General features: G+C 61.1%; 103 protein-coding genes, 2 pseudogenes and 1 riboswitch (1 of these 106 only partly in view). Of the genes and pseudogenes, 38 read left to right on the top strand and 67 right to left on the bottom strand.

The features are described 5' to 3' along the window. Both ACHHRT_RS02170 and ACHHRT_RS02165 read right to left on the bottom strand, forming a co-directional pair. Positions 1–849, bottom strand: the 5' portion of a protein-coding gene (locus ACHHRT_RS02170) for a sulfite exporter TauE/SafE family protein (protein WP_395497226.1). 309 nt of this gene lie to the left of the window's left edge; only the first 849 of its 1158 coding nucleotides appear in the window; its start codon is at positions 847–849; its stop codon lies off the left edge, out of view. Positions 850–1142: 293 nt separating this feature from the next. Then, a complete protein-coding gene (locus ACHHRT_RS02165) occupies positions 1143–2582 on the bottom strand; it encodes a sigma-54-dependent transcriptional regulator (RefSeq protein ID WP_395497225.1) in 1440 nt (479 codons plus the stop codon). A 341-nt stretch (positions 2583–2923) separates the two neighbouring features. On the opposite strand from ACHHRT_RS02165, the gene rpsB reads away from it, so the two are divergent. From rpsB to tsaB, 9 genes and pseudogenes are all read left to right on the top strand, one after another. Continuing rightward, positions 2924–3715 (top strand): 30S ribosomal protein S2, encoded by a 792-nt coding sequence (rpsB, locus tag ACHHRT_RS02160; RefSeq protein WP_395497223.1) that lies wholly within the window; start codon positions 2924–2926, stop codon positions 3713–3715. A 44-nt stretch (positions 3716–3759) separates the two neighbouring features. Next, a pseudogene (gene tsf, locus ACHHRT_RS02155) lies at positions 3760–4365 on the top strand (translation elongation factor Ts); the annotation flags it as partial. Between the two features lie 3 nt (positions 4366–4368). Next, positions 4369–5094: a UMP kinase gene (gene pyrH, locus ACHHRT_RS02150; RefSeq protein ID WP_395497221.1), complete on the top strand. Its 726-nt coding sequence runs from the start codon at positions 4369–4371 to the stop codon at positions 5092–5094. Positions 5095–5117: 23 nt separating this feature from the next. Next, positions 5118–5672 carry a ribosome recycling factor gene (gene frr, locus ACHHRT_RS02145; protein ID WP_395497219.1) on the top strand — a complete coding sequence of 185 codons (555 nt, stop codon included), beginning with the start codon at positions 5118–5120 and terminating at the stop codon, positions 5670–5672. After that, a complete protein-coding gene (locus ACHHRT_RS02140; protein ID WP_395497217.1) occupies positions 5672–6412 on the top strand; it encodes an isoprenyl transferase in 741 nt (246 codons plus the stop codon). Before frr ends, ACHHRT_RS02140 begins: the two co-directional genes overlap by 1 nt. After that, positions 6412–7206, top strand: coding sequence for a phosphatidate cytidylyltransferase (locus ACHHRT_RS02135; protein ID WP_395497215.1), 795 nt, complete (start codon positions 6412–6414; stop codon positions 7204–7206). The genes ACHHRT_RS02140 and ACHHRT_RS02135 overlap by 1 nt, the downstream gene beginning before the upstream one ends. A gap of 3 nt (positions 7207–7209) precedes the next feature. Then, a complete protein-coding gene (locus ACHHRT_RS02130; protein WP_395497214.1) occupies positions 7210–8415 on the top strand; it encodes a 1-deoxy-D-xylulose-5-phosphate reductoisomerase in 1206 nt (401 codons plus the stop codon). Between the two features lie 2 nt (positions 8416–8417). Next, on the top strand, positions 8418–9491 hold the full coding sequence (gene rseP / locus ACHHRT_RS02125; RefSeq protein WP_395497212.1) for an RIP metalloprotease RseP: 1074 nt from the start codon (positions 8418–8420) through the stop codon (positions 9489–9491). 30 nt (positions 9492–9521) lie between these two features. Further along, entirely contained in the window at positions 9522–10208 is a 687-nt protein-coding gene (tsaB, locus tag ACHHRT_RS02120; protein ID WP_395497210.1) for a tRNA (adenosine(37)-N6)-threonylcarbamoyltransferase complex dimerization subunit type 1 TsaB, read from the top strand. On the opposite strand, the gene nfo is transcribed toward tsaB, so the two are convergent. The 5 genes from nfo to ACHHRT_RS02095 all read right to left on the bottom strand — a co-directional run bounded on the left by nfo (position 10184) and on the right by ACHHRT_RS02095 (position 15189). Beyond that, positions 10184–11032, bottom strand: a complete 849-nt coding sequence (gene nfo, locus ACHHRT_RS02115) for a deoxyribonuclease IV (protein ID WP_395497209.1) — start codon at positions 11030–11032, stop codon at positions 10184–10186. The two genes, tsaB and nfo, sit on opposite strands and share 25 nt — an antisense overlap. A 37-nt stretch (positions 11033–11069) precedes the next feature. Beyond that, positions 11070–11723 carry a helix-turn-helix domain-containing protein gene (locus ACHHRT_RS02110; protein ID WP_395497208.1) on the bottom strand — a complete coding sequence of 218 codons (654 nt, stop codon included), beginning with the start codon at positions 11721–11723 and terminating at the stop codon, positions 11070–11072. Positions 11724–11737: 14 nt separating this feature from the next. After that, positions 11738–12682 carry a P-loop NTPase gene (locus ACHHRT_RS02105; RefSeq protein ID WP_395497207.1) on the bottom strand — a complete coding sequence of 315 codons (945 nt, stop codon included), beginning with the start codon at positions 12680–12682 and terminating at the stop codon, positions 11738–11740. Between the two features lie 210 nt (positions 12683–12892). Beyond that, on the bottom strand, positions 12893–14743 hold the full coding sequence (locus tag ACHHRT_RS02100) for a VTT domain-containing protein (RefSeq protein WP_395497205.1): 1851 nt from the start codon (positions 14741–14743) through the stop codon (positions 12893–12895). A 5-nt stretch (positions 14744–14748) separates the two neighbouring features. Further along, the gene (locus tag ACHHRT_RS02095; RefSeq protein WP_395497204.1) at positions 14749–15189 is read right to left on the bottom strand and encodes a rhodanese-like domain-containing protein; all 441 of its coding nucleotides are present in this window, start codon (positions 15187–15189) and stop codon (positions 14749–14751) included. Between the two features lie 283 nt (positions 15190–15472). Between ACHHRT_RS02095 and ACHHRT_RS02090 the strand changes: the two genes are divergently transcribed. Further along, positions 15473–16018 carry a hypothetical protein gene (locus tag ACHHRT_RS02090; RefSeq protein WP_395497202.1) on the top strand — a complete coding sequence of 182 codons (546 nt, stop codon included), beginning with the start codon at positions 15473–15475 and terminating at the stop codon, positions 16016–16018. A gap of 86 nt (positions 16019–16104) precedes the next feature. Here ACHHRT_RS02090 and ACHHRT_RS02085 read toward each other — a convergent pair whose 3' ends face one another. The 8 genes from ACHHRT_RS02085 to ACHHRT_RS02050 all read right to left on the bottom strand — a co-directional run bounded on the left by ACHHRT_RS02085 (position 16105) and on the right by ACHHRT_RS02050 (position 26284). Then, the gene (locus ACHHRT_RS02085) at positions 16105–17310 is read right to left on the bottom strand and encodes a rhodanese-like domain-containing protein (protein ID WP_395497201.1); all 1206 of its coding nucleotides are present in this window, start codon (positions 17308–17310) and stop codon (positions 16105–16107) included. Between the two features lie 136 nt (positions 17311–17446). Further along, complete coding sequence (locus tag ACHHRT_RS02080; RefSeq protein ID WP_395497199.1) at positions 17447–19417, bottom strand: PhnE/PtxC family ABC transporter permease; 1971 nt, start codon at positions 19415–19417, stop codon at positions 17447–17449. Further along, positions 19417–20241, bottom strand: coding sequence for a phosphonate ABC transporter ATP-binding protein (locus ACHHRT_RS02075; protein WP_395497198.1), 825 nt, complete (start codon positions 20239–20241; stop codon positions 19417–19419). Before ACHHRT_RS02075 ends, ACHHRT_RS02080 begins: the two co-directional genes overlap by 1 nt. After that, the gene (gene phnD, locus ACHHRT_RS02070; protein ID WP_395497197.1) at positions 20231–21136 is read right to left on the bottom strand and encodes a phosphate/phosphite/phosphonate ABC transporter substrate-binding protein; all 906 of its coding nucleotides are present in this window, start codon (positions 21134–21136) and stop codon (positions 20231–20233) included. Before phnD (ACHHRT_RS02070) ends, ACHHRT_RS02075 begins: the two co-directional genes overlap by 11 nt. A gap of 254 nt (positions 21137–21390) precedes the next feature. After that, positions 21391–22197 (bottom strand): C-GCAxxG-C-C family (seleno)protein, encoded by an 807-nt coding sequence (locus ACHHRT_RS02065; RefSeq protein ID WP_395497196.1) that lies wholly within the window; start codon positions 22195–22197, stop codon positions 21391–21393. 56 nt (positions 22198–22253) lie between these two features. Next, complete coding sequence (locus ACHHRT_RS02060; RefSeq protein WP_395497194.1) at positions 22254–22601, bottom strand: IscA/HesB family protein; 348 nt, start codon at positions 22599–22601, stop codon at positions 22254–22256. 55 nt (positions 22602–22656) lie between these two features. Continuing rightward, a complete protein-coding gene (locus tag ACHHRT_RS02055; RefSeq protein ID WP_395497193.1) occupies positions 22657–23265 on the bottom strand; it encodes a hydrogenase iron-sulfur subunit in 609 nt (202 codons plus the stop codon). Continuing rightward, positions 23258–26284 (bottom strand): 4Fe-4S binding protein, encoded by a 3027-nt coding sequence (locus ACHHRT_RS02050; RefSeq protein ID WP_395497191.1) that lies wholly within the window; start codon positions 26282–26284, stop codon positions 23258–23260. The genes ACHHRT_RS02055 and ACHHRT_RS02050 overlap by 8 nt, the downstream gene beginning before the upstream one ends. Before the next feature lie 520 nt (positions 26285–26804). Between ACHHRT_RS02050 and ACHHRT_RS02045 the strand changes: the two genes are divergently transcribed. The 3 genes from ACHHRT_RS02045 to ACHHRT_RS02035 are packed head-to-tail and all read left to right on the top strand — an operon-like array spanning position 26805 to position 29330. Then, a complete protein-coding gene (locus ACHHRT_RS02045) occupies positions 26805–27410 on the top strand; it encodes a PHP domain-containing protein (protein ID WP_395497189.1) in 606 nt (201 codons plus the stop codon). After that, a complete protein-coding gene (gene apgM / locus ACHHRT_RS02040; protein ID WP_395497187.1) occupies positions 27400–28737 on the top strand; it encodes a 2,3-bisphosphoglycerate-independent phosphoglycerate mutase in 1338 nt (445 codons plus the stop codon). Before ACHHRT_RS02045 ends, apgM begins: the two co-directional genes overlap by 11 nt. After that, positions 28734–29330 carry a nicotinate-nucleotide adenylyltransferase gene (locus ACHHRT_RS02035; protein WP_395497185.1) on the top strand — a complete coding sequence of 199 codons (597 nt, stop codon included), beginning with the start codon at positions 28734–28736 and terminating at the stop codon, positions 29328–29330. Before apgM ends, ACHHRT_RS02035 begins: the two co-directional genes overlap by 4 nt. A 53-nt stretch (positions 29331–29383) precedes the next feature. Here the strand turns inward: ACHHRT_RS02035 and ACHHRT_RS02030 are convergent, their stop codons facing one another. From ACHHRT_RS02030 to ACHHRT_RS02005, 6 genes are all read right to left on the bottom strand, one after another. Next, positions 29384–29863, bottom strand: coding sequence for an ATPase P (locus tag ACHHRT_RS02030; protein WP_395497184.1), 480 nt, complete (start codon positions 29861–29863; stop codon positions 29384–29386). Positions 29864–29879: 16 nt separating this feature from the next. Next, positions 29880–30629 carry a phosphate ABC transporter ATP-binding protein gene (locus ACHHRT_RS02025; RefSeq protein WP_395497182.1) on the bottom strand — a complete coding sequence of 250 codons (750 nt, stop codon included), beginning with the start codon at positions 30627–30629 and terminating at the stop codon, positions 29880–29882. Beyond that, the gene (locus ACHHRT_RS02020; protein WP_395497180.1) at positions 30626–31465 is read right to left on the bottom strand and encodes a PstA family ABC transporter permease; all 840 of its coding nucleotides are present in this window, start codon (positions 31463–31465) and stop codon (positions 30626–30628) included. Before ACHHRT_RS02020 ends, ACHHRT_RS02025 begins: the two co-directional genes overlap by 4 nt. Positions 31466–31473: 8 nt before the next feature. Next, the gene (gene pstC / locus ACHHRT_RS02015) at positions 31474–32352 is read right to left on the bottom strand and encodes a phosphate ABC transporter permease subunit PstC (RefSeq protein WP_395497178.1); all 879 of its coding nucleotides are present in this window, start codon (positions 32350–32352) and stop codon (positions 31474–31476) included. Between the two features lie 9 nt (positions 32353–32361). Then, positions 32362–33270 (bottom strand): phosphate ABC transporter substrate-binding protein, encoded by a 909-nt coding sequence (locus ACHHRT_RS02010; protein WP_395497177.1) that lies wholly within the window; start codon positions 33268–33270, stop codon positions 32362–32364. 342 nt (positions 33271–33612) lie between these two features. Beyond that, a complete protein-coding gene (locus ACHHRT_RS02005) occupies positions 33613–34509 on the bottom strand; it encodes a selenium metabolism-associated LysR family transcriptional regulator (RefSeq protein ID WP_395497175.1) in 897 nt (298 codons plus the stop codon). A 309-nt stretch (positions 34510–34818) separates the two neighbouring features. Between ACHHRT_RS02005 and mamK (ACHHRT_RS02000) the strand changes: the two genes are divergently transcribed. The 5 genes from mamK (ACHHRT_RS02000) (at position 34819) to ACHHRT_RS01980 (ending at position 40636) form a co-directional block, all read left to right on the top strand. Further along, on the top strand, positions 34819–35844 hold the full coding sequence (mamK, locus tag ACHHRT_RS02000) for a MamK family actin-like protein (RefSeq protein WP_395497173.1): 1026 nt from the start codon (positions 34819–34821) through the stop codon (positions 35842–35844). 41 nt (positions 35845–35885) lie between these two features. Continuing rightward, positions 35886–36452, top strand: coding sequence for a hypothetical protein (locus ACHHRT_RS01995; RefSeq protein ID WP_395497171.1), 567 nt, complete (start codon positions 35886–35888; stop codon positions 36450–36452). Between the two features lie 33 nt (positions 36453–36485). Continuing rightward, positions 36486–37655 carry a MamK family actin-like protein gene (gene mamK / locus ACHHRT_RS01990; protein ID WP_395497169.1) on the top strand — a complete coding sequence of 390 codons (1170 nt, stop codon included), beginning with the start codon at positions 36486–36488 and terminating at the stop codon, positions 37653–37655. Positions 37656–37663: 8 nt separating this feature from the next. Then, the gene (locus ACHHRT_RS01985; protein ID WP_395497167.1) at positions 37664–38320 is read left to right on the top strand and encodes an HAD family hydrolase; all 657 of its coding nucleotides are present in this window, start codon (positions 37664–37666) and stop codon (positions 38318–38320) included. Positions 38321–38620: 300 nt separating this feature from the next. Continuing rightward, positions 38621–40636, top strand: coding sequence for a sensor domain-containing diguanylate cyclase (locus ACHHRT_RS01980; protein ID WP_395497165.1), 2016 nt, complete (start codon positions 38621–38623; stop codon positions 40634–40636). A 168-nt stretch (positions 40637–40804) separates the two neighbouring features. Here the strand turns inward: ACHHRT_RS01980 and ACHHRT_RS01975 are convergent, their stop codons facing one another. Genes ACHHRT_RS01975 through ACHHRT_RS01960 form a run of 4 tightly spaced genes read right to left on the bottom strand, consistent with a single transcriptional unit; the run spans position 40805 to position 44784 of the window. Next, positions 40805–42100, bottom strand: a complete 1296-nt coding sequence (locus ACHHRT_RS01975) for a hypothetical protein (protein ID WP_395497163.1) — start codon at positions 42098–42100, stop codon at positions 40805–40807. Continuing rightward, on the bottom strand, positions 42097–42825 hold the full coding sequence (locus ACHHRT_RS01970; RefSeq protein ID WP_395497161.1) for an outer membrane lipoprotein-sorting protein: 729 nt from the start codon (positions 42823–42825) through the stop codon (positions 42097–42099). Before ACHHRT_RS01970 ends, ACHHRT_RS01975 begins: the two co-directional genes overlap by 4 nt. 23 nt (positions 42826–42848) lie before the next feature. After that, complete coding sequence (locus ACHHRT_RS01965; RefSeq protein ID WP_395497159.1) at positions 42849–44087, bottom strand: ABC transporter permease; 1239 nt, start codon at positions 44085–44087, stop codon at positions 42849–42851. Then, entirely contained in the window at positions 44080–44784 is a 705-nt protein-coding gene (locus ACHHRT_RS01960; protein WP_395497157.1) for an ABC transporter ATP-binding protein, read from the bottom strand. The genes ACHHRT_RS01965 and ACHHRT_RS01960 overlap by 8 nt, the downstream gene beginning before the upstream one ends. Positions 44785–44995: 211 nt before the next feature. Here ACHHRT_RS01960 and panC point away from each other — a divergent pair, with 211 nt between their 5' ends. Further along, complete coding sequence (gene panC / locus ACHHRT_RS01955) at positions 44996–45838, top strand: pantoate--beta-alanine ligase (RefSeq protein WP_395497155.1); 843 nt, start codon at positions 44996–44998, stop codon at positions 45836–45838. Positions 45839–45842: 4 nt separating this feature from the next. Further along, a complete protein-coding gene (acpS, locus tag ACHHRT_RS01950) occupies positions 45843–46253 on the top strand; it encodes a holo-ACP synthase (RefSeq protein WP_395497153.1) in 411 nt (136 codons plus the stop codon). On the opposite strand, the gene ACHHRT_RS01945 is transcribed toward acpS, so the two are convergent. The 7 genes from ACHHRT_RS01945 to ACHHRT_RS01915 form a co-directional block, all read right to left on the bottom strand. Continuing rightward, entirely contained in the window at positions 46204–46968 is a 765-nt protein-coding gene (locus tag ACHHRT_RS01945; RefSeq protein WP_395497151.1) for an arginyltransferase, read from the bottom strand. The genes acpS and ACHHRT_RS01945 overlap by 50 nt on opposite strands. Positions 46969–46978: 10 nt before the next feature. Next, complete coding sequence (locus ACHHRT_RS01940) at positions 46979–48145, bottom strand: exo-beta-N-acetylmuramidase NamZ family protein (RefSeq protein WP_395497472.1); 1167 nt, start codon at positions 48143–48145, stop codon at positions 46979–46981. A 166-nt stretch (positions 48146–48311) separates the two neighbouring features. Further along, positions 48312–49817: a protein adenylyltransferase SelO gene (locus ACHHRT_RS01935; protein WP_395497149.1), complete on the bottom strand. Its 1506-nt coding sequence runs from the start codon at positions 49815–49817 to the stop codon at positions 48312–48314. An 11-nt stretch (positions 49818–49828) separates the two neighbouring features. Then, on the bottom strand, positions 49829–50146 hold the full coding sequence (locus tag ACHHRT_RS01930; RefSeq protein ID WP_395497147.1) for a cupin domain-containing protein: 318 nt from the start codon (positions 50144–50146) through the stop codon (positions 49829–49831). 71 nt (positions 50147–50217) lie between these two features. Continuing rightward, positions 50218–51759 carry a uroporphyrinogen-III C-methyltransferase gene (cobA, locus tag ACHHRT_RS01925; protein WP_395497145.1) on the bottom strand — a complete coding sequence of 514 codons (1542 nt, stop codon included), beginning with the start codon at positions 51757–51759 and terminating at the stop codon, positions 50218–50220. A gap of 4 nt (positions 51760–51763) precedes the next feature. Continuing rightward, positions 51764–52699, bottom strand: a complete 936-nt coding sequence (hemC, locus tag ACHHRT_RS01920; protein ID WP_395497143.1) for a hydroxymethylbilane synthase — start codon at positions 52697–52699, stop codon at positions 51764–51766. Between the two features lie 34 nt (positions 52700–52733). Continuing rightward, positions 52734–53231, bottom strand: a complete 498-nt coding sequence (locus ACHHRT_RS01915; protein WP_395497141.1) for a rubrerythrin family protein — start codon at positions 53229–53231, stop codon at positions 52734–52736. Between the two features lie 126 nt (positions 53232–53357). On the opposite strand from ACHHRT_RS01915, the gene ACHHRT_RS01910 reads away from it, so the two are divergent. Next, entirely contained in the window at positions 53358–54554 is a 1197-nt protein-coding gene (locus tag ACHHRT_RS01910; protein ID WP_395497139.1) for a D-alanyl-D-alanine carboxypeptidase/D-alanyl-D-alanine-endopeptidase, read from the top strand. A gap of 8 nt (positions 54555–54562) precedes the next feature. On the opposite strand, the gene ACHHRT_RS01905 is transcribed toward ACHHRT_RS01910, so the two are convergent. From ACHHRT_RS01905 to phnD (ACHHRT_RS01835), 15 genes are all read right to left on the bottom strand, one after another. Further along, positions 54563–55900: a class I SAM-dependent RNA methyltransferase gene (locus ACHHRT_RS01905; RefSeq protein WP_395497137.1), complete on the bottom strand. Its 1338-nt coding sequence runs from the start codon at positions 55898–55900 to the stop codon at positions 54563–54565. Beyond that, complete coding sequence (locus ACHHRT_RS01900) at positions 55897–56412, bottom strand: 3-isopropylmalate dehydratase small subunit (RefSeq protein WP_395497135.1); 516 nt, start codon at positions 56410–56412, stop codon at positions 55897–55899. The genes ACHHRT_RS01905 and ACHHRT_RS01900 overlap by 4 nt, the downstream gene beginning before the upstream one ends. Before the next feature lies 1 nt (position 56413). Continuing rightward, positions 56414–57712 (bottom strand): 3-isopropylmalate dehydratase large subunit, encoded by a 1299-nt coding sequence (locus ACHHRT_RS01895; protein ID WP_395497132.1) that lies wholly within the window; start codon positions 57710–57712, stop codon positions 56414–56416. Positions 57713–57732: 20 nt separating this feature from the next. Beyond that, complete coding sequence (locus tag ACHHRT_RS01890) at positions 57733–59079, bottom strand: TrpB-like pyridoxal phosphate-dependent enzyme (RefSeq protein ID WP_395497130.1); 1347 nt, start codon at positions 59077–59079, stop codon at positions 57733–57735. A gap of 12 nt (positions 59080–59091) precedes the next feature. Beyond that, positions 59092–60891, bottom strand: coding sequence for a methyl-accepting chemotaxis protein (locus ACHHRT_RS01885; RefSeq protein ID WP_462348128.1), 1800 nt, complete (start codon positions 60889–60891; stop codon positions 59092–59094). 94 nt (positions 60892–60985) lie between these two features. Further along, positions 60986–61825: a TatD family hydrolase gene (locus ACHHRT_RS01880; RefSeq protein ID WP_395497126.1), complete on the bottom strand. Its 840-nt coding sequence runs from the start codon at positions 61823–61825 to the stop codon at positions 60986–60988. Positions 61826–61969: 144 nt separating this feature from the next. Next, a complete protein-coding gene (locus tag ACHHRT_RS01875) occupies positions 61970–62401 on the bottom strand; it encodes an MOSC domain-containing protein (RefSeq protein ID WP_395497123.1) in 432 nt (143 codons plus the stop codon). Positions 62402–62465: 64 nt separating this feature from the next. Then, positions 62466–63503 carry a GTP 3',8-cyclase MoaA gene (moaA, locus tag ACHHRT_RS01870; RefSeq protein ID WP_395497121.1) on the bottom strand — a complete coding sequence of 346 codons (1038 nt, stop codon included), beginning with the start codon at positions 63501–63503 and terminating at the stop codon, positions 62466–62468. Continuing rightward, positions 63494–63617, bottom strand: a riboswitch (molybdenum cofactor riboswitch). (Overlaps the previous gene by 10 nt.) Before the next feature lie 8 nt (positions 63618–63625). Beyond that, positions 63626–63790, bottom strand: coding sequence for a twin-arginine translocase TatA/TatE family subunit (locus ACHHRT_RS01865; RefSeq protein WP_395497119.1), 165 nt, complete (start codon positions 63788–63790; stop codon positions 63626–63628). A 27-nt stretch (positions 63791–63817) separates the two neighbouring features. After that, the gene (locus tag ACHHRT_RS01860) at positions 63818–64498 is read right to left on the bottom strand and encodes a TorD/DmsD family molecular chaperone (RefSeq protein WP_395497117.1); all 681 of its coding nucleotides are present in this window, start codon (positions 64496–64498) and stop codon (positions 63818–63820) included. Positions 64499–64568: 70 nt separating this feature from the next. After that, a complete protein-coding gene (locus tag ACHHRT_RS01855) occupies positions 64569–65330 on the bottom strand; it encodes a 4Fe-4S dicluster domain-containing protein (RefSeq protein ID WP_395497115.1) in 762 nt (253 codons plus the stop codon). Positions 65331–65380: 50 nt separating this feature from the next. Then, entirely contained in the window at positions 65381–67915 is a 2535-nt protein-coding gene (locus ACHHRT_RS01850) for a molybdopterin-dependent oxidoreductase (RefSeq protein WP_395497113.1), read from the bottom strand. 520 nt (positions 67916–68435) lie between these two features. Continuing rightward, entirely contained in the window at positions 68436–69788 is a 1353-nt protein-coding gene (locus ACHHRT_RS01845; RefSeq protein WP_395497110.1) for a sigma-54-dependent transcriptional regulator, read from the bottom strand. Between the two features lie 6 nt (positions 69789–69794). Then, positions 69795–71252: a sensor histidine kinase gene (locus ACHHRT_RS01840; RefSeq protein ID WP_395497108.1), complete on the bottom strand. Its 1458-nt coding sequence runs from the start codon at positions 71250–71252 to the stop codon at positions 69795–69797. 2 nt (positions 71253–71254) lie between these two features. After that, entirely contained in the window at positions 71255–72982 is a 1728-nt protein-coding gene (phnD, locus tag ACHHRT_RS01835; RefSeq protein ID WP_395497106.1) for a phosphate/phosphite/phosphonate ABC transporter substrate-binding protein, read from the bottom strand. Positions 72983–73337: 355 nt separating this feature from the next. Here phnD (ACHHRT_RS01835) and ACHHRT_RS01830 point away from each other — a divergent pair, with 355 nt between their 5' ends. The 4 genes from ACHHRT_RS01830 to ACHHRT_RS01815 are packed head-to-tail and all read left to right on the top strand — an operon-like array spanning position 73338 to position 75849. Next, complete coding sequence (locus ACHHRT_RS01830; protein ID WP_395497104.1) at positions 73338–73847, top strand: nitroreductase family protein; 510 nt, start codon at positions 73338–73340, stop codon at positions 73845–73847. 24 nt (positions 73848–73871) lie between these two features. Beyond that, positions 73872–74405 (top strand): hypothetical protein, encoded by a 534-nt coding sequence (locus tag ACHHRT_RS01825; RefSeq protein WP_395497102.1) that lies wholly within the window; start codon positions 73872–73874, stop codon positions 74403–74405. Between the two features lie 8 nt (positions 74406–74413). Next, positions 74414–75622, top strand: a complete 1209-nt coding sequence (gene coaBC / locus ACHHRT_RS01820; RefSeq protein WP_395497100.1) for a bifunctional phosphopantothenoylcysteine decarboxylase/phosphopantothenate--cysteine ligase CoaBC — start codon at positions 74414–74416, stop codon at positions 75620–75622. Between the two features lie 29 nt (positions 75623–75651). Further along, complete coding sequence (locus ACHHRT_RS01815) at positions 75652–75849, top strand: heavy-metal-associated domain-containing protein (protein ID WP_395497098.1); 198 nt, start codon at positions 75652–75654, stop codon at positions 75847–75849. A 13-nt stretch (positions 75850–75862) separates the two neighbouring features. Here ACHHRT_RS01815 and ACHHRT_RS01810 read toward each other — a convergent pair whose 3' ends face one another. Next, positions 75863–77476 (bottom strand): aldehyde dehydrogenase family protein, encoded by a 1614-nt coding sequence (locus tag ACHHRT_RS01810; protein WP_395497096.1) that lies wholly within the window; start codon positions 77474–77476, stop codon positions 75863–75865. A gap of 162 nt (positions 77477–77638) precedes the next feature. On the opposite strand from ACHHRT_RS01810, the gene ACHHRT_RS01805 reads away from it, so the two are divergent. The 3 genes from ACHHRT_RS01805 (at position 77639) to ACHHRT_RS01795 (ending at position 80685) form a co-directional block, all read left to right on the top strand. After that, positions 77639–78223: an FmdE family protein gene (locus ACHHRT_RS01805; RefSeq protein WP_395497094.1), complete on the top strand. Its 585-nt coding sequence runs from the start codon at positions 77639–77641 to the stop codon at positions 78221–78223. Between the two features lie 23 nt (positions 78224–78246). Continuing rightward, positions 78247–79287, top strand: a complete 1041-nt coding sequence (locus tag ACHHRT_RS01800) for a molybdopterin-binding protein (RefSeq protein WP_395497092.1) — start codon at positions 78247–78249, stop codon at positions 79285–79287. Positions 79288–79407: 120 nt separating this feature from the next. Beyond that, complete coding sequence (locus ACHHRT_RS01795; protein WP_395497470.1) at positions 79408–80685, top strand: MFS transporter; 1278 nt, start codon at positions 79408–79410, stop codon at positions 80683–80685. A 12-nt stretch (positions 80686–80697) separates the two neighbouring features. On the opposite strand, the gene ACHHRT_RS01790 is transcribed toward ACHHRT_RS01795, so the two are convergent. Beyond that, positions 80698–82473 (bottom strand): methyl-accepting chemotaxis protein, encoded by a 1776-nt coding sequence (locus ACHHRT_RS01790; protein ID WP_395497090.1) that lies wholly within the window; start codon positions 82471–82473, stop codon positions 80698–80700. 237 nt (positions 82474–82710) lie between these two features. Between ACHHRT_RS01790 and ACHHRT_RS01785 the strand changes: the two genes are divergently transcribed. Continuing rightward, on the top strand, positions 82711–83880 hold the full coding sequence (locus tag ACHHRT_RS01785; protein WP_395497088.1) for a M20 metallopeptidase family protein: 1170 nt from the start codon (positions 82711–82713) through the stop codon (positions 83878–83880). 5 nt (positions 83881–83885) lie between these two features. Then, positions 83886–84509 (top strand): class I SAM-dependent methyltransferase, encoded by a 624-nt coding sequence (locus ACHHRT_RS01780; RefSeq protein ID WP_395497086.1) that lies wholly within the window; start codon positions 83886–83888, stop codon positions 84507–84509. On the opposite strand, the gene ACHHRT_RS01775 is transcribed toward ACHHRT_RS01780, so the two are convergent. The 6 genes from ACHHRT_RS01775 to pssA all read right to left on the bottom strand — a co-directional run bounded on the left by ACHHRT_RS01775 (position 84439) and on the right by pssA (position 91367). Then, complete coding sequence (locus tag ACHHRT_RS01775; RefSeq protein ID WP_395497084.1) at positions 84439–86670, bottom strand: molybdopterin-containing oxidoreductase family protein; 2232 nt, start codon at positions 86668–86670, stop codon at positions 84439–84441. The two genes, ACHHRT_RS01780 and ACHHRT_RS01775, sit on opposite strands and share 71 nt — an antisense overlap. Before the next feature lie 16 nt (positions 86671–86686). After that, positions 86687–87208, bottom strand: a complete 522-nt coding sequence (gene coaD / locus ACHHRT_RS01770) for a pantetheine-phosphate adenylyltransferase (RefSeq protein WP_395497082.1) — start codon at positions 87206–87208, stop codon at positions 86687–86689. A 4-nt stretch (positions 87209–87212) separates the two neighbouring features. Beyond that, positions 87213–87845: a 16S rRNA (guanine(966)-N(2))-methyltransferase RsmD gene (rsmD, locus tag ACHHRT_RS01765; protein ID WP_395497080.1), complete on the bottom strand. Its 633-nt coding sequence runs from the start codon at positions 87843–87845 to the stop codon at positions 87213–87215. A gap of 4 nt (positions 87846–87849) precedes the next feature. Further along, positions 87850–88875, bottom strand: coding sequence for an aspartate-semialdehyde dehydrogenase (locus ACHHRT_RS01760; RefSeq protein ID WP_395497078.1), 1026 nt, complete (start codon positions 88873–88875; stop codon positions 87850–87852). Positions 88876–88879: 4 nt separating this feature from the next. Continuing rightward, complete coding sequence (locus tag ACHHRT_RS01755; protein ID WP_395497076.1) at positions 88880–90412, bottom strand: 2-isopropylmalate synthase; 1533 nt, start codon at positions 90410–90412, stop codon at positions 88880–88882. Positions 90413–90476: 64 nt separating this feature from the next. Further along, entirely contained in the window at positions 90477–91367 is an 891-nt protein-coding gene (gene pssA / locus ACHHRT_RS01750) for a CDP-diacylglycerol--serine O-phosphatidyltransferase (protein ID WP_395497074.1), read from the bottom strand. Between the two features lie 325 nt (positions 91368–91692). Between pssA and ACHHRT_RS01745 the strand changes: the two genes are divergently transcribed. The 3 genes from ACHHRT_RS01745 (at position 91693) to ACHHRT_RS01735 (ending at position 96088) form a co-directional block, all read left to right on the top strand. Further along, positions 91693–92868, top strand: a complete 1176-nt coding sequence (locus tag ACHHRT_RS01745) for a phospholipase D-like domain-containing protein (RefSeq protein WP_395497072.1) — start codon at positions 91693–91695, stop codon at positions 92866–92868. Positions 92869–92960: 92 nt separating this feature from the next. Continuing rightward, entirely contained in the window at positions 92961–93794 is an 834-nt protein-coding gene (gene phnD / locus ACHHRT_RS01740; protein ID WP_395497070.1) for a phosphate/phosphite/phosphonate ABC transporter substrate-binding protein, read from the top strand. Further along, complete coding sequence (locus ACHHRT_RS01735; protein WP_395497068.1) at positions 93791–96088, top strand: HD domain-containing phosphohydrolase; 2298 nt, start codon at positions 93791–93793, stop codon at positions 96086–96088. Before phnD (ACHHRT_RS01740) ends, ACHHRT_RS01735 begins: the two co-directional genes overlap by 4 nt. Positions 96089–96092: 4 nt before the next feature. Here ACHHRT_RS01735 and ACHHRT_RS01730 read toward each other — a convergent pair whose 3' ends face one another. From ACHHRT_RS01730 to ACHHRT_RS01715, 4 genes are all read right to left on the bottom strand, one after another. Then, on the bottom strand, positions 96093–96944 hold the full coding sequence (locus ACHHRT_RS01730; protein WP_395497066.1) for a glycosyltransferase family 2 protein: 852 nt from the start codon (positions 96942–96944) through the stop codon (positions 96093–96095). 33 nt (positions 96945–96977) lie between these two features. Next, positions 96978–97379: a M67 family metallopeptidase gene (locus ACHHRT_RS01725; protein ID WP_395497064.1), complete on the bottom strand. Its 402-nt coding sequence runs from the start codon at positions 97377–97379 to the stop codon at positions 96978–96980. 28 nt (positions 97380–97407) lie between these two features. After that, entirely contained in the window at positions 97408–99198 is a 1791-nt protein-coding gene (locus tag ACHHRT_RS01720; RefSeq protein WP_395497062.1) for a YcaO-like family protein, read from the bottom strand. Positions 99199–99381: 183 nt separating this feature from the next. Then, entirely contained in the window at positions 99382–99915 is a 534-nt protein-coding gene (locus tag ACHHRT_RS01715) for a hypothetical protein (RefSeq protein ID WP_395497060.1), read from the bottom strand. Positions 99916–100051: 136 nt separating this feature from the next. Here ACHHRT_RS01715 and ACHHRT_RS01710 point away from each other — a divergent pair, with 136 nt between their 5' ends. After that, positions 100052–101032: a LysR substrate-binding domain-containing protein gene (locus ACHHRT_RS01710; protein WP_395497058.1), complete on the top strand. Its 981-nt coding sequence runs from the start codon at positions 100052–100054 to the stop codon at positions 101030–101032. A gap of 150 nt (positions 101033–101182) precedes the next feature. Beyond that, on the top strand, positions 101183–102820 hold the full coding sequence (locus tag ACHHRT_RS01705; protein WP_395497056.1) for an ABC-F family ATP-binding cassette domain-containing protein: 1638 nt from the start codon (positions 101183–101185) through the stop codon (positions 102818–102820). A 16-nt stretch (positions 102821–102836) separates the two neighbouring features. On the opposite strand, the gene ACHHRT_RS01700 is transcribed toward ACHHRT_RS01705, so the two are convergent. Beyond that, positions 102837–103337, bottom strand: a complete 501-nt coding sequence (locus ACHHRT_RS01700) for a ferritin (RefSeq protein ID WP_395497054.1) — start codon at positions 103335–103337, stop codon at positions 102837–102839. 139 nt (positions 103338–103476) lie between these two features. Between ACHHRT_RS01700 and ACHHRT_RS01695 the strand changes: the two genes are divergently transcribed. After that, the gene (locus ACHHRT_RS01695; RefSeq protein ID WP_395497052.1) at positions 103477–105546 is read left to right on the top strand and encodes an ATP-binding protein; all 2070 of its coding nucleotides are present in this window, start codon (positions 103477–103479) and stop codon (positions 105544–105546) included. On the opposite strand, the gene ACHHRT_RS01690 is transcribed toward ACHHRT_RS01695, so the two are convergent. Together ACHHRT_RS01690 and ACHHRT_RS01685 are read right to left on the bottom strand one after the other, a co-directional pair. Then, entirely contained in the window at positions 105539–106330 is a 792-nt protein-coding gene (locus ACHHRT_RS01690) for an ABC transporter permease (protein ID WP_395497050.1), read from the bottom strand. The genes ACHHRT_RS01695 and ACHHRT_RS01690 overlap by 8 nt on opposite strands. Beyond that, complete coding sequence (locus ACHHRT_RS01685; RefSeq protein ID WP_395497048.1) at positions 106327–106917, bottom strand: ABC transporter ATP-binding protein; 591 nt, start codon at positions 106915–106917, stop codon at positions 106327–106329. Before ACHHRT_RS01685 ends, ACHHRT_RS01690 begins: the two co-directional genes overlap by 4 nt. A 110-nt stretch (positions 106918–107027) precedes the next feature. On the opposite strand from ACHHRT_RS01685, the gene ACHHRT_RS01680 reads away from it, so the two are divergent. Continuing rightward, the gene (locus ACHHRT_RS01680; RefSeq protein ID WP_395497046.1) at positions 107028–109169 is read left to right on the top strand and encodes a U32 family peptidase; all 2142 of its coding nucleotides are present in this window, start codon (positions 107028–107030) and stop codon (positions 109167–109169) included. 77 nt (positions 109170–109246) lie between these two features. Here ACHHRT_RS01680 and ACHHRT_RS01675 read toward each other — a convergent pair whose 3' ends face one another. Further along, a complete protein-coding gene (locus ACHHRT_RS01675; protein WP_395497044.1) occupies positions 109247–109555 on the bottom strand; it encodes a hypothetical protein in 309 nt (102 codons plus the stop codon). Positions 109556–109610: 55 nt separating this feature from the next. Then, a complete protein-coding gene (locus ACHHRT_RS01670; RefSeq protein ID WP_395497042.1) occupies positions 109611–109826 on the bottom strand; it encodes a hypothetical protein in 216 nt (71 codons plus the stop codon). Between the two features lie 485 nt (positions 109827–110311). On the opposite strand from ACHHRT_RS01670, the gene ACHHRT_RS01665 reads away from it, so the two are divergent. Beyond that, positions 110312–110935, top strand: a complete 624-nt coding sequence (locus ACHHRT_RS01665; protein WP_395497040.1) for a LysE family translocator — start codon at positions 110312–110314, stop codon at positions 110933–110935. 31 nt (positions 110936–110966) lie between these two features. On the opposite strand, the gene ACHHRT_RS13825 is transcribed toward ACHHRT_RS01665, so the two are convergent. The 3 genes and pseudogenes from ACHHRT_RS13825 to ACHHRT_RS01655 all read right to left on the bottom strand — a co-directional run bounded on the left by ACHHRT_RS13825 (position 110967) and on the right by ACHHRT_RS01655 (position 113088). Beyond that, positions 110967–111257 (bottom strand): DUF3427 domain-containing protein, encoded by a 291-nt coding sequence (locus ACHHRT_RS13825; RefSeq protein ID WP_462348127.1) that lies wholly within the window; start codon positions 111255–111257, stop codon positions 110967–110969. A gap of 52 nt (positions 111258–111309) precedes the next feature. Then, positions 111310–112669 (bottom strand): annotated as a pseudogene (locus ACHHRT_RS01660) (DEAD/DEAH box helicase family protein); the annotation flags it as partial. After that, positions 112666–113088, bottom strand: a complete 423-nt coding sequence (locus tag ACHHRT_RS01655) for a (deoxy)nucleoside triphosphate pyrophosphohydrolase (protein WP_395497038.1) — start codon at positions 113086–113088, stop codon at positions 112666–112668. The pseudogene ACHHRT_RS01660 and the gene ACHHRT_RS01655, both read right to left, overlap by 4 nt. Between the last annotated feature and the right edge of the window lie 114 nt (positions 113089–113202).

Genomic DNA, 113202 nt, shown 5'->3' with positions numbered 1-113202 from the left:
AACCAGCATGAAACCACCGCCAACCCCCAGAAAAGCGGCAATGGCGGCGATCACGAACCCGCCGACAATGGGAAGCAGCGGACTGAAGGAGAACTCCACCCCGTAAAAGTTAAAGGATATTTTGCCCAGGCTCCACTTGTTCATCCTGACGCCAAGCTCGCTGGTATCCACCTTTTCCCCGGCCCGCTTTCTTTTCATGGTGGCCTCGAAAGCGTTGGCCGCCTCCTTGGCCTTCTTCTTCCTTTTGGCCCCGGCGGGGGTGGTCTCGTAAAGCATATAGATACCGAGAACCAGCACGAAAACACCAAAGTAACCCACATATTCACGGAATGAAACCTTGCCGGCGGTGAGGGTGGGGATCAGGTAACTGCCGGCAATGGAGCCGATGGCCAGGAAGAGGCCGACCGGCCAGACCAGCCGCCCCAGCTTGAGATAGTTAAAGGTTGAAACCAAAGCACTGAAGCCCACCATGAACTGGTTGGAGACCCGAATCGAGTCGGTTACCGTTTTGTTCAGGTTTGGGGCGCTTTCTCTGAAACCGCTGGCATAGTTACCCAGACCATAGATGGAGATATGGCCGATACCGGCCATGATTCCACCAAAGGCCCCCACCGTGGAAAAGATCCAGCCCACCCAGATGGCCCAGAAGAAAGCCAGGACCAGGTTGATCTGCGGTCCCCCGGGAATACCCAGATAGCCGCTTTCGGCCTCGGCGTTGATGGCGCCGGTGGTGATGCCCTGGCTGATGGTCTCGGCCAACCGGTCATCACCACCAAAGGCCAGCCCTCCCAGCACCGTCAGTAAAATCACCATGGCCAGCAGCGGGGTTAACAAAACTTTTTTTGGCATAACACTCCTCCCTGTTTGGTTGCGCCTCCCGGACCCGCGGAGGTCTTTTTTGCCCTGCCGAAACCAATCAGCAGCCGCGGGAAAGGCGGCTGCCCGCCAACTGGACCTAGCAAGAACAGTGCCGCCACTCGGCGGCTTATCCCTCTTTTAATTAAACAGAGCCATTTTTATGTATTGCGCAAATTTAACAGGATAAAAGGAGATCCCGGGGAGCGGGTTTCGTTATCATCCAAGCAGGGAGAGTTATTGGTGCAACCATTACGTTGCGGTGCAACAGAAAAGAGGCAACCCAGCTACTGGTCATTGCCGTTGGAGGATTGGTCAGTTGAGCGGCCGAAACGGCGCAGCAGTCGTTGAAAAGCCTGCCGTCCCAGGCCACTGGCCCTGGCCGCGGCCGTCACGTTGCCGCCACTGCGCTGGAGGGCACAGTCAAGATAGGCCCGGGAAAAGCCGGCCACCAGCTCCTGCTTGGCCCGGTTGTAAGGGAGCTGCCCCAGGGTGGCCGGCCCCCAGCACTCCTCCCTGGCCTTCCCCCCACAACCCAGCTCACCGGGGGAGATCTCCTCGCCGGTGGCCAGCAGCACCGCCCGCTTGATCACATTCTGCATCTCACGGACATTGCCCGGCCAGGGCCGCCGCAGCAGGAACTGGCGGGCCTCCTCGGAAAAGAAAAGGCCCTCACGGTCATATTCGGCACCATACTTTTCCAGGAAATGGTGAGCCAGCAGCGGGATATCCTCGGGGCGTTCCTGGAGGGAGGGCATGACCAGCGGCACCACGTTGAGCCGATAGAAAAGATCCTCGCGGAAATCTCCCCGGCGGATCTTCTCCTCGAGATTCTGATTGGTGGTGGCCAGCACCCTTACATCCACCGCCATGCTTTTGGTTTGCCCCAACGGCATGATCTCTCGCTCCTGCAGGACCCGCAGCAACTTGGTCTGCAGAGCCAAGGGCAGATCCCCGATCTCGTCCAGGAGCAGGGTGGAGCCCTGGGCCTCCAGAAACAGCCCCCTTTTGTCATGGCCGGCGCCGGTAAAGGCCCCGCGCACATAGCCAAAAAGCTCGCTTTCCAGGATCTCCGCCGGTAAGGCCGGGCAGTTGACGGCCACAAACGGCTTGGCGGCCCGGGCGCTTTTGGCGTGCAGAGCCCGGGCGGCCAACTCCTTGCCGGTACCCGACTCGCCCCGGATCAACACCGTAACATCGGTATCGGCCACCTTGTTGATCAGTTCAAAAACCTCCCGCATCCGGCTGGAGTTGCCATGAAAGCCCGGAAACGCGGTTTGAGCGCCAAGTTGCTGCTGCAGCCGTTGGTTTTCCTTGAGCAGCCTCACCCTTTCCAGGCAGCGCTTCAGGCTGTGGATAATCCGCTCCTGATCGAAGGGTTTTTCAATGAAGTCATAGGCCCCCTCCTTGAGGGTCAGCACCGCCAGTTCGACGTTGCCGTAGCCGGTCATCACGATCACCGAAACGCCGGGATTGAGCTCCCTGGCCTTGCGCAGCAGGCTCATGCCGTCCAGCCCCGGCATCTTGAGATCGGTGATGATCACCTCGGGCCGCCACTGGGCCAGGAGCTCACAGGCCTCCTCACCCGAGGAGGTGCTTTGCACCAGACAATCACATTTACGCTTGACCAGACGGGCAAGCATGGTCAGCATGTCCGGATCATCATCCACCAGCAGCAGCCGGGGCCGATCATCAGTGCCATCACCATCATTAAAACCCAGGGTCATAAGTTCCCTCTGTCACTGTTTCGCAGCCTTACCCCAACAGGGCAGAAAGCAGGTTACCACACCCACCCCCTCCTCCGCAATTTACCTGAAACATCCGTTAATATCGGTCGCCACCAGGGGGACAGGGGACAATTCACCACCGCCGCTGCGAAAAGCTTGATTCAATCTTGCAAAAGGCCCCTCCTTACTGTAGAGTAGGCGGGTTTTTTACTTCACACATTCCGCCGCCCGAGCAGCCAACAAGCAAACGGCGCGACGGCGATCCCCTCTGGTGCCCTTGAATTTATGGGTTGGGAGAAGGAATGGAGGATCAACCAAAATCATATTTGTAAGGAGAAATCATGTCCCAAGCAGAACTGCCCAAAGTCAACATGCGTGAAATGCTCGAAGCCGGCCTCCACTTCGGCCACCAGACCCGCCGCTGGAACCCCAAGATGAAACCCTATATCTTCGGAGCCCGGAACGGCATCTACATCATCAACCTGGACAAAACCCTGCCCCTGTTCAACAAGGCCTGTGAATTCATGGCCAAGACCGCGGCCCAGGGCGGCAGCATCCTCTTCGTCGGCACCAAGCGCCAGGCCCAGGAGATCATCCGGGAGGAGGCGGCCCGTTGCGGGATGCATTATGTCGACCACCGCTGGCTGGGCGGCATGCTGACCAACCATCAGACCATCAAAAAAAGCGTGGACCGGCTCAAGAACTACACCACCATGCAGGAAGACGGCACCATCAACCGCTACAAGAAGAAAGAGATTCTGATGATCCAGAAGGAGTCCCTGAAGCTGGAGCGTAACATCGGTGGGATCAAAGAGATGAAGTCGCTGCCCGCCGCCATCTTCGTGGTTGACCCCAAACGCGAAAACATCGCCGTGGAAGAGGCCAACCGCCTGGGGATTCCGGTGGTGGCCATCGCCGACACCAACTGCGACCCCAGCGGCATTGATCACCTGATCCCCGGCAACGACGATGCCATCAAATCGATCCGGCTGGTGGCTTCCCGCATGGCCGACGCGGTGCTGGCCGGGAAAGAGAACCACGCCATGGCCCAGCAGGCCGCCGCCGACAAGGCCGACGAAATCGCGGTCGCCGCCGCCGCTCCGGCGGAGGAAGAAACCCCGATCCAGGGTTAATCGATTGCCAAACATAACAGCTTGTAAGTGAACAGCTCTTTTCAAAAAAGGAGAAAGACGTGCAGATTACTTCCCAGATGGTCAAAGAACTCCGCGATAAAACCAACGCGGGGATGATGGATTGCAAAAAGGCCTTGGCTGAAACCGGCGGCGACATGGAAAAAGCGATCGACTTCCTGCGCCAGAAAGGTCTGGCCGTAGCCAAGAAACGGGCCGACCGGGCCACCAGTGAAGGGGTGGTGGAAACCTATATCCATGCCGGCGGCAAGCTCGGGGTGATGGTCGAAGTGGGCTGTGAAACCGACTTCGTGGCCAAAAACAGCGATTTCCAGGAGTTCGCCAAAAACGTGGCCATGCATATCGCCGCCTCCGCCCCCATCGCCATCAAGCGCGAAGAGGTGCCGGCGGATCTGCTGGAACGGGAGCGCAACATCTATAAGCAGCAGGCTCTTGATTCCGGTAAACCGGAAAATATCCTCGACAAGATCATCAGCGGCAAGGTTGAAAAGTATTATGCCGATGTCTGCCTGATGGAACAGAAGTATGTCAAAAACCCCGACCTGACCATCCAGGACCTGCTCAACGAGTTGATCGCCAAACTGGGGGAAAACATCTCCGTTAAGCGCTTCGCTCGGTTCCAGATCGGGTAAGCGATGACCAGCCATTCCGCAAACAGCCCCCACCGGCGGGTGCTGCTCAAGCTGAGCGGCGAGGCCCTGATGGGCCAGCAGGCGTATGGAATCAGCGGCGAGGTCCTCAACTATCTCGCCGCTGAGATCCGGGAGATTGTCGCCCTGGGCGTCCAGGTAGGACTGGTGATCGGGGCCGGCAACATCTTCCGGGGGATGGCCGGCTCCGCCGCCGGCATGGATCGAGCCACCGCCGACAATATGGGCATGCTGGCCACGGTGATCAACGCCCTCTCCCTGCACGACGCCCTGGAGCGGCGGGGAGTGGCGGCCCGGGTGCTGTCGGCCATCGACATGCCCTCGGTCTGTGAGTCCTTTTCCCGCCAGAAAGCCCATCACCATCTCAACAAGGACCGGGTGGTGATCTTCGCCGCCGGTACCGGCAATCCCTACTTCACCACCGACACCGCCGCCATGCTGCGGGCCCTGGAGATCAAGGCCGATCTGGTCTGCAAGGCCACCCGGGTCGATGGGGTCTATGACAAAGATCCCCTGCGTCACCAGGATGCCGTCCGTTTCGACACCCTGAGCTTTGAGGAGGTCCTGACTCGTCGCCTGAAGGTGATGGATTCGGCGGCAATCTCCCTGGCCATGGACAACGCCACCCCGATCATGGTCTTCGACATGAACGTTCCGGGCAATATGAAAAGGGCGGTGAGCGGCGAACAGGTCGGAACCCTGATCAAGTAAAAGATTCCCAAGGAGTGAGAGCGATGGATGAAGTGATTCTGGAGATGTCCGAAAAAATGGAGCAGAGTCTCGAGGCCTATCGCCGTGAGTTGACCCGCATCCGCACCGGCCGCGCCTCCCTCAGTCTGCTGGACGGCATCAAGGTGGAGGCTTACGGCTCCTCCATGCCGCTTAACCAGGTGGCCACCCTCACCATCCCCGAAAGCCGGATGATCGTGATTCAACCCTGGGACACCCAGCAGCTCAAGGCGATTGAAAAGGCGATTTTCGCCTCCGATATCGGCCTCAACCCCAGCAGCGACGGCAAGGTGATCCGCCTGAGCATCCCCCAGCTCACCGAAGAGCGGCGCAAAGAGCTGGTCAAGCAGGTAAAGAAGATCAGCGAGGAGTACCGGGTGGCGATCCGCAACTCCCGCCGTGACGCCTTGGATACCCTTAAAAAACTTAAGGCCGACAAGCAGTTGCCCGAAGATGATTTCTTCCGCCTGCAGGATGAAGCCCAGAAGGAAACCGACGCTTTCATCGGCAAAATCGACGCCATCATGGCCGATAAAGAAAAAGAGATGATGGAAGTCTGATGCTCGATCAGTCCCAGCTGCCCCGCCATATCGCCATCATCATGGATGGCAATGGCCGCTGGGCCCGCCAACAGGGAAAACCCCGGATCATGGGCCACCAGGCCGGGGTTCGCTCGGTCCAGGAAGTGGTCAAATGCGCCCGCGAACTGGAGATCAAGGCCCTTACCCTTTACGCCTTCTCCACCGAAAACTGGCGGCGCCCCGGCTCCGAGGTGGAAAACCTGATGGGACTGCTGCAGACCTATCTGGAAAGTCAGTTGGACAAGATGTTGCAAAACCAGGTCCAGTTGCGGACCTGTGGCCGGATCGAACGGTTGCCCCCCAAGGTCCGCCGGATTCTGGAAAAGACCATGGCCAAAACCGCGGCCAATGACGGATTGATTCTTAATCTGGCCCTCAGTTACGGCAGCCGCGACGAGCTGTTGCGGGCCACCCGGCACCTGGCCCGGGAGGTCGCCCAGGGCTGTCTCCAACCCGAAGAGATCAGCGAAGAGCTGTTCAGCGCCCAGCTGGACAGTGCCGGCCTCCCCGACCCCGACCTCATGATCCGCACCGGCGGCGAGGCCAGATTGAGCAATTTCCTGCTCTGGCAACTCTCCTACAGCGAGCTGTACTTCACCAGGGTACTGTGGCCCGATTTTGGCCGGGAAGATTTCCTGGCGGCAATTGCCGACTACCAGCAGCGCCAGCGCCGTTTTGGTCGTACCGGCGAACAGGTCAACGACCGGGAGCAGGCGTAATGCAACGGATTTTAACCGGGGTGGTGATCGGCATCGCCTGGCTGCTGCTACTGCTTTACGCCCCACCCCTGCTGTTCTGGAGCGTGATCTGCCTGCTGGCCCTCCTCGCCCTGCGGGAATATGGGCTGATCCTGCTGGTTAAAGGGGGCGAGGCCGGCCTGCGCCCCTTGTTTCTTGCCCTGACCATGCTGCCGGTTCTGGCCGCCGTCACTGGCAGTCCAGCCCTGATCGGGGCCGCCGCCATGGCCGCCCTGGCCGGCCTGATTCTGCTGACCATTTTCCGTTACGCCGGCCTGACCGATCCCCACGGTTTTCTGATGCGGTCGGTTTTTGCCGTATTCTACCCCGCCTTGCTGTTGGCCCATTTCCCGCTCCTGATGGCCATGCCCTTGGGACGTGAGTGGCTGATCATCGCCGGCTTGATCGCCGTGGCCGCCGATTCGGGGGCCTATTACGCCGGCACCACCTTGGGCCGCCACAAGCTCTGCCCGGCCCTGAGCCCCGGCAAAACGGTGGAGGGTCTGCTGGGGGGGGTCCTGGCCGGCCTGACGGTGACCGGTTTGGCCACCTGGCTCTTTTTCCCGACCATCAGCCTGTTGCAGGCCCTGCTTTTTGCTTTTATCCTTTCCCTGGCGGGAGTGGTCGGGGACCTGACCGAATCCCTGCTCAAACGGGGAGCCGGGGTCAAGGATTCCGGCCGCCTGCTCCCGGGCCACGGCGGCATTCTCGACCGGATCGACTCACTGCTGCTGGTGGCCCCCTTGCTCTACTACCTGCTGCTGCTGGGCAACTAGACCATGACCTCAAGCAAAAATATCTCCCTGCTGGGCTCCACCGGTTCCATCGGCTGCAACGTCCTGGAAGTGGTGCGCCATTATCCCGGCCGTTTTCGGGTGGTGGGCCTGGCGGCGGGCAACAATATCAAGCTGCTCCGTGACCAGATCGAAGCCTTTCATCCCCTGCTGGTATCGGTGGCTGACGAAACCCTGGCCGGCGATCTGATCCAGAGCCTGCCCCGGGGCTGGGGAGAGAGGGTACTGGTGGGCCGCTCCGGCAACGAAGAGGTGGCAAGGCTGGCCGAAGCCGACCTGGTGGTTTCCGCCATTGTCGGCGCCGCCGGCCTGACCCCGACCATGGCCGCCATTGAGGCGGGCAAGGATATCGCCCTGGCCAACAAGGAAACCCTGGTGATGGCCGGAGACCTGGTGATGAAGGCGGTGGCCCGCCAGGGGGTGCAGTTGCTCCCCATCGACAGCGAACACAATGCCATCGCCCAGGCCCTGGAGGCCGGCCGCCACCAGGATATCCACCGCCTGATCCTCACCGCCTCCGGCGGCCCCTTTCGCAACACCGCCGCCCGGGAACTCTGGGAAGTCACCCCGGAACAGGCGCTGAGCCACCCCAACTGGTCCATGGGTCGTAAAATTTCCATCGATTCCGCCACTCTGATGAATAAGGGGTTGGAGGTGATCGAGGCCCATTGGCTCTTCGGCGTGCCGGTGGAGCAGATCGAGGTCCTGGTTCACCCCCAAAGCATCGTCCACTCCATGGTGGAGTATATCGACGGTTCGGTGGTGGCCCAGATGGGGATTCCCGACATGCGGATCCCCATTGTCTATGCCCTCTCCTACCCCGAACGGCTTCGGCTGGGTCTGCCCCGACTCAATTTGAGCAAATGCGGCGATCTCAGCTTCTCTCCCCCCGACTTCGAACGTTTTCCCGCCCTGCAACTGGCATATAAGGCCTGCAAGCGGGGGGGGACCATGCCGACGGCCTTGAATGCCGCCAACGAAGTGGCGGTGGAGGCCTTTCTCACCGGCAAGATCCGCTTTCCCGAGATCGCCCTGGTGGTGGCGGAGACCTTGAGCCGGGCGGAATTCAAGGAGGCCGACCGGATCGCCACGGTGCTGGCCATGGACCTCGCCGCCCGAATGCTGGCTGAATCGGTGGTTGAGGCCTTGATGATCAAAACCGATAATCGCCGCCAACAAAAAAAGAGTTGACCATGAATAGCATTATTTCGTTCATCATCGTGCTGGGACTGCTTATTTTCGTCCATGAGCTGGGCCATTTTCTCTTCGCCAAACTTTTCCGGGTCAAAGTCCTGAAATTTTCCCTGGGCTTTGGTCCCCGGCTGGTGGGCCGCAAGGTGGGGGAAACCGAATATCAGATCAGCGCCTTCCCCCTGGGCGGCTATGTCAATATGCTGGGGGAAAATCCCGGCGATGAGACCGACCCCGCCGATCGGGATCGCTGTTTCGCCACCAAGCCGGTCTGGCAGCGCTTCATCATCGTCGCCGCCGGCCCTTTTTTCAATCTGGCCTTCGCGGTGCTGCTCTTTTTCCTGATCTTCGCGGCGGTGGGGATGCCCCACCCGGCCCCGGGGACCACCATCGGCGAAGTCGCCGCCGACTCACCGGCGGCGGCGGCCGGGTTGGAGCAGGGGGATATCATTCTGGCGGTCAACGGGGTCGCCACCGAGGAGTGGGAGGATGTTTCCCGCCTGATCCGCGACAGTGAAGGGCGGGAGGTGGCCATCAGCGTCCGGCGGGGTGATGAGGTTTTTGCAACGGCGGGGGTTCCGGCCAAACAGGAGGTGAAAAACATCTTCGGCGAAGTGGTGGGGCAACGCTACATGCTGGGGATTACCCGCAGCAGCGAAACGGTCTATCAACCGATTTCCCTGCCCGGGGCGGTGATGGCCGGCCTGGAGCAGACCTGGAGCCTGATCTGGCTGACCCTGGTGGCCATCGTCAAAATGTTCCAACAGATCATCCCCGCCTCGGAGCTGGGCGGGCCGATACTGATCGCCCAGCTGGCCGGCCAGCAGATGGAGGTGGGCTGGATCAACTTCATCTACTTTATCGCTTTGATCAGCATCAACCTGGGCATTCTCAACCTGCTGCCGATTCCGGTGCTGGACGGTGGCCATCTGGTCTTTTTCACCGTCGAGGCCCTCACCCGCCGACCGGTGAGCATGAAGGTGCGGGAGCTGGCCCAGCAGGTGGGACTGGTTTTGTTGATCGCTCTGATGTTCTTCGTTTTCTACAATGATATCATGCGCTTGTTCAACGGATGAACTTGCAGCGCTAGGCAAAGGAAGGAATAGATGCCCATACTGCTGGCCCTGGAAACCTCGGGGAGTTGCGGCAGCGTCGCCCTGGTGGACGAGACCGGTTGCCGAGCCGAACACTCCCTGCAGTCAAGCCGCACCCATTCCCGCCGCCTGCTGGAGGCGGTGGCTCGCCTGCTGGCCGAAGATGGGGTGACCTGGCCGGAGTTGGACGGGATCGCGGTGGGACTGGGCCCGGGCAGCTTCACCGGGCTGCGGATCGGCCTCAGCAGCGCCAAGGGACTGGCGCTGGCCACCGGCAAGCCGCTGCTGGGGATCAGCTCGCTGGATGCCCTGGCCGACCAGGTCCTGCCCTCCCCCTACCCGATCTGCGCCCTGATCGACGCCCGCAAACAGGAGGTTTTTGCCGGCTTTTATGATGGGGGAGATCAGCTCCAGCGGCTGGAAGAATATCTGGCGATCCCCCCGACCGACCTGGTCGACCGGATCACCACCCCCACCCTGCTGATCGGCAGTGGCGCTCAACTCTACCGCCCGCTACTCCAGGAGAAGCTGGGGAGCCTGGCCCATTTCGCCTCCCCCGCCCTCTTTTTTCCCCGGGCCGCCGCCATCGGCCACCTGGCCCTTGCCGCCTGGCAGCAGCAGCAGTTTCTCGATCCGGGGCGAGCCGTTCCCCTCTATATCCGCCCCTCCGACGCTCAGCTCCCCTCCACCAGGCCGTAGAGCATGCTGATCTCCTCGGCCCATCTGGTTTCATCAATGGTTTCCAGAATCAAGGGGATATCGTCGAAACGGGGATCGTTCATCAGATAGCGAAAAACCTCCAGCCCCAGCCGGCCCTGGCCCAGATTGGCATGGCGATCCACCCTGGAGCCCAACTCCGACTTGGCATCATTGAGGTGCATTCCCCGCAGGTAGTTGAAACCGACCACCCGATCGAACTCGGCAAAAACCGCCTGGCAGCCGGACCGGGTACGGAGATCGTACCCGGCGGCCAGGCTGTGACAGGTGTCCAGACAGACCCCCACCCGGCTTTTATCATCGACCCGGGCAATAATCGCCGCCAGGTGTTCAAAGCGATGACCGACATTGCTGCCCTGGCCGGCGGTGTTTTCGATCACCGCCGTGACTCCCCGGCTCCGCTCCAAGGCCCAGTTGATCGAATCGGCCACCCGCCGCAGGCACTCCTCCTCGCTGATCTGCCGCAGATGGCTGCCGGGGTGAAAGTTGAGGGTCACCAGTCCCAACTCTGCACAGCGCCGCATTTCATCAAGGAAAGCGGTTCGGGATTTGGCCAACCCCTCGGCCTCGGGGTGACCCAGGTTGATCAGATAGCTGTCGTGGGGCAAAACGTGTTCCGGAGCGATGCCCACGGCCGCCAGGTTCTCGCGAAAGGCGGCGATGGTCGCCGCCTCAAGGGGTTTGGCCACCCAGCGTCGCTGGTTTTTGGTGAACAGGGCAAAGGCGGTGGCCCCGATCGCTTTGGCATTAAGTGGCGCGTTCTGCACGCCCCCGGCGGCGGAAACATGGGCCCCGACATATTTCATCGTTACAGATCTCGCTTATAAAAAAGTCGATTAAAAATCATGGCCTGGCCGTTGTCGCCATGGCCGTTTCATAGCGTTTCAGATAATCGCTGACAATTCGCTCGGGCTCATAGGCCAAGGCCTTGGCGTAAAGGGTAAGATAACCTCTGAGGTAGGGACGAACCGGGAGCAGTCGGAATCTCTCCTCCTCGATATACTCCAGATAGCGGGGGCTTATCTTGGTAATATCGGCGATATTACGGATTGATAAATTACGCTGTTCCCGCAGGCCTCGCAGAATTGAGCCGGAAAACTCCCCGATGGCCGCCGGGGCGGGGTTCAGCCGGCTGGGCATTGCCGGCTGCGGCGAAGCGGGCTCCCCCTTTCCCCAGGAGAACATTTCAACTGCGACGTTGGCCGGGGCCGCCGGGGCCGACCGATATTGCCCGCCCCCTTCCTTGCCCCCCTCGCCCCGCAGGCCGGCATCGTAGCTCTCTCGCCGCTCCGGCTGGATCAAGGTCCGGTAAGCCTCGTCGATCCGCTGCCGGATCCGCTCGATCTCTTCCCGGGAAAAGAGAGAATAGATGGCCAGGGAGTCCGGGCTGTAGTAACTCCGCATCCGCTCACCGGCCTGGCGGATCTCTTGGGCGCTGGCGCCGGGATCCACCTGCAGAAGCTCATAATGATTCAGTTCCGCCATCCTATTGAGCATCAGCAACTCCCTGTTCAGTAATTGGTACCGCTGACCAGCTGTTCTCCTCCAAGCAAATTTCGCACGATACTCTCGATGGAGCGCACGGGCCCGGAGCCGGGATACTCCAAGACCAGCGGTCGATTGCTCCGCACCGACCGCCAGATACAGTCGTCATACTCAAGATAGCCCAGATACTCCAGACTGATGCCGAAAAAGGTCTCACAGGCATTGCGCATGGCAAAACCGACCTGGATATCCTCCTTGCCGCGCGCCTGGTTGACGATCAGTTTGGGTTTGAACTTCCGCATCTCCAGCTCCAGCAGCTCCCCCGCCGCCGGCTCAACCATTTTTACGTGCTTAATCAGATCATACGGGGTTCGGATCCCCATGGTGTTTTTTTGATCCTTGGCGCTGTCCACCAGCTCCTTGAGCTGCCGATTGCGGACAATCTTGCGGAATCGCCGATAAAAAGCGCTTTTGATGAAGCGATAGGCGTTTTCAATGGCCGTGGGCTCGGGCAGCACCACCAGGACGCCATGGTTGGAGAAGAGAAAGAAATCGAGAATATTGTAGGAGGTACCGGCTCCGATATCCAGCAGGATGTAATCGGCGTCAATGGTGTTCAGTTGTCTGAGCAGACGCTCTTTTTGAGCATGATGGGGATTGGCCGCGTCGAGAATGTCCCGGGCGCCGCTGATGATGCTCAGGTTGGGAATCCCGGTTGGAATAACCACATCCTGGATCTTCTCGGTCCGGCGCTTGAGAAAATCGGAGAGGGTAACCTCCGGTAACCCCATCCCGATGGTGGTGTGCAGATTGGCGCCCCCCAGGTCGGCGTCCACCAGTAGAACTTTTTTATTAAGCCGCGCCAGGGTGATCCCCGCGTTACCGATGATCAGGCTTTTGCCGATCCCCCCCTTGCCGCCGCCGATGGCCCAGATCTCTTTGCTCCGCAAATTCTTCTGGCACTCGACCATCCCACCTCCTAAGGCTCCGGGCCGGTTTACCATGGGCCGGCCGTGCTGCCGCCGGCCCATGGTAAATGGCAGAATGCCAAGGGCAGGCAAGCTAATTCCGGACATCTGGGTCAGAATTTACCTTTTAGCGATTGGCGGCAGGGTTGTCAACCGGAAGTTCGGAGAGATGGCGATCCGGCGATATGGGGAGCCGCTGACCAGATATTGGGGTTAGGGCTTGGGAGAATCGGCGGCTGAAGGGTTCTTGGGTAACCGCCCAAGGCGGTATTTCAAAAGCAAGCGGTTAAGGTAGGTCCGGGGAGGAGTAGCAACCACAGCCTTCCCGACCAGGGCCTGGGCGGGCTCGGCCAAAAGATCAGCCAAATGGATGGTTTGCAGACCGGCTCGGCCCAGGAAACCGGCGCAGCCGGCGCAATAGGTCACCACCGGCAAGCCATTGGCCTGCTCCCGTCGCTGAGTCCCCCAGGCGGCGGCCAGTTCGGGGTCGATAAAACCCACCGCACCACCCTCGCCGCAGCACAGGGTGCGGGCCCCGGCGGAGCGCATCTCCTTGATGGCCAGGTTCTGCCCGGCGATCAGAGTTCGGGCCGCTCGTTGCAACTCCGGCAGGTTACGCAGGGGACAGGGGTCATGGACCGTCACCGTGGTCCCGACCGGTCCCGGCCCCTGCTGCTCGACCCCGGCCGCCAGCACCTCCCAGACGCTGCGGACCCGCACTTCCCGGCCATGGTTGAGAAAAACCTTGTAGCAGTTGGGGCAGGCCAGCAAAATCTCCCGCACCCCGGAGTCATAAAGCCGCCGGCGCAGGGCGCCGAATTGGTCGGAGAAATATTGCCAGCGGCCCAGGTCGTGGGAGGGTTTGTGGCAGCAGTTCAACACCAGTCCAAGAGCGGGAATTTGCTCCTGTAAACGGCGGAATAGTTGCCAGGTGCTCTCCGGCCTGGTTCCCGGCAGGTTACAGCCGGGGAAAAAGACGGTTTGGCAGGCTGGGGGCAGATATTCGGTGCTGAACAGGGGCGAGCTTCCCAGCCGTTCGTAACTGAGAATCCTCTTATAGGGACGACTGTCCCATCCCGAATGGTCGGCGATCCCGCGGCGCAAGGCCAGAAAAAAATCGCCGGGCTCCAGTTTTTCCGGACAGACCGTGGTGCAGAGGTTGCATAAGCTGCAGGCAAAAGGGTCGGCCAGGGATTTACCGGCTAAAAAAGCGTTGGCGATCTCGCCGGGAAGGCCGGAGCGCTTAAGAAACTGGCAACGAACCGCACAGGCTCCACAGGCGGTGCAACCCGAGGCCAGGGATTGAGCCTGAATTCTAAGTTCTTTCTCCCCCGGCCCTGCCGCCGCCACCCCGCCGGTCGGCAGTTTCTCCGCTTCCGGGGTCCGGGCGCGATAGTAGTTAAGCAGCTTTTTAGCCGCCAGGGGCAGCAGGCCCAGCAGGGCAAAGGCCAGGACCAACCGGGGAGAAAAGATCTCCCCGGTGGAGGTCAGCCGGCCCAGTTCGTTGCCGGCGTTGACAAAAACCAGGGTGCCGGGCAACATCCCCAACTGCGAAACCCAGTAAAAGGTCCGCAGGCGGATGGCGGTCAGCCCCATCACCATGTTGATCACAAAAAAGGGGACCACTGGGATAAGGCGGAGGGAGAACAGGTAAAAGGAACCCTCCCGGGCCATCCCCCGATCAACCCTGGCCACCACCTGGGGAAACCGAGACCGCACCAGGTCGCGGAAGAGATAGCGGCTTAGGGCGCAGGCCAGCGTGGCGGCGATGGTGCTGGCAAAAGAGACCACCACCGTGCCCACCAGCACGCCGAAAACCGCGCCGGCCAACAACCCCAGCAGAGCCCCCCCCGGCAGATTGAGGGCCACCACCAGCAGATAGACCCCGGCAAAGCCGGCGATGGCCAGAAGGGGCCGTTGGGCGTAAAACTCTCCGGCCTGTTCCTGGAACCCCCGAATGCTCTCCAGGGTCAGCTGGTGATGGAGATCGAACCAGAAAAAAGCCCCGGCCAGGAGGGCAACCACCAGGGCCAGGGCAATCTTTTTACCATTGCGGGAATTCATCAAACTCAGGATTTGGGCACCTTCTTATAGGGCCACTTCTTGAGGCCATCCTGGAGGATATACATCCTCTTTTCATCGACCCCCTGGGCTTTGTAGTAGTCGACGGTCCGCCGGGCCCCACCCCCGCCGCCGGGACAAACGATGATGATATCCTCGTTGCCGGCCTGCAGGGCCGCCAGTCCCTTGTTCAAACGGCTCCGCTCCTCGTCGGTCTGGGTGGGATAGGCGTTGGTTTCAATGGAGCCGGGAATATGGCCGGCGGCAAACTCGTCGGCCGGGCAGATATCAAGCAGGACCATGGCGTCACCGACCTCGATCCGTTTGTTGAGCTCTTCGGCACTGATATACTGATAACCGCCGCTGAAAATGGACAGAAAAGCCTGGGCGCTGCCCACCCCCACCGCCAGCAGAAAAAGGCCAACCAAAACCGCGTGTTTGAACATCATTAACCCCCCCTTTAGTTTTTTTACAATTTATCCACTCAATCGATCATTACCGGGCTCCAGCGAGTACCCCCCCTGGGGCAATTAGCCGATAAAAATAGTCGTTTTAGTGGATCGAGTCCAATTGATAAGGCGGATGTTAAACCCAGGAAATTATCGCAATTATCAATATAAACTGGTGCTCTCGGTTGAGGCGGGAGGAATTTGCAGTGGCGATCACCAACACCTTTTAAAATAAGAATTACCGATTTGACATATAGCATATATGCATTAGATAATCCCTTGTATGGATAAAAAAATATATCAAACCAAAGGTTTCATGCGCCAACTCAGCAAATTGAAGCTCTCGGGCCGCAAAGGCAATATGGTGGCGGCCCAGGCCGGAACCATTATCGCCATGCTGGGTGATAGTGCGACCTCCCTCTATGATCTTAGGCACAAAGAGACCAAATTCGGGGAGATGCGCCTGAGTAACTGCCGCAAGTACGATCTCAGCGGCGGCTATCGTCTGATCACCGTCCATGACGATGACTGTCTGATCCTGGCCTGGATCGGCAGTCACGACGAGTGTCACTTCTGGCTGGAAAAGCAACGGGAAACAACCTTGGATACGGAAGCGCTCAAGCGCAGCGACCGTTTGGTTGACCTGACTGATTACGCCCTGACTGATGACACCGATGAGGAGGACGAGGAGGAGAATCTCCTGGAGTTCGCCCTGGCAGATGACCCCGCTTACGATCCCTACGAGGAAGCCCTGCTGGAGAAGATCGACCAGGAAACCCTGCGCCAGGTATTTCGTGGTCTCTGCCGGGAAAGCTCCTGCCGAAGCTAACTTTCCTCCCTCTTTCCCACATCATGCCTTAACGTAAAAGCCCGCCATCCGGCGGGCTTTTACGTTTTCAGCTTTACTCGTCCAAATTAGTTTATCTCGAAGGTACCGTCGGAATTGACAAACATGGAGGCATCCAGATACTGAATCCCTTTGGGATTGTCGTAACCTCCCCGGGTGGCGATGGCGTGATAGACACCACCGGCCCGGATCCCGGTCACACAATGGATAATCACTCTCTTACCGGTGGGTACTTTCTTGACCAACTGCTCATAGTTGGCATGGAACTGATCGTCGGGAATATTAATCGCTCCCGGCAGATGGCCGGCGGCAAACTCACCGGCGCTGCGCACATCCAGAATCGCCACGTCATTGGGGGATTCCTTCAGCAGCTTGCTAAAATCGGGGCCGCTGATGGTGCGCGGCAGCCCACCGGGGGCGGTGGGCAACTCGGTGGCCACGTCAACCACGCCACTGGGCTCGTTGCCCCACAGGGGTAGACCCTCCCGCTTCCACTCCGGTTCCCCGGCGCTATACACCGAGACCCACTTATAGCCCATCTCTTTGGCTTTCTTGGCCGAGTTGTGACTGTGGGGGCAGGCGTGACCGCCACAGTAGAAGATCAGTTTGGTGTTGAGGTCGTTGGGCAACAGACTCTTCTTCAGGTCCCAGAGCTGGATGGGAATGGAGGCCGAACCGGGGATAAAGGCTTTACGATGAACGGCACTGGGGCGAGAGTCGATGAGCTGAAAATTCTGCTCATCGCTCTGGGTCATCATATGGTAAACATAACCGGTTTCGGAGATCATATAGCCACCGGCCTGGTGCCAGCCCGGATCACCCTCATACCAGACCCGCACATTGGTGAGTCCCTTTTCCAAGGCGGCTTTGGCCGCCTGGCTGCTCAGGGGGCAGGCCAGTCCGCCACAGTAGAAAATAACCATCCGATCCCGGGGCAACCGATCAATTTTAGCGGCCACCTCACCTGGGGTCATGTGGATGGCCCCAGGGACATGTCCCTCCTGGTAGCGACCGAGGGGACGGGTGTCAACCAGCAGAAAACGATCATTGCGGTCCAGGGTGGCCTTGACCAGCACCTGGTCGCCATAGACCTGGCTGAAAAGCTCCATCACTTCAGCGGTGGTGATCCTCAGCTTGGGATCCTGTTCCACCATCCGGGTGTGGCCGGCGGCCGCCGGGGTCGGCGCCGGGGCGGGAGTGGTGGAGCAACCCACGGTGAAAAACAGGGCGAGCAGTACCAGGGCGCTGCTCAAAGCATGGCGATACGTCATCATAGAACCCTCCTCATTTGGTTGATAGCTGCCACGAATGACCATTCTTTCGTGGTTTTGAATGTATCCCATGACCGAGAGCGGTTGATCAAATAGATAATATTTATAAATTTAATTTTTCTTATTTGATAAAACTATACTAGCGGCTGACCCGGGAAAAGCGTAACAGCCGGGAGATCCGATCGATGATAATGGTTAAGGCGATGATCATCAGCAGATAGGTGGCGGCCCGCTCAAAGCGGAACCATTCGAAATTGAAGCTGAACTGGAAACCAAGTCCCCCGGCCCCAACAATCCCCAGCACCACGGCGGTCCGGACATTGGCCTCGAACTGGAAGAAGGAGTAGGTCAGCCAGTCCCGCCAGGCCACCGGGACCGCCACCAGGCCGAAACAGGCCGCCCGGGAGCCGCCGAAGGACTGCTCGAAGCGGCGATAGGGGATATTGTCCACACTTTCACTGAACACCCGCACCAGCACCCCGGCGCTGTGAATGGCGATGGCCATGGCCCCGGCCAGCAACCCGGGGCCGAAAAAGGCGATAAAGAGAAAGGCCCACATCACCTCCGGCACCCCCCGGGCGATCAAGCCGACGAGCCGGGCCAGCACCAGTTGCAAAAGCCGTAGCAGCTTTAGCCACCAGGGGGTGGCTTCCCCGGTGAACTGGTTCGCTTCCCACATGAAGGAGATGGAGTGGGGGTAGCTCAGCCAGGCGGCGGCCAGCACTCCGACCAGGGTGCCGACCAGGGCCATGGCCAGGGGAACCGCCGCCGACTTGATCACCCGCCAGCCGAACCAGTGGTTCAACTGCGCCTCCCAGGCCCGCCAGGCCGCCGGCCGCCAAAACGACAGCGGTCCATAATCGGAAAAGAGCAGGACCGCGGTGCCGGCCTGGCGCCGGGCCGCCGTCTGCTCCCGATCACCGATCCCCAGGGCCGCCAGATCCAGCTCCGGACGCAGCATCCGCTCAAAAAAGGTGATATTACGCCAGGCCTCGCCGGAGACCAACTCCACCGCCGGCAGCAGAAAATTGCGCCGCTCCTGGCCCGGCGGCGCGTTATTGCCCCAACCCATAAACCAGAAAGACCAGCCGACAATGGCCAGGGCCACCCCCACCGCCACATATCCCCGCAGCAGTTGCCGGGCCGGGGGATGATCTTTGACCGCCCGGGGATGGTTGGGATCGCTGCGCAACTGCCGGCGAATGAAGTTGCTGACCAGATCGGCCGTCAGGGTCAGGGCCAGGGTGAAGAGCAGCAGGGTGGTCACCTTGGACCAGGCCCCAAACTGGATCTGATACCAGATGTCGGAGCCCAGGCCACCCCCGCCCACCGCCCCGATCACCGCCGCGTTGCGAATGGCGCATTCGGCCCGCATCAGGGTAAAGCTTTGCACGCTGCGGGCCGCCAACGGCCCGATCCCGTAAAACAGTACGGCCAAACGACCGCCGCCCACCGCCCGAACCTGTTCGTAAACCCCCTCCTCCACCGAATCCCACAGCTCGCTGTAAACCTTGGCCAGGATTCCGGTGATATTAAGAGCCAGGGCCAGAGCCCCGGTCAACGGCCCCAGGCCGATGATCGCCACCAGAATCACCGCCCAGACAAAATCGGGCACCGCCCGCAGGATATCCTGGCTGATCCGGCACAGGGAGCAGAAGAGGGCCGCCGGTCGACGCAGGGGAAAATCCCGCCGCCAGCCGCTCAGGTTTTCCTCTCCGACACTGACCGCCCGGGAGGAGCCCATGGCCAACAACACCGCGGCGATAATCGCCAGAAAGGTGCCGATCACCGCCGCCGACAGGGTTTGAAGGGTCAGGGCCCAGCTGTGGCGAAGGAATTGAGGGCTGAAGTCGGGATTGGCAAAAGCGGCCAGCCAGGCTCCCATCCGCCCCAGGGCCAGACGGCGCTGGGTGGAATCGGTCAGAGAGGTGAAATCCCACTCGGCGGCGGTGAAGGCGGCCAGCAGCAGCACCGCCAGGGTGAAGATCGCCCCCCAGACCCCCCACGGCCGTTTTCCCCCGTCGAGATCCGGGCGGAAATCGGGTTTTGATCGTAAGCCGCGGCCCGGGACGTTACAGGTCCCCAGCGGTTCAGAACGCCCTTGTGTCATCAAGCGGTCGCCGGGGCCCTGGTCGGGGTTTCCGGGGCTAACTCGCCCTCAAAATCCAGGGCCTGATATTCGGTGCCGTACAGCTCCCGCAACACCTCCCGATTCAGTTGTTCCGGGGGGCCCTGCCAGAAAAGGCGCCCCTCTTTCAGGGCGATCACCCGCTGGAAGTGGCCTTGCAGCAGCTCCAGGGTATGAAGATTAACCAGCAGGGTGTTACCCATGGCGCCGGCAAGGGAGGAGAGCAACTCGATGATTTCCCGGCCCAGGCGAATATCAAGCTGGCTGACCGGCTCATCGGCCAACATCACTTTGGGCTGCTGAACCAGCAGCCGGGCCAGGGCCACTCGCTGCTGCTGCCCCCCCGACAACTCCCCGGGCATGGCCCATATTTTATCCGCCAGCTCCACCCGGGCCAAGGCCGCCCGGGCCGCCGGCAGATCCTGGGGCCAGAGCAGGGAGAAAAGGGCCCGGGGCAGTGACCAGTGGCCCAACCGGCCCATCAGTACATTATGGACCACCCGCAACTGGGGAATCAGGTTGTCGGACTGGTAAAGCACCCCGATATCCCGGCGCAGACGGCGCAGGGCCCGACCGCGCAACCCCACCGAGGACTGACCCCAAACGCTGATCTCGCCGCCGTCGGGTTGCAGTACCGCGCAGAGCAAACGAAAAAGGGTGGTTTTGCCGGCCCCGGAGGGACCGATAATCGCCACCCGTTCACCCGCCTCGATGGTGAAGGTGATCCGGTCCAGAACGCGCTGGCGACCGAAGTTCTTGCCGACCTCCCGTAAGCGGAAAGCCGGCGGCAGGGGATCAGTTGCCAATGTCCACCCCGGATTTGAGCAGCTCCACATAGCCCATCCATTCACTGATGTCGGCATCGACAAAACCTTGGGACTTGAGATAGCCCAGGGCCTTTTTGCCCTCCTCCGACTCATGCAGGCCAAGCAAAGCGGCATGGATCCGGTCGATGGTTTGCCGGCCCAGACTCTTGCGGGTGGCAAAGCAGTAGTTGGTAAACTTGGGCGTGGTGTAGATAATCGGGGCCCTGGCCTTGATCGCCTCGGAAGCCCGGTCATAGGGGGGCTGCCCCAGGGCGCCCAGGTGGAATTCGCCGTTGGCCACCTTCTGCACCACCACATCATGGCTGCCACTGTAAGCCACGGTGCGGAAAACCTGCTCGGGGCGTTTACCGCTCTGCTCGGCAAAGAAGCTGCGGGGCATCAGATGGCTGGAGGTGCTGCTTTTGCTGCCGAAGGTGAAGGTCCAGTTTTTACCCGCCGCCAGTTCCGCCAGCTCCTTGAGATCCTTAACCGGGCCGATGCCGGCATCGGCATTGGCCACGAAGTAGCTGATAAACGCCTTGTCGATATCCCGGGCCGCCACCACCTCCAGTTCATCTCCCATCATCATATAGGCCTGGGCGGTGGTCACCGCGCCAAACCAAGCCAGTTGAGCCCGGCCGGTGGCCAGGGCGGTGACGGTGGCCGCGTAATTCTCCACGTGAACATATTCGGTGGGAATGCCGGTGGCAGCCTCGATATGGCGGGCGATCAAGCCGAAAAACTCGCGCATGTTTTCGGCGCTGTCATCGGGAATGGCAACAATGGTCAGCTTGGCCGGCGCCTTGGCGGCCTGGACCACAGGGACGACAACAGCCAGCGCGCCCAGGGCCACAACCAAGGCAATGAGTATTGAGAACAAGAATTTAATGGGCATGACGAACTCCTTCTGGGGAAAACTGATATTAAAAAGCCGCCGAACCACTCCGGCGATCAACTCGCACGAAGTGATATAACCAACCCAGCCGATACCCGGCCAATAGGTAATGAAAATAGTTACTGGAGCAGATAATAGATAAAACCAATTTGGGGCAAAAACGGCTGGGGGAGTGGGGCGGAAAGGAGGTTGAGATAAGGCTGGCCCGCCGAAGTCAAGCCGAGCTCGCTCCGGCGGGACAGGGCAGTAAGTACTTACCTTTTGGCCATGGGCGGCATGGGCACATTGCTGCCGTGACAACTGGTGCAGTTGTGCTGGGTTTGAATCCCGTAGGAGGCGGCCGGGATAGTACCCTTGGTCCGGTACTTACCGTCGTGCCATTGGTTGAGTAAGGTAACCGTCTGGTGGGCCACGCTGGCGGTGACCCGGGCGCAGCGGTCCCGGCGCTCGTCACTGCCCAGATGTTTGCCCGTGGCCTTCATCCAGCGGCCCACCGAAACGTGGCACAGCGGCGAGTTGCTGATCGTGGTGGGAATCTCGGCGCTGATCCGGGGGTTTTTCGGTTTGTAGGTGGGCAACTGGGTATCGGAATACCACTGCATGATCTCGGAGCCCATCAACATCCCATCATCGGAGCCGGCGGTACGCGGGCCGATAATCATATTGGTGACCAGATTGGCTCCGGCGTTGGAGCCGCAGATGGTCCCCCAGCCAACCATTCCCCCCTCCAGGAAGATAAAGGCATCGATGGGAATCAGGGTGTAGGGCTCGCCGACTTTTTCCCGCAACTGGCTGAAAATGCTGCTGAACACCCCGGCACCACAGTAAACCCGGTACCATTCGTTGTAGGCCAGCTCGGCGGTCTCGTCCGGATCCAGCTTAACATAGGGCCAGGGCCAGGTTTCGGTAATGGCCTGAGCCTTGGCCTGGGCGGTGCCAAGCAGGCCGCCGGCCTTGGTCAGCAACATGCCGGCGGCCAGGGCCCCGGCTCCAACCAGCAGGTTGCGGCGGGGTACGTTGAGATCACCTTGGCCTTCGTCCTTCATTTCATGGGATTTCATCTGATGTTACCTCCTTGGAATTTGTTTTTTAACTTCTTACGCTACAACTCCAGCTTCTAACATCCACAGGAACCGGTGGCGCAGGAACTGCCACATCCCCCACCAGTTAACTGTTTTTCTGAGACCACTTTAAACCCTCCCCCGCCACAGCCACAGCCCCCCGAGCTGGGCTTGACAAAGTCAACCCGGATCTCGCCGGTGAGCTCCAGCACGCTGGGCTCCACCAGGAAGGTGATATCGCCCTCGCGAAAGATCCGATCACCATCCCGCTGACCGTCCAGGGTCAGAACCAGGTTGGCCCCGGCGCAACCATTTTCAAGCACCACCCGAATGGGGTCTTCCACCTTGTTTTTATCCAGATAATCCCTGATGCTGACCAGCGCTGCTTCCGTTACCTTGAACATTTTTTTCTCCTTGAATGATGGTGAACTTTACAGATCATTGCTGATCCGCCGCTTGTTATTGGGGCTGACTGGTCAGTTCGGCCAGGGCCTTTGCGCATTTGGCCTGGACCAGCTCGGCGATGGCGGGCCGGGTGAAGTCGCCGCTTTTAAACATCTCCCTGGAAGCGTTGATCAGGCCGAGACGGACTTTACGCCCCCGGGCCAACTCCGCGCCCTGGGCCAGCCTGGCCCGCAACTGGACGGGGTCCTGACCTTCGCTTTGCCCCAAAGGACCCAGGGCGGCGACCTGCTCGGTAAAGCGCGTGATGATCTTGACGAAATTGGGACCTTCCGCCGCCGAAGCCCAGTCGATCAGAAACCGTTCCCGGCTGACCCCCAGACGGGCCAGGGCTTCATGGGCCAGGGCCGCGGAAACCAAGGCGTGATAGTTGCCGTCCTGGTAGTGACACTCGCCGGGGTGGCAGCCGCCGACAAAAATGGCGTCGGCCCCGGTGGCCAGACCCTCAAGGGGAAAGGAGGGGTCCAGCCGGCCGGTGCACATGATCCGAATCACCCGCAGATTGGGGGGATACTGATAACGGCCGACTCCGGCGGAATCGGCGGCGGTATAGCAACACCAGTTACAGAGAAAGCCGAGAATTTTGGGGCTGTAGGTTTCACTCATTAATCTGTTCTCCAAAGGCGTGGATCTGAGCCAAGATCGCGTCGAAGGTAAACCGGCCCATGTCGATGGCCATGGTGGGACAACGGGCGGCGCAAACCCCGCAGCCCTTGCAGGAGGCAGTAATGGTTCGGGCCTTGCGCAGTTTGCCCTCCTGGTAGATTTCAATCGCCTTGTAAGGGCAGAAGCTCTCGCAAGCCCCGCAGCCGATGCAGGTTTCCGGGTCGATCCGGGAGACAATCGGGGCCGGGGTGATGAACCCCCGAGCCAGGGGTTGACAGGCCCGTCCCGCCGCAGCCTGGGCCTGGGCGATACTTTCATCCATTCCCTTGGGGGCGTGGATCAGGCCGCAGAGGTAGGTACCGTCCACCGGCAGGTCCACCGGTTGCAGCTTGACATGGGCCTCCAGCAGGAACTTGTCGGCGGTGACCGGCACCTTGAGCATCCGAGCCAGTTCGGTGGGGTCTTCCGGCACAATCCCGGTGGAGAGCACCAGCAGCTCGGGGTTGAGGCGTACCTCTTCCCGGAGCAGGGAGTCGAAACCGTTGACCGTCACCTTTCCGCCGGGGCCGACATCCACCCGGGCCGGATTTTCCGGCCGATAGCGCAGAAAGATCACCCCCAGCTCCCGGGCCTTGCGATAGTCATCTTCCATGAAACCATAAGCCCGCAGGTCCCGGTAAAAGATGGTGATCTGAATTTCCGGTCGAGCAGTCTTGAGCCGGATACTGTTTTTCAGGGCCTGGCCGCAACAGACCCGGCTGCAATAAGCCAGATCCTCGCCCCGGCTGCCCACGCACTGGATCATCACCACCTGCTTTAGGGACTTGGGCGGCCACTTTGCCCGATCCAGCCTGGCTTCCAGCTCCATCTGGGTGACCACCCTCTCCGACTGGCCGTAACCATAACCGGTCGGGGGGTGGGGGTTGCCGCCGGTGGCCAGCACCATCACCCCGTGATTGACCACCAGACTTTGGGGATCTTGATCTCCCACCGTCAGGGTGGTGGTGAAGTTACCAACGTAGCCGGAGACGGCGCTGACCTTGGCCGGGGCAACAAATTCGATCTGGGGATGCTGACGGACCCTGGCCGCCAGCTCGTTCACCGCCTGGCGGGGATCACGACCATGACGGTCGGCGCTGAGCAGCAGGGCCCGCCCTTCCACCAGGGTAACGGCAAAACCCTGGTCGGCGATGGTCAGAGCGGCGCTCATCCCGGCCAGGCCGGCCCCGATCACCAAAGCCCCCGGGGTCACCGGCAACTGCTGTTCGCTGAGGGCGGTGAGATGGTGGGCCTTGGCCACCGCCATCCGTACTGCGTCCTTGGCCTTTTCAGTGGCCTTTTCCGGCTCATGCATATGCACCCAGGAACACTGGTCGCGGATGTTGGCCATTTCGAAGAGGGAGCGATTGAGTCCGGCTTCACGCATGGTGGCCTGGAACAACGGTTCATGGGTCCGGGGGGTACAGGCCGCCACCACCAGCCGGTTGAGCCGGTGTTGACGGATCGCTTCCACCAGCATCCCCTGGCTGTCCTGGGAGCAGGAGTAGAGATTGTCGGTGGCATAAACCACTCCGGGCAGGGTTTTGGCGTAAGCCGCCACCGACGGCACCTTGACCACCCCGCCGATATTGATTCCGCAGTGGCAGACGAACACCCCGATTCGCGGTTCCTCCCCGGCGATCTCCCGCTCTTCGGGCAATACCGTCTTGACCGTGGCGCTGCCCCGGGCGGGAGCCAACTGTCCGGCACAGAGGCCGGCGGCTCCCCCGGCCTGGACCACCGAATCGGGAATATCCTTGGGCCCCTGAAAGGCCCCGATCACGTAAACCCCGGGCCGACTGGTCTTAAGCGGGCTGTAGGTGTCGGTGGCGGCAAACTGGTAAGGGTTGAGATCAAATCCCGCGGCATCGGCCAACTGCTCGGCATCATCGGGGGCCTCAAGGCCCTGGGAGAGCACCACCAGGTCAAATTTTTCGTAATGGTGGTCGCCGCTCTCGTCACTCCAGGTCAGCAGCAAACCCCCGTCGGGGAAAACATCCTCCACCTTGGGGGGACGGGCGTAGATCACCCGGAAATTGTTTTCCCTGACGGCCCGTTCCCGGGCGGCGTCAAACCCTTTGCCGTGGGTCCGGATATCCATATAAAAGAGGGTGATCTCGCAGTCCGGGTCATGCTCGCGGGCCAGGGTGGCCTGTTTGATGGCGTACATGCAGCAAACCGAAGAGCAGTAGTTATTGCCACATTTTTCATCCCGGGAGCCGATGCACTGGAGAAAGGCGATCTTGCGGGGGTGCCGTTCATCGGAGGGGCGGACAATCTCGCCGCCGGTGGGGCCGGAGGCGCACATCAGCCGCTCATGCTCAAAGGCGGTTAGCACATCGGCGCAGCGCCCCCAGCCGTAAGCGGCCAACACATCGCGGCTTATCCTCCCGAAGCCGGGGGCCAAAATCACCGCGCCCACCACCAGTTCCAGGACCTCCTCCTGCTGGTCGAAGCGGATGGCCCCGGCCCGGCAGGCCACGGCACACAAGCCGCAGGTGTCGAAGTTGAGCCGCAGACAGGCCTTGGGGTCGATATGATAGCTGGCCGGAACCGCCTGGGCGTAGTCGATATGGGCGGCCCCGGTGCGGGCCAGGTTTTCGTTGTAATCGTCGTTGATCTGCTTCAGGCAGTAAAGGGTGCACTGGCCGCAGCCGGTACAGACCTCTTCGTCAATATAGCGGGGCTGCTTGCGGACCATGGCCCTGAAATCGCCGGCCCGGCCCCGCAATTCGATCAGTTCCGCCTTGGTCAGAATGGTGATGTTGGGATCCCGTCCCGCCTCCACCAGCTTGGGAGCCAGGATGCAGAGCGAGCAGTCGTTGGTGGGAAAGGTCTTATCCAGCCGGGCCATAACCCCGCCGATGGCCGCGCTTTTTTCCACCAGATAAACCTTGTAGCCTAAAGCGGTGAGATCCAGAGCCGCCTGCACCCCGGCCACCCCGCCGCCGACCACCATCACCGCGCCGGTGATATCCATGAAAAAACCTCCTTAAAGCTATTCCGTTGGCGAGCTCGCGCCTTGGCGCGACGCCCGGATGAAGACCGCGTGCCCGCCGGCTCGCGGTCCCACGCATCAAACGGCAAGGAGGTCAGGCGAGAAGAGGAAGGCGGAGACCGCCACCTCCGTCGGCAGGAAGGCAATGATTTCGGCCCGAACCAGGCCGACCGGCAGGTGCCGGTCGCGGGCTCAGCTGTATGGGGAACGCCGGTGGCGCATGCTCGTTTATTCTCCGTTGCGGCCGGCCAGACCAGGGTAATCCCAGAATAGCCGGCATAATTTTAACGACAGTGGCCAATATGCCGGAGCCGGGCCGGGTTGTCTAATAGATAATATTAATTAAACCTATTTTTAATATAGAAATAATCAATTTTAAGAGCGCCCTTGCTCCACCGGCCAACGGTTTCACTATTACCAATTACAGCCATCGGCTTGTCAAATAGGCAGCGATGGTTTAAACTCGCGAAACAGGCTTATCAATCTTTGGGGAGTTTCAGTCATGCTGTTTGATCTTCATGTCCATACCCGGCTATCCGCCTGCAGCTCCCTGGGGCTTGACCAGATCCTCCTCCACGCCCGGGCCCGGGGCCTGGACGGGGTCTGCCTCACCGACCATGACACCATGGCGGCGGGCCGAACCCTGCGGGAGGGGATCCAGCCCGATGGTCTCTGTGTCCTGTTGGGGATGGAGTACGCCACCCCCCAGGGCGATTTCCTCCTTTTCGGCCCATTTGAGAACATGCCCACCGGGCTGGCCGCCGATCTGCTGCTGCCCATGGTCGAGCGCGGCGGTGGCGTGGCGGTGGCGGCCCACCCCTTCCGCGCCCTCCGCCCCGCCCAGGAGACGGTGATCGCCTCCGGGGCCTGCCGGGTGGTGGAAGGGCTCAACGGGCGCAATTCGGCACGGGAAAACCGCCGGGTTGACCGCTGGCTCAAGCGTTATCCCCTCAGCGTCTGCGGCGGCAGCGATGCCCATACCCTGGATGAGCTGGGCCGGGTGGCCACCCGATTTGAGCAGCCGGTCCGCAACCGCCGGGAGCTGATTCAGGCCCTGCGAACTGGTGCTTGCCAGGGGGTCAACCTGGGAGCGCCCCATGCCCAGTAAGTGCCTCCTGGTTCTCCTGGACGGGCTGGGGGATCGGGCCTATTCCCAACTGGATCAGCGCACTCCCCTCCAGGCGGCGCGCACCCCCAATCTTGATCGCCTGGCGGCCCTTGGCTGCAACGGCCTCTATCACGCCGCCGCCCTGGGCCAGGCCCTGCCCAGTGAAAACGCCCATTTCGCCATGTTCGGCTACTCCCCCGCAGAGTTCCCCGGCCGGGGAGCCCTGGAGGCCCTGGGCGCCGGCATCCCCCTGGCCCAAGGGGAGGTGGCCTTCCTGGCCCATCTGGTGGAGTTGGCGGTGGTGGACGGCGCCCTGCAACTGGCCACCGATCACCCCCGCGCCCCCAGCGAAGAGATCGACGCCCTGGTGGCCGCGCTCTCCACCTACCCCCAAGGGGAGCAAACCATCCGCTTCCTTCCCCACCAGGGCGGTTCCGGGGTACTGCTGCTTAACGGCAGCCAGGTTTCCCCTTTTGTCACCGACACCAACATCTTCACCAAAGGCCGGATACTGCCGGAGCCCCAGCCCTGGCAGGAGTACGCTGCCGATCCCGCCGCCGTCAAGACCGCCCTGCTGCTGGGGGATTATCTGCGCTGGGTTTACAATCAGCTGGATCGGCATCCGGTGAACCGGCAAAGACGCCGCCGGGGGCTTTACCCCATCAACGGCCTGGTCACCCAGCGGGGCGGGAGGGGCAAGCAGGTTCCCGATTTTGCCGCCCGCAACGGCCTGCGGGGCCTGAGCATCTCCTCGGGGGTGGTTTACTGGGGACTGGCCGCCTTCCTGGGGATGGCCGTGCGCAAGGTCAAGGATGGTAAAGAGCCGGGGCTCGACCTGGCCCACCGCCTGCAACTGGCCACCGACGCCCTGGTTGATTTCGACTTTATCCACGTCCACACCAAGGCCCCCGACGCGGCGGCCCACGCCAAAGACCCCCTGGGCAAGGTCAAGGTGATCGAGGCTCTGGATCGGGGAATCGGCGAAGCCCTCCCCTCTTTGCTGGCCGACCCTGAAGTGCTGCTGGTGGTGACCTCCGACCACTCCACCCCCAGCGCCGGCCCCCTGGTCCACTCGGGAGAACCGGTACCCCTGACTTTTGTCGGTGGGGGGGTTAGGGTTGACGGAGTGGATCGCTTCGACGAGGTGGCGGTGGCCGGCGGGGCCCTGGGTACCGTCCGGGGCGGGGAGTTCATCAACCTGGTGATCAACTTTCTCGACCGGGCCAAGCTGGCCGGCCTGCGCGACTCCCCCCATGATCTCGCCTACTGGCCCGGCCCCTGTCCTCCCTTGCGCCTGACGGGATCTGCGAAGAAGGAGCAGCCATGAGCCAACCGCCCTATGAGCTGGGGGTGATCCATGGCCGGTTCCAGGTACTCCACCATGATCACCTCCGCTATCTCCTGGCCGGGGCCGAACTCTGCCGCCACCTGGTGGTGGGGATTACCAATCCGGACCCCAGCCTGACCCGGGATGACCAGACCGACAACCAGCGCAGCCAGCCCACGGCCAATCCCCTGACCTACTTTGAGCGCTACCGACTGGTGCGGGCGGTCCTGGCCGAGGCCGGCCTACGGGAGGAACAATTTTCGGTGGTACCCCTGCCCATCAACCTGCCGGAGCTATACCGTTATTATGTTCCCTTGGAAGCGACTTTCTTCCTCTCCATTTACGACGACTGGGGCCGCAAAAAGCTGGCCGCCTTCCGGGATCTGGGCTTGAACACCCACGTTTTGTGGGAGGTAACTCCCAAGGAGAAGGGGTTAAGCGCCGGCGAAATCCGCCGGTTGATGCGCGACGGCCAACCCTGGGACCAGTTGGTCCCCCCCGCCGCCGCCAGGCTGCTCCACCAGTGGCAGATCCCCCAACGCCTGGCCCGGCTGGGGCAGAGCAACGATTCCACCCGGCGTCAGGACCCTTAAGCCCAGGCCTCACCGCCGCCCGGCCTTCCTTTTGATCGCCACCCTCCCAAGCTTCAGCCACGCAGGGTGGCAATGATTCGCTTCGGCTCCAGGAGCAGCATCAGGGCCTGATCGATATGGGTCACCAACAGATCGGCCCGGCTGAGCAGGGGGGCGAAACACCCCTCCTCCCCCGCCACGGCAATGGCCAGCGCCGCCTCCTCCAGCATCAGAAGATCATTGGCCCCGTTACCCACGGCCGCAGTCCGACCGGACCCAAGTTGCCGTACCAGCTCCTGCTTGGCGGCGGCGGTGGCGCTGCCGCTGAGCAACTGCCACCGCACGGCCTCCCCCAGCACCTCCTCGATCTCTGAAGCGGTGTGGTGGGTGTCGGCGGTGATCAGATAAAGGGTGGCCCGTTGGGCAAGGCGGGTTAACAGCTCCCTGGTGGTCGACGCCACTCGGCCACCGTTGGCGATGGTGCCGTTCAGGTCGAAAACGATCTGGTCGAGCTGGTAGTTTTTGCCTCCCGGCACCGCAAAGATAATCGCCATGGCTTCTCCTTCCCCTTTAAGCAAGCTGGCCGGCCAGGTAGCGCCGGGTCTGCTCCTGTCGCGGCCGGGCAAAAAACTGTTCCGCCGGGGCTTGCTCCACCAGACGGCCCTCGGAGATAAAGGCGACATGGTGGGCGATGCGGCGGGCCTGGGCCAGATTGTGGGTTACGATAATAATGGTCATCTCTTGGGCCAGCCGTCGCAGGGTTTCCTCGATTCGGGCGGTGGAGCCGGGATCCAGGGAAGAGCAAGGCTCGTCCAGCAACAGCACTTCCGGGTCCAGGGTCAGAGAGCGGGCGATACAGAGCCGCTGCTGCTGCCCCCCGGAAAGCTTGCCGGCCGCCAGCTTGAGACGATCCTTCACCTCATCGTAAAGCCCGGCCAGCTCCAGCTTTTCCGCCACCAGCGCCCTCTTCTCCTCCCGGCCCAAACGGTGGTGGAAGTTAAGGGCGTAAACCATGTTTTTTTCGATGGAGAACGGAAAGGGAGTTGGAGTCTGAAAAACGATCCCCACCTTGCGCCGCAGGGTTTCATGGGGGATGGCGCTGATGGGTTGCCGATTAAAGAGGATCTCCCCTGCGGTCCTGGCCGAAATCTCCTCTTCCAGCAGGCGGTTCAGTGATTTCAGCAGGGTGGTCTTGCCGCAGCCCGAGGGACCGATCAGGGCGGTGATTTGCCGAGCCGGAAAGCACAGATTGATCCCCTTGAGCACGGCGGTATCACCGTAAAAAACACGCCAGTCGCGGAGTTCCATTACACTCTTCACCCTCTCCCCTCCCCCCGCCGGCCAAACAGCAGAAAGGCCGCCCCGTAACCGGCAAAAAGCAGCAGCAGTAAAACCAGGGCGGTACCGTAGGCGTTTTCCAAGGAGATCCGTTCCGAGGCCAGAATATAGAGGTGGTAAGGCAGGGCCATCACCGGCTGCAACAGCGAGGCCGGCGAGGAGGCCGACAAAACCGCCGCCGTCAGCATGATGGGGGCGGTGGCCCCCATGGCGTAGACCGTACCCAAAAGGATACCGGAGATAATATCGCTTTTGCGCTCCGGCCAGATAATGTGAAAAAAGGTGTAGGAACGGGAAACCCCCAGGGCGTAGGAGGCCAGGGTCTGCTCCGGTTGTACCTCCGTCAGGGCCTTCTCGGTATTGATGGCGACCACGGGGAAGATCATCAGGGAGAGGGTCAGCCCCCCCGCCAGCAGGGAGTGGCCCAGCCCCAATGAGACCACGAAGAAGGTGTAGCCAAAGAGCCCCAGCACAATGGAGGGAATCCCGGCAATGCACTGCACCACCAGGCGGATCAGGGCATAAACCCGTTGTGAGGTACAGTAGAGATGCTGATACAGGGCGGTGGCCAGCCCCAGCAGGGAGGCGATCAGCATGCTGAGCAGGCCCAGGGCCAGGGAACCGGTGAGAGCGGGAAACACCCCACCCTCCTTGCCCAGGGGCATCCCCTGGGGGGCGGAAAAGAGAAAATCCAGATTGAGGGTCGCCCAACCCTTGACCAGGATATAGCCCATAAGCAGCAGGACCGTCCCGACCACCAACAAAATCGAAAGGTAGAGCCAGGCCTGCAGGCAGCGATCTTGCCAGTTTTTGAACATAAAAAACCTCAGGACACCAGCCGTTTACGTAAAAAATAGAAAAGCAGGTTGATCGCCAGCAGCAGCATCAGCAGCACAAAACCCGCCCCGAACAGGGCATGATAGTGGATGCTGCCCAAAGGGGCGGAACCGATCTCCAGGGCGATCAGGGCCGGAATGGGCTTGATCCGGCCCAGCAGCTCGGTGGGCATCAAAGGCGAGTTGCCCACCACCATGATCACCGCCATGGTCTCCCCCATGGCCCGAGAAACCCCCAGGACCGCCCCGGCGATGATTCCCATCCGGGAGGCGGGCAGCACCAGCCGCCGCAGCATATACCAGTGCGACACCCCCATGGCCCGGGAGACCACCAACTGCCCTTTGGCCGCCGCCTCCATACTTTCGGTGGTGGTGGCGATGATAAAGGGCAGAATCATCACCCCCAGCACAATCCCCCCGGCCAGCAGGGAATCGCCGGAACTCATCCTGAAAAGGCGCTCCAGGACGGGTAGCAGCAGCACCACCCCGATAAAACCGTAAACCACCGAGGGGATGCCGGCCATGATGGCGATCAGGGAGCGCAGGGGCCGCCGCAACCGATCCGGACAGACGTGGGCCAGAAAGAGGGCGGCCCCGACGGCGGGAGGCAGGGCCAGCAACAGGGCCAGGGCGGAGAGGACGAGACTGGCGGTCAGGATGGGCCAGAGCCCTAAACGCAGCTGGGAGGAAACCGGTCGCCACTGACCACCAAAAATAAAGTCGCCGATGGAGACCTGCTGAAACACCACCAGCGACTCCTTGAGGATAAAAAGAATGATAAAGAGCAGGGTAAACAGTGCCGTAACCGTCAGACCCTTAACGGTTACGGCAAACAGTTTCTCAAAACGATAATGGAGCAATCCGGGCAACCAGTTCCGCTACAGCGGGGGCAAAAAGCCCATTTCGGCGATCACCCGCGCTCCCGCCGCCGAGCTGATGTAGTCGAGGAAGGCCTGCTCGGCGGCGGTAAGCTCACCGTTCCAGACCAGCACCAGGGGGCGGGCCACCGGGTAACTGCCGTTCATGATGTTTTCGGCCGTGGGAACCACCCCGTCCAGGCTGAAAACCGCCAGCTCCTCGCGATACTGGTCGGCGACTCCATAGGAGGCGTAGCCGATGGCCTGGCGGTTGCCGACCAGCCGGCTCACCAGGCCGCCCATGGAGGGAACCTGCACGGCCCGATCACTGACCTCCGACTCCCCCATGATCGCTTTCTGGAAAACCCCGTGGGCGCCGCCCCCCACATCCCGTACCAGCAGCACGATCTCCTCGGCCGGCAGGGCGGCATTCAACTCATTCCAGCGGCTGACCTCCCCGCTAAAGATTCGCCGCAGCTCAACCGCTCCGATATCCCGGCGTTGCCGAGCCAGGGGATTTTCCCGCTGAACCGCGATCATCAGGGCATCCATGCCGATTTTCACCTCCCGGTAATTGGCCAGGGCATTGCGTTCCCCCTCCCGGGCATTGCGGGCCAGCATCCCAAAGTTGGCGGTTCCGTCCAACACCGCCTTGGCTCCGGCCCCGGAGCCGCCGGTGGCGACACTAATCTTGATCTCCGCCGCCGGCAGGGCGGGGTCCACCTGGTCCCAGGTGCGATACTGCTTGGTGAACTGATCGGCCAGTTGCGAGATGGTGGGGGCCAGGGTGGAGGAACCGGCAAAGAAGATCTCGTTCTTAAACGGGGCCTCCCCCCCGGCCTGCTGGCCTCGGTCGCCACAGGCCGGCAGCAGAGCGGATATGATTAACGACAGGGTCAACAGGGTGAGGAATTTTGTTCTCTTTGCCACGGCAACGCTCTCCTTTCAGGTTGGTTTCCGGCACGCCTTGATGGCCCAATACCACGCAAGTGGTACCATGGGGCGCCTTAACAGCCCGTTGAAAAACGGGCTGTTAGCGGCCCATGGATGGGCCGCCGAATTCATTGGCACTGAAAGTGGCAATGAATTCGTGAGGTTGGCCAAAGCCATCTTTGGCCAACCGTTAGTTGAAAAAGCCAGGGATGGCTTTTTCAACGGACTGTTAACGGAGAACTAACCAGGAAATAACAGGAGCGTCCAATAGGAACTTTCTATAAAAAACAGCGCGTTCTATCGGGAAAATAAGCAGACAGAAAATAAAGAAATCGGCGCTCAACCGCCGGCGTTGCTTTTGAGGAAATCAAGAAACAGGGTGGCGATGGGAGAAGGCTGACGTTTGCGCCGTCGCACCAGGTAGAATGGCCGGGCAAAACTGACTCCCCTGATGGCTACCTCGGCCAACGAGCCGCAGGCCAGATCATCGCGAATCGCCTGCCGGGAGAGGATCGCCACCCCGATCCCGGCCTTGACGCTCTGGCAAACCGCCTCGGTACTGCCCATCTCGGCAATCACCCGCAGCTTGGCGACCTCCAGGCCATGGCGCTGGAGAATTTCGTGCATCACCTTGCGGGTTCCCGATTCCCGCTCCCGGTCGACAAAGGGGGCCTCGACCAGTTCGGTCGGTTCGATCTCGCCCCGCCGGGCCCAGGGATGGTCATGGCGGACCACCAGGGTCAATTCGTCGGCAAAAAGGGGCTCCCACTCCAGGACCGCCTCGCTCCAGCGGGCTCCCACCACCCCGAATTCGCAGTCCCCCTGCACCACCAGCTCCGCCGCCTGGCGGGAATTGGCGATCTTGATGGTGACCAGCACCTCGGGGTAGCTTTCCTTGAACCGGCCGATCAACTCCGGCAGCAGGTAGGTGCCGGGGATGGTACTGGCCGCCACCCAGAGATGACCGGCATAGCGCCCGCTGTGGTTGGCGATCGCCTCCACCGCCTCATTACGCAGCCGCAGGATCCGCCGGGCGTAATCATAAAGGATCTTGCCGGCCGGAGTGGGCAGCACCTCCCGGCCCAGGCGATCCACCAGCTTGACCGCCAGGGTCTCCTCCAGACTGCGCAGATGTTCACTCACCGTGGGCTGGGAGAGAAAGGAGGCCTCGGCCGCCTTGGTAAAACTCTTCAATTCGACAACCCGGCAAAACACCTCCAGCCGATGCAGATCCATCAGTTCACTCCACCATGTGGACACCCCAAACCGCGTGGTTTGAGGCCAGCGTACAACCGGCCCGACCCTCGCGGCGCCGGCCGATCACCTTTAGTTGACAACGGGAATATAATCGTTTCCGTAAACCACCGCCACTCTTACCGAAAAACCGCCCGGCCGGCGGGCAGCCACCCCTTTTTGCTGTTGACATCACCTGGTCTTGCCACTAGGATCAGCTAATCCACTTGCCGGGATCATCTCCTCATATCACGGGCATTGTCTGTGCCGAAAACGATATCCGGTCCGATCAATCAAATGGTAGGGGTGAGGATGCCTGATCAGGAGCATAACGGTGAGCAACTCCTGCTGGGAATCGACCTGGGAAGCACGCGCACCGCGGTGGTGTCCAACCTGGGCTACCAGAATATCATCCATTCGGTGGTGGGCTATCCCAAGGATATCATCGCCCTGAAAATGGTGGGCCAACCCCAGGTTTTCGGCGACGAGGCCCTGGAGAAAAAGTCGGCCCTGACCCTCTACTATCCCCTGCGCGAAGGCGCGGTCCTCAGGGACGGCAAGCAGGATTACGACTCCGCCTTTGAACTGCTGCGCCATGTCATCGAGCTGGCCACCCAAGGGCAGTCCGGCCCGGCGGGCGGAATTATCGGGATTTCGAGCCGAACCTCCAGCGCCGGCAAGGAGTATCTGACCCGGATCGCCGCCAAACTGCTCTCTCCTTCGCTGGTGATAGCCGACCCTTTCCTGGTGGGCTATCATCTCAACCAATTGGACAACTGCCTGATCATCGACATCGGCGCCGGCACCGTCGATATCTGCGTCCTTAAAGGCGCGGCCCCCGCCGCCCGGGACCAGGTCAATCTCCTTAAAGCCGGCGATTATATCGACCAGCAGCTTTATGAGCTTATCAGCCAGCGCCATCCCGAGGTACAACTCTCCCGCGATCTGGCCAGGAGGATCAAGGAGCGGCACGCCTTTGTCGGCCAGGTCGAAGATCCGGTGATCGTGCGGCTGCGGGTTGGCGGCAAACCCAAGGAGTATGACCTGACCTCGGAAATGAAAATGGCCTGCGAGAGCATCGTTCCGGATATAATTGAACGTTTGACCATTCTGCTGCAAAGCATGGACCCGGAAGATCTGGATACAACCCTGCAAAACATCTATCTGACCGGCGGCGGGGCCCGCATCCGCCACCTGGAGGCCATGGTCGCCGACTCCCTGCGCGATTACGGTCGGGTCCGGGTCAGCAGCATCGATGACCCCGAATATGCCGGAGCCCGGGGGGCGCTGCGTTTAGCCGCCAGCCTGGGCCCCGGTCAATGGCCGCAATTGGGCTGACCTGCCTTGGGTGGGCCCCGGCAAAGGCGCGGAGGAATGGGATGGAATCTTTGATTCTGTTGTATCTGGTAACCGGCGGAGTTCTGGGGGGAGGAGCAGCCTGGCTCTTCCAGCAACGCAAGCTCCGCCAGGCTGAAGAAAGGATCGAGGCCACCGACGAAACCACCCGCCAGTTCATCGGCAAAACCAACCAGGAGATCAGCAAGCTCAATGAGGAGCTGACCAGCCAGCAGAAACAGATCGACCAACGCGACCAGGAGCTGGCCGATCTCAACAAAAAGCATGCCGAGCTGGCCCAACTGCTGGCCACCACCCACGTTGAGTATCGGGAACTGGTGAACCAGCTGCGGGCTTGCGAGGGTAAACTGGCCGCCGCCGAGGCGGAAAACCGCAAAATCCCCCCCCTGACCGCCGACCTGGAGCGCAAGGAGGAGGAGTTGCGGACCCGCCAGCGGGAGATCGAGACCCTCACCGCCGCGCGAATCAGCCTGGAGGAGGAGCTGGCGGCCGAGAAAAAATCCCTGGCGGAGTGTTTGATTTTTGTGGAGGGCAGTCATTACCTGCCGGGCCGGGTGGTGCGCAATCTTATCGCCAGCAACCGGGCATGACCAACCCCTGAAGAGAGGAAACGGAGAATGACCATGTTTCAGCAAGAGGAAGAGATGGTGGTGGCGGCAGGCAAACCCGAAGAACGGCAACCGGACCTGTTCCAACCTCAGCAGCCCGAGGAGCAGAAAACCACCGAACCCCAACCGGAGGAGCCCCCAGCAACGACCCCGACGGCGGCAACCCGGCAGATTACGGTGGGGATCGACTTGGGCACCTGCCGCACCGTGGTCATCACCGACGGCGGCGAAGAGTTGGCCATCCGTTCGGTGGTGGGCTACCCCAAGGATATCATCAGCCGCCAGGCCGTGGGGGACGGGCCGCTGTTCGGGACCGAGGCCCTGGACAAACGCAACTTTCTCGACCTCTGTTTCCCCCTGGCCGAGGGGGTGATCCGGGACGCCAGTGAACGGGATTTTCAGGCGGCCCGGGAGTTGATTCACCACGTGATCGACCAGGTCCGGGGCGGCGACAGCGGGGTTGAAATCAACGGAATCATCGGGGTGCCGGCCCGGGCTTCGGTGGTCAACAAGGAAGTTCTGCTCAAGGTGGCCCACGAGGTGATGAACCGGACCCTGGTGGTCTCGGAACCGTTCATGGTCGCGTATGCCCTGGGCAAGCTCAACCGGTGCATCGTCGTTGATATCGGCGCCGGCACCGTGGATATCTGCTGCATGAAGGGCTCGGTGCCGGCCCCGGAAGATCAGGTGACCACTTTCAAGGGCGGCGATTACCTGGATGACCGCCTGGAAGCGGCGATCATTCGCCGCCACCCCGGGGCGCAGATCACCCGCTCCCTGGCCTGCCGGATCAAGGAGGAGCACTCCTTTGTCGGCGAACCGGAAAAGCCGGTGGAGGTAACCCTGCGGGTGGACGGCAAACCGGCCCGTTTCGATATCACCGACGAGGTTCGCACCGTATGCGAAAGCATGGTCCCCAATATCGTCGAACAGGTGGAGCTGCTGATCGCCTCATTCGATCCGGAGGATCAGGAGGAGGCCCTGCAGAACATCTACCTGGCCGGTTGCGGCTCACGAATCCGGGGGCTGGATCGGATGATCGCCGCGGCCCTCAAGGATTATGGGGCCGTCAAGGTCACCTGTGTCGAGGATCCGGAGAGAATCGGCGCGGTGGGGGCGCTCAAGCTGGCCCGGGAGGTTCCCCCGGCCCATTGGGCCGAGATCGGCCTGATGTTCGGAGCCTGAACACCCCCATGCCCCGGGCCCGAGCCATAATGTTCGACCTGGACGGCACCCTGCTGGACAGCCTGGCCGATATCGCCGATGCCATGAACCGAGTGCTGGCCGGGCTAAAACTGCCGGAACATCCCCGCCAGGCCTACCGCTTCATGGTCGGGGAAGGGATGCCGACCCTGGTAAGCCGAGCCCTGGAGCCGCTGCGGGACCAGAAAACCGAGAAAGTCGCCCTGGCGGCCATGCGGGAGGAGTATGGCCGCTCCTGGCGCGACCAGACCCGGCCGTACCCCCAGATCCCCCAACTGCTCACCACCTTGAATCGGCGAGAGATCCCCCTGACGATACTCTCCAACAAGCCGGATGATTTCACCCGCCAGGCGGTGGAGGAGTTGCTGGCGCCCCACCGTTTCGCCCTCGTGCGCGGCGCCCGCCCAGACACCCCCAGAAAACCCGACCCCGGCGGCGCCCTGGCCCTGGCCAAGGAGCTGAACCTGCCTCCCGCGGAATTTATTTACGTTGGCGACAGTGGCATCGACATGCAGACCGCCAAGCGGGCCGGCATGTTCGCGGTTGGGGTCCTTTGGGGCTTCCGCCCCGCCGAAGAGCTGCGGCAAAACGGCGCCGACGCCCTGATCGACACCCCTTCGCAACTGCTTGAGATTCTGGGTGAGTAACCCCCGGAAAGGGAAGTTCAGAATAAAAAGGCCAGATCGGGTAAAAGGGGGGGGGCTCCCTCCCCTTGCCATATAAAACGTGCCGTCATCCTGCTCCCAGACCGCCAAGCCGCTGCCGGCCCCATCCATATTAAAAAGTCCCGAACCACCGAGATAGATCACCATCCTGATCATTTGTCATTGGCCGATATTTATGTTTCTGTTATCCTAACAGCAATGAGCCCCACTTGCGGGTGACTATCTTAAACTTGAAGAACGGGGAGGCTTCAGGTCGCCCTGTCTGAGATAAAGGAGCGACCCATGCAGGATATCCCTGCCCTGCTGCCCCAGCCCAAAGCGGTTGCGGCCGTCCTCAACCGGCCGGTCAACGAACTGCCAACCCTGCCGGTGGTGGCCCTCAAGCTGCTCAAGCTCACCAGCGATGTCCAATCTTCCTCCCAGGACCTGGCCCGGGTGGTGGAGACCGATCCGGCCCTGACCGCCAAGGTGCTGCGCATCATCAACTCGGCCGCCTATGCCCTGCCCCGCAAGATCTCCTCGGTGCAACAGGCCGTGGTCCTGCTGGGCTTCTCCACCATCCGTACCCTGGCCCTGGAGGTGACCCTTTTCGAACAGCTGGTGCCGGCCCGACACGGGCTGGCCTTTGACCGGATCTTTTTCTGGCGCCACTGCCTCTCCGTGGCCGGCCTGAGCATGGCCTTCGCCGAAAGCCTGGGCCACCCCGAGCCCCAGGAGGTTTACGTGGCCGGCCTGCTCCACGACATCGGCAAGATTATCCTGGATGTGTACGGCCGCATCAGCTACCGGGAATTTCTCAACAACATCTCCCGCTCCGAAGGGCTGCTGGTGGAGGAAGAGCGAACCCTCATCGGCCTGAGCCACGACGAGGTCGGTGCCTTTTTCTGCGCCGAATGGGATATTCCCCAAGGAATTATTCTGGCGATCCGATTCCACCACCAGCGCTTCGGCCATCTTAACCTGCCCGCCGATCAGGCCCTGCTGGTGGCCAGTGTGGCCCTGGCCAACTTCATTACCTGGACCCAGGGTAACGGCTCGGTCAACCTGCTGGGCCACCCCATCCTCCAACCCGAGGTGGAGGAGATCATCGATCTGGAGCGGGTCAACCTCCAGGCCATGATCCGACGGATGGAGCAGGAGGTCAAAAGCGCGGCCGACTTCTACCAGTTCTCCTTCCCCACCCCCGAAGAGCTGCGGGAAAATATGCTCCGAACCAACCTGCGGCTGGCCAGAATGAATACCCGTTTCTATTACGCCCGGGAAGATGAGCACAACGAGGCACTCTCCGACCTGACCCGGATGCGGGCCAGCCTGACCAGCCCCCATCGCAGTCTCGATCCCGAAGAGATCATCACCGCCACCCTGACCTCCATCCATCGGGATTTTAATTTCGACCGCCTCTACCTGATGCGGATCGACCAGGATAGTCGCAGCCTGCAAATAACCAATGTCTTGGACACGGTAGCCTCCGGGGTGGATCTGGCTTCGTGCAGCCTGGCCATCACCCCCCTCTCCGGGACCCTGCTCGGCTGTCTGCGCAACCGGGAGCCGGTCCTCATCTCCGGGGCCGACAGCGGCGAAACCGAGGCCCTGGCCAAGCTGCAGGCCCGGGAGATCGGTCTGGTCCCCTTTGCCAACAACAACCGAATCCTGGGTCTGATCGGGATGGACAACTCCCGTTCGGGAGAACCGATCCGGCCCAGCGCCCTCCAGGCGGTGGCCATTGTGGCCAATGAACTGGGAATGGCCCTGGAGAACGCCCGCCGATTTGCCGAAGTTTCCCTGCGGGCATCCATTGATGGACTAACCGGGCTGAACAACAGGACCGCCCTGGACGCCATGCTGGCCGAAGCGTTCGCCGCCGCCAGCGCTGCGGGAACGCCCCTCTCCCTGGCCATGTTCGATGTGGATCACTTCAAGAAGTTCAATGACCGCTTCGGCCATCAGGCCGGCGACAGCGTTCTGGAACTGCTGGCCGCCACCGCCCGGAAGTTGAGCCGCCCCTCGGATCAAGTGGGCCGCTACGGCGGGGAGGAGTTTCTGATCATCCTCAACCACACTGATCACAATGAAGCCCTCCATTTTGCCGAACGGCTACGCCGGGAGATCGAAAAACTCGGCGTCCTCCTGGGTAAACGCTTTCCCGACACCCCCCTGACGGTAAGTGTCGGGGTAAGTTCACTCAACCCCACCGTGGAAAACTCCAGGCAACTGGTGGCCCTGGCCGACCAGGCCCTCTACCGGGCCAAGCACGACGGCCGCAACCGGGTGGCCGGCCAGACCTCATCGAAGGCTTAACAGCCCGTTGAAAAACGGGCTGTTAGCGGCCCATGGACGGGCCGCCGAATTCGTTGGCACTGAAAGTGGCAATGAATTCGTGAGGTTGGCCAAAGCCATCTTTGGCCAACGTTAGTTGAAAAAGCCAGGGATGGCTTTTTCAACGGGCTGTTAAGGAACATCACAGTCTTAGAAAAAGCGGCGCAGCCGCAACTCCAGGCGGTTGCGGTTGGCCTTTTCACCATATTCGCTGCCGCCATCCCCGCTCAACAGGGTGAAGCGCAGCCGCCCTTCCCAGTTGGTGAAACCGGTGTAGATCAGCTCCGGGCTTAACGAAAAACTGTCGTCGTCCAGGTTGACGATCATGGTGACGGCAGGAGTGAAGTAGAGAATATCGGCCGGCTCCCGCCAACTCAGGCGGGTGTAGAGATAGTTGCGGCCGACCAGGGGAGTCCCGTAACGGGGGGCCAAGCCGGCCGCCCGCGCCAGGGTGGTGGTAGCGCCGGTGCCCAGATATTGCTCATAACCATTGTGAGCCAGATCATAAAAACGGCCTAGCTCTTCCGACCCATGGCCCCCGCCGTTATGATAGAGTTCGGCAATGATCGTCAACTGCCGGGCGGTAAGATAGCGCAACCCCAGCAGATAGCTGGTTGCACTACCGGTCGCGGCCACCATGCTTCCATCGGCCTGGAGGGTGGCGAAAGGTTGCCTGGGGATATGGGCCAATTCACCATGAATTGTGAAGTTGGTTCGCAGATTGCGGGCAATGGCCAGTCCGAAACGGGTGGAGCGGCTGTTGCCGGTGAAACCGAGGAGATTGATATCGGTATCGCGATAGAGCAGGTAGAGCTTGGCGGCCAGGTTAAGGTTGTCGGCTTCCCCGAAATCCTCATTCAGATCCCGGGTCACCGGCAGGGCAACCAGGCTCAGTGAGGTGGTCCGCAGGTTACCGCCCCGGCTTCTGGTCAGATCCAGACCCACCCCGACAAACCCCTCCCGCGACTCCTCGGGGTTGTCCGGATCTTTGGGCCTTTCGACAAAACCCACGGGGTTGATGGCATAACCGGTTCCCCAGCGGATCACTTTTTTGCCCAGGTCCAGGCTCCGGCCCGGCGTCGGCGTGAGGCTGAGATAACCTTCCAAAAGGTCGGTCTGATCACCCCGGCCCAACTCGTCCCACCAGGCCGTGGCCCGGGCCTTGCCCTGCAGCACCGCAATCCCCCGGCGGTAACTTCCTTCAAGCTGGAGGGAGGGGGTAAGCCGGTTCAGGTTGGAGCGGGGCTCACGATAGTGGCGCAACTTGTAAAACGCCCCCTCCTGGTTAAGCCGAAGATGTTCTCCCTTGATTTCGCCGTATCCGCCCCAGGAAAAGGGGCGGGGCTCGAAGGCGGTCAGATCGAAATCGTAGAGATCAAAGGCGGCGGCCGGACTGGCGGCAATCAGGGTCAGCAGCAGGCACCAACCGCCAAGCCATCTTCTCATCGCAACTCTTCCACCCGGGGCAGATAGGTGAGGGTGAAAATCTCATCGGGTAATTCCCGGGGGGTGATCTGGCCCCAGATCATCACCGAACGGTAACCCTGATAAAGCGGACTGTCGGTTTCCAGCACCGAGGGGCGCAGAACTCCATCGCCGAAATCCTTCAACTCCCGGTAACGCAGGGTCTTTATCAGCATCCCGTCAGCGGTGCGGCATTCAATCTCGGTGGGCACCAGGGCTTTTTTATCCACGGTCATCAGCAGGTTGTCGTAGGCCACAACTCCGCTCCTGGCCTGCAACTCCAGCAGATAGTTATCACCCTGGTCACCCATGGCCACCGGCACGTATTCGCTCTGATAGTCGAGCCGCAGGATGTCGGAGTTGTTGAAAACCCCGCCCACCACCGATTGCAGGCTGGTGATCCGGATGGGCCGACCCACCTCGGGAATATAGAGCCACATATTGTCATCCTGGCGCAGGGTGGCCCGGCCCTTTTCACTGGCCGGGGAGAGGAAAAGGGCCACGGTCCGGTCCCGCCCCTTGCGCAGGCTGTAGAGGACAAACTCCTTGCGGCTGCCGTCGGGCTCGATATTGATCAACTTGCGGTACATCTCGGCCGATTCCGGCTGGAGATTGCGATCCACCCGGGCCAGCACCTCCTCGGCGGTCAGGGCGGCGGCCGGCGTGGCCAGAGCCAGGGCACAGAGGGTTACCATCAGTCGCAACATAACCTTTGTTCTCCTTAAGAGGATTAGAGATGGCGCAGGGCCTGGATCGGATCGAGGCGGGAGGCCTTGAAGGCCGGTTGCAGCGTGGCCAGGACCGCGCCGCCCACCACAATCAGTGAGATCAGCGCCAGTTCGCCCCAGGCGATTTCGGCCTGGAGAATCAGGCCCTGCTGCCGGCCGAAATCGTAGCTGATCTCGGCCAGGTTGAGCAGTTTGATCACCAGCAGGCCGACCAGGCCACCGCCGGCCGCCCCCACCACCCCGAGGCTGAACCCCTCCAGCATGAACATGGCCAGGATGCGGCCCGGCAGGGTGCCGATGGCGGCCATGGTGCCGATCTCCCGAATTCGTTCATAAACCGCCATGATCATCACGTTCATGATGCTGACCAGGACGATGGCGATCAGCATCAGTTTAACAAAAAAGGTCATCACCTCGATCATCCGGGCGATATTGTAAAAGGGGGAGAGCTTTTCCCAGGTATGCAGTTCATAAATCGGCCGGCCCTGCTGGTTCAACTCCTTGGCCAGCAGGCTTTCCAGCTCGGCGGCAAAAGCGGTCAGCACATTAAAATCGCGCAGGCGGATGGCGATTTCGCTGACCTCGCGCTCGGGCAGACGCAGAATCGCCGCCGCATCGTCAATGTGAAGATAACCGTCGCGGCCGCCGGGGCCGGTGGCACTCTCCAGGATCCCGGCCACCACCAGCTGGCGGCCGTTAACCGAGCCGTCCTGGTTGGTGGCGACCACCACCACCGTATCCCCCACCGCCACCTTCATGCCCCGGGCCAGCAGTTCCGGAATCCAGATCCGGCCGGGAGCCAGAGTCGCCTCCCCTTCCAGCAGCCGAGCGGCCAGCAGGGGTACGGTGGCCAACTCCCGGGCCGGATCGATACCGTTTAAGCGAATATTGGTGGTTTCGACGAAGGTACTGAACATCGCCCCGAACTTGATCCGGGGCGACCAGGCTTCCACCTCCGGCCGGGCAGCAAGCAGCTTTTCCAGCTTGCTCAAGCCACCGCCCTTGAGGTTGAGATTAAGGGGCAGGTTATCGATGGAGGCCACATAGCCCTTGCGATGGACCTGAAGGTGGCCCAGCATGGAGTCGGTGGTCTGGGCGATCATCATATTTTTGAAGGAACCGGTCACCGCCACGAAGAGCAGGACGAAGATCACCCCGATGGCGATCAGGGAAGTGGTCAGCAGGGTTCGTCGCCGGTACCTGAGCAGATTGCGCAGGGCAATTTTCAGCAGATTAAGCATGGTCTCCTCCCCCACCGTTTTCACTTTTCAGCAGCCGGCCATCTTCCAGGGTATGGATAACCTCCGCCTCCCCCACCACCTTGGGATCGTGGGTGGAAAAGATAAAGGTGGTGGCGAACTCGTCCCGCATCCGTTTCATCAGGTCGATCACCCGCATGGCCGTCTGATGATCCAGGTTGGCGGTGGGCTCGTCGGCCAGCACCAGCTTGGGTTGACCCACCAAAGCCCGGGCCACCGCCACCCGCTGCTTCTGACCACCGGAGATCTGATCCGGGTACTTGTCGGCCTGGGCCTCCATCTCCACCGCCGCCAGCAGGGTTCGGACCCGGCGGCGACGCTCGGCGGCCGGCAGCTCCAGGACCAACTGCAGCGGATACTCGATATTCTCGGCCACGGTCAGCACCGGCAGCAGGTTGAAATCCTGGAAGATAAAGCCGATATTACGACCCCGGAAACGGGCTCCGCCCCGGCGATCCAGCCCCAGCACATCGGTTCCCGCCACGGTCAGGGCGCCGGCGGTGGGTTGGTCCAGGCAGCCAATCAAATTGAGCAAAGTGGTCTTGCCGCTGCCCGAGGGGCCGACAAAAGAGACGAAAGAGGCCGGGGCAATCTCAAAACTGACTCCGGCCAGGGCCCGCACCCGCACCTCCCCGGCCTGATACTCCTTATCGAGATCCCGTGCCGTGACCAGACTCATAACTATATTCTCCCGTAAGATTATCCCCACGTAGTTGCCACTTGGAATGACCGTTCTACATTAACCATATAGCAAAGTGCATTATAGTAGAAGGTCATTTTGGGGGGTCACTTAAATATTAATCACGGCTTTTCGATTGACGGGCGCCCCTCGATTAACTATCTAATTTTATCTTGCCGGCTACAATCCAAACAATACAATGGAACAGCCCATGAAAACAGTAAACGAAATTGAACCGCTGCGCCAACTGCGACGCCAGTGGCGGGGGGCCGGGGAGCTGGTGGCCCTGGTGCCCACCATGGGTAATCTCCATGCCGGGCATCTGGCCTTGGTGGAGCGGGGCCGGGAGTTGGCCCACCGGGTGGTGGTCTCGATCTTTGTCAACCCCGCCCAGTTCGACCGGGCCGACGATCTGGCCGCCTACCCCCATACCCCGGAAGCCGACCGGGCCAAGCTGGCGGCGGCGGGGGTCGATTGCCTCTTTGCCCCGGAAACGGCCACGATCTATCCCGATGGTGGGCTGGCGACCAGGGTGGAGGTGCCGGGGATCGGCGAGATCCTGGAAGGTGCCTCCCGGCCGGGCCATTTCACCGGAGTCGCCACCGTGGTCTGCAAGCTTTTCAACCTGGTGGAACCGGAGCTGGCGATCTTCGGCGAGAAGGATTTCCAGCAACTCTTGCTGATCCGCCGGATGGTGGCCGATCTGAACATGGCGGTAAAGGTGGAGGCCCTGCCCACGGTGCGGGAGAGTGACGGGCTGGCCATGAGTTCCCGCAACAATCGCCTGGGCAAAAAAGAACGCGCCCTGGCCCCCGGTCTTAACCTGACCCTGCGGGAGATCGCCGCCCAGATCAACGATTACCGGGGCAATCTTCCCGCCTTGCAGGAGCTGGCCGGGCAGCAACTGGCCGACCGGGGTTTTCAGCCCGACTATGTGGAGATTCGGCGGCGGCAGGACCTGGCCCCGGCCGCCGCCGATGATGAACAGCTGGTGATTCTGGCCGCGGCCTGGCTGGGCGACGTCCGCTTGATCGACAATCTAATGGTGGGATAAAAAATTGATTTACGGGATCGGCACCGATATCGTCAAAATTGCCCGCATGGAAGCGGCCCTGGCCCGTCATGGGGAACGCTTTGCCCGCCGCATTCTGGCCGCCGCCGAATGGGCTGATTTCCAGCGAAGCAGGCGTCCGGCGGCCCTGCTGGCCAAACGTTTCGCCGCCAAAGAGGCGGCCGTGAAGGCCTTCGGCACCGGCTTCAGCGGCGGTCTGGGGCTGCACGATATCGCGGTTGATCACGACCGGCGGGGGGGGCCCCGGCTGATTTTCAGCGGCAAAGCCGAGGAGTTTTGCCGCCGGCGGGGAATTGGCCGGGGTCTGATCTCTTTAGCCGACGAAAAGGACTATGCCATCGCCTTCGTCACTCTACTGCTTGCCAGCGACCGGCAAGCAGTAACTGATGGGGTTTGAAGCGGGCCTTGTAGCTCATGGCCGCCGCCCCCTCGATCCAGTAGCCCAGATAGAGGTACCGACAGCCGATCTTTTTGCCCAGCTCGATCAGGTAGAGGATATTCATGGTCCCAAGGCTGCGCTTTTCCAGCTCGGGATCGAAATAGAAATAGACCGCGTTGCAGGCATCCGGCGCCAGATCGATCACGGCCAGACCGACAAGCTTGCCGGCCAGGTGGTAAGCGACCTCATAGCTCTCGGTGATGGAGCTGAGGAAAAAACCGCTGTAGTACTCGACGGCCCGGGCAAAGGGCTGCTCTTCGCCCAGATGACGACGCCGAGCCCGCTGGGGATCGCTTTCGGGATAGCGGTGGCTTAAAAAGCGCTCGCACAGGGCCAGTTTCTCTTCGCTGACCTCTAATGGACCGTGGCTGACGATCAGATCCCGGTTCTTGTGCCAGACCCGCCGCTGATTGCGATTGGCGACGAAGTCGGCCAGCACCAGCCGGATCGGCACACAACCCCGGCAGTTGGGGCAGGCCATGGTGTAGATGGTGTTGCCGTTGCGCCGATAACCGGCGGCCAGCAGGCTGGCGAACAGTTCACCGGAGAGCGGCGGACACCAGGTTTGCCGGTAAACCGCCGACCGCTCCAGCCCATAAGGACATTCCGAGGGCACGTCAAAGAGATACCCAGCAAGCTCCTCCTGATCCGACCACCCTTGCCCGAATTGCACCCTCCCCTCCTCAATACAGCAGGTAATCCCGGCGTAGATGGTCAAAATCGGCCAGTTCCGGCTGCCACTGGGCTTCCAGATCCATCAGCGATTCACCGGCCGCCAACCGGGGCCACAGCTCCTCATCCCCCAATACCAGATTGATGGGAGGGCGTTCAAACTCATACTCATAGGGTGGCGGCTTCAGCGCGAAATCCTCGGGGTAAAGCCGGGCGATGGCCTGCAACAGCGCCAGGGTGGTCCGATAGGGGCGGAAGCTGCCGGGGTCGGTGACATGCAGTTGAAAGCCGACACAGGGCTGGCCGGCCCATTTGCCGGCCACCGGTTCAAAGACCAGGGGGCGCAGCAGACAGCCGGGCAGTTGGACTGGGGCGATGGCGGCCATGATCTGGTCATGGCGGCAGAATGGGGCCCCGAAAAGTTCGAAGGGCATGGTGGTGCCCCGCCCTTCCGAAACATTGGTGGCTTCCCAGATCACCTGGCCGGGGTAGACCAGGGCGGTCTGGGGAGAGGGCATATTGGGGGAGGGAAAAACCCAGGGAAAACCGGTGGCTGGGAAAAGCATCTCCCGCCGCCAGGCGGCCATGGCGATCACGCTGAGGCGGCAGCCCAGATCAAAACGGTGATTGATCAGCAGGGCCAGCTCCCCCAGGGTCAGGCCGTGGCGCATGGGAATCGGGTAAAGGCCGACAAAGGAGCGGCAACTCTCCCGCAGAATGTTGCCCTCCACGGCCAGACCGCCCAAAGGATTGGGCCGGTCCAGCACCACCACCTCCTTCCCCTGATCCGCCGCGGCTTCCAGGCAATAGGCCAGGGTGTAGAGAAAAGTATAGACCCGGGTGCCGACATCGACCAGATCCACCAGCAGCAGATCGCAGTGCTCCAGCATGGCTGGAGTGGGTTTACGCACCTCACCGTAGAGGCTGAACAGAGGCAGGCCCGAGACGGGATCGACCATATCCGCGGACTCGATCATGTTGTCCTGCTTCTCGGCGAAAAAACCGTGCTGGGGAGAAAAGAGGCAGGTCAGCTGGGCTCCGAACCGTTCCCGAATCAGATCACGGCTGTGGCGGAAGTGGCGATCGGTGGAAGCCTGATTACAGAGCAGACCCAGGCGTTTGCCCCGCAACGCCGCCGGTGGATTCTCCAGCAATCGCTCCAACCCCAAGGTGATCATCCCAACCATGCCCTCATTTCATCATTTACCTGCTAGCCGATGTCTCCTCTTTTAGTTTGGACCAAAAGGGATTGCAAGAAAAACCAGCGACCTCTCCGGCGGCTAAAACTTGCAGCCTGGGGGCTACCAGGCCTGAGCCTGGAATCCGGATCGGCCCAAGATCGGTTCAGGTACCACAGAAGGTTTTGGTCACCACCTCTTCCGGTCTGGGTGGCCGGGCGTAGCGGATAAACTCCGGCTGGTCCGCGAAGGGGGCGGCGAGCACGGCCAATAACTCTCTAAACCGTGAAAAGTCACCTTGATATCCGGCCCGGATCACTTCTTCAACCCGATGGTTACGGGGAATAAAGGCGGGGTTGACCGCCTCCATGGCCGCCCGGCGCTGGCGATCATCGCTGCCTTCCGCCGCCAGCCGACTGCGCCAGCTTTGCGCCCAGGGCTCAAACTCCTCCGGGCGCTCAAAAAGGCGGCGCAGTTCCTGATCCCCCTGGAGATCAACCGTCTCCAAACGACAAAGCCCCCGAAAGGTCAAGGTGAAATCAGCCCGATTGGCCGCCATCAGCGCGAGTAACTCTTCAATCAGGCCACGATCTTCCGCTCGCTCTTCCCTTAAGCCGATTTTACGCCGCATGCCGGCCAGCCAGGCCGCCTGAAATAGCTCGGGAAAACGGGCCACCTCCTCCCGGGCCACCGCCAGGGCCTCTTCGGGATTGTCGGCCAACAGGGGGAGTAAACTCTGGGCCAGACGGGCGACGTTCCCGTGGGCCATCGCCTGCTGATTGGCATAGGCATAACGCCCGTAATGATCGATGGAGCTGAAGACTGTTTCCGGATGATAGGCATCCATGAAGGCGCAGGGGCCATAATCAATGGTTTCCCCGACGATGGAGGTGTTGTCGGTATTCATTACCCCGTGGATAAAGCCCACCAGCATCCAGGCCGCCACCAGGCCGGCCTGACGCTGGACCAGTTCCCTAAGCAGAATCCGGGCGGCTCTTGCGGTGCCGGCAAGCTCCGGGTAGTGGCGACCCACCAGGTAATCGGTGAGTTCGATCAGGGCCCGCCGATCATCCCGAGCCGCGAAGAACTGAAAAGTTCCCACCCGGACATGGCTTTGGGCCACCCGGGTCAGAATCGCCCCGGCCAGCCGGGTTTCCCGGACCACCAGTTCGCCGGTGAGGACGGCGGCCATGGCCCGGGTGGTGGGAATCCCCAGGGCGGCCATGGCTTCGCTGATCAGATATTCCCGCAGCACCGGACCCAGGGCAGCCCGGCCATCCCCACCCCGGGAGAAGGGAGTCGGCCCGGCCCCCTTGAGCTGAATGTCCCGGCGCCTCCCTTTGCGGTCAACCACCTCCCCCAGGAGAATGGCCCGGCCGTCCCCCAGTTGCGGCACCCAGGCCCCGAACTGATGGCCGGCATAGGCCATGGCCAATGGTTCGGCCCCCGGCGGCAAACTATTGCCGGCCAAAACCGCCACCCCCTGCTCCCCTCCCAGCCACTCCGGGTCCAAACCAAGCTCAACAGAGAGCGGCCGGTTAAGTTGAATCAGTTGGGGAGCCGCCACCGGGGTGGGGGCCAACCGGGCAAAAAAATGCTCCGGCAGACGGGCATAGCTGTTGGCAAAATTGAAGCGGCCCGGGTTTGCTGGTTTTGCCGGCGCGGTCGGCATCACTGGAATCCTTAGAATGGCGGGGCGATGGTCACCAGAATCCGCATATCGGTGGTGGCCTTGACCCCGTGGGGCTCGCTGATCTCGCTGACCAGGATGTCGCCGGACTCAGCCGGCATGCTGGTGGCGTCGGCCCCGAGGAATTCACCGCTGCCGGCAACCACCTGGATGGTGAGCTGCCCTTCGGCGGGATGGGAGTGGACCGGAAAAACCTGGCCGGCCTTGAGGTTGAAGTTCAGAACCCGGAAATAGGGGGAATCATGGAGCAGGAACCGTTTGAAACTCTTGTCGTCGTACTGGTTGCTTTCGTTCAACGAGACCTTTTTCATGGTGTTACCTCCTTGGATTTTTTTCCACGATAACACCTGCCCCCGGCCAGCCGCCTTGACTTGAATCAAGCTTAGGGGGCCGGCCGGGCAAAATATTCGGCGATGGCCGCGACCAGGGCCGGAATGGTATGAATCTCCGGCTGAATATCCACGACCAGTCCCGCTTGGGCGGCGGTGGCGGCGGTGATCGGGCCGATGGCCGCGATCTTGACTCCGGCCAGCAACCCATGCAATTCCGCTTCACCCAGGCCCAGCAACTCGATAAAGTTAGTCACCGTGGAGGAGCTGGTAAAGGTGATCAGATCGATCTCACGCCGCTCCAGGGCCTGGCGAATTTCCGCCTCCATGGGGGGACGGACATTGCGGTAAACCGGCACGATCTCCACCGTGGCCCCGGCCTGTCCCAGGCTTGCGGGTAAAAGGTCCCGAGCCTTGAGGGCCCGGGGCAGCAGGATCTTTTGCCCGGCCACCCCCTGGGCCAGCAAGGCGGCGGTGAGCCCCTCGGCGGTAAATTGATCGGGCAGCAGATCGGCCCGAACGCCGTGGGCCATGAGGCTTTCAGCGGTGGCGGTACCCACCACCGCGATCTTCGGTCCCTTGAGACTGCGACTGTCCAGGCCGAGATCGGCCAGACGCTTGAAGAAAAAGCGGATCGCGTTGGGGCTGGTAAAAAGCAGCCACTGATAAGTGGCGATCTCCGCCAGGGCCCGGTCCAGGGGCTGCCAGGACTCGGGCTCGGCCAGGGCGATGGTCGCCCCTTCCAGACAGGAAGCCCCCAGATCCTCCAACTGTTCCACCAGTTCGCTGGCCTGGTCACGACTGCGGGTCACCAGAACTCTTTTGCTGAACAGGGGCCGTTGCTCGTACCAGTTGATCACGTCCCGCAGGCCGACCACCTCCCCCACCACCACCAGGGCCGGGGGGGTAATACCAGCCTCCTTGACCACCTCGGCGATATCGGCCAGGGTACCCACCACCGAACGCTGCTGGGGGGTGGATGCCCAACGAACCACCGCCACCGGCGTTTGAGGGTCGCGACCGTTAAGGATCAGGTTTTCGGCGATATGGGGCAAGTTTTTGATCCCCATATAAAAAACAATGGTGCCCACCCCGGTGGCCAACTTGTCCCAGGCGATCCGGCTCTCTTTCTTGTCCGGATCCTCATGGCCGGTGACGAAGGCCACCGAAGAGGTAAAACGGCGGTGGGTGATGGGCACCCCGGCGTAGGTGGCGGCGGCGGTGGCGGAGGTAACCCCGGGCACCACCTCGAAGGCGACGCCATAGCTGGCCAGCTCCTCGATCTCCTCGCCACCCCGGCCAAAGATAAAGGGGTCCCCCCCCTTGAGCCGGACCACGATCTTGCCGGCCAGGGCGTGGTCCACCAGCATCTGGTTGATCTCGGTCTGGCTGTGGGTATGCTGGCTGCCCCCCTTCTTGCCGGCATAGATCAGCTCAGCCGATTCCGGAACATGGGCCAGCAGCTTCTTGTTGGCCAGGTAGTCATAAACCACCACCTGGGCCCGCCCCAGCAGACGCCGCCCCTTGACGGTGATCAGCTCGGGGTCGCCGGGCCCGGCCCCGATCAGGTAAACTTTTCCTTTCGGCTTTTCCATGGTCTTACTCAAGGCTGGAGCCATAAACCGCTTCCAGGATCTCCCGGCCGCCGGCGGCCAGCAGTTCCTCGGCCACGGCCAGACCAATGGCGGCGGCGTCGGTGGCCGGGCCGCTTTTTTCCACCTTGAGCAGGCGACTGCCGTCCAGGGGGGCGACCAGACCGGTCATGGTCAGGGTTTCGCCACTTAAGGTGGCGAAACCGGCCAAAGGCACCTGGCATCCACCCTCCAGACGCTTGAGATAGGTGCGTTCCGCCCGCACCGCCAACATGGTTTCCCGATGATCCATGAAGGAGAGCATTTGCAGCAGCTCGCCATCGGCCTCCCGCAGCTCGATACCCACCGCCCCTTGGGCCACCGCCGGCAGCATCTCGTCGGCCTTAAAGCAGAAGGTGGCCCGCTGGGAGAGCTTTAACCGGTTCAACCCGGCGGCGGCCAGAATGATCGCGTCATAACTGCCCTCATCGAGCTTGCGCAGCCGGGTGTCCAGATTGCCCCGCAGATCCTCGATCTTAAGGTCGGGACGCAGGTGGGCCAGTTGGGCCTTGCGCCGCAGACTGCTGGTGCCGATGGTGGCTCCGGCCGGCATCTCGGCCAGGGTCTGGTAACGGTTGGAGATAAAGGCGTCGTGGGGGTTCTCCCGCTGGGTGATAATCCCGATATGCAGCCCCTCCGGCAGTTCGGCCGGCACATCCTTCATGCTGTGGACGGCGATATCCACCTCGTGGCGCAACATCGCCTCCTCGATCTCCTTGACGAACAGCCCCTTGCCGCCCACCATGGCCAGGGGAACATCGACGATCTTATCCCCCTTGGTGATGATCTTGACCAGCTCCACGCTGCACTGGGGGTATTCGGCCTCGATCCGGCCCTTGATCCAATTGGACTGGGCCAGGGCCAACAGGCTGGCGCGGGTGCCGATCCGGATAATTTTCTGCATATGGGGTTTCCTCAACTCAACGGTTACGGGTAGCTTAATCGATTTTGGTGAAGGCCCGGCTGTTGGCGCCGCAGACCAGGCACTTTTCCGGCGGGGCCGAACCGGCTTCGGTATGGCCGCAAACTTCGCAGACGTAATAGTCGGCCTCGGGCAGATTGTCCAGATTTTCCATGGCCTGGCGATACAGTTCGGCGTGGGTTTTCTCCACCTTGTTGGCGTGGGTGAACGACATCTCCGCCGCCTTGTTGCCCTCGGCCTTGGCGACCTCGATCATGGGGGGGTACATCACCTCAAACTCATGCAACTCCCCTTCCATGGCCACCCGCAGGTTATCTTTGGTGTCCCCGATCGCCTTCAGTGCCCGCAGATGGGCGTGGGCATGGATGGTTTCGGCATGGGCGGCGGCCCGGAAGAGCCTGGCCACCTGGGGATAGCCGTCTTTGTCGGCTTTTTTGGCAAAAGCCAGGTATTTACGATTGGCCTGGGATTCCCCGGCAAAGGCAGCCCACAGATTCTCTTCGGTCTTGCTCATGGCGTAAATCTCCTGGTCTGAATCAATAATTATGATTAAGCTTGTGAAGGCAGTCCGCTAAAATAGTTATTATCGATCGGAATTGCAAGCAGAAGCAGGAAAAACGATTTTACAGGTTCCAGCGCCATGATTTTCAAGTTTATCCTTTACCCATGGTTTTGTCTCCTCGCCATTTTCCCTTCGTCATTGGCCGCGGCGGTGCTGCCGGCTTCGATCTTTGAGGATGGCGGCTATCTGGTGACCAGGGGGGGGGGAATCGTGGCGGCCCGTAATCCGGAACGGTTGCTGGTGCCGGCCAGCACCTGGAAGATCGCCACCGCCCTGCTGGCCCTGGAACGGCTGGGACCCGATTACCGTTTCGCAACCCACTTCCATCTGGGCATGGGCGATCTCTACATCCGGGGCTTCGGTGACCCCCTGTTGGTCTCGGAAGAGGTGGCCCTGATCGCCACCCGCCTGACCGGCCTGGGGGTAAAGGAGATCGGCGATATTGTCCTCGACGATTCCTTTTTTCAACTGGAGCGGGCAACCCCGAACGGAGCCGGAGTATCCCTGCGCTCCTACGATGCCGCCAACGGCGCCCTGGTGGTCAACTTCAACACCATCAACATCACGGTGGATCTCCAGGGCATGGTCAGCTCCGCCGAGGAACAGACCCCCACCCTGCCGGTGATGAAAGCCAAGGCCGGGGGGTTGGCCCCCGGCACCCACCGGATCAACCTCTCCCAGCAGCGGCAACACAGCCTGGCTTACGGGGGAGAACTGTTTGCGGAGATGCTCCGGCGACAGGGGGTAAAGGTGAACGGTACCATTCGGGCGGGAACGGTGCCCGCCGGAGGGCAACCGGTTTACCGCCATCTCTCCTCCCGGCCGCTCAGCGAAGCGGTGGCGGCGATGCTGCTCTACTCCAACAATTTCATCGCCAACCAACTGCTCCTGGCCAGTGGCGCCGCCACCTTCGGCGAGCCGGCCACCTGGGAGAAAGGACGGGAGAGTCTGCGGCTCCACCTGGAGGAGATGGGGCTCAAGGAGGGAAGCTTCCTGGTGGAAGAAGGATCCGGACTGAGCCGGGGCAACCGGATCACTCCTTCGGCCCTGCTCCGCTTGCTGGAACTATTCAGACCTTACGCCCAACTGCTGCCCGCCGACCAGGGGCGTCTCCTCAAATCGGGGACCTTGACCGGAGTCTATGCCTATGCCGGTTATTTCAACAACGGCGGCACCCTGGACCCCTTTGTCCTGATCCTCAACCAGAGCGCCAACCGGCGGGACCGGGCCTTGGAGTTGCTGGAGAAGCACTATCGGCAAGCCCAGACCCGCTGAAAATTCACTCAACCGGAATGGCGCAACAGGGTGATGGTCTCCAAATGGTGGGTCTGGGGGAACATATCGATCAGTTGCATGCCCGCCACCCGGTACCCTTTTTGGCCTAGAACCGCCAGATCACGAACCATGGTGGCCGGATCGCAGGAGATCATGATGATGCGGGAGGGCCGGGGGTCCCCAACTGCGCGAACCAGCTCCAGGCAACCTCCCCGGGGGGGATCAAGCAGCAAGATATCGGGATTAACCCCGGCGGCATAAAGGGCGGCCAGGCCCTCCTGGGCCCCGGCCCGGTTGAATCGGCAGTTTTCAATGCCGTTGGCCTGGGCGTTGCGTATGGCTCCACGAATGGCGGCGGCCTGGATATCCACCCCGTACACCCGGCCACAACCCAGGGCCAGAGGCAGGGAGAAGTTGCCCATGCCGCAATGGAGATCAGCCAGGACCTCGTCGCCCGCCGGCTGGAGCAGCTCAAGCAGGCGGGCCAGCAACCGCCGGTTCTGCCCCTCGTTGACCTGACAAAAAGCGGTGGGCTCCACGGTCAATTCCAGGGAGCGGCCGGCTATGGCGGCGGGGAAAAGAAAGTGGAGCCGCAGTTGCTCGCTTCCATCACGCCCCCGGGCCCCCGATTGCCGGTCGATAAAAGGGCCGGCCTGATGCCCAACCGGCAGAAAAGCGATCCCTTTCAGTTGCGCCAGCTCCCGGCAAAGCTGCCAGGCGGCCTCTCTCTCCGCCGGCCGGGGCCGGCGCCGGTGGTGAAGCAGCAGGACCACCTGCCCGCTTTGCGGATCCAGGCTGAACTCCAGGGCCTGGCACTGGTCCGCCAGCCGTCGCCAGGAAGAGCTGGCCGGCAGTTGCCGCCAGACCTGGTTGATGGCCGGGCGGGCCAAGAGACATTGCTCCACCTCGGTGAACCGATGACTGCCGGCCTGAAAAAAGCCCAGGCGGCCCTCGGCCACCTGGAGCCTGATTCGCTGGCGATAGTTAAACTCCTGCTCCGAGGCCAGCGGGGGAGCTAAAACCGGCTCCACCTGGGCGTCCAGGCCGTGGCGCTGCAGCAGTTCCCGCAAGATCTGCTGCTTTAACTCCAGTTGGCTGGGATAGTTGGCGTGTTGCAGGTCGCAACCGCCGCAACGCTCATACCATGGACAGGGGGGCAAGCGGCGCTGGGGGCTGGGCTCCAGCAACTCCACCAGACTGGCCTCCTGGTAGCTGCGGTGGCTGCGCCGCACCTTGACCCGCACCAGTTCGCCGGGCAGCACCCCCGGCACCAGGACCGTGCAGCCATCCTCCCGGCGGCCCAGACCCAGGCCGCCGGCCACCACCTTTTCGACGCGGAGTTTCAATAATGCTGATCGGCGTAATTCAACCAGCCGCCGGCCTCCACCAGCCGCCGGTCAAACTCGTTGATGGTGAAGGGAAATTCGGCCTCCCGCTCGCCCCTGGCCCGCAGCTTGCCCGCCGCCAGGTCAACCTCGATTTGCACCTCGCCCCCCAGATTGAACAGGGTATCGAGATCGGCTGGGGGCAACTCGATGGCCAGCAACCCGCAGTTGAACATATTCTGGCGGAAGATCCGGGCGAAGCTGGCGGCGATCACCGTGTTGATTTCGTTGACCTCAAAAACCCAGACCGCGTGTTCCCGGGAGGAACCACAGCCGAAATTGGCCCGGCTGACAATGACGTTCTTGCCGGCCAGATCACGTTGGGGATCAAAGCCCCCCAGTTTCAGGTCTTCCAGGACGTAGGGCTGGAGGGCCATCTTGGTGATCTCGGTGAGATACTTGGCCGGAATGATCTCGTCGGTGTTGATATCGCTGCGATCCAGGAACAGGGCCTGGCCTCCAAATTCTCTCATCTTACTTAGCTCCCATTGCCAGCATTTTACGGGGATCGGTGATATGACCGGCCACGGCGGCGGCGGCGGCGGAGAGCGGACTCATCAGGTGCACGATCCCCCCCTTGCCCATCCGGCCGTTAAAGTTGCGATTGGTGGTGGAAGCACAGATCTCGCCCTCGGCCAGCACCCCGTTGCTCATTCCCAGACAGGCGCCGCAGGTGGGGTTGGTGATGCAGAAGCCGGCCTCCATGAAAACCTTGATCAGCCCCTCTTCCAGGGCCTGGGCATAAACCTTGGGAGTGGCCGGCACCAGAATGGCCCGCACCTGCTCGGCGATTTTACGGTCCTTGAGTACCCGGGCCGCCTCCCGCAGATCCTCGATCCGGCCGTTGGTGCAGGAGCCGATGTAGACCTGGTCCACCGGGGTACCCTCCATCCCGGTGATATCCTTGACCTCGTCGGGCTTGAAGCCGTAGGTGGCCTGGGGGACCAGCTCCGAAACATCAAAGGTCAGTTCCCGCTCGTAAACGGCATCGGGATCGGAGTGCCAGCGGGCAAAGTCGGTCACCGCCGCCTCGATGGAGTCATACTGCTCCTGAATAAAGGGCCAGAGGTATTCGGCGGTGGTCCGGTCGGGCAGACAGATGCCGCAGGTGGCCCCGGCCTCGATGGCCATGTTGCAGAGGGTCATCCTGGCTTCCATGCTCATGGCCGTGACCACCGGGCCGACAAACTCCAGCACCCGGTCGGTGGCGCCGTTGACCGTGATCTCCTTGATGATCTTGAGGATCACATCCTTGGCATAGACCCCGGCCGCCAGCTCTCCCTTGATCGTGACCCGGAAGGTTTTGGGCAGGCGAAAGGAGCAGACCCCTTTCAAAATACCCACCTCCAGGTCGGTGGTGCCCACCCCGGCGGCAAAGGCCCCGAAGGCTCCGTGGGTGCAGGTGTGGGAATCACCCATGATCACCGTATAGCCCGGACGGATAAAGCCCTTCTCCGGGAAGAGGGCGTGGCAGACCCCATTCTGGCCGATATCGAAAAAATCCCTGATCTGGTGGCGGCGGGCCCAGTCACGGAGAATTTTGCCCTGGGTGGCGGTTTTGGAATCCTTGGCCGGGGTGACGTGGTCGATCACCGCCTTGATCTTATCGGGATCGAACACCCGGTCCAGACCGCGCGCCTCCAAGTCGGTGATGGCAATGGGGGTGGTGATCTCATGGCACATCACCACGTCCAGATCGAGAATAATATTCTCGGGGGTGGGAGTATCACGGCGGTGGGCGGCAAAAATCTTTTCAACGATGGTCTGGGACATCGGTTTCTCCAAAAAAAAAATTACAGTTTGGGCAGATTGCGGGTCGCTTCGGCAATCGCCTCGTCGGGCAGGGCGTAATTCTGCAACTCCCCGGCGAAAAATTTCTCATAGCTGGCCAGATCAAGCAAGCCATGGCCGGAGAGATTAAAGAGAATGGTCTGGGGTTTGTCCGGTTCGCGGGTTGCCTCGATGATCGCCGCCCGGACGGCGTGGCATGATTCCGGGGCGGGAATAATTCCCTCGGTACGGGCAAAGAGGGTGCCGGCTTCGAAGCACTCCAACTGGTGAAGGGCGGTGGCCTCCATCAGATTTTCCCGCATCAGGGCGCTGATCACCGGCGCCATGCCGTGGTAGCGCAAACCACCGGCGTGGATCCCCGGCGGCATGAAATCGTGGCCCAGGGTGTACATGTAAAGCAGAGGGGTGCGCTGGGAAACATCGCCGAAATCGTAGGCGAAGCTGCCCTTGGTCAAGGTCGGGCAGGAGGTGGGCTCCACCCCCAGCAGGCGGATCTTCCGGCCGGCCAGCTTGTCCGGCAGAAAGGGGGAAGCCAGGCCGGCAAAGTTGGACCCGCCCCCACAACAGCCGATCACCACGTCGGGATAATCGCCCACCATGGCCAGCTGCTCCTTGGCCTCCAACCCGATTACCGTCTGGTGGAGACAGACATGGTTGAGGACCGAACCCAGGGCGTACTTGGTGTCATCCCGGGAAACCGCGTCCTCCAAAGCCTCGCTGATGGCAATTCCCAGGGAACCATGGGTATCGGGGTCTTTGGCCAGAATCGCCCGACCGGTGGGGGTGTCGGGGCTGGGGCTGGGAACGATCTCGGCCCCGTAGGTGTTCATCATCACCTTGCGGTACGGTTTCTGATCGTAGGAGACCCGCACCATATAAACCTTGCACTCCAGTCCGAACTTCTGGGCGGCAAAGGAGAGAGCGCACCCCCACTGCCCGGCCCCGGTTTCGGTGGCCAGCCTCTTGACCCCTTCCCGCTGGTTGAAATAGGCCTGGGCCACGGCACTGTTGGTCTTGTGGCTGCCCGAGGGTGAAACCCCTTCATACTTGTAGTAGATCTTGCTTTTGGTCTTGAGGGCGTCCTCCAGAAAAGTGGCCCGAATCAAGGGAGAAGGCCGCCAGATCTGCCAGATATCGAGAACCGGTTCGGGGATGTCGATCCAGCGCTCGCCGCTCATCTCCTGCTCCAGCAGGCCCATGGGGAAAATCGCCCCCATCTTGTCGGGGCCGATGGGCTGGCCGGTGGCCGGATCCAGGGGTGGTGCCACCCCGTTGGGGATATCGGCGATTACGTTGTACCACCGCTTGATCCGACGGTCGGCTGGGAGATCGATCTGCTTCTGCCGCATGGATTGAGCCTCCTAAAAATCTTCAAAGTCGTCTTCGTCGAAGGGGATCACCTTCTCTGCCCGCCTTCCCTTTTCCACGGTGGCAGCGCCGCCGGCTGCCACGGGAGGGGCCACCCGGCTCCCGGCACGGGCCGATTTGGGGGCGGCGGACTTTTCTTTACCATCATCGGCGCCCGAGGGCAACGCCTTCATGGACTTGGAGCCACCCTTGCCACGGGGGGCGAGGGGACGACCGGATCTGTGATCTTCCAGGCTCCGGCGGGGCAAGGACGCCCCGACAATTCCAGCCAGCTCCCGGATCAGGGTGTTGATCTCGGTGGCCTGGCCGGAAAGCTCCTCGCTGGCCGAGGCGGCCTCCTCGGAGATGGCCGCGTTGCTCTGGGTCACCTGATCCACCTGGGAGACGGCGAGGTTGATCTGGTTAACCCCCTGGGCCTGCTCATCGCTGGCCACCGCGATCTCCTTGGCCAGCTGGCTGACCTTGTTGACCCCCTCCACGATCTTGATCAGGATCTCCTTGACCTGGGCCGCCGCCGCCACCCCGTTGTCGGCATTTTTCTGCGACTGCTCGATGAGCTGAGCGGTATTGCGGGCCGCCTCGCTACTGCGCTGGGCCAATGCTCGCACCTCGTCGGCCACCACCGCGAAACCGGCTCCCGCCTCACCGGCCCGGGCCGCCTCCACCGCCGCGTTCAAGGCCAGCAGATTGGTCTGGAAGGCGATCTGGTCGATGGTCTTCATGATCACCGCCGTTTCATCGGCCGAGTGTTTGATGCTGCTGATCGCCTCCCCCATCCGCTCCATGCTTTGCTGGGCGGTTTCCGCTGAATTGCGGGCATTTTCCGCCATCTGACTGGTCTGCTTTACATTGTCGGCATTGAGCCGGGTCATCGACGACATCTCCTCCAGGGAGGCGGAGGTCTCCTCCAGGGAGGCCGCCTGGTTGCCGGCCCCATCGGCCAACTCGTGGCTGGCAGCGGAGACTTGGGTGGCGGCATCCATCAGATTGCTGGAGTTGCCGGCCAGATCTTCGATGATCTTGGAGATCGGCCGAATCACCGAATTGGAGACCACCCGCAACACCAAGGTGGCAAAAAGCAGGGCCATCAGGGCCAAGCCACCAACCACAATCCAGGTGGCTTTAGCCACCGCTTGCTGCAGCTGCAGATCGGCGGCTTCCAAGGATTGGATCACCTGAAAGGCCCCATGCAGCTCACCCACCTTCCAGTTTTCCATCCGGCCTCCGGTGGGGTCGATCCCCCGGTCATTACCCCAGAGAGCCGTGGAGTTGGCAGGATCACCATGGCAGATCAGACAGGTTTCGGTGAGCCGTACCGCCCGGAAGTAGCGCACTGAGTTGGTGCTCTCATCGATCTCGTAGTATTCGTTGAGACTCTGTTCGGCCATGGTCCGCAGGGCCCTGGCCTCCAGGGGGTCGGGCTGATTGCGGGGATTACGGGGGTTAAACTTGGGCACCCGGAAGGTATAACCCCCCTCCTCCGCCTTACGCATGGCCGCGTTCCAGGCCGAAACCACCGGCACGGTGGCCAGAATCTTATCCTGCTGGCCCTGGGCGGCAAAGGTCCGCAACTGTTCGGTGGAAAAAAGTCCCATGCGCCATTTGGCCTCCATCTCCTCCCGGGCGGACTCGGCGGTAAGGCAGATGGCCCGGGCCTTATCGGTGAAAGCCGTCAGGGTCTTTTCCCGCGACTCCGCCATATAAAGCCGAAACAACACAATGATGAGAATGGTGGGCAACACCACCCCCAGCAGCACGATTTTGCCCCGTAACGACCACTGTTTCATCCCCATTTCCGCCAATCCCTCAGCAATTGAATGATTACCGTTAACAAGATAGCCTGGAGCAAAGTTAGCATTTAGCGGCCGAAAAAAACAGGAATAATTTTCAAGTTAAGTTAAATAATCGCCGGGCGTTGGCGGTGGTGGCGGCGGTTAACTCCGCAAGGGAACACCCCTTCAATTCGGCAATTTTGGCGGCTATAAAAGTAAGAAAGGCTGGTTCGTTACGCTTGCCCCGATGGGGCACCGGGGCCAGGAAAGGACCGTCGGTTTCCAGCAGGAGGCGGTCCAGGGGTACCCGGCTCACCGCCTCGCGCAGAGTGGCAGCCGTTTTGAAAGTAATCACCCCGGTGATCGAAATATAAAACCCCATATCGATGACCTGCTCGGCCAGGGCGGCATCCCCGGAAAAGCAGTGCATCACGCCGCCGGCGGGCAAGGGGCCAGCCTCATTGAGGATGGCCAGGGTGTCGGCATGGGCTTCCCGGTCGTGAATGATCAGCGGCAGGCCCAACTCCCGGGCCAACTGGACCTGGGCCGCGAAATGGCGCCGTTGCAAGGGGGCCGGTGAATACTCCTTGGCGTAGTCCAGACCGATCTCGCCATAGGCCACCACCGGCGGAGACGAGGCCAATGCCCGCAACCGCCGGTAATCACCCTCCACCAGTTCATTGACATGGTGGGGGTGGACCCCGACGGTGGCATGGACTTTCAGGTTGGATTCTTCACCCACAGCCGTTTGGGCCAGGGCCACCGCCTGGCGGGAGGTGGGCAGATCAATCCCCACGGTGATGATCTCCACCACCCCGGCCTCTTCGGCCCGGGCCAGCATGGCGGCGTAATCGTCCTGATAATCGGGAAAATCCAGGTGACAGTGGGTATCGATCAGCGGGAAAAAAGAGGAACTGGCTGACTGCGGGGGGGCGGGCCTGGTTTGGGCGGTCACGGTTTGCTCCTTCGGGCGGCGGGTTTAAACGGGGAGAAATTTCTACCAGATTTGCAGCGATCTGGCAATCTCCCCGTGGCCGCTTATCTCCGCCAACCCAACAATACAGGCCCGTTTAACCGCAGCGCAGCCGGCGGCCAACCATCAGGTCAGGATGGGGTCACCCGCCTTGGCCTCGCCACCCTCAATCACCCGGGCGAACAGGCCCTCCCGGGGCATGATGCAGTCGCCGGTGGCCTTTTTGATGGCACAACCGGCATTGTGGCACTCCTTGCCGATCTGGGTGATCTCCAGAATCACCTGCTCCCCAATCCGCAGCCGATCCCCCACCTTCAAGGCCGTCAGATCGATTCCCCGGGTGATGATATTCTCGGCGAAGGCGCCGTTTTTAAGGGTGGGCAGCACCTTTTTGACGTTGTCGATGGATTCACCGGCCAAAAGAGAGACCTGGCGGTGCCACTCACCGGCATGGGCGTCGCTCTCCAGCCCCCATTCCCGTTTCAGGGTAACCCTGGCCTGCTCACGCTTGACAATCCCCTTTTTTTCGCTGGTGCAAACCGCTTCCACATATGCCATCGTCGTTCTCCTCAAGAGCAATTAATTGGCTTCAACCGTTGAACACAAGACTGGGAGAGCAAGTTCAACCGCCGATTGCTGCCATGGACGGTTCAGATTTTCGGGCGGAAAAACGCTCCGCCTCGTGGCCATTGACAAAGCGTTTACTTACGCTGGCGACAATGGCCCGCTTGATCTCGTCATCGTCGGCGCCGCTCCGCAACATCTGTTTCAGATCAAGGGTCCCGTCGTCGTAGAGGCAGGTTTTAAGAATTCCGGCCGGGGTTATTCGCACCTTGTTGCAACTTTTGCAGAACAGGCGGGAGTAGCCCTGGATCACCCCCAGCCGGCCCTGGTGATCCGGCAGGGCGAAGAGGCGGGCAGTGGTGGGCGCCTGGCCAGGCGGAATTTCGGTCAGATCGGGAAAAATTCTATTCAGTCGAACAATCAGATCGCCATCACCCAAACCCGCCGATCCCGCCGTGCCGGAAAAAGGCATTCTTTCGATAAAACGAAGAGTAACCGGTTGGCTCTCCGTCAGTGCCACCAGGCGGACAATCTCTTCATCGGTGGTGTCTTCAAGAACCACGCTGTTGATCTTAAAGGGAATGGCCCGGGCAATGAGGCCCTGCAGGGTTTCCAGGACCGGATCGAGGAAATCCCGCCGGGTAATCCGCTGGAATCTTGCCCCATCCAGGGTATCGAGGCTTAAATTGACCCCACTGACCCCCATTGCGGCCAGCTCATCGAGATAGCGGGCGGTTTTAACCCCGTTGGTGGTGATATGGAGGAACTTCAGGCCAGCAATTCGGCGAATTCTGTTCAGAAAGGGTACGCAGCCCCGCCGGGAGAAGGGTTCACCACCGGTCACCCTCACCTTCTCCACTCCCAGATCACAAAAAATCTCCACCAGGCGCTGGAGTTCCTCCAGGGTCAGGATCTGATCATGGGGTATGAAGGGCACCCCTTTGGCGGGGCGACAGTAACGGCAACGGAGATTGCAACGGTCGGTGATGGCCAGCCGCAGGTAGTTGATGCGGCGGCCATGGTCATCGATCAGGGACGCGGGAGGCATGGTCGCGGCAACCGGGCCGGACACTTGCAGAATATGAGGTGCGGACATGCTTTCTCCTTTCCAAACAAGGGAGGCGGGGCCGTTTCCAACCGCGCCCTATCGGCCGCGAACCTTACCGCAAGAAAACGGCTTAGGCTCTCAGGCTCGGAGACTTTTATAATTCAGATATGTTACGCGGTTTTATCCTCGATCTGCTCGGGTTCACGCAAACCTTTTTTAAAGGAGGAGATCCCCTTGCCCAGACCGGCTCCCAGCTCGGGCAACTTTTTGCCCCCGAAAACCAGGAAGGCAATAACCAGTATCACCATCAGCTCCGTCATCCCCAGACCAAACATATCGCTTCCTCCTTCCAGTTGCCGCGGTTAGGCCGCGGTTCCGTGGTCACAACCCACCTCGCTTTGGGCCAAAGGGGTAACCGCCTCATAAAAAGGGGCGATCTCCCGGATAAAGGACTCCAGAGATTCGGCCAAAGCAAGGTAAAAACCACTATTCGTACCTTTTTTCACTTTAACACAAAAAGCCGGGACCCAGGAACTTAAATAATCACGGAAAAATTCCGCCTGGTCGGCGACCAGCCGCAGCACCCGATCCGGCTCTCCGTTTGCCCAGGCCTCCGCCTCACCAAGACAGAGGTAATGCATGAACTCCAGCTCCAGGGCGATGTGATCGGGAGCTTCCATCACTTCCAGCTCAAGCCCGCTTTCCCGGTACCGTTTTCGCACCGCCACGGTGGTGTCACCCATCAACCTGCCGCCCTGCTCCAGATAGACCGAACCATAGGGCGGGGCAAGTAGCTCAAACGGACCGACAAAAAGCCGGGCGTACTCCACCAGCAACTCCTCCTGACCCGTGGCCTGCAGGGCCTTTTTCATGGCCAGGGTGGAGATCGCCGAATCTTCGCAGCCAAAGGCCGACAACAACGAGGCCAGGTTGTCGCACAAGCGCTCCTCCAGAAACAGCTCCCGATCCGGCTCATAAAAGCAGGCGGCGAGTAACTTGAAGCAATCGGCCCGCTGCATTTTCATCTCCCTGACTTTGGTCATGGTGCAAATATCCCGGTATTAAAATATGGCCAGGGTGGACACCCCGAGGCGCCCACCCCGCCGCTGTGGATCAGGAGCGAACGCTGTACTCCCGAATGTAAAAGACATTGGGTTTGGTCCCGGCCTCCGGTTTGAGCACGCTAGGCTTATACTTCTTGATCAGCCGGGCCACCTCACTGCTGGGGTCGGAGATATCACCGAAGGCGCGGGCCTGGGAAGGGCAAGCCTCCACACAGTTGGGGGGCTGGCCTTTCTTGACCCGATGCTCGCAGAAGATGCACTTTTCGGTGATACCGCCCCGGCGCACATCCTGATAATCGGGATGGCTGTACGCCGTCCGATGGGGCGGGACACTGCCGACCTTGGCGGCCAATTCGGCTCCGGAGGTGGTGATGCCGGGGACCAACTCGCTCTTGTCGGCAAAGATCGGCTGATAGGGCGAGCCGGCCTTATTGTAGGAGATCACGCTGTAAGCTTCACTGTTGGCCGGCACCTCCATTTGGGAGTAGGGGCAGGCCTGCTGGCAAAGGCGGCAGCCGATGCAGCGCTCATCGTTATGCATGGTGATCCCCTCGGGGGTCTTGAACATCGCCTTGGGGGTCACCGGGCAGGCGTCCACACAGGGGGCATTGGTGCAGTGATTACAAAGCACCGGCCGCATGGTGTACTTGGTGTTGGGAAAGGTTCCCTTTACTTCCGGCTGGTAATCAGCCCAGTTATGGGTCTGACCGTTGTTGTACGAAGCGGTGTTGTTGCCGGTTTTGCAGGCCAGGGCGCAGGCCCCGCAGCCCGTGCATTTCTGCAGATCTATAACCATCGCGTATTGCGTCATCGCTTATTCCTCCTTAGGTCCCAAAAGTATGTTAACCCGGTAATCGAGGGTTAGGCCCGCTCGATTTTGACACCGACAAAACCGCTGTTACGGGCGGTGGCGCCGCTCAGACGGTCATAATCGTCGGGCATGATCTCGTTGAAGTTGGCTCCCCGGGGGGTCTTGCCATGCTCGATGGTCGCCACCCGGCCATAGGCCCAATGGCCCTGGCCGTAACATTTGGCAACGGTCCCCGGTTGAACCCCTTCCCACAGGCGGGCCCTTACCTTCAGACTGCCGACGGTCGAACTGACCTTGACCATCTCCCCATCCTTGATCCCCAGCTTTTTGGCGTCGGCGGGATTGATCTGGATCACATCTTCATGGTTGAGATCACCAGGATCGCACTTCTTGAACCCCAGGTACCAGGGCAGGTTACCGCTGCGCCCTTCTCGGTTGAGGCGGGACTTCATGTCGATCAGGTCGAAAGGATAGCTCTTGGAATCGCCATGGCGGATAACCGATTCGTAGTGGGGCACAAAGGCCTTCTCCCCCCGAGCCTCGTAATTGGTCACTTCCAGCACCCGGTCAACCGAGACATTATGGTTGGCGGCATGGGTGTTAAGGGCTTTCTTGAGGGTTTCGCTGTAGAATTCAAACTTTTTGGTCTCGGTGGGGAACCCATCGGCCCACTTCTTACCGAAGGTGAAACGGGGGCTGTTGACCACACCCCGCTCGACAAACTCCTGCCAGCCCTGGGGACGGTCCCCCGGGTAATCCTTATTCTGGGCCGGATCCCAGGCTTTGTGGGACCTGATCTTGGTGGCGTACAGGGCGAATTCTTCACCATTGCTGGGGGCCTTGCCGGTTTCCGGGTCCTTGAAGCTCTTGAGCCAATCCAGCACGTTGGGGAAACCCTTGGCGGCCAGTTTTTCCCCCAGCAACCAGACAAATTCGGTCTCCGCCCCCTTGACTTCGAACATCCGCTCGATCAGCGGTTGCTGGATGGAGGTGTGGCCGTAAAGATTGGCCTTGCTGCGCACCACCGCCCAGTGCTCGCTGTGATGGAGAGCCGCGGGCAGCACGATATCGGCAAACTGGCTCATCTCGGAAGACATAGGGACCAGGTGCACGAAGAAGGGAAGCTTGGCCAGCGCCTTGTCCCAACGCCCCCCCTCGGTGCCGGAAAAGTTGAAATTGCAGAAATAGCCAATGGCCAGCTTGATCTCGTAGGGGTCCTCGGCCAGGATGGCGTTGGCCACGTTGTTGGTCACCACCCCACCCCCGGGCTTGCCGCTGGCCATGGCCGGAAACATGAGGGTGCCGCGCTGGTCGATCTTCTTGCTTTTAGCCCCCTCCTTGGCCAGATCATCCTGGAAGGCGTCGATCTTGGGATAGCCACTGGAAACCCCGCCCATGCCGGTACAGAGGCCTCCCTCGCTGTCGATGGCGCCCACCAGGCCGTTGAGGGCATGGATGGCCATGACCGCGTAGGTGCCCCGGGGCTGCATGTTGGGCCCGTACCAGATGGCGCACTGGGGAGCGGCCTTGGCGAATCCCCGGGCCACCTCGGTGATCTGTTTTTGATCGATGCCGGTGATCTTGGCGGCCCAGGCCGGAGTCCGGTCCTTCAACTCGATATTCCACCACTTGACCAGGCCATTGGTGATCTTTTCGTCAAAGCTACCTTCATCCACGTTTTTGCCGGCCTTGAAGAGGTTTTTGCCATCCTTGAAATCTCCGCAGAACTCCTTGTTCCAGAGGCCTTCGGTAAGGATCACGTGGGCCATGGCCACCGCCAGGGCGCTGTCGGTCTGGGGTTTGAGCGGCAGCCAGTGATGGGCCTTGGCGGCGGTGTTGCTCATCCGGGGGTCGATGGCCACCATGGTGCCGTTTTCCAGCAGGTTGTTGAACTTGGTGATGGCATTGGGAATCTGGCGGTTGGAGGAGACCGGATCGCAGGCCCAGACAATAAGATACTTCATCTTGTCCAGGTCATAATCCCGATAACCCCAGAATCCTTCGGTATAGAAGGAGCCCATCTTCTCCACTTCGGCGCAGATGGCGCTGTGGGAGATATTGTTGGGGGAACCGATCATCTTGGTGAGATCGCTGTAAAGGATGGCATTGTGATCGGAGTAACGGCCGCGCATCAACAGATACTTGTTAGTCTCCTTGTTTTTACGCAGCTCGATGACCTTATCGGCGATGGTATCCATCGCCTCGTCCCAGCTGATGGGCACGAATTTGGGATCCACCCCCCGCCCCTTGACCGGGTTGGTCCGCTTCATCGGGGTCTTGATCCGGTCCGGATCATAAATCTGCTGAATAATCAGATGACCGCGAACACAACAGTAACCGCTATTGGCCTTGCTGAACTGATTGCCCCGAACCTTGGTGGCCCGACCGTTCTGGACAAAAATTTCGATGGGACACCAGGTGGTACAGCCCTGGCAGGTGGATGCCATCCATTTGCCGGGATCTTCCCCGCCAATCTCCCTGCCCTTTGCCTGGGCGAAGGCATTGAGAGCCGAACCTTTGTTCAACGCGACCGCCGTGCCGGCGGCGGCACTCAGTTTCAGGAAATCCCGCCTCTTGATTCTCATCATATCCTCCTCTGGTTAGTAATTTTCCCGATCATTGACTTGTCCCCATCCCCAATCCCCAATACCGAGCAATTAACTTTACGGTTTTCTCAACTCACTCCACATAGCATCAAACGTGCCAGGGTTTGTTTCTGGTGACTAATGTACCGTGCGCAAAAGCTGCTCATGCGAACTTAGTCAACTGATTTGACAACGATTTATGCTGTTATGAAAAGGTTGCCAAAGCGAGAGTCACGGGATTTCCTGATGGGCCAGGAGGAAGGAGCGAGGCGAGGTTGTTACGACAAAGTAACGGTCGGCGGAGCCGACAAACAAAGAGATAGCACGGAAGAACAGCTGGTTGCCGGGAGTTTCACATCTTCAATCCATCCCGACAGGCCAAAGAGTCGCGAGTTTAAAACGGAACATACTGTATTAAGGCGAAAAATCCAAGAAAGGCCCGGTCGGCTGTTACCATAAGGTAACGGCGAGCGGTTTTAGGTCGAGAAAACTCGATCGTCCAATTAATTTTGCGGAAAACTTAAACTTTCAGTTTGTGCGAATTAATTTTTTCCCACAGGGTTTTGCGGCTGATCCCAAGCAGATCGGCGGCCTTGGAGCGGTTGCCGGAAGTGATCCGCAGAATTTTTTCAATATGGGCGCGTTCCGCCTCTCCGACCACCTCGGCCAGGGGCAGCAAGGCACTCTGCCGGCCCATATCTCCCCGGATGTGGGCCGGTAGATCGGCCCGGCCGATGATCTCGGTTTCGGTAAGGGCGATACAACGCTCGACTATATTCTGCAGCTCCCGAACATTGCCGGGAAAGCTGTAACGCATCAGGGCCTCGATGGCTTGGGGATCAAAACTCCTGGTCGTACCGAAACGGTCATTGCACCGCTTGGCGAACTTTTCCACCAGCAGGGGAATATCCTCCGATCTTTTGCGCAGGGGCGGCATCTCCACCGGAATTACGTTGAGCCGGTAAAAAAGGTCCTCCCGAAATCTTCCCTGCCGGACCTCTTCAGCCAACTCCTTGTTGGTGGCCGCCAGAACCCTGACGTCGACCTTAAGGGTATTGGCCCCACCCCCGAGCCGCTCCAGGGTCCGCTCTTCGATCACCCGCAAAATCTTGGTCTGGGTAAGCAGGGGCAGATCGCCTATCTCGTCAAGAAAAATGGTCCCACCATCGGCCAGTTCAAAACGGCCCAGCTTGCGGACTTCCGCCCCGGTAAAGGCCCCCTTTTCATGGCCGAACAACTCAGCCTCGATCAAGGTATCCGGCAGGGCGGCACAGTTGACCCTGACCAGCGGCTTGTCTTTTCGGTCGCTCTGATAATGGATGCTGGAGGCCACCAACTCCTTGCCGGTACCCGACTCGCCGGTGATCAGAACCGTGGAATCGGTGCGGGCCACCCGGGCCAGCAGGGAAAAAACCTTGTGCATCGCCGAACTCTCTCCAATCATGTTGGGGAACGGGCAGTAGCAGGAGGAGAGTTCTTTCCTGAGCCGAACATTGGTCGCGGCAGCATCCTGATGATCCAACGCTCTTTTTACCACCAGAAGCATCGCTTCCAGGGAAAAAGGTTTGGTGATATAGTTGTAGGCCCCCAGCCGCATGGCCTTAACGGCATCCTCAATGGTGCCGAAAGCGGTCATGACGATCACGCTGCTGTTGTCGCCCCGCTCCATTATCCGCTGGAGAATCTCGATGCCGTTACCGTCGGGCAACCTGACATCGGTGATCACCAGGGAGAAGGCGCCCTCTCCCAGGGCCGCCAACGCTTCGGCGCAGGTCGGGACCGCCAGCACCGTGTAGCCTTCGGCGGTGAGGGCATCGGCCAGGCTGATACGCACGATCTTCTCGTCTTCCACAACAATAATACTATGCTTCATCTTCGTTTATGCCTCAGGAATGGAAATGATCAAGGTGGTCCCGGCCCCCGGGGCGCTTTCGATTCTGATTTTTCCCTTATATTTTTTGACCAGCTCGCTGGTCATCCACAAACCCAAACCGGTCCCTTGATCCCCTTTGGTGGTGTAAAACAGGTCGAATATTTTCTCTTGTTCGGCGACGGGGATCCCGACCCCGCTGTCCTTAATCTCCATGAGATAGAGATCTTCCCGTTTTTGGATCGTAAGCTCAAGGGTTCCGCCATTGGGCATGGATTGAACCGCATTCACCAGGGAATTATGCAGAATCTCCTGCAGATCATGGGTGGGAATCGGTAGGACCAGGGCGGGGTCAACCTGGGAGTGATAGCTTATTGCCGAATCCTTCATCCGATAATCAAGCAGCCGCATGATCCGGGCCAGGAGATCCGCCACCGGAACTTCCCTCTCATGGCTGCCCTTTTTGCCGGCCGTCCGCAAAAGCTGTTCCACCGTCTCCTGGATGCTCTCCAGACCTTCCCGGAGCAAGTCGATATATTTTTGCCGGAACGAGGGGTCATGGCCCTGCCTCTCCATCATCCACAGACAATTGAACAGCCCCCCCAACGGGTTGTTGATCCGGTGGGCGACGCGATAGGAGAGAATTCCCAGGGTCGCCAGTTTTTCCGACTGGAGCAGCTTTTCATGGGCTCTCTTCTTGGCCAGGTTGGTTTCCCGAATCCGATCGATCATATTGTTGAAGCTGTGGCCGAGCAAGGCCAGCTCATCACTGCCCCGCACCTCGACCTTGCGGTCCGGCAGCTCACTGTCGATCTCCTGCATGGCCTGGGCCAGGGTGGTGATCGGCAGGATAAATTTCCGATTGAGCATGATAATAAGACCCAGGCCGGCCAGCAGGGCCAGCACCAGGACGGCCACGATCTGGGCGGTCAACAGCCGGGTTGCCAGCTGGATATCCGCCAGGGAAACGGCAAACATAAAGACCCCCCAGCGCTTGCCGCCGATGGACAAGGGCGCGGCAAATTCCAGCACCTCATGCCTTGCCTCCTGATCCCGGGTCCGGTGGACCACCACCTCCTCTCCCATCCCGGCCTCATGGGCAATGGCGCTGCCCATGGTGGTGCCGTAATAGGAGAAGTCGCTGTGGGAAATGACCCGGTTGTTTTCGTCAAGCACCGCCACATAGAGAAAATCCAGATCCTTCCGGCCATAGATCTCCCGAACATAGTTATCGATCAACCCGCCCTCCTCGATCAGGCCGAGTTTTTCATAAATCAGTTCATTGATGATCAATGCCGCCACGGTTTGGGCTAAAATTCGCCCCTGCTTCTCCACGGCGGCGTGCAGGAGATGATGACTGCGCAGGGCCGCCAGGGAGCCCAGGGAGAGGGTCAACAGCCCGATCCCCAGAAAGGTGATCAATAAAAACTTCTGCTGGAGCGAAAGTCCGTAAAAAGGGCGCGGCATGGCTAGAAATCGACCTTGGGGTGACAGCCGATCCCACAGGTAACCGGCACATCGTTGATCATCTTGCGCACCCCGCTGTAGTCCACGTCCGAGGCCGCCACAAAACCGCCCCGCAAATCGGGATCCATTTTTTCCAGAATCCAGCGCCCATCGGGATCGTCATTCATCTGCAGCAACACTTCCTGGACTTTTTTGACCACGGTATAAGGCGCCTGGGGAGAAACCACCACCGGGCCGGTGGGAATGGGATCCGAGACCGCGACAATCTTCAAGCCGTAGGGGGCGTATTTCTCCGCCACCTGCCGCCGCACGGCACCGGCATCATACTCCCCGCTCAGCACCTTCTTGACCACGGTATCGTGGTAGTTGAAGTTTTCATAAGTCTTGAGTTCCTGGAGATGGATATTCTCCCAGGCCAGCATGTAGCGGGGGAACAGGTTACCGGAAGTGGACCAGAGGGAAGAGAAGGCAAAACTGCTTCCGGCCAGTTGGGCCAGCTCATTGATACCGCTTTCCGGGCCGACCACGATAACACTCTGAAAAATCGGTTCTTTGTCGCTGTTCATACTCTTAGCGATGGGCAACGCCCCAAAACGGGAATGGGCGTCGAGGTAGGTTAACGGCCCCAGCAGCGCCAGATGGAACTCCCCCCGCCCCAGTCCGTTGACCACCTCCTGGTAGGAATTTTTCAACACCAGCTCAAATTGAGCCCCGCTCTTCATCCCCAGATAGTCAAGAAAGGGTTGGTATTTTTCGTAGGCAATCCGGGGATTGTCCCAAGGAATGACCCCAAACTTTACCGACCGCTCATCGAGCTCATCAATTCTGGAGCGGGGCGAGGCGAAGAAGACAATATCCTTATCTTCCACAAAATTCTTCATCCCACGAATCAAATCATAATCGGCATCGGCGGCGGGGGCGAACCGGTCGATCCGCATGGCGGCAAGAATCTCCTTGCCCCTGGGATCTTCATGCATCTTAAGCAACGTCTGGCGCATCTTTTCTTTCAAATAAAGGGGTAAACCCGGGGGCACGACCACCGGCGGCATGCCGAATTCGGGCGAACGGTGCACAACCTTCACCTCCGCCGCGTATGGTGAGCCGGTGGCGATCATGTAATCCAAAACCAGTACATCGACCGAGGCCCCGTCGGCCTTCTTCTTGGCCACCATCTCCACCGACTTATTATGGCTGTAACTAAAGAAAAAACGGTCGAAAAAGGTCTCGGCCCTTTCCCCGCGCTGGGCCAGCCAGTATAAGGGGTAAAGTCTGCCGCTGTTGGACTTGGGATCGACAAAGGCGAAAGAGCGATCTTTTAGCTCCTCAAAACTGGTAATCGGGCTGTCGCGATGGGTGATGATTACCGACTGGTAGTAGCTCCTGCCGTCAACAATGGGGGCCACCAAAAGTTCGACCCCGAATTTCTCCCGGTTCAAGATGTAGGAGGCGGAGCAGATAAACGCCACATCCACGCTTTTTTCCTCCAGCATCCGGTCGATCTCATCGTAGGTGGTGCGATGAACCATCTCCCCCGGCAGCTCAAGCTTTTGGGCCAGATAGTCGATGATCTCCTGATAGTACCTGACCACGCTCACCGGGGTCACCATGGAGGCCACCCCGACCCGAAGGTTTTCCGCTCGGCCATCGACGGCGGTCAACGCCATAATGGCGATGGGCAATAACAGGTAACGCAGCAGGGTCTTTTTAAAGAAATATGTCGAGCAGGCCATAATGTTGAGATCCTTGTTTATTATTTTACTGTCAGCCCCATAACAATCTATTTAATCTTGCAAATAACCGGCCAAATAAAAAAAGAGCCCTTTTTCAAAGTGTTAGCGGCATAGAGACATATCCGCCTCCACGGACTGTTACCAAAGCGTAACAGTATAATTCCCCGGCGCGGCGATGGCGAGATCAAAAGAGCAGGATCCGCCGGTTCACCGCCGACCCTTTTGATTGACACCTTGGGAACCGCCGACTAATATCGTCGTTAATTTACCGGGTGTGCCCGCCTTGCCCGGGCAGCGGCAAAAGCGGCAAAAACCGGCCAAAGATGCTTAATTCAGCAAAGTTCCCGCCAGACTTATGACAAACCCCGTGTTGGATGCAATTTATTGTCGGCGCAGTGTGCGCGAATTCACCCCGGAAGAGGTGGATTTGGAGCAGTTGCAGGAGATTGTCCGGGCCGGAATCTGGGCCCCCTCCGGGCTCAACAATCAACCCTGGCGTTTTGTGCTGATCTCCAACCCCCAGATTCGGGAACAGCTGGCCGAACAGACCAGCTACCGGAAAGTGGTGCTGGCCGCTCCGGCCCTGATTGCCGTCTTCCTTGATCAGGAAGCAATGTATGACCAGCTCAAGGACCATCAGGCCGCCGGGGCCTGTATCCAGAACATGCTGCTGGCCGCCGAAGCCCTGGGCCTGGGGGCGGTCTGGCTGGGACAGATCCTGAAAAACAAGGAGCAGGTCCGACAGATTCTGGCGCTTGATGAACGGATGGATTTGATGGCGGTGATCGCCCTGGGTCATCCCGCCCCCCGCCAGCGCCGGTCCCAACGTAAAGCCCTGGATGAATTTATCCTTAAAACCATTTAAACCGTACCAGAGGAGGTTGCCCCCATGTTCCGACAGCTTAGAGGTATCACTTGCCGTTGCCGCCACCTGCCCTTCCTGCTCCTGCTGCTGGCCGCCTTGTTGCTGGCCGGTTGCGCCCAGATGGGCAGTTTCAACAGCGAGGCCAGAAACGAACTGCCGGAAGAGAAGATTCCGCCCCAACCGTACCATCCCGCCGAATTCCGCGACCTGTTGATTCCCAGCGAGCTGGACTGGGTACGGGACAAGAGCATGGTGGTTAAAACCGATTCCTTTGCCGGCGGAGTGCTCTACTTTACCGGTCGGGTGGAGGTCAACTCCCTCACCGATTACTTCATCACATCCATGCGCAACAGCGGCTGGAAGCTGGTTGGGTCGGTTAAATACAAGGATGTCCTGATGGCCTTCAACAAGCCTTACAAAACCTCAACCATCGTCATCAGCGAAGCAGAAATGGGCCGCCGGGCCAATGTCAGCATCTACATCACCGAGGAGATCGTAAAAGAGAAGGGAAGCCAGCCTGAAGCCGCCACCCCGCAACCCAGGCCCTTCTCCTTCTGAGGTTTAACGTGTCATCTCTGCTCACCGACAAACGGATCCTGCTGGGGATCAGCGGCGGCATCGCCGCCTACAAGACGGCGGACTGGACCAGAAATCTGCGCCGGGAGGGGGCTGAGGTCAGGGTGATGATGAGCCGGGCAGCCGAGCGCTTCATCACCCCCTTGACCATGGCCGCCCTTTCCGGCCACAAGGTCCACAGCGATATCTTCGCGGCCGACGACGCCGAACGGATTCCCCACATCAGCCTGGGTCGCGAATGCGATCTGGTCCTGCTGGCGCCCGCCACCGCCAACACCATCGCCCGGCTGGCCCACGGCCTGGCCGATGGTCTGTTGACCGCGGTGGTGCTGGCCGCCAAGGCCAAAGTGCTGATCTGTCCGGCAATGAACAGCACCATGTATCAACACCCGGCCACCAGAGCCAACCTGGAACGGCTGGTCCAGTTCGGTTACACGGTCATCCCGCCCGAATGCGGTGAAATGGCCTGCGGCGATCAGGGGCCGGGGCGCCTGGTCGAATGGGAGACGGTACGCCAGGAGATCATCACCGCCCTGACCCCCCAGGACCTGCAAGGCAAAAAGGTGCTGGTCACCGCCGGCCCCACCTGGGAGGCCCTGGACCCGGTGCGTCTGTTGACCAGCCGGGCCAGCGGCAAGATGGGCTACGCCCTGGCCACGGCGGCTAAAAGGCGCGGGGCCGAGGTAACCCTGGTCAGCGGCCCGGGCAACATCGCCAACCCCACCGGTGTTGAAGTGATCCCGGTGATCTCAGCCGGCCAGATGCACGAGGCCGTGCTGAGCCGGGCGGAAAGGATGGATGTGATCATCAAGGCTGCGGCGGTTTCCGACTATCGGCCGGCCCATTATGATCCCCACAAAATCAAAAAGGATGCCAGTGACGCCGCCTTGCCTCTGGCCGCCAATCCTGATATCCTGCGGGAATTGGGGGAGAGGAAGAAAGGGGCCCGGTGCTTTCCCCTGCTGGTCGGTTTCGCGGCCGAGAGCTACAACCATCTTGAAGAGGGGCAGCGCAAGCTGCGGGCCAAGAACCTGGACCTGATCGCCATCAACGATATCAGCGCCGATGACGCCGGTTTCGCTGTGGATAACAACCGGGTCACCCTGGTGGACCGCAACGGAGCCGTGGAGGAGTTGCCGCTCTTAAGCAAGGAGGAGGTTGCCCACCGGATCCTCAATGCCATCCTGAGACTCAACTGAATCAACCCGTGGGGAACAAGGAGGAGAAAATGAGCACCATCCGAATCAAGGGCATGACCTGTGCCCATTGCGTGGCCTCGGTAACCAAGGCTCTCAGCGATATCAGCGGAATCAGCAATGTCCACGTTTCCTTGAGCGAGGGGGTGGCCAGCTTCGAATCGAACAGGGAGGTGCCGCTGGAGACGATCCGCGAGGCGATCCACAAAATCGGCTTCGAGGTGGAATGACCGTTTTCCCCCGCTAGTCGGCCTGATCCCCGAAGATTGCCGTCAGCAGTTGCCGATTCTCCTGGCAGTCGCGGGTCACCACCATGGTATCGACACTGCAGGCATTGAGGGCCTCGTTTACTGATACCGTGCCTTCGGCGGAGTCCTTGCGGCCGGTGAAGGGCAGGATATCCGGCCCCCGCCGGCATTTGCTGTTGACATTGACCCGGCACACCAGGTTGAGCAGCGGCCGAACCAGCCGGGCGATCCTCTCCTGCTCCCGCCCGAAGATACTCACCTGCTGCCCGAAGCGGGAGTGGCGGAGATAAGCCAGGGTATCCTCCTCCCCCCGAAAAAAGCTCACCGGCACCAGCGGCCCGAACTGCTCCTCATGATAGAGCCGCATCTCCGGACCCACCGGATAAACCACCGCCGGGGTCATAAAGGTCCGGCAAACCCGCCCCCCTCCCCGATTAACCACCTTGGCGCCCTTGGCCAGGGCATCCTCCAGTAACTGAACCAGATAATCGACTCGAGCCGGCTCCGGCAGCGGGGTGATCCGCACCCCGGGCTGCCAGGGCATCCCCCCGGGCAGCTCCTCCACCGCCCTGACCAGTTTTTCCAGAAAGGTGGGGCCGATTTCCTCCTCCACCAAAAGCATTTTAAGGGCGGTACAGCGCTGGCCGTTAAACCCCAGGGCGCCCAGCACCGTCTCGGCCACCGCGTTCTCCAGATCGGCGTCGGCCAGCACGATTGCCGCGTTCTTGGCCTCCAGACCCAGCAGGCAACGCAAACGCCGAGGCTGGGGGTGCTGGCGGCGCAACAGATCAGCCACCCGGCCGGAACCGATGAAGGCCAGCAGATCGATCTTGCCGCTGCGCATCAGGGGCAACAGCACCTCCTCCCCTTCCCCGTAAAGAATATTGATCACCCCGGGCGGCAACAGCTCCTTTAAGGCGGGCAGCAGCAGCCCGTGGAGCAGCACCCCCAACCGGGGCGGCTTGTAGATCACCGTATTGCCCATCAAGAGAGCGGGAATCAGGATGGTGAAGGTTTCGTAGAAGGGGTTGTTGCTGGGCCCCAGACAGAGGGCGACCCCCAAGGGCGCCCGGCTGCCGCGCACCAGAACCCCCCGGCAAGCGACCGGCTCGGCCACCCCCTCTTCCCGCTGGCGCATGGCGGCCAATGTGGCCTCCAGGTAATCCAGGGTACGGCTAAACTCCATCTCCGCTTCGGCTTGGGCTTTGCCGATCTCCCAGACCAGCAGCCTCACCACCTTGGCCTGCTGGGCCCGCATCCGATCAGCCAGCAATTGCAGGCGAGCCATCCGCTCGCAAGGCGACATCTGCGGCCACTGGCCCAGGCCGCCATCGTAGGCCTCCAGGGCGGCCTCCAGGGCGGCGGCGGCTTCGGCCTCGCCCATCAGGGGATAACTGCCCAGCCGCACGGGGCGCAGTCCCGCCTCCCCCGGTTCCGCAGCCGCCAGGTAAATGGGGGAGAAAACCTCCCGCACCGGCCCGCTCCAGGTCAGCAGCCGGCCGCCGCAAAGGTAGACGCGCTGCTCGCTGGCTTCCGGAACCGGGCAGGTAGCGGGCACTTGGTCAGGGGTGGGGAAAATTGTCGCCAAAGAGGGGTTGTTATCGATCATGGTCCCATTATCATTACATGCCAGAAAACGCTTAGGGCGCAGAGCCCCGGAGAATAACGCGCCTGAATAGGTTTGACAATGCGATTTCCGCAAAGCTGTTGCTTTGTCCGGGACGGCTGACTATTCTCTGGCTGGCAGGTTACCACCACCGGAGGGAGAAACATGGAGAATTTTGAACAACTGCTGGAAAAATCCACCGCCGTGCATGGGCATATCTGTGCCGGCCAGGTGATTGGAGTACGACTGGCCATGATCGGCCTGCGCGAGATCGGTATCGACGACCCCCGCGGCGGCCAGCGCAAGGATTTTTATGTGCTGGTGGAGATCGATCGCTGCGCCACCGACGCCATCCAGAGCGTCACCGGCTGCACCCTGGGCAAACGCTCCCTCAAGTGGCTGGACTATGGGATCATGGCAGCCACCTTCGTCAACCTCAAAACCGGCCGGGCGGTGCGGGTGACCGCCCGGGAAGAGGCCCGGGAACAAGCCGCTAAATATTGTCCCGAGATCAGCGACCGGGCCAAACAGCAGCTTGAGGCCTACCGCCTTATGCCCGAAGAGGAGTTGTTTGCCGTTCAGCCGGTGAGAGTCGAGGTCCCCCAGGAGGACCTGCCGGGCAAACCCCTGCGGCGGGTCCAATGCCAAAGCTGCGGAGACTGGGTGCAGGATTGCCGGGAAGTAAGCGGCCAAAAGGGAGAGACCCTCTGCCGTCCCTGCGCCCACGGCCGCTATTATCAAGTTATCTAATTGCCTGCAACGAGGGATAGATCATGGCAAAAAGTGTTCCGGTGGCCGAGGCGGTGGGCATGGTGCTGCCCCACGATATTACCGAAATCCGAGCCGGCGAGTTCAAGGGGCGGGCCTTCAAGAAGGGACATGTTATCCGGCCGGAGGATATCGACCACCTGCGCCGACTGGGCAAGGAGCATATCTTTGTCCTGGAGTTGAGCGAAAACGACATCCACGAAAACGAAGCGGCCCAGCTGCTGGCGGCGGCCCTGGCCGGACCGGGCGTGGCGGCGGAGGGTGAACCGGTGGAGGGCAAAATCGCCCTGCTGGCCGCCCACCCCGGGGTGCTGCGAGTGGAACGGGAGGCCCTCTACCGCTTCAACCTGCTGGGAGAGGTGATGTGCGCCACCCTCCACGGCGACACCCTGGTGGCCCAGGGGGAGCAGGTGGCCGCCACCCGGTTGATCCCGTTGACCACCCGGCGCGACATCGTGGACCAGGCGGTGGCCATCGCCCAAGAGTGTGGCGGAATCGTCCGGATCGAGCCGCTCCGGGCCGCCCGGGCCGGATTGGTGATCACCGGCAACGAGGTTTATCACGGCCGAATCAAGGACGCCTTTGAACCGGTGCTGCGGGAGAAGCTGACCGCCATCGGCTCCCGGGTGGTCAGAGTGGTCAAGGCCCCCGACGACACCGGCATGATCGCCGCCGCCATCGGGGAATGCCTGGCCGCCGGCGCCGACCTGATCGTGACCAGCGGCGGCATGTCGGTGGACCCCGACGACGTCACCCGCGGCGGCATCGCCCAGGCCGGAGCCGGCGAACTGGTTTACGGCACCCCGGTTTTACCCGGAGCCATGTTCCTGGTGGGCTATCTGCCGGGGGATTCGGGCCAGCAGATCCCGGTGCTGGGCCTGCCGGCCTGTGGGATGTTTCATCGGATTACCGTCTTTGACCTGATCCTGCCCCGGGTGCTGGCCGGAGAGAAGATCAGCCGGGAGACCATGGCCGCCTTGGGTCACGGCGGTCTTTGCCGCAACTGCAAAAAATGCACCTATCCCGTCTGCCCCTTCGGCAAATAGATTGCGGGGCGGCATGCTTTGAGAAAGTCGGCTCTTTCACCTGCTTCCCTGGGGGCACCGGGTAAAAAGATCCCCCAGCCCAACCGGCCCGCCAGCAAAAAAGAGATCTTCGGTTGGGCGATGTTCGACTTCGCCAACCAGGCCTATACCCTGCTGATCATCACGGTGATTTTCGGTGATCTTTTCACCAGAATCATCGTCGGTGACCAGGAGAGCGGGTACCGACTGGGCAACTTCCTCTGGAGCCTGGGGCTGGCCGTCAGCTACCTGCTGGTGGTCATGACCGGACCGATTTTCGGGGCGATCATGGATTTCAGCGCCACCCGCAAACGTTTTCTCCTGGCCAGTTACCTGCTCACCGTTGTTGCCACCTCCCTGCTTTATTTTGTGGCGCCGGGTTATATTTTTCTCGGCCTGCTGCTGCTGGTGGTCTCCAACTACGCCTACGCCATCGGCGAGTCCTTCATCGCCAGTTTCCTGCCCGACCTCGGGCGCCCCGAGGATCTGGGCAAGATCTCCGGATTTGGCTGGGCCTTGGGTTACGTGGGGGGCCTGGTGGCAACCGCCTTCGCCATCCTCCTGCTGGGGGAAGTAAGCGCGGAAAACTTCTCCCGAATCCGCTGGGTCGGCCCCTTCGCCGGCCTCTTTTTCCTGGTGGCGGCGCTCCCCACCTTTCTCTGGCTTAAGGAGCGGGGCCGGCCCCGGCGCCTGAAAGAGCCGGGCCATTACCTGCTCCTGGGCCTGCGTCGGACCAAGCGAACCTTTACCGGCCTGCACGCTTTTCCCGATCTGTTCCTGCTGCTCTTTTCCACCTTTTTCGCCATGTGCGGCATCTACATCATCATCTCCTTCACCTTTATCTACGGGGCCCAGGTGATCGGCTGGGATGAGCCGGTTCGCATCCTGATGTTCGTGGTGGTCCAGATCACCGCCTGTCTGGGCGCCCTGGCCTTCGGCTTTCTGCAGGACCGGGTGGGCGCCAAGCCGATCTACGCCCTGACCCTCATCCTCTGGATGGCGGCCATCATCCTGATCTACCTGGCCCCGGCCATGGCCATTTGGGCCCAACGCCATTTCGGCCCGGCCTGGCAGGCCCAGTACATCTTTCTGGTGGTGGGGGTGCTGGCCGGCACCTGTCTCGGCTCGACCCAGTCGGCGGGTCGGGCCCTGGTCGGGCTCTTTGCCCCCCGGAACAAGGCGGCGGAACTGTTCGGCTTCTGGGGCTTGTTCAGCAAGGCCGCGGCCATCGTCGGCCTGCTGGGAATCGGCCTGCTCCAGATCGCTTTCGGCCTGCAGGTCTCCATCCTCTTTTGCGCCCTGCTCTTCGGCCTGGCCCTGGTGCTGGCCCTCTATGTCGATGAGCAGCGGGGGCGGAGAGCGGCCAGACCTGGGGTGTGACCAGCCTCTAAATCAAGGGCGCCCTTTGACCATGGCGGTGAGCAGCCGCACCATCTCCTGCATATGCTCGGCCTGGCCGCTCAGCTCTTCGGCGGCGGCGGCGGACTCCTCGGCGGTGGCGGCGTTCTTCTGGGTCACCGTATCCATCTCGGTAACCCCCAGGTTGATCTGCTGCACCCCGCTGGCCTGCTCCCGGGAAGCGGCCGCGATCTCCCCCATCAAACCGGCAATCTTGCCGACGCTTTCAGCGACCTGATTGAAGGAACTTTCGGTGGAGCCCACCAGGCCGGAACCGGCATTAACCTTGGTCACCGTCCCCTCGATCAGGCCGGCGGTACTGTTGGCCGCCTCCGAGGCCCGCATGGCCAGGTTACGCACCTCGTCGGCCACCACCGCGAACCCGGCTCCGGCCTCACCGGCCCGGGCCGCCTCCACCGCCGCATTCAAGGCCAACAGGTTGGTCTGGAAGGCGATCTCGTCGATGGTCTTGATGATCTTGCTGGTCTCCTCACTGGCCCGGGAGATCTCCCCCATGGATTTGGTCAACTGTTTCATCGAACTGTTGGCGGTCTCGATCACCTGCCGGGCCTCGCTGACCAGGGTATCGGCCTGGCTGACATTGTCGGCATTCTGCCGGGTCATCGAGGAGATCTGCTCCAGGGAGGCGGAGGTCTCTTCAATGGCCGCGGCCTGACTACCGGTACCATCGGCCAGGGAGTTGCTGGCCGAGGCAACCTGCTGGGCCGCCGCCGCCACCTGGCTGGACCCCTCGGTGAGCTGACCGGAGATATTTTCCAGGGAACGGACCAGGGTCAGGGCAAAGAAACGGGCCAGCAACAGCAGCAGAGTTATGACCACCAACGCCGTCACCACCCCGACGATCAAAGAGTAACGGGCGACGGCCATGCTCTCCTCGGCCAGATCGATCACCCCGGCGGCCAGCCGATTTTCCACCTCTTTCATCAGGTTGATCTTGGCGGTAATGGTATCAAACCAAAGGGTCGCCTCAATCCCGAAACCTCCGGTCTGGTAACGCTCCAGGGCCACCTGCTCCATGGCCGCCACTCGCTCCACCGCGGGGGCCCGCATCTTTTCCTGGTAGAAATTAAGGGAGGGCTGATCGGCAAAGGCCGCGAAGTTGCCCAGAAACACCTGGCGAGCGGAGAGCAACTCGGCAAACCGCCGGAACATATTTTCCCCAAAGCGGTCCTGGGCAAAGGTGTTGCTCAGCACGGCCCGGGTTATCCCCATCCGCTCCTTGGCTTCGACAAAGTTGTAGTAGGCGGTCAGGGCTCGCATGATCTCCTGGTTGGGGCTGTTACCGGCGATCATTGGAATGGTGGTGAGAAATTCGTTGATTGCGGCCGTGTAGAAAGCGATCGCCTCCGGACCGGCAATATTGAACCCGTCCACCTGCTGCCGGATGACGCCGATCCGTTCAATCCCGCCGAGGGCCCCCCGCAGTTTGTTCCCCAGTTCCCGGGACGACTCTCGACGAAGGGTGGCGGAGCCGGCGACAAATTCCTGCAGCTCCTTGATGGCCCGATCGGTGGCGCTGCGCTGGCCGGGCAGGCGATCGGCAAACTGTCCTCCCCGGCTCCCCAGAAATCCCGCGGTCATCCCCCGCTCCAGCTGGCCCTGATGGGCAACCTCGGCGGTCAATCCGGCGACCAGGGCCAACTCCCGCACCGTCCCGGCCTGATCCAGCAGACGATAGCGATCCAGACCGTTAACCAGCAGAACTGCCACCAGAAAAGCCACCGGAATAAAGACCAGCAACTGCAACATCCTCGAGACCCTGAGATTTCTGATGTATTCCATATAGTTCAGACCTCCGATGTTAAATAATTCGTGAAAAATTCCTCACCAGCTGCTGCCACGCCGTCAGAGAGATATTAAATTGTTGACGGAATGTAAAGGGATAATTGACAATTGGATACCATTACTGTGAGCAGGCAGTGCTCCAGCAGGCAACCGTGAAAGATCACTTTCAGACTGAACCCCTTCTCTGGTATGTTGCAAAACATGAATTCGTTACCGGTCCCAGACCAAAAACTGAACAAATGGCTGCTGCAGATCCGCCGCCATCTCCATCGTCATCCTGAGCTCAGCGGCGAGGAGCACCAAACCTGCCGCTACATCATAAGCAAGCTCCAGGAGCTGGGAATCGCTTCACGCCGGGTCCACCAAACCGGGGTGTTGGCCGCCATCGGCGATCCGGCGGCAACCGGCAGCGATGTGGCCCTGCGGGCCGATCTGGATGCCCTGCCCATCGAGGAAGAAACCGGGCTGGCCTTCGCCTCCCGGGTTCCCGGGGTGATGCACGCCTGCGGCCATGACGGCCATGTCGCCATGCTGCTGGGGGCGGCGGCCCTGCTGCGAAACCGGCGGCCGCTGCCGGGCCGGGTGGTGCTGATCTTCCAACCCGCCGAAGAGGGAGAGGGCGGCGCCGAAGGGATGATCGCCGCCGGCGCCCTCACCGGGGTCAAAGCGATCTTCGCCGGCCATATCGACCGCCATCTGGCCACCGGTCAAATCGCGGTCCAGGCCGGAACCATCTGCGCCTCCACCGATGAATTTACTATTGTGGTGCGGGGCCGGGGCGGACACGCGGCCAAACCCCATGAGACCACGGACAGCATCGTGATCGCCGCCAGTCTGGCGGTTAATCTGCAAAGCCTGGTGGCCCGCAACTGTGATCCGGTCCAACCGGCGGTACTGACCATCGGCCAGATCCAGGGGGGCACGGCAGCCAATGTGATCGCCGAGGAGACCCGGCTGACCGGGACCATCCGGGCCATCCTGCCCCAGACTCGCCAGACCCTGCTTGCCGGTCTGCGCCGGATGGTCAAGGCGGCGGCCCTGGCCCATGGGGCAACCGTAGATCTAAGCATCACAGAGGGCTGCCCGCCTCTGCACAACGATCCCGTGGCCAGCGATCTGGCCCGGCGGGTGGCCGAGGAACTGCTGGGCCGGGAGCAGGTTCCCGGCTTGCCTTCCCCCAGTCTGGGGGGAGAGGATTTCGCCCGTTACCTCCAGCAGGTTCCCGGCTGCATGGTCCGTTTCGGGGCCGGCAAAAAAAGGGGTCCCAAGGGCCCGGCCCACAGCTCCCGCTTCGATTTCGACGAGAAGGTGCTGCCCATCGGGGCCAGGTTTCTGGCCCAAACCGCTCTCACCGCCACAGAGGAACTGTAAAGACTATGACCCTTGATCCCTGCCCGCCGCCCCCCGGCCTGGACTGCTGCCACCGGCCCGACGATCCCGCCAGCCGCTGCGAAGTATTCATCAATATCAGCCAGCGGTTCATCGGTCTGCTGGGTAACGAGGCCAGCGCCGCCACCCGCAACGACACCAGCCGGGAATACCCCTTCGTGGCCATGGACAGCCGCCAGGTCTTCCGGCAACTGACCCTGGCCCGCCGCCACCTGAAGATGGACGCCTATCCCCCGCCGGCCCTGCTGGACGTGGGCTGCGGAATCGGCAACGTGATGCTGCTGGCCGAGCAACTGGGTTTCGATGTCCACGGAATCGAGAAGGACCGCCGTCCCTACGAGATCGCCTGCCGACTTTTCGATCGCCAAAGGGTCAGGGACGCCGACATCTGGAACTATGAAAAATATCAGGATTTCGAGGTGATTTACTATTTTCGGCCCTTTGCCGACCGGGAGCTGCAACTGCGCTTTGAAAAAATGATCGAGGAAAAGCTGCAACCGGGGGGAATCCTGATCGCCAACCACAAGAACAGCGAGGCGATCAGCGCCGATCCCCGCTTCCGGCGGCTGGATCCCGAGTTGCCGGTTTGGCGGAAAGCGGCACCGGCTTAATGAAATTATTCCGCAGGGCCCGCATGCCGGTAACCGGATTGGTGGTGGTTCTGCTCATCAGGGCCGCGTCGGAGACTCCCTGATCAAAGGCTTGGCGCAGTAGTGGTGAACGATTGCCAAAACCGTGCACCAGATAAACGCAATCGGGCCTGATGGCGTCGGTCACGTGCAAGCGCACCGGTTTCAGCGAACTCAAACCATCTTGATTTTCCAGTAAAACCAGCTCGCCATTGCTCAACCCCAGCTCGCCGGCGGCCCGATCGTTCAGCCACAACTCATTTTCCGCTTGCTCCCCCATCAGTCGCCGGTTGTTCTGGGTGCTGCTGTTGGTATGCAGGGGGGAGCGGCCATAGAGCAGCCGAAAATACCCCGGAGGGGCGGCCGGGGGCGAAGTAAACTCCGGCAGGGCCGGCTGGCCGGCCTCGGCCAGATCGCGGGAGACCAACTCGATCTTGCCGCTGATGGTGGGAAAACGGAACTCTTCTTCGTCCGGGGCCGCCAGCTCCGCCACCACCTGCCAGGCCCCGCCCTGGCGCAATTCATTGAGGCCGAACGGCAGATCGACCAGGTCCTGCTCCAAGCGGGTGGCGACCTCGGGCAACCGGAGGCCCCGACCCCGCCCCAGCCGGATACTCAACTCCCGCACGATCCAATAGGGGTCACGGGCCTCGAAGGCCGGCTCCAGCGCCGGAAAACCGACGGTGACCAGCGGCGGTTCCGCGTCGGCCCGGAATTCGACCCGGCCATGCCGCTCCAGAAAGGTGGCTTCCGGCAGGATGATATCGGCATGGAGGGCGGCCTCACTGGGCAACAGGTCACAGGTAAAGATGAAATCGGGCTTCTGCCAGGCCAGGGCGGTGCGGTAGGGGTTGGGATAGCCGTGGAAGGGATTCTGCCCCCAACAGCCCAAAAACCTGATCCTCTCCTGCTCCATAGCTTGGAGAATAACGGCGGAACGGTCACCGCCCCGCCCCTGCAAAGCCCGGCCCAAACCCTCACGCCCCCTGGCGTAAAGGGATGGCGCGGCGGGCGGGCCCGGCTGGGCCAGCGGCAGCAGCAGGCCGCCGGGACGGCCCACCGCCCCCAGCAGGGCGCTGAGGATCGCCTGGGCCCGCAGGCGCTGGACATCATCGCCATACCAGTTGCTGTGGCGCCCGGGATGGATAATCACCGCCGGGGCGCTTGCCGCCAGCAACAGGGCGCTTTTCTCGATACTCTCCTCACTCAGCCCGGTCAGCTCCGCCACCCGCTCCAGGGGATAGGCGGCGGCCAGTTGTCGCATCTCCGCCAACCCTTCAACCCGGTTGGCGACAAACTCCCGATCATGGAGTCCCCGCTCCAGCAGGAAATTGCACCAACCCAGCAGCAGGGCCAGATCACTGCCGGGGCGCAGCATCAAGTGCTGATCGGCCCGGGCGGCGATCACGCTGCGACGGGGATCGGCGACGATCAGGCTGGCGCCCCGATCCCGGGCGGCCAGCAGCCGGCTGAACTCGGGCAGCATCAGGTTTTCCCCCTGGTGGCAACCAAGCAGGACCAGGCAGCGAGTGTTCCGATAGTCAAGACGAGGAGGCGCTCCGGGGGAGAAACCCAGGGTGGAGATATAGGCCGCTTCCCGATTGCAGTGGCAGTTTTCGTAGTGGGAATCGTTGATATGGGGGACGGCGAACTCGGCAAACAGCTCCCGGATGTAGTGGGAGGAGGGGCCGGCGGCAAACAGGGCCAGGGCCGCGGGTCCGGAATGGCGCAGGGCCTCCTCCATCTTCATGGCCACGGTATCGATGGCCTCAGCCCAACTGATCCGTTGCCAACGCCCGCTGCCCCGGGGGCCTGTCCGTTTCATGGGATACTTGAGCCGGTCGGGATCGTAAAGCAGATCGATGGCGGCCTGGCCCCGGGCGCAGATCCGGGAACCGTTGAGGGGATTGCCTGCGGTGCCCGCCAGCTCTACCACTCGCCCCTCCCGCACCGTGGCGGTGATCAGGCAATGGGCCGGGCAGATCCCGCAAACCGTCGCTACCTGCCGCTGTCCGGAGGCAGACAATTGCCCCACCCCGGGCACCTCAGCCCCGGCCGTCAGGCCGGTAAGGGGCAGGGCAGCGGCGGCCAGGCCGGCGGTTTTAAGGAACGAACGACGGCTGCAACGATGATCATCGGACATAACCGGACACCCCCAACTAGGTCATAAAACGTTCGCGCAGACGCTCGCAGACATGATCCGGCACCAAACCTCCGACGTCGCCGCCGTGACGGGCCGCATCCTTGATGATGCTGGAGCTGATATAGATCCAGCGAAAACCGGTCATCAGAAAAACCGTCTCCACCTCCCGTTCGATCCGCCGGTTCATCAGGGCCAACTGAAACTCATAGTCAAAATCGGAAACCGCCCGCAAACCCCGGATCAGGGCCATGGCTCCCCGCCGGTAGGCATAATCCACCAGCAGGCCGGAAACCTCGTCCACCTCCACCCTCTCTTCATCGGGACCGAAGCAGGCCCGGATCATCTCCTTGCGCTCTTCCAGCTCAAAGAGGGGCTGTTTGCTGGGATTTTTGGCTATCCCCACAATGATTTTATCAAAAAGGGTCAAGCCCCGCTGGATGATGTCGAGATGACCCATGGTGATGGGATCGAAGGTGCCGGGATAAACGGCGATTCGGGCCTTGGTTTTTTCCCGCACCAGGGGTTCATAACTGCTCATGGGCTCAGAGTTCCTCCGCTTGGTAAAAGTGAAACAGCGCCTCGCCATAGCGACGCGGTTCCTTGATCACCCGCAGTTTTCCCTCCTCCGGCGGCAACTTTTCTCCCCGACCGGTCTCCAGGACAACCAGGGCTCCGGCCGCCAGCCCCGCCCCCTGGGAGAACAGGGCGGCAAGCTCGCCTAAAACCCCGGCGGCCAAACCTCGGCCATAGGGGGGATCGGCCATGACCAGATTGAAACCACCGGCTGGAGCCAGATTACCGAGGAAAGTTAAGCTGCCGCTGCAATCACGGCGAACGGCCCGGGCCACTGGATCGGTAAAGCGACAAAGCTCCAGGTTACGGACCAGCAGTCCGTAAACCTGGGGTTCATGCTCCACAAAGAGGGCCGAATCGGCGCCCCGGCTCAAGGCTTCCAGCCCCAGGGCGCCGGTGCCGGCAAAAAGATCGAGGACCTTGGCCCCGGCCACCCCCTCCCGGATGATATTGAACAATCCCTCCCGGGCCCGATCGGAAGTGGGCCGAACCTGACGGGCAAAGTGCTGGCCCGGCGCCAGCAGCCGCCGCCCCCGGCAGGAACCGCCGATTATCCGCATCGCCTGCTGGCACCAACCGCGACGGGCCTTGTTCCATGCCACAACATCACAGATAATCGCGCCCCAGAATCTCGGCGATCTGCACCGCGTTGAGCGCCGCCCCCTTCAAGATATTGTCCGCCACCACCCAGAGATTGATCCCGTTGGCAATGGACTCATCCTCGCGGATCCGGCCCACCAGGGTTTCAAACTTGCCGGCGCAGTCCAGCGCCAGGGGATACTGGGCCAGGGTCGGCTCATCCACCAGTTTGACCCCCGGGGTCTGGCGCATCAGTTCCTTGACCCGAGCGGCACTGATCTTCCTTTCGGTCTCGATATTGACCGCCTCCGAGTGGCCGTAGAAAACCGGGACCCGCACGGTGGTGGCGGTGACCCCGATGGAGTCATCCTCGAACATCTTGCGGGTTTCGTTAACCATCTTCATCTCTTCCTTGGTGTAGCCGTTGTCCAGAAAGGAGTCGATATGGGGCAGGCAATTGAAGGCGATCTGGTGGGGATAAACCTCCCGGGGGATCGGCTGGCCCGCCACCCAGGCCCGTACCTGGGCTTCCAGTTCCTCGATCGCCTTGGCGCCGGTGCCGGAAACCGCCTGGTAGGTGGAGACCACGATCCGCTTGATCCTGACGGCATCGTGAATCGGCTTCAAGGCCACCAGCATCTGAATGGTGGAGCAGTTGGGGTTGGCGATGATCCCCCGTTTTTTGTAGCGGGCGATGGCGTGGGGATTGACCTCTGGGACCACCAGGGGAATCTCCGGATCCATCCGGTAGGCGCTGGAGTTGTCCACCACCACCGCTCCGGCCGCGGCCGCCGCCGGGGCAAACTCCAGAGAGCGCGCGGCCCCGGCGGAGAAGAGGGCGATATCGATCCCCTTGAAGGCGTCCTTGTCCAGCAACTGGACCGCGATCTCCTTACCCTTGAAGGTGAGCTTCTTGCCCACCGACCGGGAGGAGGCCAGCAGCCGCAACTCGCCCAAGGGGAAATCGCGCCGTTCCAAAACATCGAGCATCGCTCCGCCCACCGCTCCGGTGGCTCCGGCCACCGCCACATTGAATGTTCTTGCCTGACTCATTTGACTACTCGCTCCTTTTGCTCTCTTTTTTCAAGTATTCCAGGCGATTTAAACCTGTAAGGTAGGCTTTGGCGGCGGCGGTGATAATATCGGGGTCGGCCCCCTGGCCCACCACCACCTTGCCGTTGTCTTCAATCCGCACCATCACTTCCCCCTGGGCGTCGGTCCCGCCGGTGATCGAGCTCACCGAGAAATAGAGGAGCTTGCTGGTGGTGCCGGTGAGCTGGGCGATGGCCCGGAAGGTGGCGTCGATGGGGCCGATCCCCAGGGAGGCGGTCTCCTTCTCCTCGCCTGCCACCAGCAGCTTCACCGCCGCGGTGGGCAGGGAGCGGCTGCCGCTCATCGCCCCCAGATGGAGCAGCTTGAATGATTCCGGCACCCGCAGCACCTCATCCATGATGATCGCCTCCAGGTCCTCCTCGAACATCTCCTTCTTGAGGTCGGCCACCACCTTGAAGCGGGCGAATACCCGGTTGAGCTCATCTTCGCTCAGGCTGCTGTAGCCCATCTCGGCCACTTTGTCCCGCAGGGCGTGGCGGCCGGAGTGCTTGCCCAGCACGATATTGCTGGTGGAGATCCCCACATCTTTGGGGTTGATGATCTCGTAGGTGCTGCGCTCCTTGAGTACCCCATCCTGGTGGATGCCCGACTCATGGAGAAAGGCGTTGGCCCCGACAATGGCCTTGTTGGGCTGCACCGGCATGCCGGTGATGGTGCTGACCAGCCGGCTGGTGGGGTAAATATGCTCGGTGACGATATCGGTATGCAGCCCGGCCCGCTCGGCCCGGGTGCGCAGAATCATCACCACCTCTTCCATGGCGGTGTTGCCGGCCCGCTCCCCCAGCCCGTTGATGGTGCACTCCACCTGGCGGGCCCCGTTATTGATCGCCGCCAGGGAGTTGGCCACCGCCAGCCCCAGATCGTTGTGGCAGTGAACGCTCAAGACCGCCTGGTCGATACTGGGGATATGCTCCATCAGATAACGAATCTGGGCCCCATACTCATCGGGCAGGGCGTATCCGGTGGTATCGGGGAAGTTGAGGGTGGTGGCCCCGGCCTGGATCACCGCCTCGAACACCCGGCAGACGAAATCAAGATCGCTGCGGGAGGCATCCTCGGCTGAAAACTCGACGTTACTGGTGTAGCGGGCGGCATGGGCCACCATGGCGGTGGCCTTCTCCAGCACCTGTTCGGGGGTGAGTCGCAGCTTATGCTGCATATGGATCGGCGAGGTGGCCAGGAAGGTGTGGATCCGGGGATTTTCCCCGTTCTTGATGGCCTGCCAGGCGGTATCGATATCCTTGACGTTGCAGCGGCACAGGGCGGCGATCTGGGCGCCCCGGATATTGTCGGCGATATTCTTCACGCACTCGAAATCGCCCGGCGAGGCGGCGGGAAAACCGGCCTCGATCACATCCACCCGCAGCTTGACCAGCTGCTGGGCCAGACGAAACTTTTCATGGATATTCATGGTGGCGCCCGGTGACTGCTCGCCGTCGCGCAGGGTGGTATCGAAGATAAAAATTTTCTCGGACATTTTTGCTTGCTCCCATCTATAAATTGCCCGGACACGCCATCCGGGCCGCGTCCGTGGTTTTTTTTTACTTTTCCTGCTGGGTCCGTTTATCGGCCGCCGGGGAGATCTCCACCTCCACATCCGGCTCCGGCTCCAGCTCCGATCCGGCTGGAGCCGACGAAGCTGAACCAGCGGGAGCAGTCTGTTCCGGCTCCGGTTCAACCCTTTTCACCGGAGCCATCAACCGGTAAGCCGCCGCCAGCGGCCCGGACAGCACGTAGATCAAGGCCAGCAGAAAAAGGGTGACCCTGGGTTCGGTGGCCAGAACCATGATCAGCACGACCAGGCCCACCATCATCTGGAAAACCTTTTTGCGCTGGGTTTCCGGGTGCTTGAAGCTCTGATAGGAGATCGAGCTGACCATCAGATAGGAGAGCAGGTAGACCGCCACCATCACCATGATCTCCATCACCCTGCCGCCAATATCAAAAAAGTGGCAGAACAGGTAGGAGGTGGCAATCATCCCCCCGGCGGCCGGACAGGGCAGCCCGGTGAAGTTTTTGCTCTCATCGCCCGGGGGCTGGGAGTTGAAGCGGGCCAGGCGCAGGGCGGTGGTGGCCACGTAAAGAAAGGCGGCCAGCCAGCCGTAACGGCCGTAGGAAAAAAGCACCCACTGATAAGCCAGGATGGCCGGGGCCACCCCAAAGGCCACCAGGTCGCAAAGGGAATCGTACTCCTCCCCGAAACGGCTGGCGGTACCGGTGAGCCGGGCCACCCGCCCATCCAGGCCATCAAACACCCCGGCGATGATGATCGCCACCGCCGCGTGGAAAAACTGGTGGTTGATCGCCGCCACGATGGCGTAAAATCCGCTGAACAGGCTGATGGTGGTCAGAATGCTGGGCAGCATGTTGATTCGGCCCTTGCCGGGCAGTGCTCCCTTGGGTCCGAAATATCGTCTGCGTCTGCTACTCATTGGCGACCGTGCCGGCCTCCTCTGCAATGGGTTCCCTACAAAGAACAGCGGGACAAAACCCGGCGGACTGATCTGCCGGCGGTGGCCTGCCCCGCTGGTTCTCGCCTTGAATATCCCAGTTACACTACTAAATTTCCCACTAAATCGAAACGGGAAAAGTAATTGCGCCAGGGGTGGCTGTCAATGATCGGCGACCACAGCGCTAAAAGCGCTTGCACTCAACAAAAAGTACCGGAATAATAAGCTTTGTGCCGAGAAGGGATTCCCGGTCGCAACACCACATAACCAGGCACTTTTCGCTTGCCGCAGATGATATCCGGCCAAGATGCAGACCCCCTTCCCCATCCATCGGCAACGTTTTCCCTGGCGCGGCGGCAACCACTTTCAGCTGCTGGTTGATGGCGAAAATTTCTTTCCGGCCATGCTGGCCTCCATCCGGGGGGCTCGCCACTACGTGCTGCTGGAGATGTACCTTTTCGAGTCTGGCACCATCGCCGGTGAATTTATTGCGGCCCTCACCGCCAGCGCCACCCGCGGGGTCGGGGTATATCTCCTGGTCGACGACTTCGGAGCCCAAAAGTTGAACCAGGCCGACCGCCGATCCCTGCTGGCCGCCGGGGTGCATCTGACCTTTTACAACCCCCTGCGCTACGGCAAATTGCGGCGCAACCTGTGGCGCGACCATCGCAAATTAATGGTGGTGGACAATCAGGTGGCCTACACCGGCGGCGCCGGCATCACCGACGAATTCGCCCCCGGCCACCCCCTGCCCTGGCATGACCTGATGCTGGCAGTGCGCGGCCCCTGCGTCGGCGACTGGCATACCGCCTTTGCCCAGCTCTGGAATCACACCAGGGGCGGCAAAGTTACCCCGCTGCCCCTGAAACCGGCCGTAAGCCTGCCAAGACCCGATCAGGAACTGGGGGCCGGCCATGCCGGCAAGGGCCGGGTTACCCTCAACAACCCCGTCCGGATGGAAATTAAGCGTTCCCTCCTCAAACAACTGCGCACTGCCGAGAGGCGGATCTGGATCGCCAGCGCCTACTTCATCCCCTCCTGGAAAATCCGCCGCCGCCTTTATCAGGCGGCTCGCCGGGGCTGCGACGTGCGCCTGCTGCTGCCTGGCCCGCACACCGATCACCCCAGCGTGCGCCATGCCGGCCGCCGTTATTACCATAAACTGCTGGCCGCCGGGGTTCGGATCTTCGAATACCAGCCCCGTTTCCTCCATGCCAAGCTGCTGCTCTGCGACAACTGGGCCTCCATCGGCTCCAGCAACATCGATCGCTGGAATTTTCGCTGGAATCTGGAGGCCAATCAGGAGACCGCCGATCGGGGCCTGAACGACCAATTGGTTGCTCTGTTTGAGCGGAATTTCGCCCAGAGCCAGGAGGTTTTCAGCGGCCAATGGCGGCACCGCCCCTGGTACCGCCACCTCCAGGAACGTTTCTGGGGGCGGATCGAGCTGTGGCTGGAGCGGTTCAGCCAGGGCAAGCCTTAGCCGGGTCGATTGCAGCCATCGGGGCAGGATGCTATAGTTCGGGAAAGGTTAATGAACTTTCACCGCAGTATCACCAAGTGGAGGGAACCAGAATGCCGGGCAAACCGTTTATTTTTCTGCTGATCTGGTGCTGGCTGGGAGCCGGGGTCGCCCTGGCCGACGACCCCCTCACCCTCTGGGTCCACCCCTACCTGCCGGCCACCGAACTGACCAGCCGCTTTCTCCCCCTCACCCAATATCTCAGTCGGGAGTTGGACCGACCGGTGGAAATTCGGGTCCAGCGCAGCTATCAGGCCCATCTGGAGCTGGCAGGCCGCGATCTCGCCGATATCGCCTACCTGGGGCCGGTGAGCTATGTCAATCTCACCAGGCAGTACGGACCCAAACCGCTGCTGGCCATGCTGGAGGTGGAGGGTACGGCCCAATTCCACGGCATGATCATAACCCGGGCCGACTCCCCCATCCAGACCCTGAACGCTCTCAGGGGTAAAAGTTTCGCCTTCGGCGACATCAATTCCACCATGAGCCATGTGGTCCCCCGGGCCATGCTCAGGGCCGCCGGCATCAACCTCCATGACCTGGCCCACCACGATTTCCTGGGCTCCCACCATGATGTGGCCCTGGCGGTGCTGGGGGGCTACTTTGACGCCGGAGCCGTCAAGCAGGAGGTGTACGCCGTCTACCAGCCCCGGGGCCTGAAAATCTTGGCCCAAACCCCGGAAATCCCCAACCACCTTTTCCTGACCCGGAAGGATCTGCCGCCGGAACTGGTGACCCGGCTGCGCCAGGCCCTGCTGGCCATCAACCAGTTGCCCGACAAGGCTGAACTGCTGAGGGCCCTGGAGGACTCGGCCACCGGCCTGCTACCGGTGGAGGACGGTGATTACGATGATCTCCGCCGAATCATCACGGAAGCGGCCCCATGAGTCCAGCCCGGCCCGCCGCTTCCCGCTTTTCCTACAACCGGGTAATCATCGCCCTGGTGGCGCTGATGCTGGCCAGCCTGACCATAATTGACCTGGTGGTCCTGAAACAGCAGCGCCAGAGCCTGCTCCGGAACACCGAGGCCCAGGCCGCGGTGGAACTGGAACAGGCCGCCACCTTCATGACCGAGCCCCTGCTTCGCTACCGTTTTGCCGACATCGAACAATTTATCCACCAGTGGGGCATCAACAATATCGAGGTGGTACGTTTTGAGGCGATCACCCCCCAAGGCCATCTCCTGACTGAATTCAAACGCCCAACCACCTCACCCCATCGTTTGCTGCTGGAGAGAAATATCGAGTTCACCGGCCGCCATCTTCTGACCCTGCGCCTGGAAAAGGATTACGCCCAAACGGAACTGATCCTGGCCCAGCTCCGTAACCGACTGCTGCTGGCCTCCCTCTTCATCTCCGCCGCCCTGGGGGCCAGCCTGTGGTTCATCTTCCGCCTGCTGGCCATCAGACCTCTGGAACAGGAGATCACCCGACGGCGGCTGGCGGAGACGGAGTTGGCCGCACTGAATCGCTCCCTGGAGGGGAGGGTTCGAGCCCGGACCGGGGAGATCGCCGAGTTGCTCGACCTGGAGATCTATCTGCGGGAGATCATGGGTACCGTCTCCGACATCAACGGTCTGCTGCTGACCTCCCCCGACCTGGAGGCCCTGCTTACCCAGGCCTGCGCCAGGTTTGTTCGCCACGGCCAGTACCGGTTCTGCTGGTTGGGTCTGCTGAAGGAGGGAGCAATCAGCGCCGTTTATCACTCCGGGGCGCGAAATCTCCTCACCGCCGCCCAAGCGCCACTGGCCGCCCCGCCCTACGACCTCAACGACCGCCGCTCCCCCTTCCATCTCCATCCGGCGGCCCGCAGTGGCCGGGAAAACAAGGTCATCATCGCAACCCGCTCCCACTATCCCCAGGAACTGCCCCCCTGGCGGGATTCGGAGGTGATCGCCGGTTTTCAGCAGGTAATCGCCCTGCCCCTGCGTCCGGGCAGCAGCCAATCTCCCCTGGGAGTGCTGGTGGTTTACACCTGGCGCCCGGAGGGGTTTGAACCGGAGGAGATCACCATGCTGGAGGAGCTGTCGGGAGATCTGGGCTTTGCCATCGCCTCCTTCCGCCACCGGGAGGAGTTAAGCCGCCTCACCGCCGAACGCAACGCCAGCTACGAACAGACCATCCTCACCTTCGTCAACATGATCGAACAACGGGACACCTACACCGCCGGCCACACCGAACGGGTGGCCGACTACAGCCGGCGGATCGCCGAACAGATGGGGCTGGCCCAGCCGGCGATCGAACGTCTGGCCCAGGCGGCCATCCTCCATGATATCGGCAAAATCGCCACTCCCGACGCCATTCTTCTCAAACCGGGCCAGTTCACCCCCCTGGAAAAAGACCTGATCCGGCTGCACGCCGTGGCCGGTTACGAGATGCTGACCGGGGTCGCGATCTATCAGGATCTGGCCGAAATCGTTCTCCATCATCACGAACGGCACGACGGCACCGGCTACCCCGACCATCTGGCCGGGGAAGAGATCCCCCTGGCCGCCCGCATCCTGGCCGTGGCCGATGCTTTTGACGCAATGACCACCAACCGCATCTATCAACCCCGCAGCGATGTGGCCAGCGCCCTGGCCAAACTGGAGCAGGAGAGCGGCCGCCAGTTCCATCCGGAGGCGGTGGCGGCGGCGAAAATCGCCCTGGCCACCGCTCGCCCCCCGGAAAAACCACCCCGGGAGATCGCCCAGGACCTTTTCTGCGCCGACCACCGCGGCCTGTGCCGAATCACCCGCGCCCCAACCCACGATCTGGAGCGGGAGCGTTTTGCCTACTTCTTCAGCGATCAGCTCACCGGACTCCACAACGAAAACTACCTTAAAAGCACCCTGCAGGAGCCCCGCTTCCAGACCCTGACTTTCTGCCATCTCCAGGGCCTGAACCAATTCAACAAGGAACAGGGTTGGGAACAGGGCAACTCCATCCTCCGCCTTTTCGCCGATGAGTTACAAGGCCGTTTCCCCGAGGCCATGCTTTTCAGGGTTTACGGCAACGATTTCGTTATCATCACCGAACCGGGCCAGGAATTGGACCAGGAAAAGCTGACAACCTTCGCCTCCCTGACCGGAACGGGAATCGTTCCCCAGGTAAGGCAGTTGAACCTTAGCGATCAAGAGAGTTATTCCATCGACAAGCTGAAAAGGGTGGAACTGCTGGCCGGCGAAGCGGGAGCGGACTAACGGCTCACACCATCTTCTCCCGCCGCAGGGCCAGATACCACTCCTGGATCGAGGCCCAGCCCGCCGCACCGGCTCGGGCCTCGGTCCAACGGGCCAGGGCGGCAAAGCGCTCCCTGGCCTGGCGGCGGCGAGCAAGCTCCGGCGGCAAGAGGGGTCTACCCACATCACTCTCGGGGTCAAAAAGAGTTTCCAAATGGCGAAGGCCGGCAATCAGGCGGTCCGGGTCAACCAGTCGGCAAAGGCTCTCCCGGTGCAAACGGCGGGTGGTCAGCGGTGGGCCGGCGGCAAAACCGAAGGGATAAATTCCGGCCAGTTTCAGAAAAAAAACCCAGTCCTCCCCCAGCTCCCCCGAACTGAAACCGCCGCAGCGATGGAAGGCCGCCCGGGTCACGGCCACCGAGGAGGGGACCAGGAAACACCAGCGCAGCAGGGCGGCGAAACAGTCCCCCTCGATCTCCTCCCCCGGGGCTGGGATGGCAAATTCCCCGCCGCTGACCTGATCAATATTATGGGTCGGACCGTAGGCCACGGCGAAACCCCGTTCGAGAACGGCCAGCAGCCGGCCGGCATGATCCGGGCGCCAATGGTCGTCGGAATCGAGAAACATCAGCACCTCGGCCGAAGCCGCCGCCACCCCGGCATTGCGGGCCGGCCCCGGTCCCCGGCCATCGAGACGGACCAGCCGGATCTGGGGGAAACGGGCGGCCAGCCGGGCCATGGTATCATCGCGGGAACCATCGTCGACCACGATGATCTCGGCGGCCGGCCGCTCCTGGGCCAGCACCGTCGCCACCGCCTCCTGGACCATGGCCCGGCGATCACGGGTGGGAATAATGCAACTGTAGCCGGGTCTCATCTGTTCCCATCGGGGTTACGGCCCGGCACCGATTCAGGTAAGCACCCGCAGGGGCACCTCGGTTTCGACGCCAGCATTGATCTTGAAAGCCCGCACCGGAGCCACCCCCGCCATCAGGCTGACAATAACATAAACCATCTTGGGATCATGGGCCAGGCGAAGATCTTCCAGGGAGGGACGGGCCGGGGTGGCGGGGTGGGAGTGATAGACCGCCACCAGCTGCAACCCCTCGGCCCTGATTTGGCGGATGACGGCAAACTGTTCCGCCGGGTCCATGGTGTAGTGATCGGGGGCGGCATCGATATTGGTCAACTCGAAATGGCGGCAGACCACCCCGTCGCGAGCGGCCAGGTAGCCGCAGGCCTCGTTGGGCTCATCCCGCCGGCCATGGGCCAGCAGGGCGGTGATGACCTTTTCTGCAATCGGCAAAATCATTGCGGCAATTCCTTGGCTAAAACAATGGCTAAGCAGCCTGCTCCTGTTCAGCGAACATCTCGTCCAGGTGGGTGCGGGCCAGTTCCAGATAGGGGTCCATGGTCAGGGCGATCTTAAAGTTGCGGGCCGCCTCCTGGGTCCGGTTGAGCTTGCGCAGATTAACGCCGAGGTTGGCGAAATCGATGGCCGAGCCCGGCTCCAGATCGATGGTGCGGGAAAAGTGGGTGACCGCGGTCTCGTAATCGGCCAACTTATAGTGGCAAAAACCCAGCAGATTATGGATATCGGGCCGTTCCTCATCCAGCTCGATGCCCCGGCGCAGCACGCCGATGGCCTCATCGTAGCGGGCCATATCCTTCAGGCACTCCCCCATGAAGGAGTAGATATAGGGCAGATCCTCGGCCTCGGGGCGCAGCTCTAAGGCCCGGTTGAAATGGCCGATGGCCTCATCGTAACGGGCCATGGCCGCCTTCTTCTTGCCCAGGAAAAATTCAATGAAGTAGGCCTCGGGCAGGATGGCCCCCATCTTATTCAATTGCCTGATCTGAGCCTCGGGATCACCAATCTGCTCGTGGGCCAGCTTGGCGGCGAACATCCCGGCGTTTTTGCTGTTGGAACGCTCCCGGAAATGGGCCCCGGGCACAATGGTGTAGATCGCCGGAATCTGAACTTCCGGATGCCGGGTGTCGATCAGCAGCACCTCCATTCCCAGTTTGCTTAACGCTGCCAGGCAACGGTCGATCTCCACCTTCATGTTGTTATCGCCCAGATTGGGCAACCCATCGAGTCGCACGCTCCGGCCGGGATCGGTGATGTAATCAACCTCCTTAAGGGAGAGCGGCTTGGGCAGGCCGCTGGCCAGGTAGTTGGACTTGGTATGAAAATCCCCGGATAGCTGGGCCACCTCGGTGAGCGCCCGGATCAGGGCCTTGTTGGGTTCCGGGGTGGTGCCGGCGGTATAGACGATCTCGCTGGTTTCGGGAAAGGTGGAGGGATCGATGGCCAGGGCACCCACCGTGGGAATCCCGGTATCCAGGCTGAAATCGTTGAGATAGACCTTGATCCCGTGGCGGGTGAACTTGGCCAGCAACTCGGCGGCCACCGGATCGGTGATGGAGGCGGGATCGATCAGCGGAGCCTTGATCCGCTCGCGGGTCACCAAAGCGCAGACATGGCGCTCGACAATCTCGCAAAGGCCCTGGAGAATCGCCTCCTCGTAGGAGTTGCCGGCGGAGGGACCATTGAATTCATTGATGGCGTAGAACCAGGAGAAGGGCACCAGGACCATTTCGCCCCGGTTGAGATTGGTGGCCCAGGCCCAGCGGATGGGGATCTCGGCGATCAACTGTTCCAGGGTCCCCTCGGAGGTGGTCTCATCGTGAACCGACTGCAGCAGGGCCGACAGGGGGAGCAGGGGCAACCCCTCGGCCTTGAGTTCGGCATGGGTGGCCCGAATGAAGTTGGCCGGATTCTGCCGGAAACTGAAAAAGCTGAAGCGCTCGATCAGTTCCATGCAGGCGCTGGCCTGGGACTGGGCCGGGGTGCAACCCTTGCCCAGCTGTTTCTTGTTGCGGATCACCTCGAAGGCTTCCCGGCCGCAGACGCTGAAATAGACCGGAATATCCAACCGGCCGCTGTCCACCCGGCGCACATCATTCAAAATATCGAGTTTGACCTCGGCCAGACGCTGCTTCAGCTTGGCGATGGTCTCCTCGGGGGTACAGACCTTGTCCTGATCGTAGGTATAACTTTTGAGGCAATCCCCGTAGGTGATCGGGGCGGGAACGGGCGGGCGGCTGGCGGTTTGGCGCATCTTCATCCTCCGGGCTGCTTTCAATGGGGTTGTTCAACGGAACATGAAAATGCCCAAGCCGTGCCAGCTTGTCAAGTATTTATAGTACAAAGTGGTATGAGGGGGAGCAGGCAAAAAAAAGCGGCCAGATGCTGGCCGCTGGAAAAGGGAGGCCCGGCCTCCACAAGGGAAAAAAGGCCGGGTCGGTGATCAACTCCGGGCAATCTTGGTCGACAACTGGGGAATATGGGCGTTATCGAGAATGAAGTTCTCCAGCCTATCCACCTGCTCATCTTCCAGTTCGCCGAAGCGCACACAGCGCTTTCTGACCCGGTATTTTCCATGGTAATGGGGAATTACCACCAGGTCGGCGATCACCTCGAAGGGTAAACCTTCCAGATAATGATTGTCGGCGGTGACCAGCAGGCCCTCCTGGGGCAGCGGCGATTGCCGATTGGGATCATCAAAGTAGGTGAAGCAGAGCCCCCCCATGCCCAGATTGACCACCCGCCCCAGTTCCCGATGCAGCACATAGAGTTTACGGCGGGGTGAGAAACGGGGAAATTTCCGCTGTAGACAGAGTTGAGCCTCCAGGGAAGGCTGGGCCGTCCACGACTCCAGGGTGGGGACCGGCGGTTCGAACCAGTGAAACTCGGTCTGGTGAACAGGATTTGAGCGTGCCCGAATCACCTCTTTCAGAGTGATGGGAGCCGAATCATCGACCAAACACTTTTGTGTATTCATGGCTTTCTCCTGATTCTTGGTGATCCTGCATCTTTTTGACACCTTTTCGCTTGACACCATAGCCAATGCCAACAATAAATAAAAATGCATTATCCTAATAATTAACATAAATTTTACTGAAGATAGGGCGAACTGGATGAGTATAACATTACGGCAACTGGAAATTTTCATGGCGGTGGCCGAAACCAGGCAGGTTACCAAGGCCAGCACCAAATTGCGGCTTACCCAGTCGGCGGTGAGCATGGCCCTGAGCGAGCTGCAGAATCAGCTCAACGGCCCCCTCTTCGACCGCCGGGGCCGCAACCTGCTGATCAACGACCGGGGTCGCTACCTGTTGCCCATTGCCAAGGATATTCTCGGCCAGGCAAACAGCGTGGAATCACTGTTGAGCGAAAACGGGCAAGGGGTGGCCGGGTCCCTGCGAATCGTGGCCAGTTCCACCATCGGCAACTATGTTCTGCCTTACTTCATCGGGGCCTTCAAAAAATTGCACCCCGCCACCTCGATCAATATGCTGGTTTGCAACACCCGGCACGCCGAAACCATGATCATGGAAGGAGATGCGGATCTGGGTTTTGTCGAGGGCGAGGTCACCAGCCCCCAGATCGAAACCCACCCCTGGCTCCAGGACGAGCTGGTGGTGATCACCGGCATCTCCCACCCCCTGGCCGGCAAGACTGTTTTCAAGGTGCCGGGCGACCTGGAACAGTGCGACTGGATCATGCGGGAACAGGGATCCGGCACCGCCCAGATCTTCAAGAAGAAACTGGCCGGTCACCTCTCCCGGCTGCGAATCAGCATGGAACTGGGCCACACCGAGGCGATCAAGAAAGCGGTGGAAGCGGGAGCGGGGGTGGGCTGCGTCTCCAATCTCACCGTTTGCCGGGAATTGGAGGAAAAGTGGCTGGTTGCCCTGCGGGTGCAGGGGTTAAACATGTGGCGCACCCTCCAGATCATCCACTACAAAAACAAAACCACCACCAACCTGATGCGGGAGTTCGTCACCTTCTGTTCTCGAATTAAAGGCGGCGAACATGGCCATGCCTGCCTCACCTCACCCTGGACCCTTCAGGAAACCCTGCTCAAAGGGGGCTCGCCCCCCCGGCAAAGCGCGTGAGGCCGATTTTGGCCTAAAAGCTGCTTGCCAGATCCCCAAAATTTGCGTATATTGGCCGGTTTCGCCCCATAACCTGAGCCAGTCCCCTCGGAACCGGTCAAGACCGGCCCCGCCCGTCTGCTCGCATCTCAAAGCCAAGGAACAGCCAGCATGATCAGTACCGCCAACATATCCCTCGCCTACGGCAAGCGGATTATCTTCAAAGAGGTCAACATCAAGTTCACCCCCGGCAACTGCTACGGCCTGATCGGGGCCAACGGCTCGGGCAAATCCACCTTTCTCAAAATCCTGGCCGGTGAGAAGGAGGCGGACAAGGGCGAGGTGATCGTCGGGCCCAGGGAACGGATCGCGGTATTGCGCCAGGACCAGTTCGCCTTCGACGAAGAGACCGTCTTCGACACGGTGGTGATGGGCCACCAGCGTCTTTTCGAGCTGATGGCCGAGCGTAACGCCCTCTACGCCCAACCGGAACTTTCCGACGCCGACGGCATAAGAGCCGGAGAGCTGGAGGGCGAATTCGCCGAGATGAACGGCTACGAGGTGGAATCGGAGGTGGCGGTGCTGCTCAAAGGCCTGGGCATCCCCGAGGAGTTCCACCCCAAAAAGATGAAGGAGTTGGAAGGAGGCGACAAGGTGCGGGTGCTGCTGGCCCAGGCCCTGTTCGGCAATCCCGACATCCTGCTGCTGGACGAGCCCACCAACCACCTGGACCTCAAGTCCATCACCTGGTTGGAAGATTTCCTCTTCCGCTTCCAGAACACGGTGATCATCGTTTCCCATGATCGCCATTTCCTCAACCAGGTCTGCACCCACATCGCCGATATCGATTTTGGCGAAATCCGCACCTATGTGGGCAACTACGACTTCTGGTATCAGGCCAGCCAGCTCTTCCTCAAACAGAAGCAGGATGAAAACCGCAAAACCGCCGCCAAAGCCAAGGAGCTGAGCGAATTTATCCAGCGCTTCTCCTCCAATGCCTCCAAGGCCAAGCAGGCCACTTCGCGCAAGAAGCTGCTGGAAAAGTTGACCGTGGAGGAGCTGCCCGCCTCCTCGCGCAAATACCCCTTTATCCTCTTCAAGCCTGACCGGCCCTGCGGCGACATCCTCCTGGAGGCCAAGGGCCTGGGCAAGGAACTGGAAGGGGCGACGGTGCTGGAAAATTTCAACCTGACGGTACACAAGGGAGACAAGATCGCCTTCATCGGCGCCAACTCCCTGGCCAAAACCACTCTGTTCCAGATCCTCACCGGGGAGCTGACCCCGGACCGGGGCGAGTTCCGTTGGGGGGTGACCATGACCACCTCCTACTTCCCCAAGGATAACAGCTCCTTTTTCAGCAACGACATGACCCTGGTGGAATGGCTGGGGCAATATACCCCGGACACCGAGGGGGAAAGCTTCGCCCGGGGCTTTCTGGGCAAGATGCTCTTCTCCGGCGACGAGGCCCTGAAAAAGACCAGCGTCCTCTCCGGCGGGGAACGGGTCCGCTGCATGCTGGCCCGGATGATGCTCAGCGGGGCCAACGCCCTGATTCTGGACGAACCCACCAACCACCTGGACCTGGAATCGATCACCGCCTTGAACGACGGCCTGATCGCCTTTCCCGAGGTGATCCTCTTCAGCTCCCACGACCATCAACTGGTGGCCACCACCGCCAATCGGATCATCGAGATCACCCCGGGCGGCATCATCGACAAACGGATCAATTTCGACGACTACCTGGAGGACCCCGAGATCACGGCCCTGCGGGAAAGCCTGTGGCAGGGGCAGGTGGATCTGCGTCTCTAATCCTTGGGGGAGCCGGCTAAGCGGCGGGGGTAAGCACCCGCCTGGCCAGCTCCTGGTCCAGGATAAAAAGACCCCCCTCCTTGGCCGCCAGCCTCATCTTCTGCAGGGCCTCGTTGGCGCTGGCCTCCTCCTCCACCTGCTCGGCCACGAACCATTGCAGAAAGTTGTTGGTGGCGTGATCCTTCTCGCTGATCGCCTGATCAACCAGCTTGTTGATCATCCCGGTCACCTTTTGCTCATGGGCCAGAACATTCTCGAAAACCGCCACCGGCGAATCCCATTTCTGGGGCGGCGCCTCGATGCTGGCCAGCAGGGCCCGCCCTCCCCGCTCATTGATGTAGTCATAGATCTTCAACCCGTGGAGCAACTCCTCCTGGGCCTGCAACCGCATCCAGTGGGCGCAGCCGGCCAGGTTGATCTCGCTGAAATATGCCGACATCGACAGATAAAGATAAGAAGAGTAAAGCTCGGCATTGACCTGCTGGTTGAGACTTTTTTCCATCTTTTTACTGAACATTTGGTACCTCCTTTCTGCTTGATTGGGGAAAGGTGATCAACAGTGATCATTATTAGCTTAAAATAGCCGGTTGGGCCACTGCAAAAAAATAAAACAGCCGCTTGCGCCCCCTCCTCACCGGTGGTAGTTTGGCTTCCAGATGGACTACCTGAACCCTATCAATGCCCTACGCTATTTTTCGGTGGCCGGCCGCTATCTCGCCTATGGCCTGGTCATAGGTCTGCTCGCCAATCTCAGCGCCCTGATCGGCCTGGTTCTTCACCCGGAAATCTCCTACTTCGACAGCGTTCACGTGATCGTCGGCGTGGTGTTCGCCCTGCTGTCCGCCCTGCTTTGCGGCTTCCTGGAAAGCCAGATCAACGAGCAGAAAGCCGCCACCCAGTCCCACGCCCGGCCGGTTTTCTTTTCCCTGATCGTGGTCTTTATCTGGACGGTGCTGATCGGCGGCTCCCTGCTTTGGTTCAAGGACAAGGAGCGGCAGAGAATCCACACCGTGGCAATGAGCGAAGCCAGCACCATCTTCGACAAGGACCTGCTCTATTACCGCTGGGCCGCCAACCAGGAGGGGGTTTTCGTCCCGGTCACCGAAACCTCCCGTCCCAACCCGATCCTGGAGCACCTGGTGCCGGACAGCACGGTGATCACCGATACCGGCCGGGTCCTGACCCTGGTCAACCCCGAATACATGATCCGCCAGGTTTACGACATGCAGACCGGTACCGGCGGGCCCCGGGGCCATATTACCAGCCTAGATCCCCTCTGGGCCGGTAACACCGCCGATGCCTGGGAGCGGGAGGTGCTGGAAGAGTTTGAACGCGGCGACCGCAGGGAAGCCTGGATCGTCGAAGAGATCGATGGTGAACCCTTTTTCCGGCTGATGCGACCCATGGTCACCGAGGATGGCTGCCTGCGTTGCCACGCCGGCCAGGGTTACATCGCCGGCGACATTCGCGGCGGGATCAGCGTGTCGGTGCCCATCGCCCTGCTCCACAACCTCTACCGGGAAAGTTTGACGGTGGTGGCCATCGTCCACTGGGCCCTGTGGCTCCTCGGCCTGCTCGGCATCTTCCTGGGGTCCTACCGGATCACCTCTTCGATCCGGGAAAAGGAGCAGGCGGAAGCCCGGCTGCAGGCAATCATCGACCATATGCGGGACGGGCTGGTGATCATGGATGAGGCGGGAGTGATCGAATCGGTCAACACCCCCACCGAAAATATGTTCGGCTATTCCGCCGCCGAGATTACCGGCCGCCGGATCGATTTTCTGATCCGCTTTCCCGCCGCCACCGATCCCGACCAACTGGTCGACGCCCTGGGCGAGGCAATGAATAGCAACCGCCCTTTAAACGGCCAACGCCGGGACGACTCCTTCTTCCCCCTGGCCTTCTCCCTCAGCCAGATGCAACATGGGAGTAAACTGCAGTTTATCCTGATCCTGCGGGATATCACCGACGAGGAGCAGCATCGCAGCGAGGCGGTGCGGGCCGGGCAGTTCGCCGCCCTGGGGGAGCTGGCCGCCGGGGTGGCCCACGAGATCAACAACCCGATCAACGGGATCATCAACTACAGCCAGATCCTGCTGGATGAGATTGACCCGGAGGTGGAATCCACCGAGCGGGAGATTCTTCCCCGGATCATCAAGGAGAGCGAGCGGGTGGCGGCCATCGTCAAGAACCTGCTCTCCTTTGCCCGCCAGCGCGACGAGATCGTGGAGGATCTGAGCATCCAGGAGGTGATCGACGACTGCATCTCCCTGTTGCTCTATCAGTTTGAAAAGGATGGGATCCGGGTGGAGGTGGAGATTCCCGACGATCTGCCCCCCCTGCGGGGCAACCCCCAGCACCTGCACCAGGTTTTCCTCAATCTGCTGAGCAACGCCCGTTACGCCCTCAACGTCCGTTACCAGGAGCGCCACCCCGACAAACGGATCAAGATCGCAAGCCGCCTGGTAACCATCCAGGAGCGCTCCTTTATCCGCACCACCATCACCGATTACGGCATCGGCATCGACCAGGACACCATCGATCACGTCTTCGACGCCCTCTTCACCACCAAGCCCCCGGGCGAGGGCACCGGCCTGGGGCTGGGAATCAGCAAGGGGCTGGTCCGCGACCATAACGGCCAGCTCTACCTGGAGAGCGTCCCCGGCCAGTACACCACCGCCACCGTGGACCTGCCGGCTAATCCCCACCCAACCGAGCTTACTTAAGTCGATCCAGCCTTAGTCGCTGCCGTTGATCAAAGAGCCGCCGCCCTCCCAGCCAGGTGGCCAGCAGAATGGCGAAGCCGGTGCCGGCGGTGATCATGAACATGATCAGAATCTGGTACTTCACCGCCTCCATGGGTGGGGTGCCGGAAAGGATCTGGCCGGTCATCATTCCCGGCAGGCTGACCACCCCGGCGGCGGCCATGGCGTTGATGATGGGGATCAGGCCGATGCGGACACTCTCCCGCACACTCTCCCTAATGGCCACCCGCCACTCCTGGCCCAAAGCCAGCCGGGTTTCGATCACGGCCTGCTGCTGCCAGGCGAAATTGGTCAGACGATCCAGGGCCAGGGCCACGCCGGTCATGGTGTTGCCCAGCATCATCCCCAGCAGGGGGATGGCGTACTGGGGATAGTACCAGGGCTCGTTGCCGATGATCACCAGCAGGGCGAAAAGGGTGGTGGCAAAGGAGGAGATAAACATCGCCCCGGTCCCCAAGGCATAGCCCCAAGCCCCCCTGAACGGCCTTTTCTGCCGGGCCATCACCTCGTAGCCGGCGATCAGCAGCATCACCAGGGCCATCAGGCTGACCCAGCTTAAACTGACATGGGCGAACAGGGCCTTTAAGACCAGACCCACCAGCAGCAACTGGATGGTGGTCCGCGCCCCGGCAAGCAGCAACTGTCCCTCCACCCGCAACTTCAAGAGCAGCGAGAGGGCAGCCAAAAGCACAATCAGTCCGGCGGCGATCAGCAGATCGGTATAGCTGAGCACGATGAGATTCATAAGCCCACCTCCGCCACCCGTTCCCCGTCGAGCCGCAGGTGGCGGTCGGCCACCCGGGCCACCTGGCCGGGATCGTGACTTACCCACAACACCGGGGCCTGCCGCTGCCGGCGATAACGATCAATCAACTCCTCCACCCGGGCGATCCCGGCCTGATCCAGGCTGGCGGTGGGTTCATCCAGCAGCAGGGCCGTCGGAGCCTGGGCCAGCAGCCGCACAATCGCCAGCCGCTGCCGTTCACCGGTGGAACAGCGGGCAACCTGCCACTCCAGCACCTCGGGCCCGAACCCCAGGGCAGCCAACTCCGCCGTCATCGGCTGATTGAAATGCTCCCCCACCCGGTCGGCCCACCACTGGGATTCCGCCGGCAACAGACCCACCCGCCGCCGCCAGAGATGGGCCGGCATCCCGGCACACTCCTCACCGTTAAAAACCACCCGGCCCTCATGGGGAATCAGGTCGGCAATCGCCCGCAGTAGCAGGGATTTACCGCTCCCCGAGGGGCCGGAGAGACAGACGACCTCTCCCCGTTTGATCACCAGGTCGAGGGTAACCTCCCGCACCCGGAGCCCTTCCATGCGCAACATTTTTTCAGTTCGCTCCCGTTCTTGTTTGTAAGCCGATATTGACCGATGGCCGGAAGTAAGTTATCCCCATGGCCACAACTTCTCAAACCTTTTCCAAAGGGCCGGCAATAATGGGCAAACAGCAAAAAAACAGGAACGACCGGGAAAAACGAACCCCAACCAGCGAGCTGCTGGCCCCGGCCGGGAGCCTGGAGGCCTTCTTCGCCGCCCTGGAGAACGGGGCCGACGCGATTTACTGCGGGCTAACTGAATTTTCCGCCCGGGCCCGGGCCAAGAATTTCACCCTGGCCGAGGTGGAACGGATGACCGCTTACGCCCACCAGCAGGGTCGCCGGCTTTACGTCACCCTCAACACCCTGCTCAAGGAGAAGGAACTGCCCCGGCTCATCGACCTGCTGGCCGCCTTGGAGGGGATGGCCGGCGACGGTATCATCATCCAGGACCTGGGGGTCTGGCGCCTGGCCCGCCGCCATTTCCCCGACCTGCCGCTGCACGCCTCCACCCAGATGACCGTCCACAACGGCGCCGGGGTCAAGATGCTGGAGCGAATGGGCTTCAGCCGGGCGGTGCTGGCCCGGGAGCTTTCCCTGGCGGAGATCGCCAGGATCCGGCAGCAAAGCAACCTGGAGTTGGAACATTTTGTCCACGGCGCCCTCTGCTTTTCCGTTTCCGGCCAATGCTTTTTCTCCTCCGCCCTCAGCGGAGCCAGCGGCAACCGGGGCCGTTGCGCTCAACCCTGCCGCCGCCGCTATTACCTGGGCGAACAGCCCGGCTACCACTTCTCCACCAGCGACCTCTCCGCCCTGGAGCTGCTGCCCGAACTGAGCGCCGCCGGAGTGATGAGCTTCAAGATCGAAGGGAGGATGAAAAGCGCCGATTACGTGGCCCGGGTGGTGGCGGCCTACCGCCGGGCACTGGACGCTCCGGCCAATGCCCGCAAGGAAGCCCTGGGGCAAGCCGCCGAACAACTGGAACTCTCCTTTGGCCGGGAGCCCACCAAGGGGTTCCTGACCGGGTTTGTCCCCACCGGCCTGGGGGATGCCGAGCGCAAGGGTGCCTTGGGCCGCCACCTGGGCGAGGTGACCACCCTGCGGGGCGGCCTGGTGGGTTTCGCCAGCGCCGACCGGTTGCATGTGGGCGACCGGATCCGAATCCAACCCCAGAATGATCAGGCCGGCAGCGGCTTTACGGTGCGGGAGATCGTGGTGGGCAGCAAGAAAGTGAAGGCCGCCCGGGCCGGTGACTTTGTCCAGATCCCGATTCCGCCCCGGGCCGGTTTTTTCAAACCGGGCGACTCGGTATTCAAGGTTGGGGGTAAAATCTCTTTTCTTTTAAGCCCCGAAGCCTGCCGACAAAAGCTGGCGGCCGTCTCCCCAGCGGAACCTGTCGCCGCCCAAGAGGAGGAGCTGGCCCGCCGCCGGGCCCTGGCCCTGACCGAATTGAATGAAATCAGCAAACAGGAGAAAATCGCCCCCAATCCCGCCCCCCTCACCTTTGCCGTCCGGGGCCGGGGCCTGGCGGACCTGGACCTGCTGGACAACCCCCAGGTCTCCAGCCTGGAACTGCCCCTGACCTCGGAAAACCTCAGCGCCCTGTCCCGGGCGGAGGGGCGGCTAGGCAAGAACCGGGAACGGCTGGGCTGGGAGATTCCCCCTCTGCTTTTCAGCGAGGAGTGGGAGGAGTACCGACGGGCGGTGCGGATATTGGCCGGCCGGGGCTACCGGACCTTCCGGCTGGGCAATCTGGGCCATCTGCCCCTCTTCGCCGGCCTGGATGGCCTCCAGCTGCTGGGGGGCTTCCGCTGCTACACCATGAACCAGCAAGCGGCCCTGGCCTGGCAGGAGTTGGGCCTGGCCCGGCTGACCCTCAACCTGGAAGATGAACAGGAGAATATGGCCGCCCTTTGGCGATTGGGGCTGCCGTTGACCACCACCGTTTACAGTCCCCTGCCGATACTGATCTCCCGGATTCCGCTTAAAGGGGTGCGGTCGGGCAGCGTGCTGCGCTCGGACAAGGGGGAAGGGTATCGGATCCTTGCCGGCCATGGCCTCACCGAAGTGCAGGGGGAGGAGGATTTCTCCCTGGCCGGTTCTCTTGGCCTAATCAGGAGCAGGGGGGCCGGTGAACTGTTGGCCGATCTCAGCCACTGCGGGGCCAACTCCCCCAAAGGTCGACAAATCCTCGGTGCCCTGGCCGTCGATCAACCCCTGCCGGCAACCACCTCCTTCAACTTCTTCCGGGGTTTGAAGTAAAGAGCTAAAAAAAAATCCGGGAGGGTTACCCCCCCGGATTCGCTCTTCCTGCTCTGAGCTATTGAGATAGTCGCTTGTTAACGGTTGGCCACCGCCGCGGTGGGGCGGTTTACATACTTGAAGAAGGCGGGGAAGGCCACCAGGAAGGCCAGGCAGATGATATATTCAACGCCCTTGATGTGGGTGTAGAAATCTACCAGGGTCTGGAATTCGCCGATGGCGCCCGTGGCCACCAGGTAGCTGCGGAGCAGCTCGGAAACCTGCCAGTTGGCCTGGGAGAGCGCGAAGACCACGGTCCCCACCGCCCAGACTCCGATGATTCCGCCCAAACCCACCATCATGGTGAGCATTACCCGAGCATTTCCTTTTTGATTGTTGGCTTTCATTGTCCTGTCCTCCGGTTTAGTTATTATTGTTAAGTACTGTTATTTTTTGTTTGTGCTAGCGTCCGGTGACCGCGGTGACCAAACCGCGCACCATCTCGGCCGCTCCGGCTTCCACGACTCCCCCGACCAGGCAGGCGAGCCCCCAGGCCCCGATCAAAGCGGCCAGGATAGCGATGATTCCGATTCCAGCCTGTCCGGCACCCTCGGCGATGGCGTTGCGATCGATGCGGGTCTCTACCTTTTCCTGTCCAATCCTCGTTGCGTTCTTCATGGCGTCCTCCTTATCTATTTGTCTTGCTGTATCTATTCTCTTCATGGCCAGCGTTTGACCAGTGTAGTTTGCACGGGCCGTGCCAACCTGGAGATAATTTTGCGGCCTCGACCCCGGAAAACATGAAACCAAAGAGGTAAAGTCCTAATTTTGCTGGATATTTTTTCCATAAACCACAGGCAAGGAAACTTCGCCCCACACAACTGTGGCAAAATCAAAATAATCACGCTGGATCGGGAAGAAAAAACAGAATAGGAAAAACTGGGCCCCCAAGTGTGGCCGCCGAACGCCACCGCAAACGTGCGGCATGCAACACCCCAATGCAACACCTCTGCGTTGCAAACCTGTTGCAGGGCGATTGCCTGGCCTGGGGGATTAAACTGCTTGCGCTTTTAATGAAGATGGGGCAGCTTGGGCCGCGACGGCGCTGAACAGCAACGGCTTTTCAGTTTGATAATAATGGAGATGATGGGGGATTGTTGCTGATGCAACTCTGGAGCGACTGGCTGACCCTGGCCGGGATCTGCATCCTGGGGGCCATGTCGCCGGGTCCAAGCCTGGCGGTGATCGTGCGCCACAGCATCCATGGCGGCCGCCGCCAGGGGCTGATGGCCGCCGGGGCCCACGGCCTGGGGATCGGGATCTATGCCCTGCTCAGTGTGCTGGGTATTGCCGCCATCCTGCTGGCGATTCCCACCCTGCTGAGGCTGCTGCAAATTGCCGGAGCCATCTACCTGCTCTTTCTGGCCGGCAAGGCCGGGATGGGGGCTTGGAAAAAGGCGGCGCCCCCCTCCCCCGCCAACGGCCGAACCGAGACCCCGGCCTGGCGGGATGGTTTTCTGATCGCTTTCCTCAACCCCAAGGTGGGCCTCTTTTTCATCGCCCTGTTCAGCCAGTTTGTCGGCCCAAGCCACACCTTGACCAGCAAAGGGCTGATGGCCCTACTGGCCATGACCATCGACACCTTATGGTATGTGCTGGTGGCGCTGCTGCTCTCCACCACCATGGCCAGAGCCCGCTTTCTCCGCTTTCACCGCTGGCTGGATCTGCTGTTCGCCCTGCTGCTGGGCCTGGTGGCCCTGCGGGTGTTGTGGAGCCTTGGCTGGTAGGCAGTTTTCAACGAAATTAATGGACCAATTATCACCCACCCCGGCGATTTTCTTCGAACATTACCACCGGCATGGGATGCAGCAAGCGCCAGACCATCCTGATCGGCCGCTGGCTTTCGAAGCTTACCCGGTTAGCCGGGCCAAGATAGGTGAACGGGACGGTACAGTTGTTGCTTTTCTTCTGGTCGCGGGCGAAAAGCAGGATGGTGTAGCCTCGCTCAGCATGGTCGGTCAGGTTGCGGCCGGTGGGGGAATGCTGGCTGGTGGTGGCCTGGGACTCCCAATGCAGCAGCTGGCGGCTGATGGGGTAGTCGGCGTACATGGTGCTGGGGGAGAACTCCTTTTCGGTTTTCTGGAAGGTTATCAACCGCCGCAATGCCCCGTTGGTTGAACATCTCAGCCATGTACTGGGCATGTTTGATGCTGACGCAGAAACCCACCCCTTTGATGGCCTCGGGGTTTGGCTCGTAACGATACAGATTGGCGAGAATAGCCTCCAAGCGCTGTTTGGCCTGGATATGGGAGCCGGTATAGACTTTTTCCAGCTCATTGACGTTGTATTTCCCCTGGCGCCAGAAACGGTCATGGGCCAGGGCCACCGGGTCGGCCACCCCGAAGTAATGAAAGGGGCAGAGCAGTTTTTCTTCCAGGGCCTCCGGCAGGCGGATTTCGGCGGCGAAACGATTGCCAAAGTCGGCGGCCACGTTGCCGCCGTCCATCCGTTCCGGGGTGGCGGTCAGCCCCAACAGGATTTGCGGCGAAAACTCATCGAAAAGCGACCGGTAGCTGGTAGCGGTGCCGTGGTGGGCCTCGTCCACGATGATGTAATCGTAAAAGTCGGCTCCCACCTGTTCCCAGAGGCGGCGGCTGGTGAGCATCCTCACCGAACAAAAAAGATGATCGAGGCGCTGGGCCTGGAAGTTGCCGGTGAGCAGTTCCCCGAAGTTCTGATCCCGGAGAACGTTTCTGAAGGTTGCCAGGGCCTGCTGCAAAATCTCCTGGCGATGGGCGACAAAGAGCAGCCGGGCCTGCTTGTGGTTGGCGGTGCGGAAGCGTTGGTAATCGAAGGCGGAAATTACCGTTTTGCCGGTGCCGGTAGCGGCGATGACCAGGTTGCGCCAACTGTCGCGGCTGGTGCGCTCTCGGGCCAGGGCTTCCAGAATACGTTCCTGGAAGGGATGGGGCTGAAGATCGAAAAAGACCTGGGGCGAGGTGGCCCCGCCCTGGTTGCGGGCCCGGGCAGTGGCGTTGCGCAGGGGCAGCGGATCGGCGGGGTCGAAGGGCAAAAACTCTCGACTGTGCCAATAGGTCTCAAATTCGGCGGTGAACTTTTCCAGAATATGCGCCATGTCCTGGGCGCTGACCTTGAGGTTCCACTCCAGGCCGCTGGTCATGGCGGCGTGGGACATGTTGGCCGAGCCGATATAGGCAGTGGCAAAGCCGGAATGGCGTTTGAAATGATAGGCCTTGGCGTGCAATCGGGTCCGCTCGGTGTCGTAGGAAACGCAGAGAGATAATTTGATTACACAGCCGGCGGCGCTGCTCCGGATCGGCTTCCTCCCGCAGTGCCTGCTCCACCACCTGGGCCAGAAAAGCAGCATAGCGGGCGGGTTCTTCTTCGGGATCAAGCTTGCCCAGAATGGTACGCAGTTCGGGAGAAAGGGTCAGAAGATCCCGCAGGGATTCATCCAGGAGGGCATCGTAAAGGCCGGCGTTGAGCTTAGGGCCGGTCATACTGGCCCACCAGGCTGCTGTTCACGGCAGTAGGCGGCGATAATCGGCAGATCGGCCTCGGCCCAGTCCAGGGTTGGCAGTTCATCCGGCGGCAGCCAGCGCAGGGCCGCGTGTTCGTTGTTACGCAATTCACCCCCGGCCAGAGTGCAGACAAAGGGATGCAAGGTGACGGCAAAGTTCGGATAGTGATGGGTGCTCGGCGGCATGGCCCGCAGAATATCAACCCGCACTCCCAGCTCCTCCGCCAGTTCCCTGTGCAGACACGCGGACGGCGTTTCATCGACCCGGATCTTGCCGCCGGGAAATTCCCATTTGAGGGGCAGACTCATGGCCGCACTCCGCTGGGCCGCCAGCACCTGGCCCTTATCTTCAATTATGGCGCATGCCACCTGCAAATGATGCAAGCCTTCAGGTTTCACAAACAGATCTCCCGGCAATGACACCCTACCCTTCCAGGTGTTTACTCAATTTACTCATTTTTTTACTCAATTTAGCGCTTGAGCTTACTCAATATTGAGTAAAATAGTTAAGTT

Origin of the sequence: Desulfurivibrio modestus (assembly GCF_044068625.1) — a bacterium.
In the GTDB taxonomy this organism is placed as follows: domain Bacteria; phylum Desulfobacterota; class Desulfobulbia; order Desulfobulbales; family Desulfurivibrionaceae; genus Desulfurivibrio.
The sequence above is the reverse complement of the archived record's forward strand: the minus strand, read 5'-3'. Positions and strand labels throughout refer to the sequence as shown.

Excerpts from the sequence above, each read along its gene's own strand:
- ACHHRT_RS02165 (WP_395497225.1), bottom strand. The coding sequence starts at position 2,582 with ATGACCCTGGGTTTTAATGATGGTGATGGCACTGATGATCGGCCCCGG.
- rpsB (WP_395497223.1), top strand. The coding sequence starts at position 2,924 with ATGTCCCAAGCAGAACTGCCCAAAGTCAACATGCGTGAAATGCTCGAA.
- pyrH (WP_395497221.1), top strand. The coding sequence starts at position 4,369 with ATGACCAGCCATTCCGCAAACAGCCCCCACCGGCGGGTGCTGCTCAAG.
- frr (WP_395497219.1), top strand. The coding sequence starts at position 5,118 with ATGGATGAAGTGATTCTGGAGATGTCCGAAAAAATGGAGCAGAGTCTC.
- ACHHRT_RS02140 (WP_395497217.1), top strand. The coding sequence starts at position 5,672 with ATGCTCGATCAGTCCCAGCTGCCCCGCCATATCGCCATCATCATGGAT.
- ACHHRT_RS02135 (WP_395497215.1), top strand. The coding sequence starts at position 6,412 with ATGCAACGGATTTTAACCGGGGTGGTGATCGGCATCGCCTGGCTGCTG.
- ACHHRT_RS02130 (WP_395497214.1), top strand. The coding sequence starts at position 7,210 with ATGACCTCAAGCAAAAATATCTCCCTGCTGGGCTCCACCGGTTCCATC.
- rseP (WP_395497212.1), top strand. The coding sequence starts at position 8,418 with ATGAATAGCATTATTTCGTTCATCATCGTGCTGGGACTGCTTATTTTC.
- tsaB (WP_395497210.1), top strand. The coding sequence starts at position 9,522 with ATGCCCATACTGCTGGCCCTGGAAACCTCGGGGAGTTGCGGCAGCGTC.
- nfo (WP_395497209.1), bottom strand. The coding sequence starts at position 11,032 with ATGAAATATGTCGGGGCCCATGTTTCCGCCGCCGGGGGCGTGCAGAAC.
- ACHHRT_RS02110 (WP_395497208.1), bottom strand. The coding sequence starts at position 11,723 with ATGCTCAATAGGATGGCGGAACTGAATCATTATGAGCTTCTGCAGGTG.
- ACHHRT_RS02105 (WP_395497207.1), bottom strand. The coding sequence starts at position 12,682 with ATGGTCGAGTGCCAGAAGAATTTGCGGAGCAAAGAGATCTGGGCCATC.
- ACHHRT_RS02100 (WP_395497205.1), bottom strand. The coding sequence starts at position 14,743 with ATGAATTCCCGCAATGGTAAAAAGATTGCCCTGGCCCTGGTGGTTGCC.
- ACHHRT_RS02095 (WP_395497204.1), bottom strand. The coding sequence starts at position 15,189 with ATGATGTTCAAACACGCGGTTTTGGTTGGCCTTTTTCTGCTGGCGGTG.
- ACHHRT_RS02090 (WP_395497202.1), top strand. The coding sequence starts at position 15,473 with ATGGATAAAAAAATATATCAAACCAAAGGTTTCATGCGCCAACTCAGC.
- ACHHRT_RS02085 (WP_395497201.1), bottom strand. The coding sequence starts at position 17,310 with ATGATGACGTATCGCCATGCTTTGAGCAGCGCCCTGGTACTGCTCGCC.
- ACHHRT_RS02080 (WP_395497199.1), bottom strand. The coding sequence starts at position 19,417 with ATGACACAAGGGCGTTCTGAACCGCTGGGGACCTGTAACGTCCCGGGC.
- phnD (WP_395497197.1), bottom strand. The coding sequence starts at position 21,136 with ATGCCCATTAAATTCTTGTTCTCAATACTCATTGCCTTGGTTGTGGCC.
- ACHHRT_RS02065 (WP_395497196.1), bottom strand. The coding sequence starts at position 22,197 with ATGAAATCCCATGAAATGAAGGACGAAGGCCAAGGTGATCTCAACGTA.
- ACHHRT_RS02060 (WP_395497194.1), bottom strand. The coding sequence starts at position 22,601 with ATGTTCAAGGTAACGGAAGCAGCGCTGGTCAGCATCAGGGATTATCTG.
- ACHHRT_RS02055 (WP_395497193.1), bottom strand. The coding sequence starts at position 23,265 with ATGAGTGAAACCTACAGCCCCAAAATTCTCGGCTTTCTCTGTAACTGG.
- ACHHRT_RS02050 (WP_395497191.1), bottom strand. The coding sequence starts at position 26,284 with ATGGATATCACCGGCGCGGTGATGGTGGTCGGCGGCGGGGTGGCCGGG.
- ACHHRT_RS02045 (WP_395497189.1), top strand. The coding sequence starts at position 26,805 with ATGCTGTTTGATCTTCATGTCCATACCCGGCTATCCGCCTGCAGCTCC.
- apgM (WP_395497187.1), top strand. The coding sequence starts at position 27,400 with ATGCCCAGTAAGTGCCTCCTGGTTCTCCTGGACGGGCTGGGGGATCGG.
- ACHHRT_RS02035 (WP_395497185.1), top strand. The coding sequence starts at position 28,734 with ATGAGCCAACCGCCCTATGAGCTGGGGGTGATCCATGGCCGGTTCCAG.
- ACHHRT_RS02030 (WP_395497184.1), bottom strand. The coding sequence starts at position 29,863 with ATGGCGATTATCTTTGCGGTGCCGGGAGGCAAAAACTACCAGCTCGAC.
- ACHHRT_RS02020 (WP_395497180.1), bottom strand. The coding sequence starts at position 31,465 with ATGTTCAAAAACTGGCAAGATCGCTGCCTGCAGGCCTGGCTCTACCTT.
- ACHHRT_RS02005 (WP_395497175.1), bottom strand. The coding sequence starts at position 34,509 with ATGGATCTGCATCGGCTGGAGGTGTTTTGCCGGGTTGTCGAATTGAAG.
- mamK (WP_395497173.1), top strand. The coding sequence starts at position 34,819 with ATGCCTGATCAGGAGCATAACGGTGAGCAACTCCTGCTGGGAATCGAC.
- ACHHRT_RS01995 (WP_395497171.1), top strand. The coding sequence starts at position 35,886 with ATGGAATCTTTGATTCTGTTGTATCTGGTAACCGGCGGAGTTCTGGGG.
- mamK (WP_395497169.1), top strand. The coding sequence starts at position 36,486 with ATGTTTCAGCAAGAGGAAGAGATGGTGGTGGCGGCAGGCAAACCCGAA.
- ACHHRT_RS01985 (WP_395497167.1), top strand. The coding sequence starts at position 37,664 with ATGCCCCGGGCCCGAGCCATAATGTTCGACCTGGACGGCACCCTGCTG.
- ACHHRT_RS01980 (WP_395497165.1), top strand. The coding sequence starts at position 38,621 with ATGCAGGATATCCCTGCCCTGCTGCCCCAGCCCAAAGCGGTTGCGGCC.
- ACHHRT_RS01975 (WP_395497163.1), bottom strand. The coding sequence starts at position 42,100 with ATGAGAAGATGGCTTGGCGGTTGGTGCCTGCTGCTGACCCTGATTGCC.
- ACHHRT_RS01970 (WP_395497161.1), bottom strand. The coding sequence starts at position 42,825 with ATGTTGCGACTGATGGTAACCCTCTGTGCCCTGGCTCTGGCCACGCCG.
- ACHHRT_RS01965 (WP_395497159.1), bottom strand. The coding sequence starts at position 44,087 with ATGCTTAATCTGCTGAAAATTGCCCTGCGCAATCTGCTCAGGTACCGG.
- ACHHRT_RS01960 (WP_395497157.1), bottom strand. The coding sequence starts at position 44,784 with ATGAGTCTGGTCACGGCACGGGATCTCGATAAGGAGTATCAGGCCGGG.
- panC (WP_395497155.1), top strand. The coding sequence starts at position 44,996 with ATGAAAACAGTAAACGAAATTGAACCGCTGCGCCAACTGCGACGCCAG.
- ACHHRT_RS01940 (WP_395497472.1), bottom strand. The coding sequence starts at position 48,145 with ATGATCACCTTGGGGTTGGAGCGATTGCTGGAGAATCCACCGGCGGCG.
- ACHHRT_RS01935 (WP_395497149.1), bottom strand. The coding sequence starts at position 49,817 with ATGCCGACCGCGCCGGCAAAACCAGCAAACCCGGGCCGCTTCAATTTT.
- ACHHRT_RS01930 (WP_395497147.1), bottom strand. The coding sequence starts at position 50,146 with ATGAAAAAGGTCTCGTTGAACGAAAGCAACCAGTACGACGACAAGAGT.
- cobA (WP_395497145.1), bottom strand. The coding sequence starts at position 51,759 with ATGGAAAAGCCGAAAGGAAAAGTTTACCTGATCGGGGCCGGGCCCGGC.
- hemC (WP_395497143.1), bottom strand. The coding sequence starts at position 52,699 with ATGCAGAAAATTATCCGGATCGGCACCCGCGCCAGCCTGTTGGCCCTG.
- ACHHRT_RS01915 (WP_395497141.1), bottom strand. The coding sequence starts at position 53,231 with ATGAGCAAGACCGAAGAGAATCTGTGGGCTGCCTTTGCCGGGGAATCC.
- ACHHRT_RS01910 (WP_395497139.1), top strand. The coding sequence starts at position 53,358 with ATGATTTTCAAGTTTATCCTTTACCCATGGTTTTGTCTCCTCGCCATT.
- ACHHRT_RS01900 (WP_395497135.1), bottom strand. The coding sequence starts at position 56,412 with ATGAGAGAATTTGGAGGCCAGGCCCTGTTCCTGGATCGCAGCGATATC.
- ACHHRT_RS01895 (WP_395497132.1), bottom strand. The coding sequence starts at position 57,712 with ATGTCCCAGACCATCGTTGAAAAGATTTTTGCCGCCCACCGCCGTGAT.
- ACHHRT_RS01890 (WP_395497130.1), bottom strand. The coding sequence starts at position 59,079 with ATGCGGCAGAAGCAGATCGATCTCCCAGCCGACCGTCGGATCAAGCGG.
- ACHHRT_RS01885 (WP_462348128.1), bottom strand. The coding sequence starts at position 60,891 with ATGGGGATGAAACAGTGGTCGTTACGGGGCAAAATCGTGCTGCTGGGG.
- ACHHRT_RS01875 (WP_395497123.1), bottom strand. The coding sequence starts at position 62,401 with ATGGCATATGTGGAAGCGGTTTGCACCAGCGAAAAAAAGGGGATTGTC.
- moaA (WP_395497121.1), bottom strand. The coding sequence starts at position 63,503 with ATGTCCGCACCTCATATTCTGCAAGTGTCCGGCCCGGTTGCCGCGACC.
- ACHHRT_RS01865 (WP_395497119.1), bottom strand. The coding sequence starts at position 63,790 with ATGTTTGGTCTGGGGATGACGGAGCTGATGGTGATACTGGTTATTGCC.
- ACHHRT_RS01860 (WP_395497117.1), bottom strand. The coding sequence starts at position 64,498 with ATGACCAAAGTCAGGGAGATGAAAATGCAGCGGGCCGATTGCTTCAAG.
- ACHHRT_RS01855 (WP_395497115.1), bottom strand. The coding sequence starts at position 65,330 with ATGACGCAATACGCGATGGTTATAGATCTGCAGAAATGCACGGGCTGC.
- ACHHRT_RS01850 (WP_395497113.1), bottom strand. The coding sequence starts at position 67,915 with ATGAGAATCAAGAGGCGGGATTTCCTGAAACTGAGTGCCGCCGCCGGC.
- ACHHRT_RS01845 (WP_395497110.1), bottom strand. The coding sequence starts at position 69,788 with ATGAAGCATAGTATTATTGTTGTGGAAGACGAGAAGATCGTGCGTATC.
- ACHHRT_RS01840 (WP_395497108.1), bottom strand. The coding sequence starts at position 71,252 with ATGCCGCGCCCTTTTTACGGACTTTCGCTCCAGCAGAAGTTTTTATTG.
- phnD (WP_395497106.1), bottom strand. The coding sequence starts at position 72,982 with ATGGCCTGCTCGACATATTTCTTTAAAAAGACCCTGCTGCGTTACCTG.
- ACHHRT_RS01830 (WP_395497104.1), top strand. The coding sequence starts at position 73,338 with ATGACAAACCCCGTGTTGGATGCAATTTATTGTCGGCGCAGTGTGCGC.
- ACHHRT_RS01825 (WP_395497102.1), top strand. The coding sequence starts at position 73,872 with ATGTTCCGACAGCTTAGAGGTATCACTTGCCGTTGCCGCCACCTGCCC.
- ACHHRT_RS01815 (WP_395497098.1), top strand. The coding sequence starts at position 75,652 with ATGAGCACCATCCGAATCAAGGGCATGACCTGTGCCCATTGCGTGGCC.
- ACHHRT_RS01810 (WP_395497096.1), bottom strand. The coding sequence starts at position 77,476 with ATGATCGATAACAACCCCTCTTTGGCGACAATTTTCCCCACCCCTGAC.
- ACHHRT_RS01805 (WP_395497094.1), top strand. The coding sequence starts at position 77,639 with ATGGAGAATTTTGAACAACTGCTGGAAAAATCCACCGCCGTGCATGGG.
- ACHHRT_RS01800 (WP_395497092.1), top strand. The coding sequence starts at position 78,247 with ATGGCAAAAAGTGTTCCGGTGGCCGAGGCGGTGGGCATGGTGCTGCCC.
- ACHHRT_RS01795 (WP_395497470.1), top strand. The coding sequence starts at position 79,408 with ATGTTCGACTTCGCCAACCAGGCCTATACCCTGCTGATCATCACGGTG.
- ACHHRT_RS01790 (WP_395497090.1), bottom strand. The coding sequence starts at position 82,473 with ATGTTGCAGTTGCTGGTCTTTATTCCGGTGGCTTTTCTGGTGGCAGTT.
- ACHHRT_RS01785 (WP_395497088.1), top strand. The coding sequence starts at position 82,711 with ATGAATTCGTTACCGGTCCCAGACCAAAAACTGAACAAATGGCTGCTG.
- ACHHRT_RS01780 (WP_395497086.1), top strand. The coding sequence starts at position 83,886 with ATGACCCTTGATCCCTGCCCGCCGCCCCCCGGCCTGGACTGCTGCCAC.
- ACHHRT_RS01775 (WP_395497084.1), bottom strand. The coding sequence starts at position 86,670 with ATGTCCGATGATCATCGTTGCAGCCGTCGTTCGTTCCTTAAAACCGCC.
- coaD (WP_395497082.1), bottom strand. The coding sequence starts at position 87,208 with ATGAGCAGTTATGAACCCCTGGTGCGGGAAAAAACCAAGGCCCGAATC.
- ACHHRT_RS01760 (WP_395497078.1), bottom strand. The coding sequence starts at position 88,875 with ATGAGTCAGGCAAGAACATTCAATGTGGCGGTGGCCGGAGCCACCGGA.
- ACHHRT_RS01755 (WP_395497076.1), bottom strand. The coding sequence starts at position 90,412 with ATGTCCGAGAAAATTTTTATCTTCGATACCACCCTGCGCGACGGCGAG.
- pssA (WP_395497074.1), bottom strand. The coding sequence starts at position 91,367 with ATGAGTAGCAGACGCAGACGATATTTCGGACCCAAGGGAGCACTGCCC.
- ACHHRT_RS01745 (WP_395497072.1), top strand. The coding sequence starts at position 91,693 with ATGCAGACCCCCTTCCCCATCCATCGGCAACGTTTTCCCTGGCGCGGC.
- phnD (WP_395497070.1), top strand. The coding sequence starts at position 92,961 with ATGCCGGGCAAACCGTTTATTTTTCTGCTGATCTGGTGCTGGCTGGGA.
- ACHHRT_RS01735 (WP_395497068.1), top strand. The coding sequence starts at position 93,791 with ATGAGTCCAGCCCGGCCCGCCGCTTCCCGCTTTTCCTACAACCGGGTA.
- ACHHRT_RS01730 (WP_395497066.1), bottom strand. The coding sequence starts at position 96,944 with ATGAGACCCGGCTACAGTTGCATTATTCCCACCCGTGATCGCCGGGCC.
- ACHHRT_RS01725 (WP_395497064.1), bottom strand. The coding sequence starts at position 97,379 with ATGATTTTGCCGATTGCAGAAAAGGTCATCACCGCCCTGCTGGCCCAT.
- ACHHRT_RS01720 (WP_395497062.1), bottom strand. The coding sequence starts at position 99,198 with ATGAAGATGCGCCAAACCGCCAGCCGCCCGCCCGTTCCCGCCCCGATC.
- ACHHRT_RS01715 (WP_395497060.1), bottom strand. The coding sequence starts at position 99,915 with ATGAATACACAAAAGTGTTTGGTCGATGATTCGGCTCCCATCACTCTG.
- ACHHRT_RS01710 (WP_395497058.1), top strand. The coding sequence starts at position 100,052 with ATGAGTATAACATTACGGCAACTGGAAATTTTCATGGCGGTGGCCGAA.
- ACHHRT_RS01705 (WP_395497056.1), top strand. The coding sequence starts at position 101,183 with ATGATCAGTACCGCCAACATATCCCTCGCCTACGGCAAGCGGATTATC.
- ACHHRT_RS01700 (WP_395497054.1), bottom strand. The coding sequence starts at position 103,337 with ATGTTCAGTAAAAAGATGGAAAAAAGTCTCAACCAGCAGGTCAATGCC.
- ACHHRT_RS01695 (WP_395497052.1), top strand. The coding sequence starts at position 103,477 with ATGGACTACCTGAACCCTATCAATGCCCTACGCTATTTTTCGGTGGCC.
- ACHHRT_RS01690 (WP_395497050.1), bottom strand. The coding sequence starts at position 106,330 with ATGAATCTCATCGTGCTCAGCTATACCGATCTGCTGATCGCCGCCGGA.
- ACHHRT_RS01685 (WP_395497048.1), bottom strand. The coding sequence starts at position 106,917 with ATGTTGCGCATGGAAGGGCTCCGGGTGCGGGAGGTTACCCTCGACCTG.
- ACHHRT_RS01680 (WP_395497046.1), top strand. The coding sequence starts at position 107,028 with ATGGGCAAACAGCAAAAAAACAGGAACGACCGGGAAAAACGAACCCCA.
- ACHHRT_RS01675 (WP_395497044.1), bottom strand. The coding sequence starts at position 109,555 with ATGAAAGCCAACAATCAAAAAGGAAATGCTCGGGTAATGCTCACCATG.
- ACHHRT_RS01670 (WP_395497042.1), bottom strand. The coding sequence starts at position 109,826 with ATGAAGAACGCAACGAGGATTGGACAGGAAAAGGTAGAGACCCGCATC.
- ACHHRT_RS01665 (WP_395497040.1), top strand. The coding sequence starts at position 110,312 with ATGCAACTCTGGAGCGACTGGCTGACCCTGGCCGGGATCTGCATCCTG.
- ACHHRT_RS13825 (WP_462348127.1), bottom strand. The coding sequence starts at position 111,257 with ATGTACGCCGACTACCCCATCAGCCGCCAGCTGCTGCATTGGGAGTCC.